This window comes from Nocardia sp. NPDC057353, from assembly GCF_042667085.1.
In the GTDB taxonomy this organism is placed as follows: Bacteria; Actinomycetota; Actinomycetes; order Mycobacteriales; family Mycobacteriaceae; genus Nocardia.
In genome coordinates this window covers 1-114,821 of record NZ_JBHVAK010000013.1, presented here as the reverse complement: position 1 = coordinate 114,821, position 114,821 = coordinate 1, and the positions used below count along the sequence as shown (strand labels likewise).

Sequence of the window (114,821 nt, the reverse complement as noted above, 5' to 3'; positions counted from 1 at the left end):
GATGGTCCCGTTGCCGATCTCGGGCTGGGCGGTGCCGGTCACCGTGGAACTACACCCGATGAGGGTCAGCGCGGCGACCGCGCCGAGGGTTGCCGTGAGCGCACGGCGAACGACGAGACGAGACACGAAACAGTCCTCCCGAGCCTGTAACGCTCCGAACTCGTACCCCCGTATGAATCCGAAGTGGTAGCGCGATGCTGGAAATATCAAGCAATGCTTACACCATCCCGGGGTACCGCGTCGAGTGGACGCCCACGGACCGGGGCTGCGTATGGTGGACCCGGGGGCGAAAGGGGACTCGACATGAAGCTGATCAGCGCGATCGTCTGCTCCGCCGCCGTCGTCGGCACCTCGTTCCTGCTCTCCGGCACCGCCTCCGCCGCGCAGGTGCGGTGCGTCTCGGAGGGCGGTACCGACGTCACCCTGATCGAGGAGCGGGCGGGCTGCCGCGCCGCCTCCGACGGCTCCGGGCAGGCGCACGCCGCCGGGCTGGACGGGGTCGGTTACGCGAGCGCGGCGAGCGGCGCGCGGGCGCTCGGCATCGGCGCCGCGGGCGGCGTCGGGGTGAGCGAGGGCAGCGCCGGGATCCCGATCGCGTTCGGCTACGGCAGCGACGCCGTCGCCCGGACCACGGTCACCACCGGCGACCCGGCGGTCTCGCTCGCGGTCACCGTCGCGCTGGACGGCTCGCGGGCGCAGCTGCGCACCGAGTTCGGCGAGGTGGTGTGCCTCGGGACCGCGGCGCTCGCCTGGGACGCCGCCACCGGCCGCGGGTGCCTGGCGACGCCGTTCGGCCGCTGGCTGACCCCGGACGCACCGTCCGATCAGCCCGTCGCGGAGTGATTTAGCTCACCGAAAAGTTTGGGTAGCGGGCGCTTCCAGATATCCGGATCGCTCCCGCTCCGACCGCCCGACCCCCTATGAGCGGCACCTTTCGCGGACTCGCGCGCGCCTCGGCGCGCGCGGTGGCGCGCGGCACCCGCGGTGGCGCGCCCGGCACCGCGCCGGGAGAACTGGCACTGCGTGCGGGTCGGACGGTAGGAAGGACGCCAGGGTCGGGTCGTCATCAGTGCGGGGCCGCGTCACCGGGCTTCCGCAGCACCGAAGAATCTCATCCGCCGGCAGGCGTACCGCGTCACGCGCGTGCCCCGCCGGTGGGCGTGCAGAGATGGAATGGACGAGAAACCTATGCATGTCGCTCTGAGCAGCGGGACCGCGAGCCGGGTCCGGCGGGGCATCCTGTTGTCGGCGGCGATCGCGGCGGCCTCTGCCCTGATCGTCGCGCCCGCGCAGGCGCAGCCGGTGCTCCCCGGGATCGATACCGGCTCCGCGAACAGCGGCCAGATTCTGCCCGCGCCGGAGCCGCCCGCCACCTTCGCGCCGCCGTCGATCAATATCGCCGACGGCGAGACGGTCGGCGTCGCGCAGCCGATCATCATCAACTTCAAGGACCCGATCGACGATCGCGGCGCCGCCGAGCGGGCCATCAAGGTCACCGCCTCCACCGAGACGCCGGGCCACTTCTACTGGCGCTCCGACAAGCAGGTGCGCTGGCGGCCGAACGACTACTGGCCCGCCAATATCGACGTCACCGTGAAGGCGGGCGAGACCGTCAGCTCGTTCCGGATCGGCGACTCCTTCATCGCGACGGCGGACGGCGCCAACCACACCCTGACGGTCACCCGCAACGGCGAGGTGATCCGGGAGATGCCGACCTCGCTGGGCAAGCCCAAGTACGACACGCCGAACGGCATCTACTACGTCGGCGAGCAGCGGCGCTCCATGACCATGGACTCGTCCACCTACGGCGTGCCGGTCGACGCCCCCGAGGGCTACAAGCTCGAGGTCGAGTACGCGACCCGGATCTCCTACAGCGGCATCTTCGTGCACGCGGCGCCGTGGTCGGTCGGGCAGCAGGGCCGCGCGAACGTGAGCCACGGCTGCCTGAACCTCAGCACCGAAGACGCCAAGTGGTTCTTCGAGAACGCCAAGAAGGGCGACCCGGTCGTGGTGCAGAACACCAACGCGGGCACCCTGGCCAACTCGGACGGCCTCGGCGACTGGAACCCCTGATCCGCCCGTCCCCCTGCAGGCGAACGCCCCCGGTCACCGCGACCGGGGCGTTCGTCGTTCTCACCAGATCTGCACGCGCTCGGCGGGCTCCAGGTAGAGCCGGTCGCCCGGCCGGACCTCGAACGCCTCGTGGAAGCTGTCGATATTGCGCACGACGGCGTTGCAGCGGAACTCCGGCGGGGAGTGCGGGTCCACCGCGAGCCTGCGGACCGCCTCCTCCGGCCGCGCCTTGGTGCGCCACACCTGGGCCCAGCCGTAGAAGACCCGCTGCAGCCCGGTCAGCCCGTCCAGCACCGGCGGTTCGGCGCCGTTCAGCGAGATCCGGTACGCGGCCAGCGCGATCGAGAGCCCGCCGAGGTCACCGATGTTCTCGCCGATGGTGAACTCGCCGTTGACCGTGTGCTCGTCCGCCAGGTCCTGCGGGGAGAGCACGTCGTACTGCGCGATCAGCGCCTTGGTGCGGGTGCCGAACTCGGCGCGGTCGGCATCGGTCCACCAGTCGACCAGGTTGCCGTCGCCGTCGTACTCGGCGCCCTGGTCGTCGAAGCCGTGCCCGATCTCGTGGCCGATCACCGCGCCGATGCCGCCGTAGTTGGCGGCGTCGTCGGCATGCATGTCGAAGAACGGCGGCTGCAGGATGGCGGCCGGGAAGACGATCTCGTTCATGCCGGGGTTGTAGTAGGCGTTCACGGTCTGCGGGGTCATGAACCACTCGCCGCGGTCCACCGGGCCGCCGAGCTTGCCGAGGTCGCGGTCGAACTCGGCGGCGTAGCCGCGGCGGTAGTTGCCGACCGGGTCGGCCGGGTCGATCACGACCGCGGAGTAGTCCCGCCAGCTGTCCGGGTAGCCGATCTTGGGGGTGAACTTCTCCAGCTTGGCCAGCGCCGCGGTCCTGGTCTCCGGGCTCATCCAGGGCAGCTCGGCGATATTGCGCCGGTACGCCTCCTGCAGGTTGCCGACCAGCTCCAGCATCCGGTCCTTGGCCTCCGGCGGGAAGTGCCTGGCCACGTAGAGCTTGCCGACCGCCTCACCGAGCAGCTCCTGCACCAGCGCGACCCCGCGCTTCCAGCGCTCCCTGATCTCGGTGGCGCCGGTCAGGGTGCGGCCGTAGAAGGCGAAGTTCTCCGCGACCAGTTCGTCGGTGAGGTAGGGGGCGCGGGCGTGCAGCACCTGCCAGGCTGCCCATGCCTGCCAGTCCGCGAGCGGGAGCTCGGTCCAGGCGCGGGCGAACGCGCCGAGGTAGTCGGGCTGGCGCACCACGAGCTCGGTGAAGACCTCGGCGCCGGGCCGGTCGAGCCCGGCGCTCAGCGCGTCGGTCCAGGTCGCCCAGTCGAACCCGGGGTGCTCGGCGGTGAGCGCGGCGAGGGTGGTGGGGTTGTAGCTCGCCTTGGCGTCACGGCGGCGCACCACGTCCCAGTGGCCCGCCGCGAGGGTGCGCTCCAGCTCCAGGATCCGGCCGCCGATGCCGTCCAGGTCGGGGAGGAGCGGGCGCACCCGCTCGTCGGCGGCGGCGACCGCGAAGAGCCGATCGATGTGCGCGACGTAATCCGCGCGGATGCTCGCGTACTCGTCGGCGCGGTAGTACGACTCGTCCGGCAGCCCGATCCCGGACTGGGTCAGGTACACCAGGTAGCGGGAGGAGTCCTTGTCGTCGGTGTCGACGTAGACGCCGACCGCGCCGCGCACGCCGGTGCGCTGCAGCCTGCCGAGCAGCGCCGCGAAGGCGGAGCGGTCGGTGGCCGCGGCCACCGCGGCGAGCTCGTCGGCGATGGGCTGCGCGCCCGCCGCGGCGATCGCGGCCTCGTCCATGAAGCTGGTGTAGAGGTCGCCGATCCGGCGGGCGTCGCTGCCGACCGGCGCCGCGGAATCGGCGGCCTCGGTGATGATCGTCCTGACGTCCCGCTCGGCCTGGTCGTACAGGGTGCGGAAGGCGCCGTCGACGGCCCGGTCGGCGGGGATTTCGTAGTCGGCCAGCCACTTGCCGTTGACGTGCGTGAACAGGTCGTCCTGCGCTCGCACGCCCTCGTCGAGGTAGCTGAGATCGATACCGGAAGGACGGGTGAGTTCATCGGAGGTCACGACCCCAGTATGCCGACGCACCCGCCCTCCCGGGCGGGGTCAGTTGGTCGGGCCGGGGGTGATGGTGATGCTGAACCGGTCCTGGACGTTCTGGTTGAACTGGTCCTCGCAGCGCTGGATGGCGGCCTGGTCGTTGCCCGCGCTGCTGACGCAGTCGACGAAGTCGGTGAAGCCGGCCTCCTCGAAGATGTTCCAGAAGAAGAGCCCGATCACCACGCTGATCACGATGCCTGCCAGGCCGAGCAGCGCGCCGACGACCGCCATGGCGCCGCCGCCCGCGGTGCCCGCCCTGGCCTTGATCCCGGCGATCAGCCCGAAGATGATGGCGAAGACGCCGAACAGGATGCCGCCGACCAGGGTCCAGCAGCTGAGCAGCGCGATGATGCCGAGGACCAGCGCGGTGATCGCCAGGCCCTTGCCCTTCGGGGACTCCTGCCAGTAACCGGGCTGGCCGGGCTGACCGGGCGGCGGGGGGTACTGCCCGGGCGGCGGGTACTGGCCCGGGGGCGGGTAGTGCGACATGGCTGTCCTCTCGGTCGGGTGCCGTGCGCCGGACCGGTGCGGTGCGGCATGCGCTCGCCGACAGATCGCACCGGTGGGGATGGGATGTTAATGATTCCAGGGAAAGGTGTCCGATCGGCGGTGCTCAGCCCGCGCCGAGCCGCGCGTGCATCTCCCAGATCAGCACCTCGGAGGGGCGCAGCGCGGTGATCCGCTGCCCGCCGGTGCGGGCGGTGCGCACCGCGTCGCCCTCGTCCAACGCGCCCGCGCCCTCCATCGTCACCTCGCCGCGCGCCACGAAGACGTGCAGGTACGGCGCGGTCGGCAGCTCCACCGACTGCTCCGGCGCCAGCCGCGCCACGTGCAGCGCGGCGTGCGAGCTGTTCAGCGTGATGGCGGCGTGCTCGCGGTGCCGCGGCATCCCGGAGGCCACCGTGATCAGCCCGCCGCGCGCGAGTTCGTCGTCGATCTCGCGCTGCTCGTAGCCGGGGGCCAGCCCCGGCTCGTCCGGGACCACCCACATCTGCACGAAGTGCACCGGCTCGGCGTGCGCGGCGAAGCGCGGGTCGGCGCGCCAGGAGTCGTTCTTCTCCGAGTGCATGATCCCGGTGCCCGCGCTCATCCGCTGGGCCAGCCCGGGGTAGACGACGCCGCTGTGCCCGAGCGAGTCCTGGTGCACCAGGCTGCCCTCCAGCACCCAGGTGACGATCTCCATGTCCCGGTGCGGGTGCGTCTCGAAACCCTGGCCCGGCGCCACCACGTCGTCGTTGTTCACCAGCAGCAGGCCGTGGTGCGTGTTCTCCGGGTCGTAGTGCGGGCCGAAGGAGAAGGAATGCTTGGAATCGAGCCAGGCGATTCGCGTCTTCGAGCGGTCGCCCGCCCGATGGATGTCGATGTGCGGTGGCGTGAGCGTTGACACCCGCCCTCCTCTCGGTCTTTCTTCAGGCTAGGAGCACCGGTGGTCGCGGTTCCCCGAATTCCTCGTGAAAAGTCCGGCGCCTCGGACTTTACGCGGACGACCGCCGCATGAACGGACCGTGACGAACCGGGCGCGATTCGCCCGATGCCGCCGGTATACGGCAGAGTGGACGAACCGGCGCGGGGGAACGCCGGGGAGGGGGCGGGCCGCGCGGCCGCGGCGAGCAGCCGAAAGCCGAGCGGCACAACGTGAGCGGAGGTAGCGGGTGATGCGACCCGATGTGCTCGATGCGCTGGAACGCGAACTCCGGGTTACCGCCGCGCGCGACGGGATTTCCGATTTCGTGGTCGGCGTGGCGGTGTTCCGCGAACACAAACTGCTGGTGGTTCGCCGGGTGCCCGGTGACTATCGGGGCGGTTTGTACGAGCTGCCCGGCGGCGGGGTGGAATCCGGGGAGACATTCGCGGAATCGGTAGCCAGGGAACTGCTGGAAGAATCCGGGCTGCGGCTGCGGCGGATCACCGAATACCTCGGCGCCACCGACTACGCGACCCGGCGGCGGGCGCGGGTGCGGAAATTCGGATTCCTGGTGGAAACGGAGCCGGGCGAGGTGTCGCTGGCCCCCGGTGAACACGACGACCACGCCTGGATCGACGCCGATTCGCTCTCCGGGCTGCCGATGGCGGAGGACGTGCGCGAGGCGGTGCGGGCCCTGGTGGGGCAGCCGCGCGCCTCGTGACCGGTAGCCTCGCTGCGTGACCGGTGTGCGGGAGCGGTGGGGTTCGGGTGCGGGCGCTGTCCGCGCGCACCCCGCCGCGCTGCGGCTGGCCCTGGTCCGGTTCGCCGCGCAGTTCGGTGACGGGGTGTTCCAGGCCGCGCTCTCCGGCGCCATCCTCTTCAACCCCGAGCGGGAGACCGATCCGGCCGCCATCGCCGCGGGCTTCGCGGTGCTGCTGCTGCCGTACTCGCTGATCGGGCCCTATGCCGGGGCGCTGCTCGACCGCTGGGATCGGCGCCGGGTGCTGCTCGGCGCGAGCCTGCTGCGGCTGCTGCTCATCGTCGGGGTGAGCGTGAGCCTGCTCGGCGGCGCCTCCTCGGAGCTGCTGCTGATCGGTGCGCTCGCGGTGGTCGGGATCAGCCGGTTCGTCTCCGCCGGGGTCTCCGCGGCGCTGCCGCTGGTCCTGCCCGCCCGGCTGCTGGTGCCGATGAACTCGGTGCTGGCCACGGTGGCGTCCGGGTGCGCGGCGGCGGGTGCCGCGGCGGCGGTCGCGGTGATCGGCTGGATCGGAGCCGGGGATCTGGCCTCGGCCATCGCTGTCGCGGTGGCCGGGAGCGGGCCGCTGCTCGGCGCGCTGCTGGTCGCGGGGTACCCGCCGGGCCGGCTCGGACCGGGCGCCGATCCCGGATTCGGTGTCGACGCCAGGCACAGCGCCGATCGCGGATTCGGTGCCACAGCGGGGCGCGGTGCCGATACCGGGCGCGGGGGAGGAGGCGCAGTACCGGAGCCCGGCTCGGGACGGCACACCGCCCTCGGCGCGGAGCCGGGGCGGTGGGGGGCCGTGCGGGCCGACCTCGCCGCGGTGCTGGCGGGGCTGCGCACCGGCGCGACCGCGGTGTGGCGCTCGGCCGAGGTGACCACCGCCATGGTCGGGATCGGCGCGCACCGCATCGTGTTCGGGATCAACACCCTGGTCATGGTGCTGGTCCTGCGCCGCCCCGACTCCGGGGCGGCGGGTGTCGGCTCCGGGCTGCTCGGCTTCGGGGTGGCGATCGGCGTGACGGCGGCGGGCATGCTGCTGGCCGCCGGGCTCACCCCGCTGCTGATCCCCCGGCTCGGCCGCCCGCGGACGGTGCTGGCCGGGCTGGTGCTGGCGACCGTGGTGCAGCTGACCCTGGTGACCCCGATCGCGGTCGCTGAGGCCGGGTCCGCCGCCCAGCGCGCCCAGTACCTGCTGCTGGCGGGCGCCTTCCTGCTCGGCCTGGCCGGGCAGACGATCAAACTCACCGGCGACGCCACCATGCAGCTGGATATCGATGACACGCACCGCGGCCAGGTCTTCGCCCTGCAGGACACGGTCTTCAACATCACCTTCGTGCTCGCGGTGGCGGTGACCGCCGCGGTGGTGCCCGCGGACGGCCGCTCGCTCCCGGTGGTGCTGGCGGGCGCGGGCTGCTACCTCGCCGGTATCGCCGCCGTCCTGCTCACCGGCCGCCGAGCGCGGGCCGAGATCCGGGTGCCCTGCGGGTAGGCGGAGGCCGACCCGACCCGACCCGGCGCGGTGCTGGACCTCACCGTGGCTCGGGAATCGGGACCCTGGGTTCCGCACGCGCGAGCAGCGGCACCGGGACGCACGGAGGCAGCGGCGGCTCTGGCTCCGGCACGGCCGCGAGCGAGCAGGGGAGCGCGGGCCAGGCGACATCCGGCCGCAGCGCCTGGCCCGGCTCGGGCGCGGGCTCGACCCGGAGCGTCCAGTCCAGCGGCTCGGCCGCCGCGTCCGCGGGCACCCCGGTGACCTGGTGATTCCAGGTGCCGAGGCCGGTGGGGTCGGTCCAGAAGTGGTCGAGCGCGCCGTCGTCGGTGAGATCGAGCGCGGCCAACTCGGCCACACCGTCCCGATCGGCATCCCACAGCGCGTCGTCCAGCAGCCCGTCACCGTCGAAATCCAGCCGCACCGCGTCGAGCGCGCCGCCGAGCGACAGCTCGGCCGCGCTCGACCAGGCGTGCACGACGCCGTCCCCGGTGCCGAAGACGTACTCGATCTCGTCCATACCGGCTTGGACGCGGCACGCCCGGCGCCGGTTCCAGGTACCTTGTGGGCTGCTCGGCCGTTCCGCGTCCTCGATCACCGCCCCGACGACAGGAGTGCACCGCAGATGGGTCGTGCCGGAAAGCGTGTGCCGCTGATCCCCGCGCTGGTGTTGGCCGGTGCCTTCGGCATGCCGAACGCGCAGGCCGCGCCGCACCCGTGGGCGCCGCCGCCGGTGAACAGCTGCGGCGAGACCGGGTTCGACCCGCTGCTCCGCGCCCCCGACCCGAACGCACCGCCGCCGCCGCTGATCCCGCTCCCCGAGGTCATCGAGATCCCGGTGATCTGGCCGGAGCTCACCCCGGTGCCGCTGCCCGACCCGCCGCAGAACGACACCCGCGTGGAGCAGCCCCCGCTGCCCGCCGACCCGTGCCGGAACCCGTGCCCCGATGTCAGGGACTCGGTGCGGCCGGAGCAGCCGTCCACGGGCACCGACCCCGAGCCGCACCCCGGCGCGGCACCGGAGCAGAAGCCGGAGGTGGCGCCCGACGCCGGCTCCGGCCCCAGCGGCTCCGGGTCCGGCAGCTCCGGGTCCGGGACGGGCTCGGGTTCGGGTACCGGGCCGGGCTCGGATTCAGGTTCGGGTGCCGGGCCAGGCTCGGGTTCGGGCTCAGGGTCGGGGGAGCCGGTCAAGCTGCCCCGGGTGGTGATCAAGCCGGAGATCGAGCCCATCCCGATCCCGGTGCCCGGCGGCGGCCCCGGCCCCGCACCGCAGCCCGCCCCGCCGCCGGTGGTGAACCCGGTGGAGCCGGGCCCGGTCGCCGCTCCGGTGGCCCCGCGCTCGGTCGAGGCGGTCTCGCTGGTGCAGCAGGTGACCGGCCCCGGCTCGCAGAACCGCACCGATATGCGCTGGTCGGTGGATGGCACCGACCTCGGCTTCGTCTACGAGAGCAAGCCGGGCGAGGTGGCCGTCGTCTTCGGCGACACCTTCGGCGCGGGCTGGGGCCCCGGCGGCGCGGGCGCGACCGACGAGGACTGGCGCAGCAACGTGCTCGGCTTCAGCACCGACCGCGACCTGGCCGACGGCATGACGATCGACACCATGGTGCAGGACAGCCCGTGCCACGCCGCCGAGGTGCTCGGCAGCCGCAAGATCAAGAACTGGGAGACCACCACCATCCCGACGTCCGGCTTCGCGCTCGGCGACCGGCAGTACCTGAGCTACATGTCGGTGAACCGGTGGAGCCGCATCCCCGGGCTGTGGTGGACCAACCACGGCGGGCTCGCGCACTCCGACGACGGCGGCCGCACCTGGACCAAGGACCAGCACGCCAGGTGGGAGAACCTCTTCGGGCTCGGCCGGTTCCAGGTGGCGGCGATGGTGCCGCACGGCGAGTACGTCTATATGTTCGGCACGCCCAACGGCCGGGTCGGCGTGGCCGGGCTGGCCAGGGTGGCGCGGGCGGACGTGCTGAACAAGTCCGCCTACCAGTACTGGGTGAACGGCACCTGGGCCCCGGCCGCGGAGAACTCGGCGACGCCGCTGTTCCCCGGGGTGGCCACCGAGCTCTCGGTGCGCTACGACGCCGCCTCCGGCCAGTGGCAGATGACCTACCTGGACTCCGCGCTCGGCGCCATCGTGCTGCGCACCGCGCGGGAGCCGCAGGGCGCCTGGAGCGCGGCGGTGCCGCTGCTCTCCACCGCCGACTACCCGAAGAGCTACGGCGGCTTCCTGCACCCCTGGTCCACCGAGCGCGACCTGTACTTCCTGATCTCGGCCTGGGACAGCTACAACGTCTACCTGATGCACGCCCGGCTGCACGAGCCGCGCTGAGCTCAGTCCAGCGGCTGGAACCGGAGCGCGGTGCCCGGCCGCAGCTGCGCGACGATGCCGAGGTCGGCGGCGGCGACCACCCCGATCACCGGGTAGCCGCCGGTCACCGGGTGGTCGGCGAGCATGATCACCGGCTCGCCGCCGGGCGGCACCTGAATGGCGCCGAGCGGCAGCCCCTCGGTGGGCAGCTCGGTGCGCACCGCGCGGCGCAGCGCCGGGCCGCGGCTGCGCTGCAGCCGGACCCCGACCCGGTCGACGTCGCTGGTCACCCGCCACTCCCCGGCGAAGAGCGCGGCCGGGTCGGCGAACCAGGCGTCGCGCGGGCCCGGCCGCACCCGGACCGGCACCGGCGCGGCGGGCAGCGGCGGCACCGGGGCCTGGTCCACGATCGGCCACTCCCGCGGCGGTACCCCGATCGGCAGCTCGTCGCCCGCCTCGACCGGCCGCGGACCGAGCCCGGCCAGGGTGTCCCGGCTGCGCGAGCCGAGCACCGCGGGCACCTCGATGCCGCCGCGCACCGCGACGTACCCGCGCAACCCCACCGCGGTGTACCCGAGCGCGAGCACCGACCCTGGCGCCAGCTCCAGCACGCTCGCGTGCCCCACCGGCACCCCGTTCACCGTCGCGGGCAGCGGCGCCCCGGTGACCGCGGCGGTGATCCGGCGGCGGGCGCGCAGCACCACCCCGCCGACCAGCACCTCCAGCGCCGCCGCTGTCTCCGGGTTGCCGACCAGCCGGTTGGCCAGCGCGAGCGCCGCCGGGTCGGCCGCGCCGGAGTGCCCGACCCCGGACCCGGTCCACCCCGGCCTCCCGAGGTCCTGCACGGTGACCGCAGGCCCCACCCGCTCCACCAGCACCGCGGGGTAGCCCGCAGCAGCCACCACGGCAGAATCGCCCGCGGCTGTCACCACCGCGGAGGCGCCCGTGGCTGTTACGGAGTCGCCCGCGGCAATCGCCCCAGGGGGGTCGCCCGCGGCCGTCACCACGGCGGTTGCGGGTCCGCCGGTTTCCACAACGCGCGTTGCGGTGCGCGTTGCGACGAAGCGGACGGCGGTGCCGGGGTGGATGAGCGCGGGCGGGTCGCGGTGCAGGTCCCACAGCGCCAGGTCGGTACTTCCGATCAGCTGCCAGCCGCCCGGCGTCGCCCGCGGGTAGATCGCGCTGTACCCGCCCGCCAGCGCCACCGACCCCGCCGGGATGGCGGTGCGCGGCCGGTCCCGGCGCGGAACGGCGAGCCTGCCGTCCGGCGCGCGCAGGTACCCGAACCCCGGCGCGAACCCGACGAAGGCGCACTGCCAGAGCACGCCGGTGTGCGCGGCGACCACCTCGGCGGTGGTCAGCTCCAGCCGCGCGGCGACCGCGTCCAGGTCGGCGCCGTCGTAGCGCACCGGCACCTCGAGCGGGTCGACCTGCGGCGCCGTTTCACGGGAAACATCCGCGCCGGGCTCGGCGGCGATCCGGGTGAGCGCGGCGGCCACCCGCTCCAGCGCGGCAGCGGAGCGCACCAGCACCAGCACGGTCTCCGCGGCGGGCACCAGCTCGAGCACCCCCGGCAGTTCCCGGGCGGCGAGGCGGTCGGCCAGCGCGATCGGGTCGGCGCCGTCGGGGAGGGTGAGCAGCAGCGCGGTCTCGCCCGCCGGGCGGAGCTCGAACGCCGCCCCCGCCGCGGGCTCCGGGTCCAGGGTCATGGCGCCTCCTCGGGTGGCCGGGCGGGGAATGTCCAGGATCGCAGCCGGGCCGCGCCGACACGCCGAATCCGGTGTGCCGGAAGCCACTGCGGTATACCCCCGTTCACGCCGCGCGGCTACGCTCGGGTCGGTCATGGCCACCTTCGATCCGAAATCCTGGTCGCCGCTGCGCGCGGTCGAACTCGGTAGGAAACTGCTGGACCAGGCCTGGGCCACCCAGTGGGTGGCGGCGACCGCGGCCTGGGTGGACCCGGTCGCCGATCTCGGCGCGGGCACCGTCACCGCGCTGCTCCCCGACGCCCTGATGACGCTGCTCAGCGAGGGCATCCTGAGCCGCTTCGGCGGCCGCGCCATCGACGTCACCGTGCTCGACCACGAGCTGCACGCCACCCTCGAGGTACTCAAGGTGCGCCGGTCCGGGGCGCACTTCCAGACCAAGACGGTGCTCGCCGGGCTGCGCTGGGACGGCCACCCGATCGAGACCGTCACCGTGATCGCGCACGGCGTCCGGCTGGTCCCCGGCGTGCCGACCCGGGTGCGCGCCGCCCGGGTGGACGTGACCGGCACCGTCTCCACCGCCGCGCTGCTGGAGTGGCTCGGCACCGGGCAGCTGGAGTGGGCGCTGGCGGCCGAGCCGGACGGCCGCATCCGTGCCACGCACCGGCGCCGCCGGATCACGGCGTGGGTGGATGCCGAGATCGCCGACGGCGCGCTCACCATCGAGGTGCACAGGGCGCGCTGGGCCGGAATCCCGGTTCCGCGCCGGATGCTCGGCAGCACCACGGTGCCGCTGGCCGAGCTGCCCTTCGACGCCCGCGTCGTCTACGGCACGCGGGAGGGCGGGTCGGTGCGCTTCCTGGCCGAGGTGCCCGCGGTGAGCGCCTCCTTCGACCTGGCGCAGATGCGCTCGGCCATCGTCACCGGCACCACGCTGATCCTGTTCTGATCAGCCGTTCTCTTCTTTCCACCAGGCGACGAGCGCGGCCTCGGCCGCGTCCCGGTCCAGTGGGCCGCGGTCGAGCCGCAGCTCCTTGAGGAAGCGCCACGCCTTGCCGACGTCGGGGCCGGGGGCGAGGTCGAGCAGCTCCATGATGGCGTTGCCGTCCAGGTCCGGCCTGACCTTCGCCAGGTCCTCCTGCGCCTGCAGCGCGGCGATCCGCCGCTCCAGCTCGTCGTAGGTGGCCTGCAGCGCGGCCGCCCTGCGCTTGTTCCTGGTGGTGCAGTCGGCGCGGACCAGCTTGTGCAGCCGGGGCAGCAGATCGTCGGCGTCGGTGACGTAGCGGCGGACCGCGGAGTCGGTCCACTGCCCCTTGCCGTACCCGTGGAAGCGCAGGTGCAGGTAGACCAGGCGCGCCACCTCGTCGGTGAACTGCTTCGGGTACTTGAGCGCCTTCATCCGCCTGCGCACCATCTTGGCGCCGACCACCTCGTGGTGGTGGAAGCTGACCCCGCCGCCGGGCTCGTTGCGCTTGGTGTCCGGCTTGCCGATGTCGTGCAGCAGCGCGGCCCAGCGCAGCACCGGGTCCGGGTCGCCCTCCTCCAGGTCGATGGCCTGGCGCAGCACGGTGAGCGAGTGCCAGTAGACGTCCTTGTGCTGGTGGTGCTCGTCGATCTCCAGCTTCATGGCGGGCACCTCGGGCAGCACCCGCTGGGCCAGCCCGGTCTCGCACATGATGTCGATGCCGTCGATCGGGTGCGCGCCGCAGATCAGCTTGTCCAGCTCGGCGCGGACCCGCTCGGCGGTGATCCGGTCGATCTCACCCGCCATGGCGGTGATCGCGGTGCGCACCCGCGGGGCGAGCTCGAAGCCGAGCTGGGAGACGAAGCGGGCGGCGCGCAGCATCCGCAGCGGGTCGTCGCCGAAGGACTCCTCGGGGGTGGCCGGGGTGTCGAGCACGCCCGCGAGCAGCGCGGTCATCCCGTCCAGCGGGTCGGCGAACTCCATCGAGCCGTCGCCCGCGATCCGCACCGCCATGGCGTTCACCGTGAAGTCGCGGCGCACCAGGTCGCCCTCGAGGGTGTCGCCGAAGGTGACCTCGGGGTTGCGCGAGACCCGGTCGTAGCTGTCGCTGCGGAAGGTGGTGATCTCCAGCTGCTGGTCGCCCTTGGCCGCGCTCACCGTGCCGAAGGCGAGGCCGCCGGTGTCCCACAGGTGGTCGGCCCAGCCGCGCAGCAGCTCCTGCACCCGATCGGGGCGGGCGTCGGTGGTGAAGTCCAGGTCGGTGCCGAGCCTGCCGAGCACGGCGTCCCGCACGCTGCCGCCGACCAGGTAGAGGCTGTGGCCGCCCGCCGCGAAGCGCTCCGCGAGCGGGGTGAGCACCGGGCTCAGCCCGCCGAGCGTGACCGCGGCGGCGGCGAGCAGCCGGGTTCGGCGGTCCTGGTCGGCGGGCGCGGCCTTGCTGTCGGACTTCGGAGAAACCACGATGCAGCAGCTTACCGAGCAGCGTCGACCGGATTTTTCCGCGCGCACCCCGCCGTCCCGCTGCGACCGGCCCGGCGCACAGTAGGATTACCGGGTGTCTCAGGCCGATCGCGCGAACAGCAGACGCCGCCAACCGCGGCGCCGCGGTTCCGCCGTCGACGGGCAACGGCCCCGGCTGCGTACCGTCCGGGAGACCTCGGCGGGCGGCCTCGTCGTCGCCGGGCTGGACGGCCCCGCCGAGCAGCGCAGCGCCGCCCTCATCGGGCGGACCGACCGGCGCGGCAGGCTGCTCTGGTCGCTGCCGAAGGGCCACATCGAAGAAGGGGAGACCGCCGAGCAGACCGCGATCCGCGAGGTCGCCGAGGAAACCGGCATCAACGGACTCGTTGTCGCCGAACTCGGGAGCATCGACTACTGGTTCGTGACCGAGGGCAGGCGGGTACACAAGACCGTGCATCATTTCCTGTTGCGTTCGGTCGGCGGCGAGCTGTCCGACGCGGACGTCGAGGTCACCCAGGTCGCCTGGGTGCCGCTGACCGAACTGAACTCCCGGCTCGCGTACGCCGACGAACGGCGGCTCGCCGAGGTGGCCAACCGGCTGATCGACCGGATGGAGACCGGTAAGCGATGACACGCGGGCTGATCCGGGTCGCCGCGGCGATCCTGACCATCCTCGGTTCGATTCTGGTGATGGCGCCGCTGACCGGTCCGGTCGCGGCCCAGCCGAGCGGGTCCGGCGATGCCGACCAGCAGATCGGGATGCCGAAGTTCCTCAAGCTCTCCCTCGATTCGGTGACGCCGACCGCGGTGACCACCGCCAGCGACCCGGTGGTCACGGTGACCGGGACCGTCACCAATATCGGCGACCGGGTGGTCGACGACATCAGCGTCCGGATCCAGCGCGCGGCCGCGATCACCGAGCCGGGCGGGGTGCGCAGCAGCCTGCGGCTGGACCAGGTGAACTACGAGATCGTCGGGCCGTTCCAGGATGTCGCGGAGCGGCTCAGCCCCGGGCAGCGCAAGCAGTTCATCCTGACCGTCGCGGTCCGCGGCGCCACCGAGACCTCGGACGGGGCGCTGGAGATCACCGAGCCCGGCGTCTACCCGCTGCTGCTCAACGTGAACGGCGAGCCCGCCTACGGCACCCAGGCCAGGCTGGACGACGCCCGCTTCCTGCTCCCGGTGCTCGGCGTCCCGCCCGCGAGCGGCAGCGAGCCCGCGGTCCCCGCCGCGCCCGCGCCGCCGGTCGCCACCACCGTGCTCTGGCCGCTCGCCGACCGCCCGCGCTGGGTGCCGACCGAGCCCGCCGAGGACAGCGGCCAGGTGCTGCTCACCGACGACGAGCTGGCCGCCTCGCTCGGCAAGGGCGGCCGGCTGGACCAGCTGCTCGGCGCGCTGGAGAACGAGATCGGGGTCGACGGGGCCAGGAACCGCACCCTGGCCTCCAGCATCTGCCTCGCCATCGACCCCGACCTGCTGCTCACCGCCACCGCCATGACCGACGGCTATCGGGTGCTGGCCAGCCCGTCCGACCCGGACGGCCAGACCAGGGACGGCAGCGGCGCCGCGCAGGCGCGGGCCTGGCTGGACCGGCTGCGCGTGCTCGCCGCCGGGAACTGCACCGTCGCGCTGCCCTTCGCGCAGGTCGACCTGACCGCGCTGGCCGCCGTCGGCGACCCGGCGCTCACCGCGCGCGCGGTGCGCGAGCCCGCCGACATCGTGGACCGGCTGCTCGGCACGCGCTCGCTGCGCGGCGTCGGCATCCCGGACTCCGGCAGCATCGACCCGGCCGCGGGCGGGCTGCTCCGGGACCAGAACATCCGCACCGCGGTGCTGGCCGACGCCGCCGTCGCCGAGCAGGGCACCGCGGGCGCCGCCGACGAGCTCACCGGCGGAGCCTGGGACCAGGTCGGCGTCGAGCCGGTGCCCGCCGAGCCCGCGCACCCCGAGGTGGTCCGGATGCCGGGCATCGTGCCCGCGACCCCGACCACCGCGATGGCCGAGACCCCGGCGGGCGAGGGGCCGGGCAGCAGCCAGGACCAGGCGCTGCACGCCGTCACCTACGACATCTGGCCCGCCACCGCGCTCGCCGCCGTCGGCTCCAACCCGCCGACCCCGTCGTTCACGCCGGCCCGGGTGCGCTACGACGTCACCAACGACTCGCGCACCGCCCGGCTGCAGGACGCGCTCGGCGCGCTCACCTGGACCGCGCTCAACCCGCGGCCGGACCGCCCGCGCGCGCAGCTGCTGGTCCCGCCGCAGCAGTGGGGCGCCAACCGGGAGGAGGCCATCGCGCTGCTCCGCCAGGTGGACACGCTGCTCACCGGCGGCATGGCCACCGCGCGCGCGCTTCCCGAGCTGCTGGCCCAGCCCGCCGACCCGCGGCCGTACGAGCCGGACCACCTGCCGCGCGCCGTCGCGGACGGCGTGCCGGAGCGCTTCGTCGCGCCGACCCGCGACCAGGGCGCCAGGATCACCGCGCTCTCCCGCGCGCTCGTCGAGGTGCCGGAGCTGGAGCTCACCCCCACCGAGTACGTGACCCCGCTGCGCGACGACCTGATCCGCGCGCTCACCCTCTCCGACCGGCGCGGCGGCGACAGCGCGCAGCCCGACGTCTACGCCCAGCGCAGGCTGGACCGCACCGCGGGCACCATGGACCAGATCTACCGCTCGGTCACGGTGCTCCCGCCCGGCGGCGTCTACACCCTCGCCTCCGAGCAGAGCCCGCTGCTGCTGGTGGCGCGGAACGAACTGCCGGTGGCGATCCGGGTCAAGTTCCGGATCGAGGCGCCGCCGGACGCCGCCATCGACGACACCGGCGAGCAGATCCTGCCGCCGAACGGCACCCGCTCCTTCCAGATCCCCACCGAGGTGAACGACAGCCGCAACCTCGTCATCCCGATCTCGCTCACCACACCCGACGGTGTCGCACTGGGTAACGCGACCTCGGTGTCGGTGCGGTCGAACGCCTACGGCCAGGCGCTGGCGATCATCACCGCGTGCGCGGCGACGCTGCTCCTGCTGCTGGCGGGGCGCCGCCTCTGGCACCGGTTCCGGGGCAGGCCCGACCCGGCCGACGAGACCTTCGATCCCGAGGTCGAGCGCCAGGTGAGCCGCTACCGGAGGTTCCTCGCCCGGGCTGTCCGCCGCCGGGAGCCGCTGTGAGGGACAATCGCAGTGCGCCAGGACAGCAGGAGGCAGGATGAGCGACGAACATCCGAACGCTCATCGGCCCCACCCCGAGGACGACCGGGACGGCGCGCCCCCGCGGCGCGCCCCGACCGCGCCGTGGGAGCGCGGGCTGTATCGGCCGCAGGGGGATCCGGAGGGGGGAGCGGAGATGTCCGACGGTGCCACCGAGCGGTTCTCCGACGAGCCGCCGCGGGTTCCGCAGGTCAGCAGGGCGGAGCCGGGGTTGCGCGGCCCCGACGGGGCGCGCCGCGTTCCGCCCGCGGGTGGTCGCGGCGGTACGCCGCCGCCGCGCACGGTCGGTCCGGCGCCGTCCGGCGGGATGCCGAGGCAGCCTCCGCCCTCCGGCGGAATGCCGCAGCAGCCACGGCCGTCCGGGGCACGGCAGGTGCCACCGGGGGAGCGGCCCGCGGGCAGGTCGCGGCAGTTGCCCCCCGAGGGCGCGCCGCCGTCCGGTGGGATGCCGCGACAGGGGCCCGGGCAGCAGGCCGCACGGCCGGGTCCCGGGCGAAGGCCCGCCGGAGATCCCGCGCGTCCGGCGCAAGCCGCTGAACACGGACGTCCGGCGTCACTTGGTGAACACGCGCGTCCGGCGCAAGCCGGTGAACACGGACGTCCGGTGCCGCATGGTGAACACGCACGTCCGGCGCCCGCCGGTGAACACGCCCGCCCGGCGCCGCCATCCGGCGCGCTCCCGCGACAGCGCCCGCCCGCCCCCGGCGACCGACCCGCCCCCGGCGACCGACCCGCCCCCGGCGACCGGCACATCCCGGGCGACCGGCACGTCCCGCCGCCGAACTACGGCGACCGCCCCGTCCCGCCGCCGCGCGGGGAACGCCCCCCGCGCCCCGCACCTCCGCTCGACGAGCGCGGCATGCCGCAGGGCCGTCCGCCCGCCCCGCGCGGCGAGCCACTCTCGCCCGCGTCGGGCGACCGCCAGGCCCCGCCCGGCAGATCGACGAACGCACCCCGCGCCGAGGCGCCACCGCATGCGGGCGCGTACGCCGCGCCGAGGCCCGCTGCGCGCGGGGAGGCGCCAGCGCGCGAACCCGCGGCGCCGCGCGCGGAGAACGCCGTCGTCCCACCGCAGCAGCGCGGCGCCGAGGCACCGCCGCAGACTCCGCGCGGCCCGCGCGACGGCCGCCCGCTCTCGCACGGCGAGCCGATCCCCGGCGAACCCCGCCGCCCCGCACCCCCGCGCCGCCAGGGCGCGCAACCGGCCTCCGGCGGCATGCCGCGCCAGCCCGCGCACCCGGGCCAGCAGCGCTACCCGGCCGAGCCGAGCCAGGACCGCAGGCACGCACACGAGGCGCCGTCGGCCCGCCCGGCCCCGCAGCGCATCCCGGCGGCGGAGCCCAGGCACGCCCGCGCGGCCGAGCCCGCGACCTCGCACTACGCCAGGTCCGCGACCGCGCTCGCCCCGGAACCGGAGCAGCCGGAGTCGAAGGAGAGCGCGAACGCCCGCCTGCTCCGCGACTCCGGCTCGATCGCCATCGCCACCCTGATCAGCCGGATCACCGGCTTCGGCAAGCAGCTGCTGCTGCTCGCGGTGCTCGGCCCCGCGGTGGCCAGCTCCTTCGTCTCGGCGAACCTGATCCCGAACATGATCGCCGAGCTGGTGCTCGGCGCCGTGCTCACCGCGATCGTCGTCCCCACCCTGATCCGCGCGGAGCAGGAGGACGACGACCACGGCGCCGCCTTCGTCCGCCGCCTGGTGACCGCGGCCTTCACCGTGCTCGCCACCGCCGCGCTGCTCGCCACCGCCGCGGCCCCCATCCTGGCGACGCACGTCTTCGTCTCCTCCGACGGCAAGGTGAACACCCAGCTCACCACCGCGCTCACCTTCCTGCTCGTCCCCGCGATCCTCTTCTACGGCATGTCCGCCCTGCTCACCGCCATCCTGAACACCAGGCAGGCCTTCCGCCCCGGCGCCTGGGCCCCGGTGCTGAACAACGTGGTCGTGCTGCTGATGCTCGGGATGTACGCGCTCACCCCCGGCGAGATCAGCCTGGACCCGGTGCGGATGGGCGACGCGAAACTGCTGGTCCTCGGGCTCGGCGTGACGACGGGCGTCTTCGTGCAGGCCGCCAGCCTGCTGCCCGCCATCCGCAGGCACGGCATCGACCTGCGCCCGCTGTGGGGAATCGACGCCAGGCTCAAGCAGTTCGGCCGGATGGGCATCGCGATCATCCTGTACGTGCTGATCAGCCAGGTCGGGCTGATCGTCGCGAACAACATCTCCTCGCACGCCGACGAGGCGGGCCCGGCTATCTACTCGAACGCCTGGCTGCTGCTGCAGCTGCCGTACGGCGTCCTCGGCGTCACTCTGCTCACCGCGATCATGCCGCGGCTGAGCCGCAATGCCGCCGCCGACGACACCCCCGCGGTCGTCGACGACCTCTCGGTCGCCACCCGGCTCACCATGATCGCGCTGGTGCCGGTGGTGGCCTTCCTGACCCTGGCGGGCCCGCAGGTCGGCGAGGCGCTGTTCGGCTACGCCCGCTTCGCCGAGGACGCCGAGCGGCTCGGCCAGGCGGTCAGTTGGTCGGCGTTCGCGCTGATCCCGTACTCGCTGGTCCTGATCCACCTGCGCGTCTTCTATGCCCGCGAGCAGGCGTGGACGCCGACCTGGATCGTCCTCGGCATCACCGCGGTGAAGATCGTCCTCTCCGCGCTGGCGCCGGTGCTGGCGAGCGACAGCTCGCAGGTGGTGGTCGTGCTCGGCGCGGCCAATGGCGTCGGCTACGCCGCGGGCGCGCTCATCGGCGGCTACCTGCTGCACCGCAGCCTCGGCGACCTGCGGATGGCGAACGTCGGGCGGACCGTCTCCCGGGTGGTGCTCGCCTCGGTCGCGGGCGGCGCGGTCATGTTGATCGTGGACCGGGTGCTCGGGCTCGGCAGGCTCTCCGAGTCGTTCGGCGGCCCCGGCTCGCTGATCCGGGTCGCGATCCTCGCCGTCGTCATGTTCGGCGTCGCCTTCGGGCTGATGCGGCTCGCTGGCATCCCGGAGATCGTCGCCATCACCGTCGCCGTCTCGCGCCGCCTCGGCCGGACCCCGCCCGCACCCGATCTCGACCTCGACGCGCCGGTCGCGGAGGAGGCGACCCGGGTGCTGCAGCGCCGCGATCCCTACGATTACCCGCGGTTCGACCCCTACGGGGACTCCACCCAGACCATGGTGCTCCCGGTCATCCGGCCGGACGCCGTTGGCCGTACCGGTTCGGGGCACTTCCCGTACCCTGTTCGGCAGAGAAGCACAAGTGGCGACGACGAGACTTCGACGTATGCGGCCGAAGGAGGACCGAGGGTGAGCGACGACGCGGTGGGCGGCGTCCCGGCCGATTCCCCAGGGAACCGGCCCGCCGGGCTCTCCACCGAGCATCGACCCGCGGACCAGCCGCCACAGCCGGACCAGGGCGGACGGGTGCCGCCGCAGGCCGGGCCGGTACCAGGCGCGCCCCAGCCGGGGCCGGATGCCGAGGCCACGGTCCGGATCGGCCCCGGCGAGCTGCCGCCCGATCCTGCCCCCGCCCCGCAGCCCGATACCGGCTCGGCGCACGCCCACCCGCCGCGCGACCCCATGTACGACACCGGCATGCTGCCGATTCCGCCGGTCGGCGGCGAGCAGGGGCCGGGCCGCCGGATCCCGCGCGGCCCGAAGCTGATCCCCGGCGCCTCGGTCGCGGGCGGCCGGTACCGGCTGCTCGCCGACTGCGGCGGCTCGCGCGGGCTCAAGTTCTGGCAGGCGCTCGACATCAAGCTGGACCGCGAGGTGGCGCTGACCTTCGTCGACGCCGACCAGAAGGCGGGCGAGAACGCCGGGCAGGACGGCCCGCAGGCGATCCTCTCCCGCACGCTGCGGCTCGGCCGGATCAACTCGCCCGGCCTGGCCAGGGTGCTCGACGTGGTGCGCGGCTCGTCCGGCGGCATCGTGGTCGCCGAGTGGACGCCAGGCCGCTCGCTGCGCGAGATGGCGGAGACCGTTCCCTCGCCGATCGGCGCCGCGCGCGCCATCCGGGTGCTCGCCTCGGCCGCCGAGCTGGCGCACCGCGGCGGTGGCGCGCTCTCCATCGACCACCCGGACCGGGTGCGGATCAGCGCCTCCGGCGACGCCGTGCTCGCCTTCCCCGGGACGCTCAGCGACGCCGACGCCCAGGGCGACGTGCGCGGCCTCGGCGCCATGCTCTACGCCCTGATCCTGGCCCGCTGGCCGATCCGCTCCGGCGGGCTGAGCGGCCAGGCCGCCACCGTCGGCGGGCTCCGGCTCGCCGACTTCGGCCAGGACGGCACGCCGGTGGAGCCTCGCCAGGTGCGGCCGGAGGTGCCCTTCGAGATCTCCGCGGTCGCGGTGCGCTCGCTGGAGTCGAACAAGGGGGTGCGCACCGCCGCGACCGTCCAGCACGTGCTGGAGCAGGCCTCGGTGGTCGACCAGAAGACCGACTTCATCCCGGTGCTCCGGCTCGGCCAGCGGCAGCAGCCGCCGGTCGAGGAGTCGCTCGCCGACCCGGAGCTGCTCGCCGCGGAGCGGGAGCGCTCGCAGCGGATGCTCTGGATCATGGTCGGGCTCGGCGTCCTCGCCGCGCTCGTCGTCGGCATCGTGATCTGGTGGATGGTCAGCATGTTCGCGGGCGGCGAGCCGTCCGAGCCGCTCGACCAGTCCAACAACATCGGCCTGACCAGCGAGACCACCGCGCCGCCCGCGGCGCCGATCGGCCCGGCCGAGCCCGCCGCGAACGAGGTCGGCGCGGCGCCGGTGCCCGCCACCGCGGTCGGCGTCTTCTCCCCGGAGGGCACGCCGGACGGCACCGGCAGCGCGGGCGCCGTGATCGACCGCGACCCGGCCAGCACCTGGCGCACCGACCAGTACTTCCAGCAGTTCCCGGCGCTGAAGAAGGGCGTCGGGCTGCTGGCCACGCTGCCGACCCCGGCCCGGCTCAGCTCGGTCGCCATCGAGTCGCCGAGCGCGGGGACGACGGTGGAGATCCGCACCTCGCCCACCGAGTCCCCGACGCTGGACCAGACCCAGCTGATCGGCTCGGCGCGGCTGGAGAACGGCGTCACCGACATCCCGGTGCGCGCCGATCAGTCGGCGCGCTACGTCCTGGTCTGGATCACCGGGCTCGGCAACGACGGCGGCCGCTTCCAGACCGCCATCGGCGAACTCCGCTTCAACGCCGCGCCCTGAAATCACTGCTCAGCAAGGGTTTTAGGGGCTGATCCCCGGCCGCTCGGCCGTGTTGCTACCCCGTCGTAGCTGACGATATGATCGCTCCGCGCTCTCGGCAGGGGAGCTGGTGCGCCGCGACCGCGTCCGCACCGCAGCGAGCGCTGTCCAAGGGGTTGGCATTGTCGTCCGAAGTGAACCGCGGGGGGATGTCGCGGCCGTTCGAACTCGGCGCCGCGAGCGATTTCGAGTTGCTGCGCGCGCACGTGACCGGGCAGCAGCACGCCTTCGCCGAGCTGCTCCGCAGGCACCGCGACCACCTCTGGCAGACGGCGATGCGGATCGCCTACACCAGGGAGGACGCGGCCGACTCGCTGCAGGACGCGCTGCTGAACGCGCACCGCACCGCCGCCTCGTTCCGCGGTGATTCCGAGGTGCGCAGCTGGATGCACACGATCGTGGTGAACGCCTGCCTGGACCGGATCCGGCGGAACAAGACGCGGCGGGCGATCTCGCTGTCGCCGGAGACCATGCCCGATCCGGCGGATCCCCGGGATGGAATCGCCGAATTGGAAGTTTCGTTGATGCTCGGGCGGGCACTGTTCACCTTGCCGCCCGATCAGCGCGCGGCCGTGGTCGCGGTGGACCTGGAGGGGCTCAGCGTGGCCGAGACGGCGGCGCTGCTCGGGGTCGCGGAGGGCACGGTGAAGAGCCGGTGCGCCCGCGCCCGGCTCCGGCTGCGGGAACAGCTCGAGGATCTCCGTGACCCGGGGAACCGGACGTAGCGGCGGTGCGTCATTAATAGTGACGGACCACAGCGCGATGAACACGACGACCGCCCCCGTCGCGAAGGGGACCTGTGATGTCAGGTGAGTTCCATGTCGGATGAGAACAGCGGAGGTGCGATGGCGACCCGATCGGTCCCGCAGCCTCCGTTCTCGGCGGACGTGCTGGCCGATCTGCACGCGGGCAATTTCGAGCCCGAGGTCCGCGATCAGCTCTGGCCCGCCGTCAACGGCGATCCCGAGGCGCTGCGCGTGCTCCGCTCGCTGGACGAGGTGCGCACCAGGATTCACGCGCTCGGCTCCGAGGAGCGGGTCGTGCACGCCATGCCCGCCGACATCGCCGCCCGCCTGGAGCGGTTCGTCACCGATCTCGACGGGGTCGAGCCCACCGAACAGCTCGAGCACCGGCCCGGGGCGGAGTTCGATGCCGCAGGCTCCCCGCACCCGGTACCGCCGCTCGCCGGAACGTCGCCGCTCGCCGCCTCCTCTGACGTCGAGGCAACAACGCCGCTCGACGGCACCGCCGACGTCGAGGCAACAACGCGGCTCGCCGCCTCCGCCCACGGCGCGGCAACAACGCCGGCCGGCTCCGGTACCGGCAATGTCGAGGCGCTGGCCCGGATCGGCGGACCGGTGGCGTCAGAAGCGGCCACCGTCGTCCCGCTGGCGCCCCGCCGCAGGCGCCCGACCTTCCTGCTGACCGCCGCCGCGGCGGCGCTCCTGGTCCTCGCCGTGGCGGCGGGGATCACCGCCGTCCTGCGGGCGGGCACCGAGACCGGCACCCCGACCGCGCAACCCGCGCCGAACGCGCTCGACGTCGGCGACCAGCTCACCTCCGCCGCAGCGCTCGGCGCCATGGGCCGCAGCGACGTCACCGGCCCGCTCGGCAGCGCCGCCGCCCTGCAGCGCTGCGTCGCCGCCAACGGCCTGGAGCGCCCCGTGCTCGGCTCCACCGACGTGGTCTTCCGCGGTGGCCCCGCGGTGCTGGTCCTGCTGGCCGGGCCGCGCTCCCCGGGGGTCACCGCGCTCGTGGTCGGCACCGGCTGCACCACCGGCGACCCGCAGCAGCTCACCCGCACCGACATCGGGTGATCGCCCGCACAGCCGCCCTTTTCGCCCGCGCGCGGCCCGCGCCACACCGGGAATTCCACCCGATACCCTGGTGTTGACCGAGACGTCAGACGTCCCACTGCTTCGGAAGGGCCCCATGAGCACGCCTGTTCGCGACCTGATCATCGTCGGCTCCGGCCCCGCCGGGTACACCGCCGCCGTGTACGCCGCGCGCGCCGAGCTCGAGCCGCTGCTGTTCGAGGGCACCCAGTTCGGCGGTGCGCTGATGACCACCACCGAGGTGGAGAACTTCCCCGGCTTCCGCGAGGGCATCATGGGCCCCGACCTCATGGACGAGATGCGCGAGCAGGCCAAGCGCTTCGGCACCGAGATCCGCACCGAGGACGTCGACGCGATCGACCTCTCCGGCCCGATCAAGACCGTGACCGTCGGCGGCGAGACGCACCGCGCCAACGCGATCATCCTCGCCATGGGCTCGGCCGCCCGCTACCTCGGCGTCCCCGGCGAGGAGAAGCTGCTCGGCCGCGGCGTCAGCGCCTGCGCCACCTGTGACGGCTTCTTCTTCAAGGGCCAGGAGATCGTCGTGGTCGGCGGCGGCGACTCGGCGATGGAGGAGGCGATCTTCCTCACCAAGTTCGCCACCACCGTCACCGTCGTGCACCGGCGCGAGGAGTTCCGCGCCTCGCGCATCATGCTGGAGCGCGCCAAGGCCAACGAGAAGATCAAGTTCGTGCTGAACACCGAGGTGATCGCGGTCAACGGCGATTCCGCGGTGACCAGCCTGACCCTGCGCGACACGAAGACCGGGGAGACCTCCGAGCACGCCGCCACCGGGCTGTTCGTCGCCATCGGGCACGATCCCCGCAGCGAGCTGGTGCGCGGCCAGGTCGAGCTCGACGCCGACGGCTACGTCCAGGTGCAGCACCCCACCACCGCCACGAACATCCCCGGCGTCTTCGCCGTCGGCGACCTCGTGGACCACATCTACCGCCAGGCGATCACCGCGGCGGGCACCGGGTGCCGCGCCGCGATCGACGCCGAGCGGTGGCTGGGCGAGCAGGGCGACATCTCGTCGAACACGCTCGACCACGCCGGTTCCCCGGTGACCCCGGTGTCCTGACGGACCCCGTTCCAGCGCAAGGAGATAACCCGTGTCCGACAAGAAGACGGTGACCGTCACCGACGCCTCGTTCGCCGACGACGTCCTGCTCAGCGAGAAGCCCGTACTCGTCGACTTCTGGGCCGACTGGTGCGGCCCGTGCAAGATGGTCGCCCCCGTCCTGGAGGAGATCGCGGGCACGCACGCCGACAAGCTCACCATCGCCAAGCTGGACGTGGACGCCAACCCCGGCACCGCGCGCGACTACGAGGTGCTCTCGCTCCCGACCATGATGCTGTTCTCCGGTGGCAAGCCGGTCAAGAGCATCGTCGGGGCCAAGGGCAAGGCCGCGCTGCTGCGCGAACTCGAGGGCGTCATCTGACACCGGGAACCCCCGGTTCACCGTAGTATGCCTGGGACCCGCGATTGCGGCGTTACGGCTGAGGTCTGCGACAATCGACCGACGCTCCGGTCGTGCGAGGGTTCACACCGTCGCATGAGTGGGTACCCGGGATCAACGGAAGGAAAGGGCCCTCACGCATGCACCGACTTCGTCACGGCGACGGCGGTCCGGCGGTCGCGGAAGTCCGGAGCACCCTGGCGAGTCTGGGATTCCTGAACTCTCATGCGGGCGCGGACCAGAACGACCCGCCGGAGTACTGGAAGGACGTCGAGGCCACCTTCGACCACCCGCTCGACTCCGCGGTGCGCGCCTTCCAGCAGCACCGCGGGCTGCTGGTGGACGGCATCGTCGGCCCCGCGACGTACCGGGCGCTCAAGGAGGCCTCGTACCGGCTCGGCGCCCGCACCCTGATCTACCAGCTCTCCGCCCCGCTGTACGGCGACGACGTCGCCACGCTGCAGCGCCGGCTGCAGGATCTCGGCTTCTACGTGCACCGGGTGGACGGCTACTTCGGCCCGCACACGCACGAGGGGCTCACCGCCTTCCAGCGCGAGATCGGGCTTGCCGCCGACGGCATCTGCGGCCCCGACACTTTGCGCTCGCTCGAACTGCTCGGCGCCCGCGTGACCGGCGGCAATCCGCACCGGATCGCCGAGGAGGAGGTCGTGCACCGGGCCGGGCCGCAGCTCACCGGCAAGCGCATCGTGATCGATCCCGGCCTCGGCGGCCCGGACCGCGGGCACCCGGTGCCGACCGAGTTCGGCGACGTCTACGAGTCCGAGGTGCTCTGGGACCTGGCCAGCAGGCTGGAGGGCCGGATGGCCGCCACCGGCATGGAGACCTTCCTCTCCCGGCCCTGGAACGCCAACCCCAGCGATGCCGAGCGCGCCGAGACCTCCAATGCCTTCGACGCCGACCTCATGATCTCGCTGCGCTGCGCCACCAACCCGAGCCCGTCGGCGAACGGCGTCGCCGGCTTCTACTTCGGCAACTCCCACGGCTCGGTCTCGATGATCGGGCAGGTACTGGCCGGCTACATCCAGCGCGAGGTGGTGGCCAGGACCTCGCTGCAGGACTGCCGCACGCACCCGCGCACCTGGGACCTGCTCCGGCTCACCAAGATGCCGACGGTCCAGGTCGACATCGGTTACCTGACCAATGAATACGACGCCTCGGTACTCACCACGCCCCGGATGCGCGACGTGATCGCCGAGGCCATCCTGGTCTCGGTGAAGCGGCTCTACCTGCTCGGCCAGGACGACCAGCCGACCGGCACCTACACCTTCGCCGAGCTGCTCGCCGAGGAGCTGGCCGCCGCCGACCGGATGTAGTTCCCGCTCTGCACGACAGTGGCCCCGCCCGATTCCGGGCGGGGCCACTGTCGTTCGCGGGGATCAGCAGGGCGCGCCTACCCGAGCGGGCGGGGTCATCGACGCAGCCGCGAGCAACTGGTCCAGCGCGCGCTCGACATCCTCCTTCCAGCCGTGGTCGGAGTCGATCTCCAGCCGCAGCCGCGGGAAGCGGTGGTGCGGCGCCACCACCTCGAAGCCCGCGTCCTCCAGGAAGTCGGCCTCGATCATGCAGGTCTCCGGCGAGCACGGGCCGATCGAGGCGCTGGCGGTCGGCGCGGCGCCGAACGCGGGGCTGTCGATCCGCTCCAGCAGCCGCATCGACCCCGCGGTGCGGTCGCCGAGCAGGGTGGCCGGGGGAGCGGAGCGGATCCCGAACGCCTCCAGCGCCCGCACGCCGCGGCGCACCAGATCGGCCACCACGGCCTGGATCAGCTGGTGGGTGACATCGCGGTCGGCGTACATCGCTTCGGCCCGCAGCGTGGTCAGCAGGATGGCGTCCGGGCTCACCGGCGAGGTCGGGAAGAGCCCGGCGCGCGGCACCGCGTTCGGCGGGGAGTAGATGGCACACCCCGCGCTCTGCCCGTCGACCTCGGCGACCTGGCCGCAGGAGCCCCACTCCAGCATGACCATGGAGAGCCAGGCCTCCTTCTCGAAGACCGGATCGCTGAATTCCCTGGAGTCGGCGGCGACCGCCGGATCGATCTCCCAGAAGACGCACCGCCGTGCGTGGGTGGGCAACTTGTCGAGGTCCCCGAGGGTGAGTGCTGTGACGCTGGTCGACACCGCTCTGCTCAGCCTCCAGCTGTCCGATTCGTCTACGCTCACTGGTCTCGCTCGCAAGAATAGGCGATCCGTCGAAATCCGAAACCCTTCGGGGGCGAAGCCGATTTCGCAGTCGGATTTCCGGCACTGTCACAGTGACGTTTCAAGCCTGGCCTCTCGGTCATCGGCTGACAGCGCCGAAAATCCATGGTTGGGGTCACCCGCCGAGCTGCTGCTGCTCCATCATCCCGACGATGCGTTCCAGGTCCTCGACCGAGCCGAACTCGACCACGATCTTGCCCTTTCGCTTACCCATGCTAACGACCACCCTGGTGTCGAACGACTCCGAAAGCCGCTCGGCCACGGTCTGCAACCCCGGCATGTGAATCGGCTTGCGCCGGATCGGAGCGGGCTTCAGGACGGACTCGTCGCGATTGGCGAGGGTGACGGCCTCCTCGGTGGCGCGCACCGAGAGCCCTTCGGCGACGATCCGGGCGGCCAGCACCTCCTGCGCATCCGCGCCTGCGGCCAGGCCGAGCAGCGCGCGGGCGTGGCCCGCCGAGAGCACGCCGGCCGCCACTCGGCGCTGCACCGGAATCGGCAGCTTCAGCAGCCGGATCATATTGGTGATCACCGGGCGGGAGCGGCCGAGCTTGCCCGCCAGCTCCTCGTGCGTGACGCCGAACTCCTCCAGCAGTTGCTGGTAGGCGGCCGCCTCTTCGAGCGGGTTGAGCTGCACCCGGTGGATGTTCTCCAGCAGCGCGTCGCGCAGCATGGAGTCGTCGGCGGTCTCCCGGACGATGGCCGGGATCGCGGTGAGCCCGGCCTCCTGGCTCGCCCGCCACCGCCGCTCACCCATGACGAGCTGGTAGCGGTCGGCGCCCGGCTGCACCCGGCGGACCACGATCGGCTGCATGAGCCCGAACTCGCGGATCGAGTGCACCAGCTCCGCGAGCGCGTCCTCTTCGAAGTAGGTGCGCGGCTGCTTGGGGTTCGGCTCGATCTGGTCCGGCGGGATCTCGCGGTAGACCGCGCCGCCGATGTCGACCAGCTCCGGGAGCTCGGGGAGCTCGGCGGCGCCGGTCGGCACCGCGCGGGGGAGGGGAGTGGGTACCGGGGGCTGCTCACCGAGCACGCTCCCGGTGCCGGGCGCGACGGCCGGCCCCGTCGGGATCAGCGCGGCCAGCCCGCGCCCCAATCCGCCCTTCTTCGCCTGCGTCATCGGCCTACCGATCCCTTCCTTGTTCGCCACCGACCCGTACTTCCCATCGTCGCAGGCGGTCAGGCACTGGCGGCATCATTGCGCGGCGCCACGCCGCGGGCGGCGATCTCCCGGCCCGCGTCGAGGTAGCTCATCGCACCCCGGGAACCGGGGTCGTAATCGAGCACCGTCATGCCGTAGCCGGGCGCCTCGGAGACCTTGACGCTGCGCGGGATCACCGAGCGCAGCACCACGTCACCGAAGTGCGCGCGCACCTCCTCGGCCACCTGGTCGGCCAGCTTGGTGCGGCCGTCGTACATGGTGAGGATGACGGTGGAGACGTGCAGCTCGGGGTTGAGGTGCGCCTGCACCAGCCCGATATTGCGAATGAGCTGCCCGACCCCCTCCAGCGCGTAGTACTCGCACTGGATCGGGATCAGCACCTCCTTCGCCGCCACCATGGCATTGACGGTGAGCAGGCCGAGCGACGGCGGGCAGTCGATCATGACGTAGTCGATGTTGTAGCCGGCGAGGTTGGCCTCCTGGATGGCGGCCTTGAGCCTGCCCTCCCTGGCGACCATGGAGACGAGCTCGATCTCGGCACCGGCCAGGTCGATGGTCGCCGGGATGCAGAGCAACCGCTCACTGTGCGGGCTGGTCTTGATCGCCTCCTGCACCGTGGTCTCGCCGATCAACAGCTCGTAGCTGGACGGCACGCCCGAGTGGTGCTCGATGCCGAGCGCGGTGCTGGCATTGCCCTGCGGATCGAGATCGATCACCAGCACGGTCATGCCCTGGTGCGCCAGCGCGGCCGCCAGGTTCACCGCCGTGGTGGTCTTGCCGACCCCGCCCTTCTGGTTGGCGATCGTCATGACGCGCTGTTCGCGCGGCTTCGGCACCGTCACTCCTCCTGGATGAAGCACTTGACTGGCCCGATGCGCCTCGACGGCAATCGGGGTTTCACTCGGGGAGATGTGGCCGAACGGCGTGTTCCCGAACGACTCCGCATCGAAGCTGCTGGAGTCCAGCATCCCCGGAACTCTCGACGTGGTTTCCCGTGAAACATTGGCCGGCCCGCTCGACATAACTGCTCCTAACCCGAGAACTCACAACCCCGTACACCGGTACGCACGCGCACGGAGTCGGGTCGTTCACAGCCGTGTCGGGGGATCGAGATGCGTTGCTCGGGTTCGCGAGACCCGATGGTCCGAGCGGAGCTCCCTGCTGCCGCCGTCGACACCCACATCCCTTCGTGGCAACTGCGCTCACGCCGACGGTGAACACTTTGCCAGCAGTGCGGGCGGAACGAAAGCTGAATCGCGGCGGGGCGCGAACGACACGCGGAATGTGCGTTGTTTCCCGTGAAACATCGGGCATTTTCGCGACTCCGGTCTGTTCCCGGTGCGGTTCGGGGGAGCGGGGCCGGTTCATGTTTCCCGTGAAACAGTGGGTCGACCCCTACCGCGACTTCCGCCCCTTCACCGCGCGCCGCAGGGCGGCCCGCTCGGCGCGGGGGAGCAGCTCGGCCGCGACCACGAGCGTCGGCACCTCCAGCACCTCGGCTCCACACTCGAGCACCGCGACCCCACCCGCACCGACGCGGGCCAACTCTGCGGCATCGCGCTCGACCTCCTCGCGCGCACTGCTCCCCTTGAGCGCGAGCATCCGCCCGTGTTCGCGGAGCAGCGGCATGGACCACTGCGCGAGCTTGGCGAGCGGAGCGACGGCGCGGGAGGTGACGACATCGGCGCCGCCGACCTCCTTCAGCACCCCGTCCTGTTCCGCGCGACCGCGGACCACGGTCACCGGCAGCTCGGCCTCCTCCAGGAACTCGCTCAGGAACACGGTGCGCCGGAGGAGCGGCTCGACCAGCGAGATGCGGAGGTCGGGGCGGGCGATGGCGAGCGGGATCCCGGGAAGCCCGGCGCCGCTGCCGACATCGACGACGGTCGCACCGGGCTCGATCAACTCGCCGAGCACGGCGCAGTTGAGGATGTGCCGATCCCACAGCCGGGGCACCTCGCGCGGCCCGATGAGGCCGCGCTCGACACCGGCCGAGGCGAGCGCGGCGTGGTACCGCACCGCGAGCGGCAGCCGGTCGCCGAAGATCAGCGCGGCGGCGGGCGGCGGGTCGACGGAGCTCGGCTCGACGACGCCCGGGTCAGGTTCCACGTGAAACATCCTTCCGACGACACGAGACCCCCGGACACGGCGAGGGCCCCCGGTCCGAAGACCAGAGGCCCTATCCAATCATCCGCCGCGGCGGGCCGGGTCACGCAGGGACGACCACCACGTGCCGGTTCGGCTCGACGCCCTCGCTCTCGCTCGCGACGCCGTCCACCGACGCGACCGCGTCGTGCACGATCTTGCGCTCGAACGGCGTCATCGGCACCAGCGGCTCGGGGGCGCCGCTGGCGAGCACCCGCTGCGCCGCCGCCTCGCCGAGCGCGCTCAGCTCGGTGCGGCGCTTGGCCCGCCAGCCCGCGACGTCGAGCATGAGCCTGCTGCGCTCGCCGGTCGCCTGCTGCACCGCGAGCCGGGTCAGCTCCTGCAGCGCGTCCAGGACCTCACCGTTGCGCCCGACCAGCTTGGCGAGATCCTTCCCGCCGTCGATGCTCACCACGGCGCGGTCGCCCTCGACATCGAGGTCGATGTCACCGTCGAAGTCGAGCACGTCGAGCAGCTGCTCGAGGTAGTCGCCCGCGATCTCCCCCTCTTCGATGAGCGCCTCTTCCGCGTCGCTCTCGACCTCGTCGGTCTCCGGATCGGCGTGCACAGTCGTCGTCGCCACGGTGGCGTCCCCTCCGTCGATCTCAGCAGTCATGTGTTCTTCCTTCACCTGTTCTCCGCGGGGAGCGTTCGCCTCGTTCCCCGCGACAGCGGACAGCGATCAGCGCCTACGTTTCTGGTTCGCCCGGCCGCGGTTGGCCGGGCGCTTCTGCCCGCCGGGCCGCTTCTGGCCGGAGTTCTTCCCGGCCGCCTTGGCAGGCGGCTTGGCGGCGGGCTCGGAGCCGTTGGTGCTCGCGGCCTCCTCCGACCCGGCGCCGGACTGCTGCGGCTTCTTCCTGGTGTCCACCGGCTTGGCGCCCGGCTTCGGGGCGTTCTGCGAACGCTGCTCCAGCTTCGCCTGCTTCTTCGCTTCCTCTTCCTTCTCCATGCGGCCGAAGACGAGGTGCTGCTGCGCGTAGGTCCAGATGTTGTTGGAGACCCAGTAGAGCAGGATGGCGATCGGCAGGAACGGGCCACCGACGAGCACGCCGAGCGGGAACACCCAGAGCGCGAGCTTGTTCATGATCGCGGCCTGCGGGTTGGCCGCGGCCTCCGGCGTCTGCCTGGCGACCGAGGCGCGCGCGTTGAAGTGGGTCGCGATGCTGGCGATCACCATGAGCGGGATGGCGACCAGCGCGATGCTCAGCTTGCTCGGCACCCCACCCCAGTCGGCGAAGGCCTGCAGCTCGGAGGCGGGCGCGGTGATGAACGCGGAGATCGGCGCGCCGAAGATGCGCGCGCTCAGGAAGGACTGGACGTCGGTCGCGCTGAAGACGTAGTTGGGGGTGTGCGCGTTGTCGTAGGCGCTCATGCCGAGCTGGCCGAAGCCGTGGCCGGTGCGGTTGAACGAGCGGAGCACGTGGAACAGACCGAGGAAGACCGGCACCTGGGCGAGGATCGGCAGGCAGCCCATGAGCGGGTTGAAGCCGTTCTCCTTCTGCAGCTTCTGCATCTCCAGCGCCATCTTCTGGCGGTCGTTCTTGTACTTCTTCTGCAGCTCCTTGATCTGCGGCTGCAGCTCCTGCATCTGCTTGGTGGTGCGCACCTGGCGCACGAACGGCTTGTAGAGCACCAACCGCAGCGTGAAGACGAGGAAGACGACCGCCAGCGACCAGCTGAGACCGTTGTCCGCGCCGAACACGAACCCGAATACTCGATGCCAGAACCAGAGGATCCAGGACACCGGATAGTAGATGAAATCGAGCACGGTTCTGTGTACTCCCGTCGTTACGTCTCGCCGATCACCGCGTGCGGCGATCCTTTACCAAGCCTTCGGCCCCGCCGCGTCCGCGGTGCGGCGCGCGTCCCGCTTCCGCTCCGGAACCGGGTCCCACCCACCAGGGTGCCAGGGCGCGCATTTGACCAAACGCACGACCGTCAGCAAGAGCCCGATCACCAGCCCCCTGGTGCGCAGCGCGGTGACCGCGTACTCGCTACAGGTGGGGGTGAACCGGCAGATCGGCATGCGGGTGGGGGACACGTACGTCCGGTACAGCTCGATCAGGAAGATCAGCGCTCGTGCGGGGAGCCGGACCAACCCGGCCGCGCGCTTCACGACGGACCACCGGCCCGCTCGGTCAGCCCGAGCCTGCGCAGCGCCGCGCGGAGCTGCCGGAGCAGGTCGTCCGTGCCCGCGGCGGCGGAGCCGGGGAGCGCCCGGATCACGATGTCGATATCCGCGGGCAGCTCGGGCCGCACCTGGGCGCACAGATGACGCAGGCGGCGGGCGACGCGGTGACGGATCACCGCGTTGCCCACCGCCTTGCTGACGATCAGGCCGAAGCGGGGCCCGCCGATGCGGACCTCCGGCTCGGCCGGTGGAACCTGCGTTAGCTCGCTCCCGGGGGCTGCGGACGTGCCGGAGCCCTGGTCGTACTCGTGCGTGAACGCGTGCACGACCAGATCTCGTCTCCCGATTCGCTGGCCGCGGCGCACCGTCCGGGAGAAATCGGCACGATGATGCAACCGATACGGCTCAGGCAACACCCGAGCGTCCGAGAGCGATCAGATCAGGCAGTCAGTTCGGCGCGGCCCTTGCGGCGACGCGCCGAGACGATGGCGCGACCCGCACGGGTGCGCATCCGGAGGCGGAAGCCGTGCACCCGCGCCCGACGACGGTTGTTCGGCTGGAACGTCCGCTTGCCCTTGGCCACGGTTCAACACTCCTCGAGTCGATGGGCGCCGCGCGGCACCCGAAGCTTGTCGGTGATACATCTGTCCGGCCTCGCGGCGCGGATCAGTCCCGGCGCACAGTCGGTCAATCACGACCGATTACGGTCAGCACAGGACCACCCATCACACCGGGGGATGACTGTCTGAGGGTACTGAGCCCGTTCGAGCAGGTCAAACTGGCCCCCGGCACGGTGCGCACCCCCTCCCTTCCGCACCGCAGCCCCACCGGCTATCGTGAGTTCGTCCACATCTCCCCGGCACCCGGGCCCCGCCCGCCGGACCGCAGTTGCTCATCGGTAGCTACAGAAGTGCAGGTCCAGGCCACATAGCGGCGCTCACCGGGGCTTTTCCCTTCATCCCCAGGGTTCTCCACATCTGTGGATAAATTGTGTGTAATCACCGGCCGGGTGGCATATTCGTAGAGCCGACGGTGCCACGCCGCGGTCCGGACGGGGGATTCGGGCAGCTTCGAGCCGGCTTCGGATGTATGCGGGATCACGGGTGCGCGCCCGATCATCGCGTCCTTCGGCCGTCCGCTCCACTCGACCGATTCCGGGGAGGCAATTGCATGGACGACGAGCAGAATGTGCTGGCCACCGTCTGGCCGGAGGTGGTCGCCGAGCTCACCGCCGGTTCGCCGGACGGCACGATCGCGGCGGTCTCCCGCGCCCAGCAGGCCTGGCTCAAGCTCGTCAAGCCGCTGACCGTCGCGCAGGGGTTCGCGCTGCTGTCGGTGCCGTCCTCGCTGGCGCAGGAGGCGATCGAGCGCGACCTGCGCGAACCGATCCTGCGCTCGCTCGGCCGCAGGCTCGGCCCGCAGGTCGAGGGGCTCGGGGTGCGGATCGCGGCGCCCGCGCCCGGCACGCCGGAGCGCTCGGGCACCGGGGCGAGGCACGCCAGGATGACCTCGCGGCCGGAGGCCGAGCCCGCGCGCACCGGGTACGGCCGCTACGAATCCGCCGAACCCGCCGAGCCCGCGCCGCGCGAGGAGTACCGCGGCGAGCCCGGCTACCAGGGCGGCGCCCGCTTCGCCGAGCCCGGATACCCGGAGGAGAACGAGTACCAGGGCGACACCGCCTACCGCACCAGGCCCGGTTACGGCTACTCCGCCGAGCCGGACGGCGCGCCCGCCCGCTACCCCGGCTACGGCGACCGCGGTGGCTTCGGCAGGCAGCCGGAGGAGGACGGCGCCGAGCGCAGGCCGTTCCCCGGCGCCGACGACGCCGGGTACGAGAACGCCCCGCGCTACGCCGAGCCGCGGTACGCCGAGCCGCCCCGGTTCGGCGATGGCGACGAGCTGCGCGGGTACGACGGCGAGCGGCAGCGCCCGTACCCGGAGCGCGCCCGCGACGGCGACCAGCGCGGCTTCGACGGCGCCGATCCGGGCGACCGCGGCTTCGCGCAGCCCGGCGCGGAGCGCAGGGACGGCGCGCGCACGGGTCAGGAGTCGCTCTTCGACACCGAGCTACCCGCCCGCGGCTGGAGCCGGGACGACGAGCCGGACGACCAGGCCGCGCCGCAACCGGAGCAGCCCGCCGCGCCGGACGACGAGCCGGTGGTCCCGGTGCGCAATGCCTGGCCGACCTATTTCGCCAAGAGCCAGGAGAGCTCGGCGCCGCCCTCGTCGGCCAGCCTCAATGCCAAGTACACCTTCGAGACCTTCGTCATCGGCGCCTCGAACCGGTTCGCGCACGCGGCCGCGGTGGCGATCGCCGAGGCGCCCGCCAGGGCCTACAACCCGCTCTTCGTCTGGGGCGCCTCCGGCCTCGGCAAGACGCACCTGCTGCACGCGGCCGGGCACTACGCGCAGCGGCTCTTCCCCGGCATGCGGGTCAAGTACGTCTCCACCGAGGAATTCACCAACGACTTCATCAACAGCCTGCGGGACGACCGCAAGGTCGCCTTCAAGCGGCGCTACCGAGAGACCGACATCCTGCTCGTCGACGACATCCAGTTCATCGAGGGCAAGGAGGGCATCCAGGAGGAGTTCTTCCACACCTTCAACACGCTGCACAACGCGAACAAGCAGATCGTGGTCTCCTCGGACCGGCCGCCCAAGCAGCTCGCCACGCTGGAGGAGCGGCTGCGCACCCGGTTCGAGTGGGGGCTGATCACCGATGTGCAGCCGCCGGAGCTGGAGACCCGGATCGCGATCCTGCGCAAGAAGGCGCGGATGGACCGCCTCGACGTCCCGCACGACGTGCTGGAGCTGATCGCGAGCCGGGTCGAGCGCAATATCCGGGAGCTGGAGGGCGCGCTGATCCGGGTCACCGCCTTCGCCTCGCTGAACGGCCAGCCGCTGGAGATCTCGCTGGCCGAGGTGGTGCTGCGCGACCTCATGCCGGACACCGCGGCGCTGGAGATCAACGCGGCGACGATCATGGCCGTCACCGCGGAGTACTTCAACACCACCATGGAGGAGCTCACCGGGCCGGGGAAGGCGCGGCCGCTCGCGCAGGCCAGGCAGATCGCCATGTACCTGTGCCGCGAGCTCACCGACCTCTCGCTGCCGAAGATCGGCCAGGCCTTCGGCCGCGACCACACCACGGTCATGTACGCCGAGAAGAAGGTGCGCAAGGAGATGACCGAGCGGCGCCGGGTGTACGACCAGGTGCAAGAACTCACAGCCCGGATCAAGCAGCGTTCGCGCTGATCCTTCGCTAACACCTGTGCACTGCCCCTGACCAGGGGCAGTGCATTTTTTGTGCCTGTGGATTCCTCGAGGAATCCACAGGGAATCCTCGAGGAATCAACAGGGTTGTCCACCGATTGCTCCACAGGCTCGGCGCTGACCCTCGGGAGCGTTGTGCACAGGTGGGGAATCCCCAGTTTCCACAGGCGATTTCACTCCCAGGCACTGAGCTGCGCGGATACCGGTCAGAGGGGTGTGGATTCCTCGAGGAGTTCCTGTGGACTCCTCGAGGAATCCCAAGGTAGTCCACGGATTCCTGCACAGGTGTGCACAACTGGGGTCCGATGGTGGAACAACCGGTGGATGACTCGAGGATGGATGGTGGATAACTTTCGTCCGTCCACAGCCACCCCCGGTTCATCCTCGAGCCACTCACCGGTCATCCCCAGGGCACCACGCCGCCCGACCTGCGAAATCGCCTCGAGTCCACAGATTCCACAGGACCTACTACTGCTTCAGTTCTTCTCCTAGAGAAATCTCTTTTGAAACAGGCTGTGTGGAAAACGGTGCGACGGGCTCGCGGCCGGTGGGCGACGCGGAGCAGGGAGGCGGAGCCGGGGTTCGGGCGATGGGCGCTCGACCGCGCGAGTACGGTTTGATGTCTGTCGCGTGTGCGAAACTGCGTGGGCACGGAGCACGGAACTGGACGCCAACGGGAAGGGACAGGTCGGGCGATGGAGCTTGCCGGCATGAAGTTTCGGGTCGCCCGCGAGGACTTCGCCGACTCCGTGGCCTGGGTGGCGCGCAGCCTGCCGTCCCGGCCGCCGGTGCCGGTGCTCGGCGGCGTGCTGCTGGTCGCCGACGAGGACGGGCTGACCGTCTCCGGCTTCGACTACGAGGTCTCCGCGCAGATGCGGGTCGCGGCCGAGGTCGCGGGGCCGGGCCGGGTGCTGGTCTCCGGGCGGCTGCTCGCCGACATCACCAAGTCGCTGTCGAACAAGCCGGTCGACGTCTCGCTGGACGGCACCCGGGTGCTCATCGCCTGCGGCAGCGCCAAGTTCTCGCTGCCGACCATGCCGGTGGAGGACTATCCACAGCTGCCGGAGGTGCCGCAGCAGACCGGCTCGGTCGGGGTCGACGTGTTCGGCGCCGCGGTCGGGCAGGTCGCCGTCGCGGCGGGGCGGGACGACACGCTGCCGATGCTCACCGGCATCCGGGTGGAGATCGAGGGCGAGAAGGTGGTGCTGGCCGCCACCGACCGGTTCCGGCTCGCGGTGCGGCACCTGGAGTGGCAGCCCGCCCGCCCGGACGTGCAGACCGCGGTGCTGATCCCCGCGCGCACGCTCTCCGAGGCCGCCAAGACGCTCGGCTCCGCCGATGCCCCGGTCCAGCTCTCGCTCGGCACCGGCGCGGGCGCGGACGGGCTGCTCGGCATCGTGAACGGGGGGCGGCGGACCACCACCAGGCTGCTCGACGCCGAATTCCCCAAGTTCCGCCAGTTGCTCCCCAAGGAGCACACCTCGATCGCCACGCTCGGGGTCGCGCCGCTCACCGAGGCGATCAAGCGCGTAGCGCTGGTCGCCGAGCGCGGCGCCCAGGTCCGGCTGGAGTTCTCCGCGGACGGGCTGCAGCTCTCGGCGGGCGGCGACGACGCGGGGCGCGCCGAGGAGTGGCTGGAGGTCGAGTTCCGCGGCGAGCCGCTGACCATCGCGTTCAACCCCGGCTACCTGGTGGACGGCCTCTCCGCGCTGCACGCGGAGCGGGTGACCTTCGGCTTCACCACGCCGAGCCGCCCCGCCGTGCTGCTGCCCGCCACCGAGGAGGAGCCGCAGCCCGCGGAGTCGGGGGCGTTCGCGGCCATCGAGAGCCCGTACACCTACCTGCTGATGCCGGTCCGGCTGCCCGGGTGAGCGGCGCGCGGCCCGGTCCCGCCGCGCGGGGGTAGCGCATGTTCGTGCGCGCGCTCGCGCTGCGGGACTTCCGCTCCTGGGAACACCTCGATGTCGAGTTGTCCCCAGGCCGCACGGTGCTCCTGGGGGCGAACGGCAACGGCAAGACCAACGTGCTGGAGGCGCTCGGCTACCTCGCCACGCTCGCCTCGCACCGGGTCTCCGCCGACGCCCCGCTGATCCGCACCGGCACCGAGCGCGCCCGGATCGGCGCCACGGTCGTGAACGCGGGCCGGGAGCTGCGGGTCGATCTGGAGCTGAACCAGGGCGCCGCGAACCGCGCGCAGATCAACCGCTCGCCCGCGCGCAGGCCGCGGGAGATCCTCGGCATCCTGCACACCGTGCTCTTCGCCCCGGAGGATCTCGCGCTGGTGCGCGGCGACCCGGGGGAGCGCCGCCGCTTCCTGGACGAGCTGGCCACCGCGCGGCTGCCCCGGCTCGCCGCCGTGCGCTCGGACTACGACCGGGTGCTCCGGCAGCGCGCCGCGCTGCTCAAGACGGCGGGACGGCAGGCACGGTCGCGCTCCGACCTGAGCACGCTGGACGTGTGGGACGGGCACCTCGCGGCGCACGCCGCGGTGCTGCTCGAGCACCGGCTGCGGCTGGTGCACGACCTGGCGCCGCACCTGACCGAGGCGTACCGGTCGCTGGCCCCGGAGTCGAGGGCCGCCGCGATCGGCTACCGCAGCGGCTACCTGCCCCCCGAGCTGCTCGACCCGGCCCGCCCGCCCGCCGACACCGACGCGGCCGAGCTGGAGGCGGTGCTGCTGCGCGAGCTCGCGGCGGCGCGGCCGCGGGAGCTGGAGCGCGGGGTGTGCCTGGTCGGCCCGCACCGCGACGACCTGGAGCTGCTGCTCGGCGGCGGCCAGGCCAAGGGCTTCGCCAGCCACGGGGAGTCCTGGTCGTTCGCGCTGGCGCTGCGGCTGGCCGCCTTCGAGCTGCTGCGCGGCGCGGGCGCCGAACCGGTGCTGCTGCTCGACGACGTCTTCGCCGAACTGGACCGGCGCAGGCGCTCCGCGCTGGCGGCGGTCGCGGCCGCCGCCGAGCAGGTGCTGATCACCGCGGCGGTGCCGGAGGACGTGCCGGCGGAGCTGGATGCGAGGCCATTGCGGGTGCACACCACCGGGGACCGGGACAGCCGGATCTCCCGGCTCGCCGCGGACGCAGGCGCTGCCGTAGAGTGACACGGCGCGCGCGGCCCTCGGACACCATCCCCAGTTCTCCCCGGACTTCCGGACCATCACCAGGTACCTGTGGAGAAAGTCGGGACAACCGGCGCGCCGGTGACCGGTAAACCGCTGCTCGAGGCCTTCCGCAAGTCTTTCGAGCAGTGCAAAAACCTACCGCGAACAGGCGTTCGACGGGCAGAGGCGCCGGTGGGGTGCGCTCGGGCGAGCAGCGGAGCCGGTATCCGCAGCACCTGTGGATAACGTGCGAAACCTGGGGATAACTCTCCGGCGCAGCGGTGAAGGGAGCGCCCCGATGACCGATCACGACGATGCGGGCGGCCCGCCCACACCGCCGTCACCAGCGCCGACGACCGGTCAGGGCGAGCAGCCGGAGCTGCGCGGAATCGACCTCGCCCGGCGTGCGCTGGAGGAGGCGCGGGCCGCCGCCCGCGCCGCCGGAAAGTCGGTCGGGCAGGGCCGCGCCTCGCCGCGCCGGAGCGCGCGGCGCGCGGGCCGCAGGCGCAGCGGCTGGTCCGGCGCCGGGCCGGACCAGCGCGACCCCCAGCTCTTCTCCAGCCTGGCGGGCTCGCTGGTTCGCAGCAGGGGCTGGTCGGCCAAGGTCGCCGAGGGGGTGATCTTCGGCCGCTGGGCCGGGGTGGTCGGCGAGGACGTCGCGGCGCACGCCGCCCCGGTCTCGCTGCGCGAGGGGGTGCTGCACATCCAGGCGGAGTCCACCGCGTGGGCGACCCAGCTGCGCATGCTGCAGAGCCAGATCCTGGCCAAGATCACCGCGGCGGTCGGCCCCGGCGTGGTGACCTCGCTGCGCATCGCCGGGCCCGCGGCGCCGAGTTGGCGCAAGGGCGACCGGCACGTCAAGGGCCGCGGCCCGCGCGACACCTACGGCTGAGTCTGGCAGTTATCTGATACTCAGTGTTACATTCAATCCCGACGAGGCGGCACCGGTTTCACGTGGAACCGTCCGCGCCTGCGAAAGGATTGTCGATGGCCTTCCCCGCCGAACCCACCGTGACCGTGCGCCGCGGCGACGTCGACCTGGCCGTCTTCGAGACCGGCGCCCCGGACGGCCCGCCCGTGCTGCTGGTGCACGGCTGGCCGGACACGCACGCGCTCTGGGGGTCGGTCGCCGACGAGCTGGCGGCGGAGCACCGCGTCATCGCCTTCGACAACCGCGGCGCGGGCGCGAGCACCGTCCCCGCGGCGGTCCCGGACTACCGGATCGAAGAGCTCGCCGCCGACGTGCGCGCGGTGCTCGCCGCCGTCGCACCGGGCGAGCGGGCGCACCTGGTCGGCCACGACTGGGGCGGCGTGCTCGGCTGGGAGGTCGCCGCCGCGCCGGACGCGGCCGCCGCCATCGCCTCCTTCACCTGCGTCTCCGGCCCCAACCTCGACTACCTCGGCGCCTACCTGCGCGGCCCGCGCAGCGCGAGCCGGGTGGCGGGCGCGCTGCAGCAGTCGGTGGCCTCGGCGTACACCGTCGCCTTCCAGATTCCCGGGCTGCCCGACCCGGTGCTCCGGCTGCTGGCCCCGCGCTGGCCCGCCTTCCTGACGTTTTTCGACGGGATCGACCCCGCCCTCGTCACCCCGGCGCCGACCCTCGCGCGCGACATGGTGAACGGATTGCGGCTGTACCGGGCCAATATCCGGCACAGGCTGCGCGCGCCGCGTCCGCGCCCGGTCGAGGTCCCGGTGCAGCTGGTGGTCGCTACCGGCGACCGCGCGGTGCGCCCGGTGGTGCACGCCGAGGCGCCGAACTGGGTGCGCGACCTCCACACCGTGCGGCTGGACGGCGGGCACTGGACCCCGCTCTCGCACCCGGCCGAGCTGGCCGCCGCGGCCGCGGGCTTCATCGCCGGGGCGGGCGCCGCGCGGGCGAGCTGAGGTCCCGCTCCGCACTGCCCCCTGATCGCCCGGAGATGCCTTTCGGAGCGCTCGGAGGCGGACCGGTCCCGCCGGAATCCGATTTCAGGGCTCCTGGAAGCTCTCAGGGGTGTCGCAGGTACCGCGTATGTCGCCCCTGCCAGTAGGATGGTGAGGTAACCAGCGGCGAGGCGCTCGGCTCGATCGGCACCGCCACCCGTGGATCGGCGTGATCTCCCCAACCGCACCGGTCGGGGGGCACGTGTGCGCGCGCCGGGCGAGAGGCCGGGATCAGCAAGTAAGGAGAGCTACCGACCAGTGGCTGCCAAGGACTCCAACGCATCGAGCTCGACAACGGGCAAGCAGGACTACGGTGCCTCCTCCATCACGGTGCTCGAAGGGCTGGAGGCGGTCCGCAAGCGCCCTGGCATGTACATCGGCTCGACCGGTGAGCGCGGCCTGCACCACCTCATCTGGGAGGTGGTGGACAACTCGGTCGACGAGGCGATGGCCGGGTACGCGAGCAAGGTCGAGGTGACCCTGCTCGCCGACGGCGGCGTCGAGGTGGTCGACGACGGCCGCGGCATCCCGGTGGAGATGCACGCCCAGGGGGTGCCGACCGTCGAGGTCGTCATGACACAGCTGCACGCGGGCGGCAAGTTCGACTCGGACTCGTACGCGGTCTCCGGCGGCCTGCACGGCGTCGGCATCTCGGTGGTGAACGCGCTCTCCACCACCGTCGAGGTGGAGATCGATCGCGACGGCTACCACTGGAACCAGACCTACAAGGACGCCTCGCCCGGCAAGCTGATCCAGGGCGACGCCACCTCCGCCACCGGCACGACGGTGCGGTTCTGGGCCGACCCGGAGATCTTCGAGACCACGGTCTACAACTTCGAGACGGTATCCCGCAGGCTGCAGGAGATGGCGTTCCTGAACAAGGGGCTGACCATCAAGCTCACCGACCAGCGGGTGACCGCCGACGAGGTGACCGCGGACGAGGCGGGCGACACCGCCGCGGCGCCGAAGCACGCCGACGAGGCGGCCGCCGAGCAGGCCGAGCAGAAGGTCAAGACCAGGACCTACCACTACCCCGGTGGCCTGGAGGACTTCGTCCGGCACATCAACCGCACCAAGCAGGCGATCCACAACTCCGTCGTCGGCTTCACCGGCAAGGGCACCGGGCACGAGCTCGAGGTCGCCATGCAGTGGAACTCCGGCTACTCGGAGTCGGTGCACACCTTCGCCAACACCATCAACACGCACGAGGGCGGCACCCACGAGGAGGGCTTCCGCGCGGCGCTGACCACGGTGGTGAACCGGTACGCCAAGGACAAGAAGCTGCTCAAGGAGAAGGACGGCAACCTCACCGGCGACGACATCCGCGAGGGGCTCGCCGCCATCGTGAGCGTCAAGGTCGGGGAGCCGCAGTTCGAGGGGCAGACCAAGACCAAGCTGGGCAATACCGAGGTCAAGTCGTTCGTGCAGAAGACCTGCAACGAGCACCTGCAGCACTGGTTCGAGGCGAACCCGGCGGACGCCAAGACCATCGTGCAGAAGGCGGTCTCCTCGGCGCAGGCCCGGGTCGCCGCGCGCAAGGCGCGCGAGCTGGTGCGCCGCAAGTCCGCCACCGACCTGGGCGGGCTGCCGGGCAAGCTGGCCGACTGCCGCTCCAAGGACCCGCACAAGTCCGAGATCTACATCGTGGAGGGCGACTCGGCAGGCGGCTCGGCCAAGTCCGGCCGCGACTCCATGTACCAGGCGATCCTGCCCATCCGCGGCAAGATCATCAATGTCGAGAAGGCGCGCATCGACCGGGTCCTCAAGAACAACGAGGTGCAGTCGATCATCACCGCGTTCGGCACCGGCATCCACGACGAGTTCGACATCGCCAAGCTGCGGTACCACAAGATCGTGCTGATGGCCGATGCCGACGTGGACGGCCAGCACATCTCGACGCTGCTGCTCACCCTGCTCTTCCGCTTCATGCGGCCGCTGGTCGAGCACGGCCACGTCTACCTGGCGCAGCCGCCGCTGTACAAGCTCAAGTGGCAGCGCGGCGAGGCCGAGTTCGCCTACTCCGACCGGGAGCGCGACGGCCTGCTCGAGGCCGGGCTGGCGGCGGGCAAGAAGATCAACAAGGACGACGGCATCCAGCGCTACAAGGGTCTCGGCGAGATGAACCCGAAGGAGCTGTGGGAGACCACCATGGATCCCAGCGTCCGGGTGCTGCGCCAGGTCACCCTGGACGACGCGGCCGCCGCCGACGAGCTGTTCAGCGTGCTGATGGGCGAGGACGTCGAGGCCCGCCGCAGCTTCATCACCCGCAACGCCAAGGACGTCCGCTTCCTCGACGTGTAACCGGTGACGCGCCGCCGCCCAGCGGCGGCGCTCCCGCGTTCCCGCACGTCAGCCCACCAAGGAGACTTCCCGCATGACCGACACCACGCTGCCACCGAACGGCGCGGGCGACCGGATCGAACCGGTCGACATCCAGCAGGAGATGCAGAACAGCTACATCGATTACGCCATGAGCGTGATCGTCGGCCGCGCGCTGCCCGCGGTGCGCGACGGCCTGAAGCCGGTGCACCGCCGGATCCTCTACGCGATGTACGACAACGGCCACCGCCCGGACCGCGGCTACGTGAAGTCCGCCCGCCCGGTCTCCGAGACCATGGGCAACTACCACCCGCACGGCGACTCGGCGATCTACGACACCCTGGTCCGGATGGCCCAGCCGTGGTCCATGCGGTACCCGCTCGTCGACGGCCAGGGCAACTTCGGCTCGCGCGGCAACGACGGCGCCGCCGCCATGCGCTACACCGAGTGCAGGCTGACGCCGCTGGCCATGGAGATGCTGCGCGAGATCGACCACGAGACGGTCGATTTCATCCCGAACTACGACGGCAAGACGCAGGAGCCGACGGTCCTGCCGAGCCGCGTGCCGAACATGCTGATGAACGGCAGCAACGGCATCGCGGTCGGCATGGCGACGAACATCCCGCCGCACAACCTCACCGAGCTCGCCGCCGCCATCTACTGGGCGCTGGACAACCACGACGCCGACGAGGAGACCACCCTCGCGGCCTGCATGGAGCGGATCAAGGGCCCGGACTTCCCGACCGCCGGGCTGATCGTCGGCACCCAGGGCATCCACGACGCCTACACCACGGGCCGCGGCTCGATCCGGATGCGCGGGGTGGTGGAGATCGAGGAGGACAACCGCGGCCGCACCACGATCGTCATCACCGAGCTGCCCTACCAGGTCAACACCGACAACTTCATCAACGCGATCGCCGAGCAGGTCAAGGACGGCAAGATCGCGGGCATCTCGGACATCCACGACGAGTCGTCGGACCGGGTCGGGCTGCGCATCGTGATCACCGTCAAGCGCGACGCCGTCGCCAAGGTGGTGCTGAACAACCTCTACAAGCACACCCAGCTGCAGACCAGCTTCGGCGCCAACATGCTCTCGATCGTCGGGGGCGTGCCGCGCACGCTGCGCCTGGACCAGATGATCCGGTTCTACGTGAACCACCAGATCGAGGTCATCATCCGGCGCACGAAGTACCTGCTGCGCAAGGCCGAGGAGCGGGCCCACATCCTGCGCGGCCTGGTCAAGGCGCTGGACGCGCTGGACGAGGTGATCGCGCTCATCCGCCGCTCGGCCAATACCGACACCGCGCGCACCGGGCTGATGCAGCTGCTCGACATCGACGAGATCCAGTCCACCGCCATCCTGGACATGCAGCTGCGCAGGCTCTCGGCGCTGGAGCGGCAGAAGATCGTCGACGACCTGGCCAAGATCGAGCTGGAGATCGCCGACTACAAGGACATCCTGGCCAAGCCGGAGCGGCAGCGCGCGATCGTCCGCGACGAGCTCGCCGAGATCGTCGACCGGTACGGCGACGACCGGCGCACCCAGATCGTCTCGGCCGACGGCGACGTCGCCGACGAGGACCTGATCGCCCGCGAGGACGTGGTCGTCACCATCACCGAGACCGGCTACGCCAAGCGCACCAGGACCGACCTCTACCGCAGCCAGAAGCGCGGCGGCAAGGGCGTGCAGGGCGCAGGGCTCAAGCAGGACGACATCGTCAAGCACTTCTTCGTGACCTCGACGCACGACTGGCTGCTCTTCTTCACCAACAAGGGCCGGGTGTACCGGGCCAAGGCGTACGAGCTGCCGGAGGCCAACCGCACCGCGCGCGGCCAGCACGTGGCCAACCTGCTCGCCTTCCAGCCGGACGAGAAGATCGCCCAGATCATCCAGATCAAGACCTACGCCGACGCGCCGTACCTGGTGCTCGCCACCAAGAACGGCCTGGTCAAGAAGTCGCGGCTGACCGACTTCGACTCCAACCGGAGCGGCGGCATCGTCGCGGTGAACCTGCGCGACACCGACGAGCTGGTCGGCGCGGTGCTCTGCTCCGCCGAGGAGGACCTGCTGCTGGTCTCGGCCCAGGGGCAGTCGATCCGCTTCGCCGCCACCGACGAGGCGCTGCGCCCGATGGGCCGCGCCACCTCCGGCGTGCAGGGCATGCGCTTCAACGCCTCGGACGAGCTGCTCTCGCTGAACGTGGTGCGCTCCGGCACCTACCTCCTGGTGGCGACCTCGGGCGGCTACGCCAAGCGCACCGCCATCGAGGAGTACACCGCGCAGGGCCGCGGCGGTAAGGGGGTACTGACCATCCAGTTCGATGCCAAGCGTGGCACGCTTGTCGGGGCACTCATCGTCGACGACGACGACGAGCTCTACGCGATCACCTCCGTCGGGGGCGTCATCCGGACCGCGGCGAGGCAGGTCCGCAGGGCGGGCAGGCAGACCAAGGGCGTGCGATTGATGAACCTCGGCGATGGGGATACCTTGCTTGCAATCGCACGCAATGCCGACGAGCCCGATCAGGTCGAAGACCCCGGTTCCTCCCAGCAGTAGTCCTCCAGCGGCGGCACAGAACGGACCCAAGGAATCCCATTGACCACTCCGAATCAGCCGAACGACGAGCGCCAGCAGACGAACGGCGTGACCGAGCGGATCGCACCGTCACCCATCCCGCCGCGCCCGATTCCGCGTCCGGGAGGCGAGAACGGAACGGATGCGCCGGGCAATGGTCAGGGCCAGGCGCCTGCCGCGCAGGCGCAGGGGCAGGGTCCGCAGAACAACCAGGGCGCGCCGAAGCAGGGCACCGGCCAGCTGCCGCAGCGGCAGCCGGGTAGTTCGAATCCGGCTGCGGCGCAAGGGCAGTCGGGGAGGCCGGGGCAGGGGTCCGGCGGCCCCGGCCAGGGGGCGTCGTACGGCCCGCAGGGCGCGCAGCAGGGTCAGGGCGCGCAAGGCCAGCAGCAGGGGCAGGGTGCGCAGGGTCAGGGTGGCCAGCAGGGCCAGCAGGTCGGTGGGGAGCGGGCGCCCGAGGCCCCGAAGACCGGTGACCAGGAGACCGTGCGGCTCGGCGGCAAGACGCCGGGGCAGGAGAACGGCGGCGCGGGCGGGCAGCAGGGCTTCAAGGACGGCGGCTGGGGGCAGCTGCCGCAGCGCGAGGCGCAGTCCAACCTGCCGCAGCGGGAGCCGCAGTCCAACCTGTACCGCCCCGGCCAGTCGCCGGTCACCGGCCGCCCTGCCGGTTCGGCCGGGCTCGGCGGCGGCGTGACCAACGCCAGGACCACCGCCGACCTCGCCGCCAAGGCCGCCCGCAAGGAAGCGGCGATGACCAAGTCGGTCGGCATCGACGGCCCCACCCGCAGCATCTCGCGGCCGGAGCTGGTCAAGGACATGCCGGATCTCTCCGATATCCGGCACCCGCTGCCGCAGCAGCAGCCGCAGCCGGACCCGTCGCTGCCGCACTACACCCCCGGCCAGCAGCAGCCGCAGCCGATCTCGCCCTCCGCCCCGGTCGCCGTGGCGGCGGCGGTGCAGGCGGGCGAGCCGCTGCGCGCGACGGTGCAGATCCGCCGGATCGACCCCTGGTCGACCCTGAAGATCACGCTGGTCATCAGCGTCGCCATGTTCTTCGTGTGGATGCTCGCCGTCGGCCTGCTCTACATCGTGCTGGAGGGCATGGGGGTCTGGGAGCGGCTGGACACCACGCTCGGCGACATGGTCTCCCAGGAGGGCGGCTCGGCCAGCCTGATCGACGCGGGCACGGTCTTCGGCTACGCGGGCGTCATCGGGCTGGTGAACGTGGTGCTCTTCACCGCGCTCGGCACCGTCGGGGTGTTCATCTACAACCAGTGCTGCGACCTCGTCGGCGGCATCCAGGTGACGCTCGCCGACCCGGACTAGACCACTCCGGCTGGTAGCGCCTCGTACGGCGCTACCAGCCGTTTTGGTCCCGGGAGGTGGTGTTGTGTACTCTCGACACGTTCGATCCGGTCGAACGACACGGGCCTATAGCTCAGGCGGTTAGAGCGCTTCGCTGATAACGAAGAGGTCGGAGGTTCAAGTCCTCCTAGGCCCACTCCTTTGTCTTCACACACTCCGTAAGGTTCCCGCGAGTTCGGTGGGGTTCACCGTTTGATCTTCTCGATGGGGTATCCGGCCAGCGAGAACACCGCGACCGAGTAGCAGGCCAAACCAATCAGAATGGGCAGCGGAATCTCGCCCTCCGGGTCGGCGGCAACCCACAGCGCATAGCAGGCCGGCGGCAGGCACAGCAGAGCCGCCGTCGTCTCGCACCACGCAACGAGGTCATTGGCCCGCTTACGGCGCGCCGGGTCGGTGCGAGTGGTGTCGGGGATCTCCGCGCCCCAGCCCTCGGTCGAGCTGGTCGCGGTACCGCGGAAGCCCTTCGCTGCTGCGAGGGCGCAGGCGATGGCTACCAGGATGAAGATCAGTGCGACGAGGAATGCGCGCATTCGCTGCCCCTGTTCTGTTGCCGAGCTACTCCTTTCGACGGCGCCGGGGTGCCGTCGGTTCCACTGCCCGCGGAGAAACTGGCGAAAGTCGCTTCGGCGTCCGGCTGTCGACGGGCGCACTGTCGGCGAAACAGCGGATACCGCTGAGTGCGGGAAATTCCTACGCTGACTCGGGCGTGGTTGGGAGCGGCTCATGGCGGCGCTCGACAGCGGCGAGATCGCCTGGGATCGAGCACAGCTACGGTTGGATGCGGCGACTCTGCGCGCACTGCCGCGCGGGTCGGCGTCGAGCATCGAGGCGGTGGCCGGATCCGCGCGCCTGCGCTCTCCGCACCGGGCGACCGCATCGGCTTCGAGATCGCCAACGCGGTGCACCACTTCGGGCTCCTCGGCCGGCCCAGGCTCAGCGCCGCACTGGGCGGGTGGCTGACCGGTTAGGCCGGGGCCCACTCAGTCGGTACCCTGGTCCGGTACGACGGTGGTAGGGAGACTCCCCGATCCACTCCCCGGTAACGCGCACAGTAGGGTGGAACCATGAAGCTTCTTCTCACCGTCGGAGTCGTGGCAGCGGTACTCCTCGCGGTTACCAAGCTCCGCAAGCGGGACGAAGCCGATCTCTGGAACGAGGTCACTTCCCGCTGACGCGGATCCTCGGCTCGGGGCCTTAGCTCAATTGGCAGAGCACTGCCTTTGCAAGGCAGGGGTTAGGGGTTCGATTCCCCTAGGCTCCACAATTCTTCGCCCTCTACCTGTGACAACGGGTAGGGGGCGATGTGCGCTCGAGGCGAGCCCTCTCGAATCACTGCGCGCAGCTGGACAAACAGAGTGATCCCCACGCCCGACGCCGGGTGAACACCGCCCGGCGTCGGGCGTCACCACCCACGACGTCGAGATAATCGCTCGCGAAACAGGCGACCGCGTGGCCGACGAAATCGTCGGATCGCGCCCGCTCGAAGGGCTGGGCTGACTACAGGAAGTCCAGCTTTCTACTCCATAGCTGTCGGCGCCTGCCCGTAGGGTGGGCGCATTGTCGGTGGATACGTGTAGGGGTGCGCGTGGCGAACAGGGGTAGGCGGGCGCGGAGCAGGGGGGTGAACGGCGCCGTCTCGGCGGTCGTGGCGCTGGTGCTGCTCGCGATCGTGGCGGCGCCGGTCTGGCGGTGGATCTCCGAGAACGCGGCGCTGGTCGCGGTGGCGGCGCTGCTGCTGGTCGGCGCGGTGATCGCGGTGAGCATGTGGTGGAGCGGGCTGGCGGCGCGCAGGCGGCTGCGGCGGGAGCGGCGGATCCGGGCGGCGCTGACCTTCGCCGAGATGAGCGCGGGGCAGTTCGAGCACGCGCTGGCCGATCTGTGCAGGCGGGACGGGTGCACCAGGGTCGCGGTGGTCGGTGGGGCCGGTGATCTCGGGGCCGATGTCGTCGCCCGCGCTCCGGACGGTAGGCGGATCGTGCTGCAGGCCAAGCGGTACCGGGTGGACAACTGGGTGTCGGGGCCGGATCTGCAGAAGTTCGGCGGCACCTGCTTCGCGGTGCACGGCGCCGACGTGGCCGCGGTGGTCACCACCGCGGGCGGGTTCCGCAAGCAGGCGCGGGAGTACGCGGCGCACATGGGGATCGTGCTGGTGGACAACCACGAACTCACCGCGTGGCAGACCGGGGAGGGGCCGCCGCCGTGGGAGTGAGCGACCGGTTACCGTTGGGCGTGCTGCTCGATCACCTGCTCACCGGCGCGCCCGGCGGCGACCCGCTCGATTCGGTCGCCGCGGCCTGGTCCGCGCACCGGCTGGTCACCGCGCGCTGCGCCGACACGATCGATGCCGCGGTGCTCGGCGGCTGGGCGGCCGACCGGCTCGGCTACGCCTTCGTCGCCGGCTACCAGGAGGCGCTACGGGCGCTGCTGCCCGGGCTGCCGTCGGCGGCGCTGGTGTCGCTGGCCGCCACGGAGGCGGGCGGGGCGCACCCCGCCGTCATCGAGACGGCGCTGCGGCCGCGGGGCGACGGCTGGACGGTCAGCGGGACCAAGACCTTCGCCACGCTCGGCACCGAGGCCGACGTGCTGGTGGTGGTCGCGAGCGCGGGGCCGGGCGCGGACGGCAGGAACACCGTGCGCACCGCGATGGTCGACCCGCGCGGTCCCGGGGTTCGCGCCGAGCCGCTGCCCCCGACCCCCTTCGCGCCGGAGATCCCGCACGCCGTCCTGACGCTCACCGACGCACCGGCGGTTCCGCTGCTCGGCGACGGCTACGCCGACCACCTCAAGCCGTTCCGCACCTTCGAGGACGCGCACGTGCTCGCCGCGACGCTCGGGCAGCTGGTCCGGGTGGCCAGGCAGGCAGGCTGGCCGCCCGCGATGGTGCAGCGGCTGCTCGGCGCGGTGGCCGAGGTGCGCGGGCTCGGGCTCGGCAGGCCGTCCGGTGCGCCCGCGGTGCCCGCCGGGCCGCCGGACCCGGTGCTCGCGGTGGCGAAGTCGCCCGCGGTGCACATCGCGCTGGCGGGCACGCTGGATCTGGTCGACCAGCTGCTCGCCCAGATCGGATCGCTGTGGAACTCGGCCGATCCGGTGGTCAGGGAGCGCTGGGAGCGCGATCGGCGGCTGCTGAACACCGCCGAGCGGGTGCGCGCGCTGCGCACCAGCGCCGCCTGGCAGGCCATCGCCCGGGGGTGACCGGCGGGTAGCCCGGCGCTCGCTCCGGCACCGGGAATGCCCCGGCGGCGGGACGGCGAAACTTCCTGGAAAAAGGGGAGCGGGCCTCGGCGAAGGGGGGGAGTTAGCCGAGGCCCGCGTGTGGTCGGCCCGGGGGGGAGGGGCCGACGACAACGATCCTACGCGAAGATTCGCGTTCGCGGGTGCGTGGCAAGCACCACTTTCGGAGAATTTTCCCGGGTGCGGCGGGCGGCACCCCGGTGCGGCCGCGGCGGCCCGCGGGCCGGTCCGGATGGCGGGTGCCCGAAGTTTGCCAAAAGGGCTGGCCCGCATTGGTATACCCGTCAACAACCGGACAATTCGCGGCGGTGCCTGCCGGTGGGGCGGCGCCCCCGGACCGGAGCGGATCGGCGCGGGTGAACGTCGCCGTCCCGCGTGTCGCGGTCACCCCGGGGAGCGGTCGAGTAGTCCACTACGCGTGTTCGGAGCGCGGGCGGCGACCCAGGATGGGATCCGGTCGCACCCCGCGGTAACCCCGAGCGTCGCGGGGTGCGGCCCTCCCGGTCGAATCGAATCGGCGTTCGCGCAGGCAGCGCGGAAATTTTCGCCGAAAACCCGGAGAATTCGATGGAATCTGTCGGACCCCGGAGTAATACTGGCGCCCGAATCGGTCCGCCACGAACTCAGGAGAATCATGCCCGACGCAATCGTCGCCGAGGGGCTGGTCAAGCGGTACGGCAAGGTGGTGGCGCTGGACGGACTCGACCTGACGGTGCCGGAGGGCACGGTGACCGCGCTGCTCGGCCCGAACGGCGCGGGCAAGACCACCACGGTCCGCGTGCTCACCACGCTGCTCATCCCGGACGCCGGGAAGGCCACCGTCGCCGGGATCGATGTCCTCGGCAATCCACGCAAGCTGCGCTCCCGGATCGGGACATCGGGCCAGTACGCGGCCGTCGACGAATACCTCACCGGCTTCGAGAATCTGGAGATGGTGGGCAGGCTCTACCACCTCGGGACCAAGCGCGCCAAGGAGCGCGCCACGGAGCTGCTCGACCGGTTCCGGCTCAGCGACGCGGGCGACCGCCCGGTGCGCACCTACTCCGGCGGCATGCGCCGCAGGCTCGACCTGGCGGGCGCGCTGGTGGCGAACCCGCCGGTGCTCTTCCTCGACGAGCCGACGACGGGGCTGGACCCGAGGGCCAGGTTCGACCTCTGGGACGTCATCGAGGAACTGGTCGCGGGTGGCACCACGCTGCTGCTCACCACCCAGTACCTGGAGGAGGCGGACCGGCTGGCCGACTCCATCGCGGTGATCGACCACGGCACCGTGATCGCGCAGGGCACCGCCGACGAACTCAAGTCCATGGTCGGCGGCGACCGGATCGAGCTCACCGTCGACGACCAGGCGAAGGTGGCTGCGGCGCAACAGCTCCTGCAGGGCCTCGCGGACGGCGACATCCAGGTCGAGCAGGGGCTGCGCAGGCTCACCGTGCCGGTGAGCGACGGCTCGTCGGCGCTGGTCGCCACGATCGGCAGGCTCGCCGAGAACGACATCCGGCTGCGCGACATCGCGCTGCGCAGGCCCTCGCTCGACGACGTCTTCCTCACCCTCACCGGCCACGAGGCCGAGGAGCGGCAGCCCGCCGACGGCGAGGATGCCCGCTTCACCCCGGACGCGGCGCCCGCGCGGTCCGCCAAGGAGCTCGAATCGACGGAAGGACGGACCCGATGACCGCCACGAGTACGCCGGTGCAGCTGCCCGGCGACCCCGGGCTGGTGGAACGGCTGCGCATCGTGGTGATCGACAGCGTCACCGTGACCAAGCGCAATGTCATCAAGATCAAGCGCGTGCCGGACGTGCTGGTCTTCGCGACGCTGTCGCCGATCATGTTCGTGCTGCTCTTCGCCTACGTCTTCGGCACAGCGATCCAGGTGCCCGGGCTGGAGGGCGGGTACCGCGAGTTCCTGATCGCGGGCATCTTCGTGCAGACCGTCGTCTTCGGCTCCACCTTCACCGGCGCCGGGCTGGCCGAGGACATGCAGAAGGGCATCATCGACCGGTTCCGGTCGCTGCCGATGGCGCCGGTCGCGGTGCTCGTCGGGCGGACCGTGAGCGATGTGGTGATCAATGTGGTCAGCCTGGTGGTCATGTCGCTGACCGGGCTCGTGGTCGGCTGGCGGATTCGCGGGTCGCTGCTGGACGCGGTGCTCGCCTACGCGCTGCTGCTGCTCTTCGCCTACGCGCTGTCCTGGATGATGGCGACGGTGGGGCTGCTGGTGCGCACCCCCGAGGTGTTCAACAACGCCAGCTTCATGGTGATCTTCCCGCTCACCTTCCTGGCCAACACCTTCGTGCCGATCGATGACCTGCCTGGCGTGCTCAAGGTGTTCGCGGAGTGGAACCCGGTCTCGGCGCTGGCGCAGGCCAGCCGCGAGCTGTTCGGCAACACCAGCCCGGTGGCGCCGCCGTCGGACGCCTGGTCGATGCAGAACCCGGTGGCGACCACGCTGATCTGGGTCGTCGTCATCCTGGCGGTCTTCATCCCGGTGTCGCTGCGGCAGTACCAGCGCGCGGTGAGCCGGTAGGGCGCGGTCAGGCGGTGGTGCCGCCCGGCTCCGGCTCGCCGATGCCCGCGCTGCGCGTGTAGCCGATGCGCGGCGGCGCCGGGGCGGGGGCGGGCGGCTGCGGGCGGCGGCTGCGGGCCACCGCGGCGGCGGCGCCCGCGGCGGTGACGGCGGCCGCGGCGATCAGGCGGTTGCGCAGGCGGGAGCGGGAAGCCGAGCTCATGGCACCACTGTGGCACACCGGCCGCGATCGCGCCGAATCCCCTGCCGACCTGCGCGATCTCCGAGAGATGGCAGGATGGCCGGTGGTACCGCCGCGCGGCGGGAACGGAGCGAGGGAGACGATGCAACCACAACCGCCCGCCCCCGTCTGCGTCCGGCACCGGGATCGGGTCACCGGCCTCGCCTGCACCCGGTGTGGCCGCCCGGCCTGCGCGGACTGCCTGCGCCCCGCCGCGGTGGGGCAGCACTGCGTCGACTGCCTGCAGCAGGATCGGCGCTCCGCGCCGCAGGTGCGCACGGTGGCGGGCGCGCCAGCGGGCGCCGCGCCGCGCCCGCTGGTCACCTACGCGCTCATCGCGATCAACCTGGCGATCTTCGGCATCACCGCGGCGCAGGCGAACAGCGTGGTGGACAACCAGCGCTCCCGGCTCTTCCTGGAGTGGGTGCTCTACCCGCCCGCGGTCGCGGACGGCGAGTGGTGGCGAGTGCTCGGCTCCGGCTTCCTGCACTACGGCCCGCTGCACCTGCTGGTCAACATGTTCGCGCTGTACGTCGTCGGCCGGGACTGCGAGCTCGTGCTCGGCCGGGCGCGGTACCTGCTGGTGTACCTGGTCGCGCTGCTCGGCGGCTCGGCGGGGGTGATGCTCTTCTCCCAGGACAGCCTGACGGCGGGCGCGTCCGGGGCGGTCTACGGCCTCTTCGGCGCGGTCACCGTCGTGCTGGTCCGGTTGCGGCAGAGCCCGAACCAGATGCTCATCGTGATCGGCATCAACGTGATCATCAGCCTCTCGCTGCCCGGCATCTCGCTCTGGGGGCACCTGGGCGGGCTGACCGCGGGCACGCTCGCCACGCTCGGGGTGCTCTTCCTGCCGCAGTGGGTGGGGGTGAAGTCGCCGGAGGCGGCGCGCACCGTCGGCTGGGTGAGCCTGGCCGCGGTCGGGCTCGGGGCGCTCGCGGTGATCGGCGCGGCCGGGATGAGCCTGGTCTGATCTAGCTCCGGTGCACCAGGTTGTGCCGGAGCATGGCGTCGAACAGCTCCTCCGGGTGCGCGCCGAGATCCCAGCGGCCGAAGATGAGCAGCCGGTCGTCGTCCCGGTCCGGCCGCTCGACGTCGAGCTCCAGCATCGGCGTTTTCCGGCCCAGCCTGCGGTAGTGCGTCATCCGCGCGCGCAGGATCTGCGGCCGGGTATAGGCCACCGGCCCGGTGAGCCCGCGCACGACCAGTTGCGGCTCGGCGCCGGGCACGATCGTCACCCGCGGGCGCTGCCGCAGCCCGAGCGCGGCGAGCCCGAGCAGCCCGAGCGCGGCCACCCCGACCAGGAGCATGCTCGGCGGGTCGGCGGCGAAGAACGCGGCGACGCCGAGCGCGACCCCGCCCGCGGCCGCGGCGGCCAGGGCGGGGGCGGGGGTGGTCCAGGTGGTGCGCTCGTCGGTATCACCGGCGTTCACGGCCTTCTCCCCAGGTTGTCCTCGAGTTGTCCACAGAATCATCCACAGGTGTGCATGAAACACACCGGTGTGATTCCGCGGTGAAGCAGGTCAGCGCCACCGCATGGTCATGATCAGCCCCACCACCATGAGCCCGAAGCCGATGAGGAAGTTCCAGGCGTTGAGATCGGCCATCCACTGGATCTGCTCGGCCGCCAGGTAGTAGACGAGCAGCCAGACCAGCCCCGCCAGCATGAAGCCCAGCATGATGGCGACGTACCAGACCGGCGACGGTCCGAGCGCCTTCACCTTCACGGGGGTGCGGCTGGCCGGGTTGATGGTGTAGTCGGTCTTCTTGCGGACCTTCGACTTCGGCATGGTGTCCTCGCGTTCGGCGTCCGGGCGGGGTACCGGCCGCCCGGGTGGTCTCGGGTTCCAGGCTAGCCCACCAGGTCACGGCCCCGAATACCGGTTTGCGCTGCCCAGTACGCTCGGGGGATGCGCGTTCTGGTCGTCGACAACTACGACAGCTTCGTCTTCAACCTGGTCCAGTACCTGGGCCAGCTCGGAGTCGAGGCCGCGGTGTGGCGCAACGACGACCCGGAATTGGCCGATCCGGCCGGAATCGCCGCCGAGTACGACGGGGTGCTGATCAGCCCGGGCCCCGGCACGCCGGACCGCGCGGGCGTCAGCATGGAGCTGGTGCGGGCCTGCGCCGCCGCCGCGACGCCGCTGCTCGGCGTCTGCCTCGGCCACCAGGCGATCGGCGCGGTCTTCGGCGGCACCGTCACCCGCGCCCCCGAGCTGCTGCACGGCAAGACCAGCGAGGTGTACCACCTCGGGGCCGGGGTGCTGGCCGGGCTGCCCGACCCCTTCACCGCCACCCGCTACCACTCGCTGACCGTGCTGGAGGAGACGCTGCCGCCGGAGATCGAGGTGCTCGGCCGCACCGAGAGCGGGATCGTGATGGCGATGCGGCACCGCACGCTGCCGATCCACGGGGTGCAGTTCCACCCGGAGTCGGTGCTCACCCGCGGCGGGCACCGGATGCTCGCGAACTGGCTCGAGGTGTGCGGGCAGCGCCCCGCCGAGGGGCTGGTCGCGACGCTGGAAGCGGAGGTCGCCGCGCTGGTGCCGCAGTGAGCGGCGCGGGTGCGCCTACCCGGCCCCATGTGCTGCTGTCCGTCGCCGTCAGCATCGACGGGTATATCGACGATGCGAGCCCGCAGCGGCTGCTGCTCTCGAACGCCGCGGATTTCGACCGGGTGGACCAGGTGCGGGCCGAGTCCGACGCCATCCTGATCGGCGCCGAGACGCTGCGCCGGGACAACCCGCGGCTGCTGGTGAACAGCGCGGAGCGGCGGGCCGCGCGGGTGGCGGCGGGCAGGCCGGAGTACCCGCTCAAGATCACCGTGACCGCGCTCGGGAACCTCGACGCCGGGCTGCGGTTCTGGCACCACGGCGGCGCCAAGCTCGTCTACACCACCGACGCGGGGCGGACCAGGCTCGGCGACCGGCTGGCCGGGCTGGCCGAGGTGCGCAGCCTCGGCCCCGACCTCGACCTGGCCGCCCTCCTCGACGACCTCGGCGCGCGCGGAATCGGGCGGCTCATGGTGGAGGGCGGCACCCGCATGCACACCGCCTTCCTGGCCGCCGGGCTCGCCGACGAGCTGCACGTGGCGGTGGCGCCGATCCTGGTGGGCGATGCGGCGGCGCCGCGCTTCGTCGGCCAGGCCGCCTTCCCCGGCGGCCCCGCGCACCGGATGCGGCTGGCCGGGGTGCAGCCCCTCGGTGACGTTGCCGTGCTGCGCTACCTGCCGCGCGGAGAAGAGGAGAGCTGATGCCCGACGACCACGAATTCCTGCGCCGCGCGATCGACCTCGCCCGGCTCAGCCCGCCCAGCGCGACCGCCTTCTCGGTGGGCGCGATCCTGGTGACGGACGGCGTCGAGCTGGCCACCGGCTACTCCCGCGAGGGGAACCCGAAGAACCACGCCGAGGAGGCGGTGCTGGCGAAGCTGCCCGCCGACGACCCGCGGCTGCGCCGGGCCACGCTCTACAGCACGCTGGAGCCCTGCTCCCAGCGCGCCACGGCGAGCAGGCGTCCGTGCACGCAGCGCGTGCTGGACGCCGGAATCCCGCGCGTGGTGATCGCCTGGCGCGAACCGGCCACCTTCGTGGCCGACTGCGTCGGCGTCGAGCTGCTCCGGCAGCACGGCGTCGAGGTGCTGGAGCTACCCGAGCTGGCCGAGGCGGCGCGCGCGGTGAACCGCCACCTCGACCTCTCCTGAGCGATCAGGGCGGGCCGAGCACCCCGACGGTGAGCGAGACGGTGCCGTTCTTGGCGACCGACGAGCCCGCGCTCGGCGCCTGCCCGACCACCTTGCCGACGGCGAGGGTGTCGAAGGTGCCCTGGGTGGTCTGGTCGATCTGCCCGGCCCCGCCTGCCCAGCCCTCGGCGCGCAGCCGGTCCACCGCCTGCGCCACCGTCAGCCCGACCAGCGACGGCATCCTGACCTGCTCGCCGCTGGAGACCTGCACGGTGACGGTCGAGCCCTTCTCCGCGCTGGTGCCGCCGGACGGCGTGGTCGCGACCACCTCGCCCTTCGGCCTGCTGGACTGGACCTCCTGCACCACGATCTCGAACCCGGCGCTGTCCACCAGGTTCGGCTGCGCGTCGTTGATGTCCTGACCCACCACGTTCGGCACCCGCACCTGCTCCGGGCCGGAGCCGATGGTGACCAGGATGGCGCCGTCGACATCGATCCTGGAGCCCGCGGACGGCTCCTGCGCGATCACCTTGTCGCGCTCGGCGTCGCCGGAGGGCTCCCTGCGCACGTCCGGGGCGAGCCGCAACCCCTTCGAGTTCAGCTCCTGCTCGGCCTGCTGCTGGGTGAGGCCGTCCAGCCGGGGCACCTGCACCTGCTGCGGGCCGGTGGAGACCTGCACGGTGATGGTGCTTCCTTCGTCCGCCCGCGACCCGCCGAGCGGCTGGGTGGCGATCACATTGCCCGCCGCGACCCTGGCGTCCGGCTTCTCCTGGATGGCGACGCTGAACCCCAGCTGCTGCAGCGAGGTCTGCGCCTGCGCGGCGGGCTTGCCGGAGAGGTCGGGCACGGCCCGCTGGTCCGGTTTGCTCCCCGGCCCGAGGAAGACCCAGAACAGCCCGAACGCCACCAGCACCGCGGCCGCGACGCCGAGCGCCAGGTACGCGGTGCGGCGGCGCTCGTGCTGCTCCGGCGGCTCCTCGTCGTCCCGGTCCTCGTGCCGCTCGACCGTGCGGTAGCTGCGCGGGGCGGGCTCCTCGGAGTCGATGATGGTGGTGCGGTCCTCGTCGGTGAGCACCATGGGCGCGCTCGGCTTCTGCCCGCCGAGCACCCGGATCAGGTCGGCGCGCATCTCGGCGGCGCTCTGGTACCGGTTCGCCGGGTTCTTGCTCATCGCCTTGAGCACGACGGAGTCCAGCTCGCGCGGGACGCCGGAGTGCACCGTCGACGGCAGCCGGGGATCCTCCCTGACGTGCTGGTACGCGACGGCGATCGGCGAGTCGCCGGTGAACGGCGGCTCGGCGGTGAGGATCTCGAAGAGGACGCAGCCGACCGAGTAGACGTCCGAGCGGGCGTCCACGGTCTCGCCGCGGGCCTGCTCGGGGGAGAGGTACTGGGCGGTGCCGATCACCGCGGCGGTCTGCGTCATCGGGTTGGCGCTGTCCGCGATGGCGCGCGCGATGCCGAAGTCCATGACCTTCACCGCGCCGGAGCGGTTGATCATGATGTTGGCGGGCTTCATGTCGCGGTGCACGATGCCCGCGTTGTGGCTGAAGTCCAGGGCCGCGCAGACGTCGGCGATGACCTCCATCGCGCGCCGCGGCGGCAGCGGGCCCTTGCCGCGCACGATGTCGCGCAGGGTGTCGCCGTCCACGTACTCCATCACGATGTACGGCAGCGGGCCGCCGTCGATCTCGGCCTCGCCGGTGTCGTAGACCGCGACGATGGCCGGGTGGTTGAGCGCGGCCGCGTTCTGCGCCTCGCGCTTGAAGCGCAGGTAGAAGGTGGGGTCGCGGGCCAGGTCGGCGCGCAGCACCTTGATCGCCACGTCCCGGCTGAGCCGCACGTCGCGGGCCTTGTGCACCTCGGACATGCCGCCGAACCCGATGATCTCGCCCAGCTCGTACCGGGAGCCGAGATTCTTCGGGGTCGTCATGGTTGTCCTTGCCACGGGGTGAAGGGCACGCGGGAGGTGGAGTCCGCCCCCTGGGCTCCTGGGGCGTCGGGGAACGGCAGGTCGAGCGTCGGGAACCGGGAGCGGGTCGTGGTGCTGCCCGAGGCCGAGGTGGTCGGCGGCTTGGTGGTGCTCGGCGCGCTGCTCGGCGGCGCCGACGTCGTGGTCGGCGCCTGGGTGGTGGTCGGGGCCTCCGTCGTGGTCGGCGGCGGCTCGTAGGTCGGCTCCGGCGGCGGCGGGGGCGCCTGCCTGGTGGTGGTGATCGGCGCGGGCGGCGGCGGCACCACAGGGGCCTGGGTGGTGGTCGAGGTCGGCGTGGTGTTCTCCGGGTTGGTGTCGCCGCCGAAGAGCAGGTAGATCACGGCGCCGCCGAGCAGCACCGCGCCGATGCCGAGCGCGATCAGCCAGTTCCTGGTGGACTTGTTCTCGTCCCTGCGGTCCGGGGCGCCGCCCGCGGGCGGGATCCGCTGCGCGTGCGCGGTGGCCGGGGCGTGGCCGTGCGTCGGCGGGCCCGCGTGCGCGACCGAGTTCGCGGCGGGCGCCGAGTAGCGCACGGTGGCGCCCTCGTAGGTCTGCTGACCGGACGGGATCATGGCGGTCGGCCCCGGCGGCAGCACCCTGGTCGCGCCGGTCATGGAGCCGGTGGCCGCGCCGCGCGGCGGCGGCGGGCGGCGCCCGGCCTTGACCGCGGCGACGGCGTCGGCGAACTCGCCGCCGCTGCCGTAGCGCTGGTTCGGGTCCTTGGTCATCACGATCTCGATCAGCTCGCGCACATTGGCGGGCAGATCGGCGGGCATCGGCGGCGGCGCCTCGCGGACGTGCTTCATCGCGACGGTGATGGCGCCGTCACCGGTGAACGGCCGGGTCCCAGCCAGCGCCTCGTACCCGACGACGCCGAGCGAGTAGACGTCGGAGGAGGCGGTGGCGTCCTCGCCGACCGCCTGCTCGGGCGCGATGTACTGGGCGGTGCCCATGACCATGCCGGTCTTCGTCACCGGCGAGGCGTCCACCGCCTTGGCGATGCCGAAGTCGGTGATCTTCACCTGCCCGGTCGGCGTGACCAGGATGTTCCCCGGCTTCACGTCCCGGTGCACCACGCCCGCGACGTGCGCCGCCTCCAGCGCGCGGCCGGTCTGCTCCAGCAGGTCGAGACCCTGCACGACGGAGAGCCTGCCGAGCCGGTTCAGCACCGCGTTCAGCGGCTCGCCCTGCACCAGCTCCATGACCAGGTAGGCCATCTCGCCGCCGGAGGGGTCGAGCGTCTCGCCGTAGTCGTAGATTCCCGCGATGCCGGAGTGGTTCAGCTGGGCGGTGGTCTTCGCCTCGGTGCGGAAGCGCTGCCGGAAGGTCGGGTCGGTGGAGAACTCCGACTTGAGCACCTTGACGGCGACCCGGCGGTCCAGCCGGGTGTCGAGGGCTTCCCACACCTGCCCCATGCCACCGGTGGCGATGAGCCGGTGCAGGCGGTAGCGGTCGGCGATCATGGCGCCGTTGTTCAGCACTGGGGCCCCCGTACATTCACTCGCACGTCCATATGTTCAGCCCCCTCGCAGCCCGGCGTCCAGCACCGCGCGCGCCACCGGGGCGGCCACCGAGCCGCCGGTCGCGGCGAGCGCGCGGTCCCCGCCGTTCTCGACGATCACCGCGATGGCGATCTTCGGGTTCTGCGCGGGGGCGAAGGCGATGTACCACGCGTGCGGCGGGGTGTTCCGCGGGTCGCTGCCGTGCTCGGCGGTGCCGGTCTTGGAGGCGATCTGGTAGCCGCTGCGGCCGCTGCCGACGGTGTTGTTCTCCGAGGCGATCATCAGGTTGGTCAGCTGAGACGCTACCTGGGCGCTGACCGCCTGTCCCACCGAGACCGGCTCGGTGCGGGAGAGCTCGCTGAGGTCGGAGCCCTGGGTCTGGTCGACCAGGTACGGCTCCATCCGGACGCCGCCGTTGGCGACGGTGGCGGCGACGACGGCATTGTCCAGCGGGGTCAGCGCGACGTCGCGCTGGCCGATGCTGGACTGGCCGAGCGCGGCCGCGTCCGGGATGCTGCCGACGGTGCTCTCCGCCACCGGGATCGGGATGCCGCGGTGCGGGCCGATGCCGAAGGCCGCGGCCTCGTCCTTGAGCCCGGCGGCGCCGACCCGCTGGCTCAGCTCCACGAAAGCGGTGTTGCAGGAGAGCCGGAAGGCGTCGTACAGCGAGGCGGTGCCGCCCCCGCCGCAGGTGTTGCCGTTGTAGTTCTCCAGCGTGGTGCTCGTGCCCGGCAGCGTGATGGTGGGCGCCGCGGTGAGCTGGTCCTCCGGCCTGGCGACGCCTGCCGAGAGCGCCGCGGCGGTGGTGATCACCTTGAAGGTGGAGCCGGGCGGGTAGGTCTGCGACACGGCCCGGTTCAGCATGGGCTGCTCCGGGTCGGCGCTGAGCTCGTCGTAGGCCTCGGAGACCGCGGCGCCGTCGTGCCCGGAGAGCCGGTTCGGGTCGTAGCTCGGGGTGGAGACCATGGTCAGGATCTTGCCGGAGGACGGCTCGATCGCGACCACCGAGCCGGTGTACCCCTTGCTGGTCAGCTGGTCGTAGGCGACCTGCTGCATGGCCGGGTTCAGCGTGGTGACGACATTCGCGCCGCGCGGGTCGCGGCCCGCGATCATGTCGATCAGCCTGCGCCCGAAGAGCTGGCTGTCCGAGCCGTTGAGCAGCGAGTCCTCCGCGCGCTCCAGCCCGGTGCTGCCGTAGTTCATCGAGTAGAAGCCGGTGACCGGGGCGTAGGCGGCGGGCTCGGTGGGGTAGGTGCGCAGGTACTTGTACCGGTCGTCGGTCGCCACCGAGCTGGCCAGCACGGTGCCGCCCGCGGCGATCTGGCCGCGCTGGCGGGAGTACTCGTCCAGCAGGACGCGCGAGTTTCTCGGGTCGGTGCGGTAGTCGTCGGCCTTGATGACCTGCACGTAGGTCGCGTTCATCAGCAGCGCCACGATCATGACCATCACCGCGACGGCGACGCGGCGCAGGGGGGTGTTCATCGCTGGGGCCTCGCTTCCCGTCGGCGCCCGATCATCTCGGTCTGCGCCTCCGCGAGCGGCGCGGCGGGCTCCCTGCGCGGCACCGGCGCCGGGGCCCGCGCGGCGTCCGAGATCCGGATCAGCAGCGCCAGCAGCGCGTAGTTGGCCAGCAGCGACGAGCCGCCGTACGAGACGAACGGCGTGGTCAACCCGGTCAGCGGGATGAGCTTGGTGACGCCGCCGACCACCACGAAGACCTGCACCGCGATGGTGAAGGCGAGCCCGGCGGCGAGCAGCTTGCCGAAGCTGTCCCTCACCGCGAGCGCGGTGCGCAGCCCGCGCACCACCAGCACCAGGAACAGGATCAGCACGGCGGTCAGCCCGATCAGCCCGAGCTCCTCGCCGATGGTGGTGACGATGAAGTCGGTCTTGGCGAACGGCACCTGCGATGGCCTGCCGCTGCCGAGCCCGGTGCCCGCCAGCCCGCCGGTGGCGAGCCCGAAGAGCGACTGCGAGATCTGGTAGCCGGTGTTGTTGTAGTCCTCGAACGGGTGCAGCCAGGTCTCCACCCGCACCCGGACGTGGCCGAAGAGCTGGTAGGCGAAGACGAAGCCGACGCCGAGCAGCGAGAAGCCGATGAGCAGCCACCCCACCCGCTCGGTGGCGATGTAGAGCATCACCAGCACGGTGCTGAAGATGAGCAGCGAGGTGCCGAGGTCCTTCTCGAAGACCAGCACGCCGATGCAGACGATCCAGACCACCAGGATCGGCCCGAGGTCGCGGGCGCGCGGGAACTCCATGCCGAGGAAGCGCTTGCCCGCCACGGTGAAGAGGTCGCGCCTGGCGACCAGCACCGAGGCGAAGAAGATGATCAGCAGGATCTTGGCGAACTCGCCGGGCTGCACGCTGAAGCCGGGCAGCCGGATCCAGATCTTGGCGCCGTTGGCCTCGGAGAACCGGCTCGGCAGCAGCGCGGGGATGGCCAGCGCCACCAGCCCGACCAGGCCGAGGGTGTAGGCGTACCTGGCCAGCGTGCGGTAATCGCGCAGCACAACGAGCACGCCGATGAAGACGACCATGCCGAGCGCGGTCCACAGCACCTGCGAGTTGGCGTCCGGCGACGGCGCCGCAGAGCCGTTGTACGCCGCGCTCTGCGCGGCGGCCAGGTCGAGCCGGTGGATGAGCACCAGCCCGAGCCCGTTCAGCAGCGCGACGATCGGCAGCAGCAGCGGGTCGGCGAACGGGGCGAAGCGCCGCACCGCGAGGTGCGCGATCCCGAACAGCGCCAGGTAGGCCGCGCCGTACTTGGCGATGTCCCAGGTGATCGACTGCTCCTGGCTGGCCTCGACCAGGAAGAGCGAGGCGGTGGTGATGACCGCCGCGAAGGCGAGCAGCAGCAGCTCCGCGTTCCGCCTGGTGGCGGGCGGAGGCGCGGGCGCGAAGCCGCCGGGCGGGCTGGGGTACCCCCCGGCCTGCGACGGTGCCGGAGCGGACATCAGTCCGTCACCCGGCAGTTCTCCCCCGCGATCTGGGGGGTGGACGGCTGCGCGGGCTCCGGCTTCGCCGTCGTCGGCTGCCCCTCCCGGTTCTCCTGGCCCGGCTGCGGCTCACCCGGCTGCGGGGCGGGCGCGGGCTCCGGCGCAGGCGCGGGCGCGCCCGGCTCCGGCGAGGCGGCGGGCTGCGGCGCGGGGGCGCTCGGCTGCGGGGTCGGCGTCGCCTTGACGCAGGCGGGCAGCAGCTCGCGCTGCGCCAGCACCTCCATCTGGTCCCGCGCCTTCTCCAGCGAACCCGGCGGCAGCCCGCGCTCGACCTGGTCGCGGCCGGTCTGCTCCAGGTCCTCGACCTGGAGCGGCAGGCAGCCCGCAGGCTGTTCGGAGCCGGGGACGGTGAGCGTCAGCTCCCCGGTCTTGCTCACGCAGCCGACCAGGTCGACATCGTGGATGGACCAGCCGAGCACGGTGCCGGGCAGCCCGCGCAGGATCACCACCGAGCCGTTGTCGGCCCCGACGTAGTAGTTGCTGCGGATCATCTTGTACCCGACGACCAGCCCGATCCCGACCGCGATCACCAGCGCGACGGCCAGCGCGATCCAGCGCAGCTTCTTGGACTTGGCGGGCGGCTCCGGCTCCGGGTTCGCGGCCCGGCGCGGGGTGCTCTGCCGCGGCGGCCGGATGGCGGCCGCCCGGCCCGCCGCGGTGTTCGGCGGCGGGGTGTCGTCGTCGACGCCGGAGGCGGCGCCGCCGACGATCGGGTGGCTCTGGCCGTAGTCCAGGTCGATGACGTCGGCGACGACCACGGTGACGTTGTCCGGGCCGCCGCTGCGCAGCGCGAGCTCGATGAGCCGGTCGGCGCACTCGTCGGTGCTGCCCTCGCGCATGGTGTTCGCGATGGTCTCGTCGCTGACCACGTCGGAGAGGCCGTCCGAGCAGAGCAGGTACCGGTCGCCCGCCTTGGCCTCGCGCATGACGAGCGTGGGGTCGATCTCGTTGCCGGTGAGCGCGCGCATGATCAGCGAGCGCTGCGGGTGCGTGTGCGCCTGCTCCGGGGTGATCCTGCCCTCGTCCACCAGCGACTGCACGAAGGTGTCGTCCCTGGTGATCTGGGCCAGCTCGCCGCCGCGGAGCATGTACGCCCGCGAGTCGCCGATGTGCACCATGCCGAGCTTCTTGCCTGCGAAGAGGATCGCGGTCAGCGTGGTGCCCATGCCGTCGAGCTCGGGCTCCTCCTCGACCTGGTCGGCGATCGCGGCATTGCCCTCGCGGGTGGCGTGGTCCAGCTTGCCGAGCAGGTCGTCGCCGGGTTCGTCGTCGTCGAGGTGGGCCAGCGCGGCGATCATCAGCTGCGAGGCGACCTCGCCCGCCGCGTGGCCGCCCATGCCGTCCGCCAGGGCGAGCAGGCGGGCGCCCGCGTAGACGGAGTCCTCGTTGTTGGCCCGGACGAGACCGCGGTCGCTGCGCGCTGCATAGCGGAGAACAAGTGTCACGATCGGAGCTCGATCACTGTTTTGCCGACTCGCACCGGGGTGCCGAGCGGAACACGAACGGGGGTGGTGACTTTCGCACGGTCGAGATACGTGCCGTTGGTGGAGCCGAGATCCTCGACGTACCAGTCGTCACCGCGCGGTGAGATCCGGGCATGCCGGGTGGAGGCGTAGTCGTCGGTGAGTACCAGCGTCGAGTCGTCCGCACGCCCGATCAGCACCGGCTGGGTGCTGAGCGTGATGCGGGTGCCCGCCAGTGAACCATGAGTCACCACAAGGAATTTGGCGCCCTTCTGGCCTCGGCTGAAGGAAGGCAGCACCGTCGACCCGCGTGTGGCCCTGGGCTGTATCCGGATGCCGGATGCCGCGTAGATGTCGCTGCGCAAGGTCCGCAGGATAGCCCACACGAACAGCCACAGCAGGAGCAGGAAACCCGCGCGGGTCACTTGCAGAATCAGTCCCTGCACGGCGTTCCACCTCCTGTTCACCGTGTGCGCGGACGACGGTGGCGGCTCGAGAGCCCCCACCGGCTTGCTGACCTCACCCGGCTCGGAGTCGTCCGACGAGCCGCGCGTGGATTGGCAGCATCATAGGGCCCGAGGCCGGGTTCGAACACGGTACGACGGCGCCTACGGCTGCCGTCGTACCGGTGATCTGGTTGGCGAGCTTACGGGATCAGACGATTCGGATCAGGATCTCGGAGTGTCCGGCCCGGATCACATCGCCGTCCGCGAGTTGCCAGTCCTGCACCGGAGAGCCGTTGACCAGCGTCCCGTTGGTGGAGCCGAGATCGGAGAGCATCGCGGTCTGGCCGTCCCAGCGAACCTCGATGTGCCTGCGCGAGACGCCGGTGTCCGGGAGGCGGAAGTGCGCGTCCTGGCCGCGGCCGATGATGTTGCTTCCCTCACGCAGCTGGTAGGTGCGGCCGCTGCCGTCGTCCAGCTGCAGGGTGGCCTGGAAGCCGGAGCCCGCCGCGGGGGCGGCGTAGCCCGGCTGGGCCGCGGGCGCCGCGGCGCCGCCCGCCGCGTAGCCGCCGCGGTCGCCGTAGCCGGCCTGCTGGCCCGCGTAGCCGCCGCGCTCCTCGGCGCCGTAGCCGCCGCCCTGGCCGTAGCCGGGCTGCTCGCCGTAGCCGGGGTCGCGGTAGTCCTGCTCCTGGCCGTAGCCGGGCGCCGCGCCCGGCGCCTGGCCGTAGCCCGCGGGGGCCGCGCCGCCGCCCGCGTAGCCGCCGCGGTCGCCGTAGCCCGCGCCTGCCTGGCCGTAGCCCTGCTCGCCGTACCCGGCCTGGCCGCCCGCGCCGTACCCGGGCTGGCCGTACCCCGGCTGCTCCGCGCCGTACCCCGGCTCGCCGTACCCGGGCTGGGCGCCGCCGTACCCCGGCTGCTCGGCGCCGTAGCCGCCGCCCTGCTGGCCGTAGCCGCGCTCCGCCCCGTACCCGGGAGGCTGTCCGCCGTACCCGCCGCCCTGCTGCGGCTGCTCGTAGCCGGGTTCGGAGTAGGCCTGCGGCGCGCCGCCTGCGCCGTACCCGCCCTGCTGGCCGTAGCCACCCGGCTGCTCGCCGTAGGCCCGGCCCGCGCCGTACCCGCCCTGCTCGCCGTAGCCCTGCTGGCCGTAGCCGTTCTGGTAGTCGCCACCGGCCTGGTAGTCGCTGTAGCCCTCCGGCGCGGCGCCGCGGCCGTAGTCGTCGCCGTAGGCGCCGTTCTGCGGCCTGCCCGCGGGCGGCGGCGCGTACCCGCGGTTGCGTGGATCGGACTCCGCGGGCTCACGGCTCGGGTCATAGCCAGAGTTCTGCGTCATGGGGCCAGCTCCTGGTTGCGGGGTTGCGGGTCGTTGTTGCGCAGCTCCGGGCGGCGGAGCGGACGCCCCCGATCGGCCAGGAGCCGGAGCTCCGCGGCCGACGTCGGGATCCACCCGGCCGCTCGCCCTGAACTGTCCGGTGTGCAGCGTAGGGGATGCCTCGAATGCCACGTGTACTTCGCCGTACGTCTGCCACCCCTGATCGCGGATGTAGTCGTGCAGGTGCTTGGCGAACGCCTTGCTGGTGAGCTCGGGATCTGCGACGAGTTGCTCGTGATCGGAGGCGGCGACGGTGATCACATAGCTGTTCGGCGCGAGCAGGTGCCCGCCGCCGACGTCATGGACCCCGTCGGAGGCCTCGCGCTGCAGCGCCGCCTCCACCTCCTGGGGGACGACGCTGCCACCGAAGACGCGGGCGGCCGCATCACCGACGGCGCCCTGTAGACGACGTTCGAATCGGTCGACGATGCCCATCTCAGCCTCCCTCCGGTGTGTGCACTCCTGCCGATCCGTAACAACGACACAACTGGGTGGCGTGTCGCCGTACGAGCACGTTCACTGCATGATATCCACGATCCTCCACCCCTGTAACTCCCGGAAAGCCCAGGAGGTTCCCAGGACGGTCAAGGACTGGTCACAGCCTGTCAACAGGTGATTTCGGTTTCGCGGACGGTGCGTGATACGGTCTTCGAGTCGCTCGGGCGAGTGGCGGAATGGCAGACGCGCTGGCTTCAGGTGCCAGTGTCCGTAAGGACGTGGGGGTTCAAGTCCCCCTTCGCCCACAGAGTGAAAGGCCCGGTCCATCGGACCGGGCCTTTTGCGTTTCCGCGCAGCTCACCCCACCGCGCGCCTGCCCGCGAGCACGTGGAACGGGATCGAGGTGCCCTCCGGGGTGCTGCGCTGCACCAGGAAGCCGCTCAGCTCCAGCGCGGCCGCCACCTCGTCGACGCCGCGCAGCCGGAAGCCGTGCGCGGTGAAGGGCAGCTTCGCCATCGCTTCCGGGTCGCCGATGCCGACCACCGCGACGCCGCCGGGGCGGACCGTCCTGGCGAGTTCGGCGAAGGCGGCGGGCAGCTCGTCGACGAAGTAGACCGTGTTGACGGTGATCGCCGCGTCCAGCACGCCGTCCCGCAGCGGCAGCGCGGTGAGCGAGCCCTCGGCCACCTGCAGGGTGCCGGAGCGCACCTGCGGCGCGAACCGCTTGCGCGCCCGCGCGATCATGTCCGGCGAGATCTCGATGCCGTGCACGATGCCGCTGGAGCCGACCTTGTCCAGCAGCATGGCCAGCCCCGCCCCGCCGCCGAAGCCGATATCGGCGACGGTCGCGCCGGGGGTGAGCCCCGCCGCGGCGACGGTGGCCGCCACCGCGGGGCGGTTGCCCCGGTTCAGCATCCCGGCCACCACCGCGCCGATGACGCCGTGCGGGTTGCCGAGCTGTCCGGCCAAGGTGCCGAGGGCGCGAGTGCGCAGACCTGCCATACCGCCATGCTAGCGAGCCCGGCGGCGTGGTGAATCCCGCTCTGCGCGGCGCGAACTCGCCCGGGTTCAGCCCGCGGCGGGGCCGGTGGCGAGGCCGCGCGCGACCACCCCGACGACGGCGTCGATCGCGGCGTCCCGCTCCAGCCAGGAGAAGACCCCGTCCAGCAGCAGCGCGGCGACGCCGTGCACCGCGGCCCAGGCGGCGACCTCGGCGTCGGGGCGGTCCTCCGGCGCGGTGTACCCGGTCTCGACCAGTTCGTCCAGGAGCGTGGACAGCAGCGCGAAGGCGGGTTCGTCGCCCGCGAGGGCGCCGGTGTTCGCCGGGGCGCAGAAGGCGGTGCGGAAGAGCCCGGGCTCGCGCAGCGCGAAGGTGATGTAGCCGCGGCCCGCGGCGCGCAGCCGTTGGATCGGCGGCGCGCCGGGGTCGACGTCGGCGGACATGGCGGTGAAGAGCGTGCGCTGCGCCTGCTGCTGGGCCGCCCGCAGCAGCGCCTCGTGGTTGGCGAAGTGCCGGTACGCCGCGGTCGGCGTCACCCCGGCCTCGCGCGCCGCGGCCCGCACCGTCACCGCGCCCGGCCCGCCGCGCACCGCCAGCGCGCCCGCCGCCTGGACCAGCGCATTGCGCAGGTCTCCGTGGTGGTAGACGCCCGCGGGCTTCTTCTTCGTCACCCGATCGATGTTGACGCCCGTACACATCATGTGGCAAGTTAACGCCCATAAAGTTTATGGCTGTACACATTGGAGAGCGGGGACCGGGAATGTTCGAGAGACTCGGCGGATTCGTCGTCCGCCACGCGCGGCTGGTACTGGTCGCGGGCGTGCTCGCGCTGCTCGGCGGTGGGCTGCTCGGCGCCACCGCATTCGGCAAGATGCAGTCCGGCGGCCAGACCGACCCCGCCGCGGAGTCGAGCCTGGCCGCGAGCAGGCTCGCCGCGGAGTTCGGCGCCGACAGCGACTACGTCTTCCTGGTCACCGCGGACGGCGGAATCGACGCGCCGGAGGCGGCGGCCGCGGGCCGGGCACTGGCGGCGCGGCTCGCCGCCGACGACCGGCTGGTGAACGTGGTCTCCTACTGGGACACCGGCTCGCCCGCCCTGCGCGCGGGCGACGGCAGCGCGGCGCTGGTGCTGGCCGGGAACGCCGCCACCGACCCGGCCGAGCAGGACCGCGCGGCCGCCGACATCGTGGCCGCCTACCAGGCCGACGGGCCGCCGGTGCGGGTGCTGGTCGGCGGCGGCTCGGCCGTCTTCCACGCGGTGTCGGCGCAGATCGGCTCGGACCTGGCGCTGGCCGAGGCGATCGCGGTGCCGCTCATCCTGATCCTGCTGGTCCTCGCCTACGGGAACGTGGTGGCCGCGCTGCTGACCCTGGTGGTCGGCGGGATCGCCATCCTCGGCACCTTCGCCGAGCTCTCGATCCTCGGCTCGGTCACCGACGTCTCGATCTACGCCGTCAACCTCACCACCGGCCTCGGGCTCGGCCTCGCCGTCGACTACGGCCTGCTCATGGTGGCCCGCTTCCGGGAGCAGCGGGCGGCGGGCGCGGAGCCGGACGCGGCGGTGGTCGGCGCCGTCGCCACCGCGGGCCGCACCATCACCTTCAGCGCCGCGACGGTGGTGGCCGCGCTGGCGGCGCTGGTGATCTTCCCGCAGTACTTCCTGCGCTCCTTCGCCTACGGCGGCATCGGCGTGGTGGCGATCGCCGCGGTGGCGGGCGTCGTGGTGCTGCCCGCGCTGCTCGCGGTGCTCGGCCCCCGGGTGGATGCCTGGAAGGTGCCCGGCGTGCGCGGCATCCGCGGCGAGGCGGCGCCGTTCTGGGAGCGGCTGGCGGGCTTCGCGCTGCGCCGCCCGCTGCTGGCCGGGGTGCCGGTGCTCGCGCTGCTGCTGCTCGCCGCGGCGCCGCTGCTCGACGTGCGGTTCGGCACTCCGGACGACCGGGTGCTCCCGGCGAGCACCGAGGTGCGGCAGGTCGGCGACGCCATGCGCGCGGACTTCGGCGGCGGCGACCTCAACTCGCTGACCGTGGTGACCACCGGCGCGGTCTCGCCGGAGGCGCTGGCCGGGTATGCCGGGGCGCTCTCCGCGGTGCCGGGCGTCACCGCGGTGGACTCCGCCGCAGGCACCTTCGCGGATGGCGCGCTGCGCGCCACCTCGCCCGCCGACGCCCGCTTCGCCCGGCCCGACGCGCAGCGGCTGACCGTCTTCACCGCGCTCGACCGGGAAACGGCGCAGGCCCGCGAGCTGGTCGACGCGGTGCGCGCGGTGCCGGGCCCGGCCGGGAGCACCGCGCTGGTCGGCGGCCAGGTGGCGGAGCTGCGGGACAGCCTCGCCTCGATCGGCGCGCGGCTGCCGTACGCCGTCGGCTGGATCGTGCTCTCCACCTTCGTGCTGCTCTTCCTCTTCACCGGCAGCGTGGTGCAGCCGCTGCGCGCGTTGCTCTCCAATGCGCTGAGCCTGGCCGCGACGCTGGGGCTGATGGTCTGGGTGTTCCAGCAGGGACACCTCGCCGGGCTGTTCGGCTTCACGCCGGCGCCGCTGGACGTCTCGATGCTGCTGCTGCTCTTCTGCATCACCTTCGGGCTCTCCATGGACTACGAGGTCTTCGTGATCAGCCGGGTCAAGGAGCTGCGCGACGCGGGCCTGGACGACGCGGAGGCCGTCGTGCAGGGGCTGGCGCGGACCGGGCGGCTGGTGACGACGGCCGCGGCGCTGATCTCGATCAGCTTCCTCGCCTTCACCGTGAGCGACGTGCGCTTCATCCAGTTCTTCGGGCTCGGCGCCGGGCTCGCCATCCTGATCGACGCCACCCTGGTGCGCGGGGTGCTGGTGCCGGTCTCCATGCGGCTGCTCGGCCGGGCCGCCTGGTACGCGCCGCGGCCGCTGCGGCGGGTGCACCGCCGCTTCGGCCTCGCGGAGGCCTGAACGTCGGGTTCTCGCCCGCATAACAGACTTCCGGTCTGTTATGCGGGCGGCTCCCGTCGTGAGGATGTCCAGGGAGAGCCGAGTTTCTTAGGGTGTCCACCCCGGTGGCCCTCAATCGGTGACAGGGCAAACCGTTTCCACCGTTTCCGCAGGTCGCGGTCCGAGTGAGGCGAAGATCACACTGGGGATTCCGGTTGCGGTGGCGGTGCCCGAGGGGGCCCGCCACACGGGTCTGCGGGGGTGTTTCACAGCCGGTGAAAATCGTGGTCGTACAAATGCAAGTACATCTGCATGCGACACCGCGGACGCGGCATAGAGAGAATTGCAGCTGGAACCAACCTGAGGTTTTTTTCTGCCGGATCAACCGGTGGCTACCTCCGTGAACTTCCGGAAAATCCCAGGTGAAGGTGGGTGTCATGGAAACATTCCGATTCCTGCCATCCGGTCCCGCAAACGGTTGCGCACTGCCCCCGGAAGTCGGGGCGGGAGCGCGCCGCGGCTCGGCCGGGCGAGTGGAAAAGTGCGGTTTCGGACCCGCTCCGGCTTAGCCGCCATTGCGAAGAAACGGTCCCTCCGGCGGGGTTGCCGTGCGGCTGCCGCACCCCCGCTGACCTCGCAAGGGAGGGTTGCGTCGAGATAACGACTGTGTAGAGTTGTCGGTAACGCTGGCCGCAGTTGAGCGGCGACTCGCTGCGGCCAGCGGAACTCAATGGGGGAGTGGGGAATTCACCCCGACAGCAGCCTCGGTGCAGACCGGTTCGCGGCCCCGTGCTAGCCCTCCCGGAACCCCTTGCCTCACACCCCGTTCGGCGGCTCGGCTGCTCGGAGTTGGCTGGATTGCGGGATTCGGTTCGCCCGGTGGTGTCGCGAGGGATGCCGGGTGCTATTTCTGGAACGAGTTCTTCACTGCCCGAGCGCCTTCCGGTCGGCCGCCTCCGCCGCCCGGCGGCCCGGCCCGAAGACGTAGGCCAGGAAGGCGATCTCGGCGGCCAGCCCCACCCCGATCCGGAGCGGGGCCGGCCAGCCGCTCGGCGTCACGAACCCCTCCAGCAGGCCGGAGACCAGCAGCACGAGCACCAGCCCTAGCGCGATGGTCGCGGTGGCTCTGCCCTGCCTGGCCGCGGCCTCGATCCGGCTCAGCCTGCCCGGGTCGATGATCGTCCAGCCCAGCTTGAGCCCGGCGCCGCCCGCCACGAAGACCGCGGTCAGCTCGAGCATGCCGTGCGGCAGGATGAAGCCGAAGAAGGCGTCCAGCCTGCCCGCGTCGGCCATCAGCCCGGCGCTCACCCCGACGTTCACCGCGTTCATCACCAGCACGTAGACCGCGGGCAGGATGAGCGCGCCGGTGAAGAGCGCGATCGCGGCGACTAGGGCGTTGTTGGTCCACACCTGGGCGGCGAAGGCATCGTTCGGGTGCTCCGAGTAGTAGGACTCGAAGGCGCCGCCCGCCTCGGTGAGCTGCGTGGTGTCGGCGGGCAGGCCGAAGGCCCGGCGCGCGGCGTCCGATTCGGCCACCCAGCCCGCGACCCCGGCGCCGATGGCGAGGAAGAGCAGCGTCACCGCGGTCCACCACGGCCACGCGCGGTAGACCGCGGCCGGGAAGCGGTGCGTGAAGAAGCGGCCGACCTGCGCCCAGTTGTCCGAGCGGGTGCGCAGCACCCGCACCCTGGCTCTGGTCAGCACCGCGCTCAGCCCGGCCACCAGCTCGGGGTCCGGGCTGTGCTGCTGCAGCCGGGCCAGCTGCTGCGAGGTGAGGCGGTAGCGGGCAAGCAGCTCGTCGACCTCCTGGCCGGTCAGGCGGCGCTTGGTGGCCAGTTCGTCGAGCCGGGCCCAGGACCGGCGATGGGTGTAGCCGTACGCGTCGACGTCCATTCGGTTGCCTCCCACTCCCGCCGGTAGCAAGAATGCTAGGCGACATGGCTGCCTTCACCACGGGCGAAGCGGTCGCGCTCGAACTGCCGATCGCCCGCATCCCCACCCGCGCCACCGCGTTCCTCGTCGACGTGGTGCTCCAGGTCGTGCTCGCGCTGCTCGCGGCGGGCGGGCTCGCGCTGCTCGGCACCCGGTACGACATCGACTCCGCCTGGTTCGACGCACTGGTCGTCGTGTTGATCGTCGCGGTGCTCATGGGGTACCCGGTGCTCTGGGAGACGCTGACCACCGGGCGCACGCCGGGCAAGTTCGTGCTCGGGCTGCGCGTGGTGCGGGCCGACGGGGGCCCGGTCGACCTGCGGCACACGCTGACCCGCGGGTTGGCGGGCGCGATCGTCGACTTCTGGCTGCTCGGGGTGTTCGGGGCGGTGGCGGTGCTCACCTCGCTCTGCTCGCCGAACGCGCGGCGGGTCGGGGACGTGCTCGCGGGCACCGTCGTCGTGCACGCGCAGCGCGCGCTGCCGCTGCCCGCGCTGGCGGTGCCGCCGCCGTGGCTGGCCGGGTGGATCGCGCGCACCGACCCGACCGCGCTCCCCGACGACCTCGCGCTCGCGGTGCGCCGCTACCTGACCCGGGTCTCCGACCTCACCCCCGCCGCCGCGCACGAGCTCGGCGTCGCGCTGGTCCGCGCGGTCTGCGCGGCGCTCCACGTCCCCGCGCCCGGCGCGTTCCCGCCGGTGCAGATCCTCGGCGCCGTCGTCGCCGAGCGCCAGCGTCGGGCGCTGCCCGGATTGCGCGGCCCGGTCCTGGTCCCGGGCGCGGGCAACGGTTTCGGGCCGGCGCGACCCGAGCCGCTCGTGCCTGCCCTGGGCGCGCCTTCGCCGTGGGCAACCCCACCGGGCGGTGCTATCGGCCTGCAGCCGGGCAGAGCTCCCGGCGGCCCGGCGAGCGGGAACGGCTTCCTGCCGCCGCCGGTGGGCTGAGCCCTACAGCGTCCCGGACTGCTTGAGCTCCAGGTACTCGTCGGCGAGCGCCTCGGGAAGGCGCTCAGGGCCCGCCGCGACCACGGCGTACCCACCGCGCCGCAGCGCCTCGGTGACCACGGCGCGCTCGGCGAGCACCTGCTCCGCGGCGGCCGCGGTATACGGGTCGCGCCCGCGCGCGGCGACCGCGGCGGCGATCTCCGGATCGGTCACCGAGACCAGCAGCACCCGGTGCCTGCGGGCGAGCACCGGGAGCACCGGCAGCAGGTTCTCCCGGACGGCGGCGCCGTCCAGCGCGGTGAAGAGCACCATCAGGCTGCGCCGCCGACTGCGCCGGACGGCGGCGCGCACCAGCGCGGCGCAGTCGGTGTCGACCAGCGCGGCGGTGATCCCCGCGGTGGCGTGCAGCAGCCGCTGCTGCAGCTTGTTCCCGGTCACCCCGCGCACCTCGGCGCGCACCTCGCGGTCGAAGGCGAGCAGGTCGACGGTGTCGCCCGCCGCCGCGGCCAACCCGCCGAGCAGCAGCGCCGCCTCGATGGCGGCATCCAGCCTGGTCCCGTCGCCGACCCGCCCCGCAGCCTGCCGCCCGGTGTCCATGAGCAGCACCACGTGCCGGTTGCGCTCCGGCCGCCAGGTGCGGACCAGCACGTCGGTGGCGCGGGCGGTGGCCCGCCAGTCGATGGCGCGCACGTCGTCCCCGGCCACGTACTCGCGGAACGAGTCGAACTCGGTGCCCTGGCCGCGCCGGTTCGCCACGGTGCGGCCCTCCAGGTGCTGCAGCCGCTTGACCGCCGAGCGCAGCAGCTTCTCCGCGCGGAAGGCGGGCAGCGCCCGCACCCTTGCGGGCGCCGCGTACCGGAACTGCCTGCCCGCCAACCCGATCGGCCCGCGCAGCCGCACCGTCACCGGCCCGGCCTCGCGGTCGCCGCGGTAACTGGGGGTGAGCGTGGTGCGCAGCCGGGTGGTGGTGCCCGCCGGGAGGTCGAGCCGGTGTTCGCGGTCGGCGGCGCGCGCGCTGTCCGGCCAGTCGTCCCAGAGCGTGCCGCGGGCCGGGCGGCCGCCGGTATTGGTGACCGCCAGTTCGACGCTCGCCTCCCGACCCAGCCGGACCGTGGTGATCGGCGCCCGGTGCAGCGTCAGCTCGTCCCGCCGGGGCAGCGCGAGTACGTCGACCAGCACCGCGAAGGCCAGCGCGGCGGTGCCGGTGACGACGCCGAGCCACGAGGGCAGCACCAGCGCGACGAGCAGCCCGAGCACCGCCGCCGCGGCCGCCGCCCTGCCGGTGACGACCATTGCCTAGACCGGGACCGGGACGGCGTGCAGCAGCGCCGCCATCACCGCCTCGGTGCTCGCCCCGTCCAGCTCCGCCTCCGGCTTGAGCTGCAGCCGGTGCCGCAGCACCGCGACCGCGACCACCTTGACGTCGTCCGGGGTGACGAAGCCGCGGCCGTTCAGCCAGGCGAAGGCGCGCGCCGCCGCCATCAGCGCGGTGGCCCCGCGGGTGGAGGCGCCGTGCTGCACGGCGGGCGCGGTGCGGGTGGCCCGGCACAGGTCGACGATGTAGGCGAGCACCTCGGGGGCGAGCGTCACCTGCGCGATGGCGGCGCGGCCCGCGGCGACGTGCGCGACACCGGCCACCGGGCGCAGCCCGGCGGCGCTCAGGTCGCGCGGGTCGAAGCCGCTCGCGTGCCGGTGCAGGATCCGGAACTCGTCGTCCCGGCCGGGCAGGTGGATGTCGACCTTGAACAGGAAGCGGTCCAGCTGCGCCTCCGGCAGCGGGTAGGTGCCCTCCTGCTCGATCGGGTTCTGCGTGGCGACCACGACGAACGGGTCGGGCAGCGGCCGCGGCGTGCCGTCCACCGAGACCTGCCGCTCCTCCATCGACTCCAGCAGCGAGGACTGGGTCTTCGGCGGGGTGCGGTTGATCTCGTCGGCGAGCAGCAGGTTGGTGAAGACCGGGCCCTGCCGGAAGGTGAACTCGGCCGAGTGCGGGTCGTAGATCTGCGACCCGGTGACATCGCCCGGCATCAGGTCCGGGGTGAACTGCACCCGGGTGTGCGTCAGGTCGAGCGCGGTGGCCAGCGCCCGGACCAGCAGCGTCTTCGCGACGCCCGGCACGCCCTCCAGCAGCACGTGCCCGCGGCAGAGCAGGGCGAGCACCAGGTACATGACGGCGTCGTCATTGCCGACCACCGCCTTCCCGATCTCGCCGCGCAGCGCGGTGAACGCGGCGTGCGCGTCCGCCGCGGTGGGTGCGTGCGTGGTGTTCGTGCTGGTCATCCGACCTCCGCTTCGATCAGATCAAGGTGGGTGGCGACGTGGTCGAGGGTGGCCGCGTCCGGCACCGGGCCGTACAGCGCGCCGTGCAGCAGCGCGGGCTCCGCGCGCAGCCGGGTGGCGAGCACCGCGACCACCCGCTCCGGCCCGTCCTGCGGGTGCAGGCCGAGCCGCGGCCGGACCCGGCGCAGGGTGGCGCGGCGCAGGGTGGCCGCGATGTGCTCGTGGTCGTCGGAGCGGCGGTACAGCGCGGCCTGGCCGGCCAACAGCTCGTTCGCCCGCACCTCGACCGGCCGCGGCTCGCGGACCAGCGCGCCGCGCCGCCGCGCCCGCCACCAGACCAGCACCGCCGCGGCGATGAGCAGCTGCAGCCCGCCGAAGGCGAGCGGGGCCGGGAGCCTGCTGAAGATCGAGTCCGAGCCGGGGCCGAAGCCGGGGAAGTCGATGTCCTCCGGGTAGTCGGTGGGCGGCGGGGGCAGCTCGGGCGGTGGCTCCGGCGGCGGCGGGGCGGTCGGGGCGCTGCAGCCCTGGAGCAGGGCGTAGAGCAGGAAGCCGACGGCGATGGCGGCGGCGAGCGTGCCCCAGAATCGGGGGTTGCGCAACAGCTGGGGGAGCTCGGGGCGGGCGCGGCGGGTCTTGCGGCCGCGGCCCTCGATCTCCGGGCGCTCCTCGGGTTCGGGGGCCGGTGGCGGTGCCCCCGCGGAGTAGCGGTCGGCGTACTCCAGCCGGCGGTACTCGTCCTCGGTGGCGTGCCTGCCGCCGTAGACGACCTCGTCGAACGAGCCCGCCGCCGGGTGCAGCGGGGTGGCCGACTCCAGGGGGAGCGTGGTCGAGGCGTCGTTCGCCGTCTCCTGGGCGGTGCGCGAGCGGCGGACCTCGAGCGTGCCGTTCTGCTCCAGCCCGCGCAGCACCGCGCGGAACCGCTCGCGCAGCGCGGTGTCGTAATCGCGGCGGGCCGCCGCTTGCTCGGCCGCGGCCCGATGCTCGGCCGCAGCCCCGAGCCGCGGCGCGGCGGGTATGTCGGCGGGACCGTTGCGCTTGCTCAGGTCGGGGCTCATCGGGCGCCGCCCGCGACCACGATGTCCAACCCCTCGCGGCGGCAGCGGCGGTCGACGTAGCAGACCACCCGGCCCGCGGCGTCGATCAGCTCGCCGATCGCGGCGATCAGCAGCACCCCGCCGGTGATCAGCAGAATCACCGCCCAGCGCCGGGTGCCGGTGAAATCGGAGAGGTAGAGCGGGATGGCGAGCAGCGGCACGGCGAGCACGGCGAGCAGCAGCATCCGGAAGATCCAGAGCCAGGCCAGCGACCAGCTCGCCCGGTCGGCCAGCAGCCGGGAGCGGGCGACGGCCGCCCGGTACGGCCGCCGCTCGTCGAGCAGGACCGGGATCACCAGGTAGTACCGCGCGCGCAGGTAGGCGAGCCACAGCACGGTCGCCCCACCGGTGAGCGGCGCGGTGACCCCGCCGACCAGCAGACCGACCGGGGTGAACCAGAGCTGGTAGCGCAGCAGCCCGCCGAGCGCAGGGCGCAGCGCGGCCAGCGCGGCACCGGGGCCCAGCTTCGCGCCGCGCAGCGTCGCCAGCCCGAGCGCGACGGTGCAGCCCCGGATCAGGAAGCGCAGCAGCAGGATCGCGAGCGCGGTGCCGAGCACGGCGCCCCACGCGACGCTCGCGTCCGAGCCGTCCAGCTCGGCGAAGAGCGCCGTCACCCCGAAGGCCAGCGTCAGCGCCGCCGTGAACCCGGCGGCGACGAGCACCGCGAGCGCGACGACGTTCGCCTGGATCAGCGCGAACGGCTCGTCCAGCTGTTCGCGGAAGCTGAGCGGGCGCACCGGGACCGTCGTGCCAGGGGAGCCTGGTACCGGATCACCTCCCACCCCGACGGCACCGGCCGGGGCAGCGGCAGGTGACACGCGGCGAGTCTAACCGCAGGGACGGGCCAGCCGCGTCGGCTCAGGACGCCCGCGCAGCGTCACCGATTCGCCGAGTTCCCAGCGCGCGGCCTCGGCAGGGGCGGCGGCGCGCACCGTGCTCTCCGAGCTGAGGACCAGCAGCGGCTCGCGCTTGGCGAGTTCGCAGAGCCGGGCCGCCTGGTTCACCGCGTCGCCGATCACGGTGAACTCGTAGCGCTGCCGCGCCCCCACATTGCCCGCGACCACCCGCCCGGCCGCCACCCCGATGGCCGCGGTGAAATCGGTGGCGCCGACCAGCCTTTCGCGGATCGCGCGGGCGCAGGCCAGCGCCGACCCCGCCGCGTCGGCGAGCGGCGCCGGGGTGCCGAAGACGGCGAGCGCGGCATCGCCCTCGAACTTGTTGAGCAGCCCGCCGTGCTGCTCCACCTCGGCGACGACCACGTCGAAGAAGCGGTTCAGGATGGCCACGATCTCCGGCGCGGGCCTGCTCGCGGCCATGGCGGTGGAGCCGACGATATCGATGAAGAGCGTGGCGGCGTCGGTCTCCATGCCGCCGAGCACGGGGTCGCGCTCCAGCGCCGCCGCGGCCACGTCGCGCCCGACGTGCCTGCCGAACAGGTCCCTGATCTGCTCGCGCTCACGCAGCCCGGCGACCATGCGGTTGAAGCCGCTCTGCAGCTCGCCGAGCTCGGTGCCGTCGTAGACGACGACCGCGGCGTCCAGGCTGCCGTCCTCGACCAGCCGCAGCGCGCGGCGCACGCCGTTGATCGGCGCGACGGTGGCGGAGAGCGTCTGCGCCAGCAGTACCAGGCCGAAGACCAGGGTGGCGCCGCCGAACGAGAGCACGCAGACCGCGAGCCGCGCCGCGCTGACATCGTCCCTGGCCAGGGCCAGGATCGCGACCACCATGGTGCCCGCGACCGGGACGCCGGAGCCGAGCATCCAGACCAGCAGGGTGCGGCCGAAGACGCCGATCCCGCGCCGCCGCCGGGTCGGCGCCGCGTCCAGCACCCGCGCGGTCACCGGGCGCAACGCGAACTCGATGAGCAGGTAGCTGTTGGCGCAGACCACGATCGCGCTGAACGCGATGCCGAGCGCGACCTTGGGGATGAACCGCGGCTCGGCCAGCCCGGCAAGCACGGTGAGCAGCACGACCCCGCCGAGCCAGAGCGCCGCCTGGTAGAGCACCAGCGTGCGCGGCACCCGCCCGGCGGCGATCTGCTCGGCCTCGGTCGGGACGTGGTCCTGGTCGATGGCCCAGCGCAGCGCGCGCAGCCCGCCGGTGGTGCCCCACCAGACCCCGATCAGGATGGCGGCGAGGGCGTAGGCGGGCGCGGCGATGAGCGCGGCGAGCAGCTCCCCGGTGAATACCGACGGCCCGGGCAGCACGAAGCCGATCAGCGCGACCGAGACGACGATGCCGACCACGTTGGCCAGCACGATCGAGACGGTGAGCAGCCCCTGGATCCGGAGCCTGCGCAGCCCGGCGGGCTCCTCGACGGTGCCGAGCAGCGGCGAGCCCCACGGCGCGCCGACCACCGTCGGCTCGGCGGGGGGCTGCCGCACCGCGGCCTCAGTCTCGGGCATATCGGTCACCGATGGTCATGCACGCAGCCTAGAGAGCGGGGTGCGCGCCGTGCGCGGCGTTGTCGCGCGGGCGGCGGGAGGGGTCGGTCCGGTTCACCGGGCCGGGGGAAGGGCGGGGCGCTTCGCCTCGGCGCAGGCATCCGGCGTGTGCTCGGCCACCGCGACGGTGCCCGGTTCGTAGGGGGAGACCACGGTGGCGACCACCGGGTGCTCCGGCGCGGCGTCGAGGACGGCGCCGATCTGGACGGTGCGGGTGCGCCGCACGGTCAAGGTGATCTCCTCGCGCTCCTCCAGCGCCCGCACCACGACCCGCAGCGGCTGGGCGGCGGTGCCGATGGCATCGGCGACGACACCGGGCACGAACGGCCGGAACAAGCGGACGGCGGTCCCGGAGAACGGCACCGCGCCGAGGACAGGCAGCCGAACGGCGTCCGGGTCGACCGGCGCGGGTACCTCGCTGACCAGCACCGGCTCGACCGTCGCGGCCGCGGGCAGCGCCGGTGCACCCGGCTCCGCCTGCCGCTGCGGCGGCTCGGTGATCCCGATCTCCAACCCGCCGATGGCCGCGATCACCCGAGTCCGCTGCCGCTCCCGGTCGATCGCGGTGTCCGCGTCCGCGACCAGCTTGACGGCGGTGAGCTCCTGCTCGGCCCGCACCTCCGCGGTCTCGGTGCGGGTGTGCGCCCGCCGCACCGCGATGGCGGCGTCGGCCTCCCGCTCGGCCCGGTCGCGCACCAGGTCGGCGGCGATCCTGCGGTCGAACGTGGTGTCGCCGCGCCAGCGCCGCAGCAGCAGCGGGAGCAGCGCCAGCGCCACGAAGAGCAGCAGGCAGAGCAGCCGGGGGAGCAGCGCGGCGTGCTCGTTCATGGCCGACCAGCGGGCGCCGAGCCCGCGATCGGTCCCCGCGGCCGCGGCGGCGCCGCCCAGCTCCCGCTCGGCGTCGCGCACCCGCTGGTCCAGCGCGGGCGCCCGCTGCTCGGCCGCGGCGAGCCGGGCGCGGGCGTCGGCGAGCAGCTCGTTGGCGGTCCTGGCCTCGGGGCCGTCGCCGGGCACGCCGGTGATCCTGGTTTCCGGGCAGCCGGGGCCGGGGTTGAACTCGCAGCGCGCGGTGACGAGCGCGGTGTCGATCCCCGCGCGAGCGTCGGCGACGGCGGCGTCCAGCGCGGTGCGCTCGGCGCGGGCCGACTCCAGCTCGGCGCGGGCCGCGGTCACCGCGGGCCCCGACGCCGCCGCGGCGTGCGCCCGGTCGTCGAGGGTGCGGTCGACGGCGCCCGCGAAGAGCACGGTCGCGGCGAGTTCGGCGACGACGACGCCTGCGAGCACGGCGAGCAGCGCACGCCCGGCGGTGCCGAGCGGGTCCGGCATCCGGCCCGGCTTGGCGGTGGCGCAGGCGCGCCCGATCAGCCCGGCGAAGACGACGGCCGCCGCGGCTGCCGCGAGCACTCCGGGGAGCGGCAGGGCCCGCACCGCGGCCGCCGCGGTCACACCCCCCGCGACCAGGGCGAAGCCGAGCACGGCGGCACCGGTCGTGACGTAGCCGGAGCGCTCGTGCGGGAGCGCGGGCGCGTCCGCCTGGGCTCCGCCGAGCCAGGTGAACAGTCCGGTCACGGTCATGTGACTCCACATCCTCGGTATCGGGGTCGGACCGGGGCGTTCACAGAGTGACAGCATCCGGGCGGCGCTTCGAGGGAGTGCGCGGCGATGTGGCCAGGTTCACACGGAACCCGTTGCCTCGCAGCGGGACAGGGTGCCGGACCCCCGGTTCTGTGGTGAACCCCACTCGACGGATTAGCCAAGAGTGTGCTGGGCCCCGCGCCCGAACAAAGATGCCGGACGGTCGTCTCGCGTCATCTGCTTGTCACATCCCTGTCATATCCGTCTCAGCCAGCGGTTACCCGAGGTAGCCGGGGTGCGGCTGGTTTGTTCTCCCCTCCGCGGGGGAAATCTCTATCGACGCAGGTGGGCACCGCTTCTCTCGTTTCGCGCCCGGGTTTCGACGTCGAAACCCGGGCGCACTGCACCCCTGGCACCCAGTGCCAGGGGATCGATCGACCCGCGAGCCCTGCTTTACACTGGACGACGCGCACAAAGTGGAGGACCGCATGAAGAAGCCCAGCTAGACCTCATTTCCATCGAATGTGAGTTGGTTGGGCTTCGGACCTGACTTATCGTTTGCTCTTACGCCGGACACACCGTCCGGCCTGTCGCCCCGCGCGCCGCAGCCCCGAGTCGGTGCTCAGGTAGCGGGCGGCCACCCGCACGGAGGTAGCGAGCGCCCCAGCGCATCGCCGCCGCCGAGCAGCCCACACACAACACCCTGCGGGTGGACAACTGGAGACGTGACTGCACGCCGAGACCATCAGCGCGGCTGGATTCGGACCGTACGGACGCAGTCTTGACCAGGCGTTCGAACGAGAAGGCCGCTACTGCGATGGCCCCGCTCCTCGATCGCCTACTTCCTGAAGGCAGAGGCATGACGCAACTTCCCGGCCACCGGTCACCCGGACCCATCGGTCTCTACGATCCGGCGAACGAGCACGACGCCTGCGGTGTCGCGTTCGTCGTCGACATGCACGGCCGCCGCAGCCGCGACATCGTCGACAAGGCTATTACGGCTCTGTTGAACCTGGAGCACCGCGGTGCCGCGGGCGCCGAGCCGAACTCCGGCGACGGCGCAGGCATCCTGATCCAGCTTCCCGACCGTTTCTTCCGGGCCGTCGCCGGCGTCGAGTTGCCCCCCGAAGGCGCCTACGCCTCCGGCATCGCCTTCCTGCCCCAGGCCCGCCGCGAGGCCGCGCGCGCCGCCTACGGCGTGGAGAAGATCGTCAAGGAGGAGGGGCTCGAGGTTCTCGCCTGGCGCGACGTGCCGATCGACGAGACCTCGCTCGGCGCGCTCTCCCGGGACGCCATGCCGACCTTCCGGCAGATCTTCATCGCCTCGCCGAAGGGCGGCGCCGAGCAGCTCACCGGCATGGACCTGGAGCGCCGCGCCTACGTCGTGCGCAAGCGGGTCGAGCACGAGCTCGGCAAGCAGGGCGCAGGCGAGGGCGCCACCGGCCGGGAGACGGTCTACTTCCCGAGCCTGTCCGGGCAGACCTTCGTCTACAAGGGCATGTTCACCACCCCGCAGCTGCGCGCCTTCTACCTGGACCTGCAGGACGACCGGGTGGAGAGCGCGCTCGGCATCGTGCACTCCCGCTTCTCCACCAACACCTTCCCCTCCTGGCCGCTGGCGCACCCGTTCCGCCGGGTGGCGCACAACGGTGAGATCAACACCGTCACCGGCAACGAGAACTGGATGCGCGCGCGCGAGGCGCTGCTGCGCAGCGAGGTCTTCGGCATCGACTCCGCGGGCAAGAACCGGCTGGAGAAGATCTTCCCGGTCTGTACGCCCGGCGCCAGCGACACCGCCCGCTTCGACGAGGTGCTCGAGCTGCTGCACCTCGGCGGCCGCGGGCTGCCGCACGCCGTGCTGATGATGATTCCCGAGGCCTGGGAACGCAACGAGAACATGGACCCGGCGAACCGGGCGTTCTACCAGTACCACTCCATGCTGATGGAGCCGTGGGACGGCCCGGCCTCGGTCTGCTTCACCGACGGCGCGGTCGTCGGCGCGGTGCTCGACCGCAACGGCCTGCGCCCGAGCCGGATCTGGGTCACCGAGGACGGCCTGGTCGTGATGGCCTCCGAGGTCGGCGTGCTCGACATCGACCCGGCCAAGGTGGTCAAGAAGGTCAGGCTGCAGCCGGGCCGGATGTTCCTGGTCGACACCGCCCAGGGCCGGATCGTCGGCGACGACGAGATCAAGGCCGAGCTGGCCGCCGAGCACCCGTACCAGGAGTGGCTCGACGCGGGCGTCAAGAAGCTCTCCGACCTGCCCGACCGCCCGCACGTGCACATGTCGCACGACCGCGTGCTGATCCGGCAGCAGATCTTCGGCTACACCACCGAGGAGCTGAACCTGCTGCTCTCGCCGATGGCGAAGACCGGCGGCGAGGCTCTCGGCTCGATGGGCACCGACACCCCGATCGCGGTGCTCTCCGCGCGGCCGCGGCTGCTCTTCGACTACTTCTCGCAGATCTTCGCGCAGGTCACCAACCCGCCGCTGGACGCGATCCGGGAAGAGGTCGTGACCAGCCTGAAGCGCAACCTCGGCCCCGAGGGCGACCTGCTGCACCCCAGCCCGGAGTCGTGCAGGCAGATCGCCATCGAGGGCCCGATCCTGGACAACGACGAGCTCGCCAAGCTGGTGCACATCAACGACGACGGCTCGCAGCCGGGGCTGCGCTCGGTGGTCGTGCGCGGGCTGTACCCGGTCGCCAAGGGCGGCAAGGGGCTGCGCGAGGCGATGGCGGCGATCAACACCCAGGTCTCGGCGGCGATCGAGGGTGGGGCGCGGATCATCGTGCTCTCCGACCGCGAGTCCAACGAGAAGCTGGCGCCGATCCCGTCGCTGCTGCTCACCGCCTCGGTCCACCACCACCTGGTGCGCGAGCGCACCCGCACCATGGTCGGGCTGATCGTGGAGGCCGGTGACGCCCGCGAGGTGCACCACATGGCCACCCTGGTCGGCTTCGGCGCGGGCGCGGTCAACCCCTACATGGCCTTCGAGTCGCTGGAGGACATGCTGGAGCGCGGCGCGCTCACCATGCCCGGCAGCACCGGCGACCTGCAGGTCGACTACCGCAAGGCCGTCGCCAACTACATCAAGGGCGCGGGCAAGGGCGTGCTCAAGGTGATGTCCAAGATGGGCATCTCCACCCTCGCCTCGTACAACGGCGCCCAGCTCTTCCAGGTCATCGGGCTGGCGCAGGACCTGGTGGACGAGTTCTTCACCGGGCTGCGCTCGCACCTGGACGGCATCGGGCTGGACGAGATCGCCGCCGACGTCGCGGCGCGGCACGGCGTCGCCTTCCTGGAGAACCGCAACGAGCGCGCGCACCGCGAGCTCGAGGTCGGCGGCGAGTACCAGTGGCGCCGCGAGGGCGAGTACCACCTGTTCAACCCGGACACCGTCTTCAAGCTGCAGCACGCCACCCGCAGCGGGCAGTACTCGGTCTTCAAGGAGTACACCAAGCTGGTGGACGACCAGTCCGAGCGGCTGGCCTCGCTGCGCGGGCTGTTCCAGTTCCGCAACGGCGCGCGCTCGCCGATCCCGATCGAGGAGGTCGAGCCCGCCACCGCGATCGTCAAGCGCTTCTCCACCGGCGCGATGAGCTACGGCTCCATCTCCGCCGAGGCGCACGAGACGCTGGCCATCGCCATGAACCGGCTCGGCGGCCGCTCCAACTCCGGCGAGGGCGGCGAGCACCCGGCCCGCTTCGAGGTCGAGGAGAACGGCGACTGGCGGCGCAGCGCGATCAAGCAGGTGGCCTCCGGCCGCTTCGGCGTGACCGCGCACTACCTGACCAACTGCAGCGACATCCAGATCAAGATGGCCCAGGGCGCCAAGCCGGGCGAGGGCGGCCAGCTGCCCGCGCACAAGGTGTACCCGTGGGTCGCCGAGGTGCGGCACTCCACGCCGGGCGTCGGACTGATCTCGCCGCCGCCGCACCACGACATCTACTCCATCGAGGATCTGGCGCAGCTGATCCACGACCTGAAGAACGCGAACCCGCAGGCTCGGATTCACGTGAAACTTGTCGCGGAGCCGGGCGTCGGCACCGTCGCCGCCGGCGTCTCGAAGGCGCACGCCGACGTGGTGCTGATCTCCGGGCACGACGGCGGCACCGGTGCCTCGCCGCTCACCTCGCTCAAGCACGCGGGCGGCCCGTGGGAGCTCGGCCTGGCCGAGACGCAGCAGACGCTGCTGCTCAACGGGTTGCGCGACCGGATCGTCGTCCAGGTCGACGGCCAGATGAAGACCGGCCGCGACGTCATGATCGCCGCGCTGCTCGGCGCCGAGGAGTACGGCTTCGCCACCGCGCCGCTGGTGGTCTCCGGCTGCATCATGATGCGCGTCTGCCACCTGGACACCTGCCCGGTCGGCGTCGCCACGCAGAACCCGGTGTTGCGCGAGCGCTTCACCGGCAAGCCGGAGTTCGTGGAGAACTTCTTCCTCTACATCGCCGAGGAGGTGCGCGAACTGCTGGCCTCGCTCGGCTTCCGCACCCTGGACGAGGCGATCGGCCGGGTCGACCTGCTCGACACCAGCAAGGCCAAGCAGCACTGGAAGGCGAGCAAGCTCGACCTCTCGCCGATCCTGGACGACGTCGAGACGGCGTTCATGTACCAGGACCGCCGCTGCACCAAGACCCAGGACCACGGCCTGGACAAGGCGCTGGACCAGCAGCTCATCACGCAGAGCCGGGACGCGCTTGAACGCGGCAAGGCGGTGAAGTTCGAGACCAAGATCTCCAACGTGAACCGCACCGTCGGCACCATGCTCGGCCACGAGGTGACCAAGCTCTACGGCGGCGCCGGGCTCCCCGACGACACCATCGACATCACCTTCACCGGCTCCGCGGGCAACAGCTTCGGCGCCTTCGTGCCCGCCGGCATCACGCTGCGGGTGCAGGGCGATGCCAACGACTACGTCGGCAAGGGGCTCTCCGGCGGGCACCTGGTGGTCCGGCCGTCGCCGAACGCACCGGCCGACTTCGTGGCCGCCGAGAACATCATCGCGGGCAACGTGATCCTGTTCGGCGCGACCAACGGCAAGGCGTTCATCAACGGCGTGGTCGGCGAGCGCTTCGCCGTGCGCAACTCGGGCGCGATCGCCGTGGTCGAGGGCGTCGGTGACCACGCCTGCGAGTACATGACCGGCGGCCGGGTGGTGATCCTCGGCGAGACCGGGCGCAACTTCGGTGCCGGGATGTCCGGCGGCGTCGCCTTCGTCTACGACCCGGAGGGCACCTTCGCCGCGAAGGTGAACCCGGAGCAGAGCGAGGCGCTGGAGCAGCTCTCCGGTGACGACTTCACCTGGCTGCGCGATGCCATCACCGAACACCGCGAGCAGACCGGTTCCGCGGTGGCCGATCGCATCCTCGGCGATTGGTCGCAGCAGGTGAACCACTTCGTGAAGGTCATGCCGCGCGAATACAAGAAGGTCCTGTTGGCGATCTCCGAGGCCGAGAAGGCCGGCCGGGACGTCGACGCTGCGATTATGGAGGCCGCTCGTGGCTGACCCCCAGGGTTTTCTGAAGCACACCCACCGGGAGCTGCCCAAGCGGCGCCCGGTCCCGCTCCGGCTCATGGACTGGAAGGAGGTGTACGAGGAGAAGTTCTCCCACGACACCCTCCGCACCCAGGCCAGCCGCTGTATGGACTGCGGTATCCCGTTCTGTCACAACGGCTGTCCGCTGGGCAACCTGATCCCGGACTGGAACGACCTGGTCTACCGGGACAACTGGCGCGACGCCATCGACCGGCTGCACGCCACCAACAACTTCCCGGAGTTCACCGGGCGGCTGTGCCCGGCGCCGTGCGAGGCCTCCTGCGTGCTCGGGATCAACCAGGACCCGGTCACGATCAAGCAGGTCGAGGTCGAGATCATCGAGAACGCCTTCGACGAGGGCTGGGTCGCCCCGGTCTACCCGACCCGGCTCACCGGCAAGAAGATCGCCGTCGTCGGCTCCGGCCCGGCGGGCATGGCCGCCGCGCAGCAGCTGACCCGCGCGGGCCACACCGTCACGGTCTTCGAGCGCGCCGACCGGATCGGCGGGCTGCTCCGCTACGGCATCCCGGAATTCAAGATGGAGAAGCGCTTCATCGACCGCAGAATGGCGCAGATGGAGGCCGAGGGCACCATCTTCCGGGCGGGCGTGAACGTCGGCGTCGACATCACCGCCGACGAGCTGCGCGAGCAGTACGACGCGGTGGTGCTGGCAGGCGGCGCCACCACCGCCCGCGACCTGCCGATCCCCGGCCGCGAGCTGAACGGCATCCACCAGGCCATGGAGTTCCTGCCCTGGGCCAACCGGGTGCAGCTCGGCGACGACGTCACCGACGAGCGCGGCCTCCCGCCGATCAACGCCAGGGACAAGAAGGTCGTCATCATCGGCGGCGGCGACACCGGCGCCGACTGCCTCGGCACCTCGCACCGCCAAGGCGCCACCTCGGTGCACCAGTTCGAGATCATGCCGCGCCCCCCGGAGGAGCGCGCAGGCTCCACCCCGTGGCCGACCTACCCGCTCATGTACCGGGTCTCCTCGGCGCACGAGGAGGGCGGCGAGCGCGTCTTCTCGGTCAACACCGAGCGCTTCGTCGGCAGCGACGGCAACGTCACCGGGCTGCAGGCGCACGAGGTGACGATGGTCAACGGCCGCTTCGAGAAGGTCGACGGCACCGAGTTCACCCTGGAGGCCGACCTGGTGCTGCTCGCCATGGGCTTCGTCGGCCCGGACAAGGGCGGGCTCCTCACCGACCTCGGCGTCGGCTACGACCAGCGCGGCAACGTCCAGCGCGACAAGAGCTGGGCCACCAATGTCCCCGGCGTCTTCGTCGCCGGTGACATGGGCCGCGGCCAGTCGCTCATCGTCTGGGCCATCGCCGAGGGCCGCGCGGCCGCCGCCGCCGTCGACCGCTACCTGGAGGGCGAGACCGCGCTGCCCGCGCCCATCACCCCCACCATGGTCGCCCAGCGCTGACCTGAGGATTTCCCCGGCAGGGGGAAGGCGGGCGCCTGTGGACAACGGAGTCCACAGGCGCCTTTCGCGTTTCTGGAGTCGAACGGGTCGATGCTAATGTGGGGACGTGCATCCTGAGGGGGGTTCCGTCGCCGACGGGGAGATCTGGCGTTGGAACAGGAAGCGTGCCACCGGAATCGTGTTGACCGACGCTGGGGATCAGGTCTGGTTCGCGGTCAACTCGCTGCGTGGGCGGAACTTCGACGATATCGAGATCGGTGATCGGGTGAACGTCGAATACACCGTAGCTCAGCAGGATTCGCACAGTTTGCGAGCTATCAATGTGAGGTGGCTCGAGTAGAGCCGTGAATATCGGGGGGAACAATGAAATATCTCGTGGCTATCGCCGCCTGTCTGCTGGCCGCCGTCGGCTCGTCAACCGGTCCCGCTTCCGCTGCGCCGAACCCGGTGTCGATGGAGTTCACCGCCGGCCAGCCCTACCGGGAGTACGCCAATAGCGTGTCGCGACTACCTTCTGCACTCCAGCGTCAAGGTGCAGCGTGGCAAGAAATACAAGCTGCGTAGCCGCTGTGACTTCAAGGCGCTGACCAATACGGGGATGCAGCCCGGCAACGTCGAAACCGCGGTCGACTTCGTCGTTCGCTGAACGCGCTGTTCCGGTGTGACGTGCTGAAAGAGGCGGCCCCGCAATCGCCGAACCAGCGGTTTTCGGGGCTATCGAGGTAATCGGACAAGTCGGGGGGTTCGAATGGCGTGGTCTCGGCGGGGCCTCTATTGTGGTCGGCGGTGTGCCGGTGATCTTGGGATGGGGTCCGGTGGCGACGGCCGCGGGGTGACAGTGTTCACCCGCCGTGCACAAGCGTGAAACGCGTCGAGGTCAGCATCGAGGCGGCAACTTGTCGGGCGCTGTCCCTGCGGGGGCAACTGTTCAGGACTGGAGCGGAATGCAGTTGAAGAAGGTCGTCGCGGCTCTCGGCGCGTCCGCGGCACTCGTGTCCGGCATGGTGCTCGGCGGGACCGGTGCCGCCGCGGCGGCGCCCGGCTGCCCGAGCCTGTACGTGGTCGCGATCCCTGGCACCTGGGAGACGGGGCGGGACAAGGAGCCGGGGCCGGGGATGCTGGCCGGGGTCACGAACAACCTGCCGCGCTCGGCGAAGGTCGACTACGTCACCTACTCCGCCACCGCGTTCCCGTGGGAGGGCGAGGTGTACGGCAACTCCAAGAAGGAGGCCGTGAACGCCGCCCGCGGGCTGATCGGCGACATGGCGCGGGCCTGCGGGGCCACCCAGATCGCGCTGGTCGGCTACAGCCAGGGCGCGGACGCCGCCGGTGACCTCGCGGCCGATATCGGCACCGGGCTCGGCGTCGTGCCGCCGGAGCGGATCGCGGGCGTCGGGCTGATCTCCGACCCGCGGCGCTCCCCGACCGATATCCAGGTCGGCCCGGTCGCGGGCGGCGCGGGCGCCGGTGGCCCCCGGGTCGGCGGCTTCGGCTGGGTCAGCGACCGCACCCGCACCATCTGCGCGGTGGACGACCTGTACTGCGCCACCGCGACCGACGACTTCATCACCCGCTTCGCGGGCTTCCTCGCCATGAGCTCCGAGGCCAACGTCGCCAACCTGGGCCGCTACCAGCAGGAAGCGGGCTCGATCATCAATGACCTGATGGCGCACGGCGGCGTGCCGACGCTGCAGGGCCAGCTCACCGAGTCCGCCAACGAGCAGCGGGTGAAGGACCTGGAGCGGTTCTACAGCTCGCAGGCGCACACCCTCTACGGCAGCTACCGAGTCGAGAACGGCAAGAGCGCCGTCCGCTGGATGCACGACTGGATCGCGGGCATGGCCTGACGGTCCCCTGAGTACGACGAAGGCCACCGCCCCAGCCGGGCGGTGGCCTTCGTCGTGCTCAGCTCAGCGCGCCGAGCCGCTGGGCGCTGTGCGGGGTCAGGACTCCAGGTTGCGCGGGAGCAGGTCCCAGACGTGGGCGTTCTCGTTCACCGTGGCGACGGTGCGGCTGCCGCTGCGCGAGTACAGGATTCGGGTGATCGAGCAGTAGTCGATCGGGAAGGTGAGCGGGCGGGGCAGGCCGAGGACGTCCTGCAGTGTCACGTTCACCACGCCGCCGTGGGCGAAGGCGAGCACGGTGTCCGCCGGGTCGGCGGCCTTCACCAGGTCGGTGACGACCGCCGCGACCCTGGCGGCGAAGGCGGGGCCGTCGATCTGCTCCGGCAGGTGGCCCGCCTTGATCCGCTCGTAGGCGGCGCGGAACTCGGTCTTGGCGTCCTCGATGGGGATGTAGGCGGGCAGGTCGCGGTCGTACTCGGCGAGGTCGTCGCAGACCTCGACCGCCAGGCCGAGCGCGGCCGCGGCGGGCGCCGCCGTCTCCAGGGCGCGCCGCTGCGGGCTGCTCACGATCCGGGTGATCCGGCGGTGGTGCCGCAGCGCCTCCGGCACCCGCGCCGCCTGGTCGACCCCGAGCGGGGCCAGCTCCGGGTCGGCGGGGGCGTGGGAGCCCTCGATGCGGACCGGCTGGGCATGGCGGACGAAGATGAGCTGCACCCGTCCACCGTATCCGGCGCTACTGCTGCTTCTTGCGCTTGGTGAGCAGGTAGATGCCGACCACGATCGCCACCACGATCAGCAGGCAGCAGATGCCGCCGAAGATCAGGCCGCTGCCGCCGCGGGACTTCTTCTTCTTGGCGGCCTCGTAGTCGATGACCGTGGTCAGGACGTCCGGGCTGGCCCAGACGTGCGGGTCGAACAGCGGGGCCTGGGTGAGCAGGTCGAGATACATAGTGTTTCCCCTCGTCGGCGGGTTCGGCTTCCTCCCGGAGCCGGAATTCTCAGGCTAGCCGCCGGGTTCGGGCGCGCGGGGCGGTTCCGTGCCGGTGGTCTGCATCAAGATCGCGGGTACTTCGCGCGGCGTTTACACGCCGCGCGAAACTCTCCGCTCAGTGCGGGGGCCACTGGCCGCCCGGGCGCCCACGATCGTGCGCGCCCGGCGCACCGTAGCCCGGCTGGGAGCCGTAGCCCGGCTGGAAGCCGGGGGCTGGGCCGTAGCTCGGCTGGCCGTAGCCGGGCTGAGCGCCGTACCCCGGTTGGCTGCCGTAGACAGGTTGGACGCCGGGTCCGGTGCCGTAGCCCGGCTGTGCGCCGCCGGGCTGCGCACCCGGTCCGGAGCCGTAACCGGACGCTGCGCCGTAACCGGGTTGCCCCGGCCCGGGCTGCGGGCCGGGCCCGTACCCCGGCGGCGGGCCGAACCCGGGACCCGGCGGGTTCGCGTTCCCGGACCCCGACTTCCGGCTCTTGATCACCAATCCGATGACGATCGCCGCGACGAGCCCGAGGCAGACCAGCCCGACGACGAACGCCCCGATCGAACCACCCCCGCTCCCGCGGCTCCCCCCGCGCCGCCGCGCTTGGAGCGCGTCGGCGAGCAGCGCCGGGTCGGGTTGGGCGGACAACACAGGATCGAGCAGCCCCGATGTGACGAGCAGGCCGACAGGCACGACGAATTTCCCTCCGAGAAGTAGGCGGCGTCCTCCCTGGCGCCGAACGTCGAACCCTAACAGGGTGATTCGCAGGGGACACCCCTCAATAAGGGGGGCAGGACGCGGCTACCGCGGCTTGACCAGCGGGAAGGGCAGCGTCTCCCGGATACTCCGCCCGGTGATCAGCATGACGATCCGGTCGACGCCCATCCCGAGCCCGCCGGTCGGCGGCATGGCGTGCTCCAGCGCCTGCAGGAAGTCCTCGTCCAACTCCATCGCCTCCGGATCCCCGTTGGCCGCGAGCAGCGACTGCTCGGTGAGCCGCTGCCGCTGGTCCACCGGGTCGGTGAGCTCGCTGTAGGCGGTCCCGAGCTCGACGCCCCACGCCACCAGGTCCCAGCGCTCGGCCACCCCGGCGATGCTGCGGTGCGACCGGGTCAGCGGGGAGACCGAGGTGGGGAAGTCGCAGTAGAAGGTGGGCCGCTCGGTGCGCGCCTCGACCAGGTGCTCGTACATCTCCAGCACGATCTGCCCGGCGTCCCAGTTGTGCTGGAACGGGATGTCGGCGGCGTCGCAGAGCTCGCGCAGCCTGGTCACCCCGGTCTCCGGCGTGACATCGGTGTCCAGCGCCTCGGAGACCGCGCCGTGCACCGTCTTCACGGTCCACTCGCCGGAGATGTCGACCTCTTCGTACCCGCCGCCGTCCACCGGCCGCAGCGCCACCTCGGCGCCGTTCGCGGCGACGGCGGCCTCCTGGATGAGCCGCCTGCACAGGTGCATCATGCGCTGGTAGTCGCTGTGCGCCTCGTACGCCTCCAGGATGGTGAACTCCGGGTTGTGGCTGAAGTCGACGCCCTCGTTGCGGAAGGTCCGGCCCAGCTCGAAGACCTTCTCCATGCCGCCCACGCAGAGCCGCTTGAGGTACAGCTCGGGCGCGATGCGCAGGTAGAGGTCGAGGTCGTAGGCGTTGATGTGGGTGCGGAACGGGGTGGCGTTGGCGCCGCCGTGCACCTGCTGCAGGATCGGCGTCTCCACCTCGAGGAAGCCCGCGCCGTGCAGCGAGTCGCGGAGCGAGTGCAGCACCGCGCTGCGCTTGGCCATGACCTCGCGGGTGTCGGCGTTGATCGCCATGTCCACGTAGCGCTGCCGCACCTTGGACTCGGGGTCGGCGAGCCCCTTCCACTTGTCCGGCAGCGGGTGCAGGCACTTGCCCAGCATCCGCCAGTCGGCGGCGAGCAGCGAGAGCTCCTCGCGCCTGCTGAGCCCGAGCTGGCCGCTCACCTCGATCAGGTCGCCGAGGTCGAAGTACTCGGTGAACTCGGCGCTGCGCTCGGCCCCGACCCGGTCGCGGTCGATGAGCAGCTGGATGTCGCCGGACCAGTCGCGCAGCAGCGCGAAGATGACGCCGCCGTAGTCGCGAATGCGCAGCAACCGCCCGCAGACCCGGACCGTCGTGCCGCGCGGGGTGCGCCGCGCCGCCGCGATGGTGTGCGTCGGCGGGTAGGCCACCGGGTACGCCTCGACGCCGTGCTCGGTGAGCTTGCGTAGCTTCGCCATCCGCACCCGGACCTGCTCCGGGCGCCGCGCGCGGACCTCGGGGTCCTCGTCGTCCGGCCAGTCCGGCGCGCTGCCGTCGGCGTGCAGCCCGGTGATCCCCGCGGGTACGGCGCTGTGCAGCCCGGTGTGCACGGTGGTGTCGGTCTCCGGGCCGAAGCGCGGCAGGAAGCCCTCGGCGAGCGCGCTCGCCATCGCCACCCGCGGCAGCTGCCTGCGCTCCTCGAACAGGAAGAACCGCGGCACCCAGTCGGGCTGGTACTTCACGTTCGAGCGGTACAGCGCCTCCAGCTGCCACCAGCGGGAGAAGAAGAGCAGCACGCCGCGCCACAGCCGCAGCACCGGCCCCGCGCCGATCCGGCCGCCCTCCTCGAAGACCGAGCGGAACACCGCGAAGTTCAGCGAGACCCTGGTGACGCCGTACTGCTCGGAGTTCAGCGCGAGCTGCGAGATCATCAGCTCCATCACGCCGTTCGGCGCGCCGGGGTCGCGGCGCATGAGCTCCAGTGAGACGCCGGTGCGGCCCCACGGCACCAGCGACAGCATGCCGAGCACCCGCTCCTGCGGGTTGACCGCCTCGACCAGCAGGCAGTCGGCGTCCTGCGGGTCGCCGAGCCTGCCGAGCGCCATGGAGAAGCCGCGCTCCTCGGCGGTGTCCCGCCAGGCGTCGGCGCGCGCGGTGATGCTCTGGAAGTCCTGCTCCGGGATGTCGCCGTGCCGCCGGATGCGCACCGTGACGCCCTGCTTGCGCAGCCGGTTGGCGGCCTGGCGCACCTGCTTGAGCTCCGGCCCGGCCAGCGAGAAGGAGCGGGTGTCCAGGATCGCCTCGTCGCCGAGGCGCAGCGCGGCCAGCCCGGCCCTGCGGTACGCGGTGGCGCCGGGTTCGCTGGCGCCCATCACCGCGGGCGCCCAGCCGAAGCGGTCGGCCAGCCGCAGCCACTCGTCGATCGCCTGCGGCCAGGACTCCCGCCTGCCGATGGGGTCACCGCTGGCCAGGCAGGTGCCGAGCTCGACGCGGTAGGTGATGGCGGCCTTGCCGTTCGGCGCGAAGACGACGGCCTTGTCCCGCCGGGTGGCGAAGTAGCCGAGCGAGTCCTCCACGTCGGAGTGCGCGAGCAGGCCGCGGATGGCCGACTCGTCCACCCCGGTCATGGCGTTGGCGGCGCGCTGCGAGCGCAGCAGCACCAGCACCGCAGCGAGCAGCGCGAGCGCGCCGAAGAGCCCGAGCAGGAAGTTCACGAACGGGTGCGGGTGCCCGTCGAAGTGCTCGTTGTCGGCGAGCACCGCCGCCGTCACCCGGTACAGCGACCAGGCGGGGCGCTGCCAGCCACTCGGCAGCGAACCGGGGAAGAGCTCGAGCAGCCCCCAGCCGACCAGGAACCCCAGCGCCAGCCCACCGAGCAGGACGCCGAGCGCCTTCCACCCCGCACCGCGCCTGACCTTGGTGTAGAACTCGCCGTACGCGGCGATCAGCACCCCGATCACCGCGAGGTGCACCACCATGGCGACCAGCGCGTTCACGTCGCCCTGCGTGGTGAAGGTGACGATGTTGATCACCGTGTACAGCGTCAGGTAGCCGACCAGCAACCACCAGGCTATGCGTTTGCGGCTGGCCAGCGCGCCCGCGAGCAGCGCGACCAGCAGCGCCCACATGAGGTTGGTGTCCGGGGCGTCGAAGTAGTAGTCGTCGATGTACCGGCGCGGGGCCGCGGTGATCCAGCGCAGGGTGGCCGAGAGGCTCCACAGGAAGACCAGCACCGAGAAGACGCCGAGCACGGTGGCGGCGATGTGCGGAACCTCGCGCAACCGGCCGCGGGCGCGGTGCGGGACGGGCGGCGTCGGCCGATCCGGTGGTAGCTCGGTCTCGACCGGCGGAGCGGCCTGCGTGGAAGTCACCGAACCAGTGTGCGTGCCGATCGGGCGGAATGCCGCGCCTTTCGCCCGCCGCGTGTCTGACCGTTCGCCGGATGGTAACTGAATCGGAACGCTGCGCACCGCGGCCCGGCCCGGTGCCGGACCGGGTACGACGGGGGAGTATGCATAGGAGCATGGCGGATACAGTCGACGTCCCGATTCAGGACGAGGCCATCAAACTCGGCCAGTTCCTCAAGCTCGCCGACCTCATCGAGTCCGGCGCGGAGGCCAAGACGGTGATCGCGGCGGGGCTGGTCCGGGTCAACGACGAGGTGGAGACCCGCCGCGGCAGGCAGCTCCAGGTCGGGGACACGGTGGCGCTCGCGGGGCGCCAGGCCAGGGTGACCGGCCGCTAGTCCTCGGCGCGCACCACGATGCCGTCGTGGTCGCTGTACAGCATCTCGCCGGGCACGAAGGTGACGCCGCCGAACTCGACCGGCACGTCCTGCTCGCCGGACCCGGTCTGGGTGCTCTTGCGCGGGTTGGTGCCGAGCGCCTTGACGCCGATGTCGAGGGTGCGCAGGATCGCGGAGTCGCGCACCGCGCCGTTCACGATCACCCCGGCCCAGCCGTTCTCGACGCCACGCCCGGCGATGATGTCGCCGACCAGGGCGGTGTGCACGCTCGCGCCGCCGTCGACCACCAGCACCTTGCCCGCGCCCGGCTCGCTCAGGGTCTGCTTGACCAGCAGGTTGTCCTGGAAGCAGCGGATGGTGGTGATCCGGCCGGAGAACGCGGCCCGGCCGCCGAACTGCGTGAACTGGGTGTCGCAGCTGCGGATCTCGGGGCCGATCTCGTCGGCCAGGTCGGCGGTCGCCACGGAATCGACGTTCGAAGTATCGGTCACGTCGGAGATTGTGCCCGGTCACCCCGTGTGACCGGCACCTCACGGCTCGCGAGTCAGGTGGAACGCCGCGATCTGCGCGACCAGGTTGTCGGCGGTGTGCTTCACCGCGAGCTTGACGAAGGGCTCGATGGTGCGGCCGAGCGCCTTGCCCGCGAGCCCGCCGGGCACCCGGTAGTCGACGATGGCGTCGATCGTGCAGAGCGCGGGGGCCTTGGGGTGGAAGACGAAGGTGGAGGTGATCTCGAAGCCCTTGATCGAGGTCACCTCGATGAGGGCGTTCTCGGTCCACCCGGTGATCTCGATCCGGGAGGTCAGCGTGGCCGGGCCGAGCTTGATCTTCCCGTCGAACACCGCGCCGAGCCCCTCGTCCCGCGCGCCGACCGGGGTGAACGACTGCAGGCCGTGCAGGAACTTCGGCAGATTCCGGTAGTCGTTCACGTACGCGAAGGCGGATTCGGCCGATGCCACGCAGTCCTCGACGATCGTTACCACGGTCACGCCGGCCACTGTAATCGCCCGATGCCGGTCACGCCGTGACGCCGAGCGTCGCGGCGAGGCCGAAGGCGAGCGCCATGACCAGCGTCTCGGTCAGCGCTCGGCGCAGCGAGTCCGCGGCGGGCACCCGGTGGTCGGCGGCGCGCGGCACCCAGCTGCGCCGCCACCACCAGCCGAGCCCGGCCAGCGCCAGCAGCACCGCCGTCTTGGCCAGCATGATCCGGCCGTACCCGGTGTCGACCAGGCCGCCGATCCCGCCGAGCCGGATCAGCCCGTTCAGCACCCCGGTCAGCGCGACCACCGCGATCAGCGGCCCGGCCAGCGCGGAGTAGCGGGGCAGTGCCGCCGCCCACTCGCCGCGGCCGCGCAGCACCAACGCCAACGCGACGAGCAGCCCGAACCAGAGCCCGGCGGCCAGCGCGTGCGCGGCGGCCAGCACCGAGCCGAAGGCCTGCTGCGACATGTGCCCGGTGATCGGGCGCAGCGCCAGCGCCACCGCGGCGAAGACCAGCACCAGGTCCGGCGAGCCGCCCCCGGAGCGGAAGGCGACCGCGCCGTAGCAGGCGATCAGCGCGGTGGCCGCCAGCACCGCCACCCCGACCTGGCCGCCGCTGGTGTCGCTGACGAAGTCGCCGAAGGCGTCGAGGCCGAGCGCGCCGACCGGCACGTCGACCACCTCGGCCGCCTCGAACACCAGCAGCGCGAACTCGGCCGCGCACCAGCCGCCCGCCACGGCGGCGAGCAGCCGCCACGGCGGGCGCAGCCGCTCGTTGATCCGCGGCAGCGCCGCCAGCCCGAGCACGGTGGCGCCGAGCCCGTCGGCGAGCATCCGGATCGGGGCCTCGGCCGGGGTGCCGCGGCTCAGCAGCCACGCCACCCCGACCCCGAGCAGCCCGGCCACCGGCAGCAGCCACAGGCCGCGGCGCCGCGGGGTGGCGGGCGGTGTCACGCGCGCTTTCCTCGGCCCCTGCCGCCTGCCAGCGCGACCGCGAGGCCACCCGCGAAGATCACCACGCCCGCCGCGACGAAGATCCAGACCGGGATGCCGCCGGACCCCTCGTCGGCCGCGGAGACCTCGGCGCCCGGCGTGCCGCCGCCCGCCTTGGTCAGGGTGAAGGTGCGCTTGCCGTTCACGGCGTGGCCGTCCGCGGAGGTGACCCGGAAGGCGACGGTGTAGGTCCCCGTCGGGCCGAGCTCGCCGACCGGGACGCTCACCGTCGCGCCCTCGACCACCGGGTCGCCCTGCTGCCAGAAGTGGTTGTCCGGGCCGACGACGGTGAGCGCGGGGAAGCTCGGCTGCAGCGGCTCGTTGAAGGTCACGCTGACCCGCTCCGGGCCGACCTCGACCGACGAACCGTCGGCGGGGACGCTGTCCACCGCGACGGAGTGCGCCGCGGCGGTGCCCGCGCCGATGGTGACAAGCAGCCCGGTCAGCGCGGCGAGCGCGAGCGCGCGCAGCGGCCTCACGACCGGCGCCCGCGGATGACGGAGCCGAGGCCGAGCGCCACCGCGAAGAGGCCGAGCGCGAGGCCGATGCCGCCGAGCCAGCGGGCGGTCTCGTCGGTGCCCTCGTCGGCGGCGGCCGCCTCGGTGTCGGTGCCGTGGCCGCCGTGCGAGTGGCCGTCGGCGGATGCCTCGGCGAGGTGCAGGCTGGGGGCGGGGCGCTCCGGCTCGGAGCCGTCCGCCGCGGCGGGCTGGTCCCAGCGGACCACGCTGCCGTCGCTGTAGCTCTGTGCCGCCGGGAAGCTCACCTCGTGCTCCTTCGGCAGCGGGCCGATGGAGACGACGAAGCGCTGGAACTGGCCGGGGGCGACGCCGGGGTTGCCCGGGTCGGCGGTCCAGGTGACGGCGGTGACCTCGCCCGCCTGGTTCTTGTCCAGCTTGGCGGTCCAGCCGGGCAGTGGCTCGGTGCGCACGCTGCGCACGTTCGGGATGGTGACGGTGAGCGCGGTGGTGCTCGCGGTCTCGGACTCGGTCGGCACCCGGAAGGTGGCGACGGAGTAGCCGCCCTGGGCGGCGCTCGGGGCGTCGACGGTGACGTGCGCGGCGGCGCTGCCGCAGGCGGCCAGGACCAGGCCGGCGGCCGTTGCGGCCGTGATGGAGGCACGGGTGAGTGCGGAGTGCATGGGGGTTCGCTTTCGGTCGGTGCGAGGGTCGGTGGTTCGGTGCTCAGCACCCGACCGGCGGAGCCCGCGGACCGATCGCACCGAGCGGTCCGGCCGCGCGGAGCAGGGGAGTGCCGGGGAAACCGGCTACGGAGGCGAGCGCGGGCCGCGCGCGCGGCGGGCCGAGCATGACCCGCAGCGTGGTGGCGGCGAGCGCCGCGAACCGCTCCGCCGCCGGAAGCGCCAGCGCGACCAGCAGCGTCGCCACCGCGTGCGCGACGACCATCGCGGCCGAACTGGAGACGGCGCCGAGGTGGCCGCTCGCAGCGCTGCCCGCGCCCGACGCACCCAGGTGGGACGCCAGCAGCAGGTGCGCCGTGTACTGACCGCCCGCGAGCACCGCGAGCAACCCGGCCGCGTCGGCGAACCGCCCGCGCCGCCGGACGAGCACCGCGACGGCCCCGGTCAGCACCGAAACCGCCTGCAGCAGCGCCAAATCCGCCCCGCCGGGGAAACCGCCGCCCGCGGCGCCGTGCGCGGCTACGGCGAGCGCGCCCACCAGCGCCCCGACCACCGGCCCACGGAGGCAGGCGGGATCGGGGGCGGCGGGCACGGCGTCAGCGCACGCCGAGGCGCGCGAGCACGTCGGCCTCGAGCCCTTCGAGCTCGCTGGCGACGGCGGTGTGCACCGCGCGGCGGCGCGCGGCGGGCATCTGGTCGGCGGTGCGGACGGCGGCGCTCAGGCTCTCCAGCCGCTCCTTCGTGGTGCCGACGAAGGCACGGGTGTCGTCCGCCTTCCCCTCGCCGCTCACCTTCGCCAGCGCCGCTTCGGTATTCGCGATCCGCGCCTGCAGCCTGCCGCCGTGGCCCGCGTAGTCACCGAGCTGGTCGATGCCGATGCCGAGCTGCTGCGCGCGCCGCACGTCGAGCTGCCCGCGCAGGTAGGTGGCGCCCCGGTAGGCCAGCGGGGCCAGCACCGGCACCAGGATCCGCGCGACGCCGAGGTACTTCTTCACCTGGCCGGGGCTGAACGGATCGCGCTCGGCCTTGGCGGCCAGCTTGACGGCGGCCTTCTCCTCGGCCTGGTAGGCGGCGATCTGCGCCTTGGCGACCTTGCGCTGGGTGCGCGCCTCGGCCCGCCGTGACTTCCGGTCGTTCTTGGCCACCAGCTTGGCTTCCAGCCCCGCCTTGTGCTTGAGGGCCTTGGCCTCGGCCCGCCGGCTCGGGCGCCGCTTGCGCTTGGTGAACAACCCCATCGAAGGCCCTCCGTCATGCCATGGTCACGAGCACGCAATTCGTGCCCAACCCTACTGGGTCGGGAGTGGTCCGCCACCGCCGGATTCGCGGAAGTGTCGGGGGTAGGGCCCATACTGCTCTACGTGATCACGGGTAGCGACGGGGGCGGTGACCCCGAGGGCGGAGCACGGCCGGAGGGCCGTGCGCCCGCGTTCATCGATGCCCGTTCCCTCATCGGGTGCAGGCACCGGTTGCATCTGGACGCCGCGTTCGGCCAGCAGATCGCCGGGGTCAGGGAGGACGCGGGGGTCAGGGAGCGGCGCGAGGCCGCGGCGCTGCACCGGCAGCAGGTGCGCACCGCGCTGGTCGGCGCCGCCCCGGAGCAGTGGGTCGTGATCGACCCCGCAGGCCGCGCCGCCGACCGGGCCGAGGCCACGCTGCGCGCCTGCGCGAGCGGCACCCCGCGGATCTGGGGCGCGCTGCTGCCACAGGAGCCGGACACCGGCCGCCGCGGCGGCGTGGAGATCCTGCTCCGCGATGCCGAGCGCGGCGGCTACATCCCGGTGCTGGTGGTGAACCACAAGGTCACCGACCCGCGCAGGCCGGAGCCCGCCGACTTCCACCCGGTGACCACTGACCCGTACGTCTGGAACCCGGCCCCCGACCCGCACCGCAAGCTGCGCCAGCAGCCGCGCGACCAGCAGCGCCTCGCGCACCTCTACCGGATGCTGCAGCGCCACGGCCTCGCCTCGCCCGCGCTGGTCGGCGGGGTGATCGGCTACGAGGGCAACCGCATCCTCGTGCACGACCTCGGCCCGCTGCTCGCCGACTACGACCGGCGCTACGCGGACCGGATCGCCGTGGTCCGCGGCGAGCTGCCGACGCTGCCGTCGAAGGTGCCGGAGTGCAGGCAGTGCCCGTGGTGGAGCCGCGGCCCCGGCGCGGGGCCAGGCTGCGAGGGCGTGCTGGCCGAGCGCAGGGACGTCAGCCTGGTCGCGCCCGGCTCGCGCGCCGAGGTGCTGCGCGGGCACGGCGTGCAGACCATCGACGACCTGGCCGCCTGGTCCGGCCCCGACCCGGAGGACTGGCAGCACGGCCCGTTCGTCGAGGCGGTCGTCACCGCGCGGGCCTGGATCGCGGGCGCGCCGCTGGTGCGCCGGGTGCAGCCGGTGCGGGTGCAGCGCGCGGACGTCGAGGTCGACGTCGACCTGGAGAGCTTCCAGGAGTTCGGCGCCTACCTGTGGGGCACCCTGCTGGACGGCGTCTACCGCCCCTTCGTCACCTGGGACCCGCTGCCGACGGACGACGAGGCGCGCTCCTTCGGCGAGTTCTGGACCTGGCTCATGCGGATCCGCGCGCAGGCGCACGCCGCGGGCCGCACCTTCGCCGCGTACTGCTACTCGCGCACCGCCGAGGACAAGTGGCTCTACGAGTCGGCGCGGCGCTTCGCGGGCAAGCCGGGGGTGCCGAGCCGGGAGCAGGTGCGCGCCTTCGTGGACGGGCCGGAGTGGGTGGACATGTTCCAGGCCGTCTCCGAGCAGTTCATCTGCCCGAACGGCAAGGGGCTGAAGAAGATCGCCCCGGTCGCCGGGTTCGCCTGGCGCGACCCGGAGGCGGGTGGCGAGGCTTCCATGAGCTGGTACCGCAGGGCCGTCGGGTACGAGGCCGAGCCGGACCTGTCCCAGCGCACGCGGCTGCTGGAGTACAACGAGGACGACGTCCGCGCCACCATGGCACTGCGCGAGTGGATGACCGAGCGGGCGGACCTGGAGGTTCCGGCACTCGACGATTTCGCCCGTCGTACTATCGCGACGTGACAGAGCACGTCGAACAACTCGAGTTCCGGGCGGAAACCCATCAGCTGCTCGAGCTGATGATCCACTCGGTCTACTCCAACAAGGACACCTTCCTTCGCGAGCTGATCTCGAACTCCTCCGACGCGCTGGACAAGCTACGGCTGGAGTCCTACCGCGACAAGGATCTCGAGGTCGACACCTCGGATCTGCACATCGAGCTGGCGACCGACCCCGAGGCGCGCACGCTCACCGTGCGGGACAACGGCATCGGGATGTCGCGCGCCGAGGTCGTGGATCTGATCGGGACGCTCGCCAAGTCCGGCACCGCGGAGCTGCGCAAACAGCTCGCCGAGGCGCAGAGCACCGATGCCGGTGAGCTCATCGGGCAGTTCGGCATCGGCTTCTACTCGACCTTCATGGTCGCGGACAAGGTCGTGCTGACCACGCGGAAGGCGGGGGAGACCGAGGGGACGCGGTGGGAGGCCACCGCGGGCAGCTCCACCTACACCATCGAAACCGTCGCCGACGCCCCGCAGGGCACCTCGGTCGGGCTGCACCTCAAGCCCGCCGACGTCGACGACCACCTCTACGACTACACCCTGGAGTGGAAGCTCAGGGAGATCGTCAAGAAGTACTCCGACTTCATCGCCTGGCCGATCCGCATGCAGGTCGAGCGCACCGTGACCGAGGGGGAGGGCGAGGAGAAGACCGAGAAGACGGTCGTCGAGGAGCAGACCCTCAACTCGCAGAAGGCGCTCTGGACCCGGCCGCGCTCGGAGGTCTCCGATGCGGAGTACACCGAGTTCTACAAGCACGTCAGCCACGCCTGGGACGACCCGCTGGAGATCATCCCGCTCAAGGCCGAGGGCACCTTCGAGTACCAGGCGCTGCTGTTCATCCCGTCGACCGCGCCGTTCGACCTGTTCACCCGGGAGCACAAGCGCGGGGTGCAGCTCTACGTCAAGCGGGTGTTCATCATGGACAACTGCGAAGAGCTGATGCCGGAGTACCTGCGCTTCGTCAAGGGCGTGGTGGACGCGCAGGACCTGTCGCTGAACGTCTCGCGGGAGATCCTGCAGCAGGACCGGCAGATCCAGATGATCCGCAAGCGGCTGGTGCGCAAGGTGCTCGCCACCGTCAAGGAGCTGCAGGGCGCCGAGGACCAGGGCAAGTACCAGACCTTCTGGCGCGAGTTCGGCCGCGTCCTCAAGGAGGGGCTGCTGAACGACCAGGACAACCGGGAGACGCTGCTCGGAGTGTCGTCGTTCGCCTCGACGCACTCCGAGTCCGAGCTGACCACGCTGGCCCAGTACGTGGAGCGCATGCCGGAGGGGCAGGACGCGATCTACTACATGACCGGCGAGAGCAGGCAGCAGGTCGAGAGCTCGCCGCACCTGGAGGCGTTCCGCGCCAAGGAGCGCGAGGTGCTGATCCTGACCGACCCGGTGGACGAGATGTGGGTCGGCTCGGTGCCGGAGTTCGACGGCAAGCCGTTCACCTCGATCGCCAAGGGCGAGGTCGACCTGGAGACCGAGGAGGAGAAGAAGGCCTCCGAGGCGCTGCGCGAACAGCAGGACAAGGAGTTCGCCGAGCTGCTCGGCTGGCTCGGCACCACGCTCTCCGCGCAGGTCAAGGAGGTCCGGCTGTCGTCGCGGCTGACCTCGTCGCCCGCCTGCCTTGTCGGTGACGTCTTCGACTTCACCCCCATGCTGGAGCGGATGTACCGGGCCTCCGGGCAGGAGCTGCCGGAGTCCAAGCGGATCCTGGAGCTCAACCCGACCCACCCGCTGGTCACCGGGTTGCGCGACGCCTACGACACCCGCCGCGAGGATGCCGATGCGGGCAAGGTGCCGGAGCTGGCCGAGACCGCGGAGCTGCTCTACGGCACCGCGGTGCTGGCCGAGGGCGGCGAGCTGAAGGACCCGGCGCGCTTCGCGCACCTGCTCACCGATCGGCTCACCCGGACGGTGTGACGCCCACCGCCGGGGGCCGGTCGCGACCGGCCCTCGGCACCGGCGTCCGTTTTCCGCACGATTCCGCCGACAGCGGGTTTGCCAGCGGGATGCGGACGTAGTCTGGTGCGGTCGAAAGGATCGTCGGAACATGTCGGGGAGTCCGCTGGAGAGCGCGGAGGTGTGGGACGCGGTCGCGGACGGCTACGGGGAGTTCGCCGCGGCCGTCATGCGGCCGTTCTCCGCGCTCGCGCTGGAGTTCGCCGCGCTGACCAGCGAATCCGCGGTGGTGGATGTGGCCGCGGGCACCGGTGCGCTCAGCCTGCCCGCCGCCGAGCGGGCGGGCCGGGTCTGCGCGGTGGACATCTCGCCCGCCATGCTCCGGTTGCTGGAGGCCGCGGCGGCGAGCGCGGGGCTGGACAATATCGTCACCGACGTCGCGGATGCCAGGATGCTGCCCTACGCGACCAGGAGCTTCGACGCGGCCTTCTCCATGTTCGGGCTGATGCTCTTCCCGGACCGCTACCGCGCGCTCGGCGAGCTGTACCGGGTGCTCAGGCCCGGCGGCACCGTCGTGGTCTCGAACTGGGCGCCGATCTGCGACTCCCCGCTGCTCACCGTGTTGTACGAGGCATTCAGGGAGGCGGTGCCCGAACTCGGCGAGCCGCAGCAGGACTTCCTCGGCCTGGAGAACCCCGAGGTGTTCCAGAGCGAACTGCGGACGGCGGGGTTCCACGGGGTGGTGATCCAGCGGCACTCCATCGTCACCCGGTTCGCCGACGGCGTCGAACTCTGGGAGACCATGGTGCGCAGCAGCGCCTCGCTGCGGCTCATGCGGTCGCTGTGGGGCGATGAGCTGTGGACCGAGCGGTCGCTTCGGGTCAGGGCGTACCTGGACCGGCGGTACCGGCCGAACCAGCCGCTGCCCGCCAGCGCGCTGCTCGGCATCGGGCACAAGCCACAGCCCGGCTGAACCGCGCGAACCCCCGGTGGCCGCGCCGCCGGGGGTTCGTGGCACACGATTCCTAGCGCGGCGCCATGCGCAGCGCGCCGTCCATCCGGATGGTCTCGCCGTTCAGGTAGTCGTGCTCGACGATGTACTGCGAGAGCTGCGCGTACTCCTCCGGGCGGCCGAGCCGGGACGGGAAGGGAACGCCCGCCTCCAGCCCCTTGCGGTACTCCTCGGTGACGCCCGCCAGCATCGGGGTGTCGATGATGCCGGGGGCGATGGTGTTCACCCGGATGCCGAACTGCGCCAGGTCGCGCGCGGCCGGGACGGTCATGCCGTGCACGCCGCCCTTGGAGGCGGAGTAGGCGATCTGGCCGATCTGGCCCTCGAAGGCCGCGACCGAGGCGGTGTTGATGACGACGCCGCGCTGGCCGTACTCGTCCACCGGGTCGGTCTTCGAGATGGCGTCGGCGGCCAGCCGCATGACGTTGAACGAGCCGAGCAGGTTCACCGTGATGACGGTGCGGAACAGCTCCAGGTCGTGCGGGCCGTTCTTGGACAGGATGCGCCCGGCCCAGCCGACCCCGGCGCAGTTCACCACGATACGCAGCGGGACGCCGGACTCGACGACCTTCGCCACCGCGGCGGCGACCTCGTCACCGCTGGTGACATCGGCGGGCAGCAGCGTGACGCCATCGGGTACGTTGTCGCCCGCGCGCTCGATCGACTGCGGGATGTCCAGCCCGAACACGGTCGCACCCAGGTCGGCGAAGCGCTTGGCGGTGGCGGCACCCAGGCCGGATGCCCCTCCGGTGACGATGGCGGCGGAACCCGAAATCTCCACGATGGTCCTCTCGTTCGTGACAGCCCATTGGCTCTGGTGCATTCGCACCATAACCGGTCGGATTTTCCGGTTCGCCCGCGTCCCTGTCGGACGAATTGCGAACACTGGTGTTCGTCAGGTGGTACCGTCGGGCCATGAGGCTGTCCGCCCGCGCTTCGCTCGCCGGGCGCAAGATTCTGATCACCGGTGCGGCGCGCGGCATCGGCGCGGCGCTGGCCAGGCAGTTGCACGCCCGCGGCGCCGCGGTGGCGCTGCTCGGCCTGGAGCCGGACCTGCTCGCCGATGTCGCCGCGGACTGCGGCGACGCCCCGTGGCGGTACTGCGACGTCGGCGACCAGGCCCAGGTGGAGCGGGTGGTCCGCACCCTCGTCGGGGAACTCGGCGGGCTCGACGTCGTCGTCGCCAACGCGGGCATCGCCCGGCAGTTCCCGCTGCTCGGCGGGGTGCCCGCGGTGCTGGAGGAGACGCTGGCGGTGAACGTGCTCGGCGTCTACTACACGCTGCGCGCCGCGGGCCCGCACGTGGCGCACCCCGGCGGCTACGTGCTGCTGGTCTCCTCGCTCGCGGCCGCGGTGAACCTGCCGCTGGCGGGGGCGTACAGCATCTCCAAGGCCGGGGTCGAGGTGCTCGGCACCACGCTGCGGCACGAGATCAGACACACCGGCGCCAGGGTGGGGATCGCCTATTTCGCCGAGTTGGACACCGACATGACCGCGCGCGGCTTCGGCACCGCGGCCGCGCGCGCCATCCTCGGCCGGGCGACGGTCTCCGGCGTCGCCCCGCTCGGCCCGGCCATCGACGCGCTGGAGCGCGCCATACTGCGGCGCAGGCGGCAGGTGGTCTCGCCCTGGTGGGTGGCCGCGGTGCTGCCCTTCCGCGGCGTCGCGCAGCGCGTCATCGACCTGGCGCTGCGGCACGGCGTCGAGCAGGCGGTGGAGATCGCGCGCACCGAGCAGGCGGGCTTCACCACCGAGCAGCCGCCGCGCGCGCGGAAGATCGAGCGATCCGCCTGACACCGGGTTGTGCACAATGGACGGGCCCGGTGGCCCGTCCGGAGATCCGGGCCGGCGCCACCCCCGAGCGACGGAGCCGACCCACATGACCGAACCGGTGCCAAGCGTCCGCCACCTGCCGCGCGGACGGCACGGCCTGCCCCGCGAGCAGGTGGTGGCGTCGCAGCGCGAACGCATCCTGAGCGCGATGGCCGAGGCGATGGTGGACTACGGCTACATCGGCACCTCGGTGGCGGCCATCCTGAAGCGCGCCGGGGTCTCGCGGGAGACCTTCTACGAGCAGTTCCGCTCCAAGGAGCACTGCTTCGAGGCCACCTACGAGCGCGCGGTGACCCTGCTGCTCGACAAGATCGAGCGGGCCGCGGCGCAGGTGGACGACCCGGAGACGGTCGACGAGTGGACCATCAGGAGCAACCGGATGGACCGGATCTTCGACGCCTACCTGGACCACCTGGTCGAGGACCCGGCCAGCGCGCGGGTCTTCCTGGTCGAGGTGTTCGCGGTCGGCTCGCCCGCGGTGGCCCGCAGGGCCGAGCTGCAGCGGCTCTTCGTCGAGCTGATCGCGGAGGTGCTGGACGCGCGGACCGACGATCAGATGTTCGCCTGCGCCGCGCTCGCCGCGGGCATCGGCGGCATGGTGACCGGGCGGATCGCCGCGGGCGACATGGCCGGGGTGCGCGCGCTGCGCGCACCGCTGCTGAACCTGGTGCACCGCGGCGGGGCGCTCTACGGCAACGCCTTCGCCGAGCCCGCCCCGCGCTGAATCAGCGCTCGGCGCGAACCGGGGGCTCGGTGGGCTGCTCGGCGCGCTTGCGGCGCAGTGTCACCAGCACGGCGCCCGCCAGCGCGGGCGCGAGCAGGGCGAGCACCGCGGCCACCGGCGTGCCGAGCGCGGTGCCGAGCCCGGTCAGTGCCCCGAAGTAGAGGAAGAGCAGCCCGGAGCCGATGCCGATGGCGTGCTCAGGCAGGTGCTTGCCGAGCAGGATGCCGAGCGCGATGGCGAGCGCGTCGGCGGCGACCATGCCGATGGTCGAGCCGATCCAGACGCCGAGCCAGTCGTAGTCGGTGGCCAGCGCGGCGGTGGCGAACATGGTGCGGTCGCCCAGCTCGGCGAGCAGGAAGGCCGAGCTGACCACGAAGAACGGCGCCGCCCGCGTCCTGAGCTTCGGCGCCTCGTCCGGCTCGTCCTCGACATCGCCGGTGTGCTCGCGCAGCGTCCAGACGCCGACCGCGAGGAAGATGACCGCCGCGAGCAGCGCTAGCGCGGTGGTCGGCAGCGCCGAGCCGAGGAAGTAGCCGACGCCGACCGAGATCAGGTGCACGCCCGCCGCGGCGACGGCGATACCGCTGAGCACCACCCACCAGCGGTATTTCAGCGCGAATGTCAGCGCCATCAGCTGCGACTTGTCGCCGAGCTCGGCGAGAAAGACGATGCCGATGGCCAGCATTGCGGTGGTAAGCACGAAACCGAATTTACCGGCGGGAATTCGGGTAGGGCAATACCGTTCTCATCAAAAGGCAACCGCCACAATAAGTTTGGGAATCCCGGTTCCGAAAGTTAGGGAACCCTCAAGCGGCGAGCAGCATGGCCAGAACCGCGGTGTCGGGGTCGCTGATCGGGTCCAGCCCGACCCGGCTGACCAGCGAGGTCACCGTTCCGTCCGACTCCGCCTCGGCCCACGCCGCACGGTGCTGCAGCCCCAGGTGCGGCACCCCGGGCAGCAGCACGCAGCCGGAGGCGGCGCCCGCGCACTCCGGGAGTGTGGGCTTCGTCTCCGACGGCGGGTGCAGCATGATCAGCGCGGGCGGCACCGGATCGGCGAACCGGCCGGGCGGCAGCGCCTCCGCGCCGAGGACGGGCCCCTCGGCCAGCACCATGCCGATGGTGCCCGGCGCGGGGTCGTCGGGCAGGTCCTCGCGCACCCCGAAGACCGTGGTGGTGGCGAGCAGCCCGGGCATGGAGGCGACCCGGACCGCCAGGATCAGGAATTGGGCCCATTCCTTGGTGCTGTCCGGCCAGCGGCCGGAGATCACGAAGCCCCGTAGTACCCCGCTGGAGTGGAACGGTGTGATGCCGATGGGTTCGTTCGCGCGCATTGCTGCCTCCCGTGCGGTGGGAGTTTCGAGAATGACGCAGAGATCATCTGGCACACAAGTACCAACGACTGCCGGCCGCAACGTTTCACCTGCCCGAAACACACAACGGCCCGCGGGCATTCGCCCGCGGGCCGTCGAAGCCTGGTCGGCTCAGCCGAAGATCAGCCCCTTGGCCTGGCCGGTCGCCTTGGCGAAGCGGTCCTGGACGTCGGCCCAGTTGACCACGTTCCAGAACGCGGTCACGTAGTCCGCCTTCACGTTCTTGTACTGCAGGTAGAAGGCGTGCTCCCACATGTCCACCTGGAGCAGCGGGATGATGCCGAGCGGCACGTTGGCCTGCTGGTCGTAGAGCTGGAAGGTGAGCAGCTTCTGGCCGAGGGTGTCGTAGCCGAGCACGGCCCAGCCGGAGCCCTGCAGGCCGTTGGCCGCGGCGGTGAACTGCGCGCGGAACTTGTCGAACGAGCCGAACTGGTCGTCGATCGCCGAGGCCAGCTCGCCGACCGGCTTGTCGCCGCCGTTCGGGGAGAGGTTCTTCCACCAGATGGAGTGGTTGACGTGCCCGCCGAGGTGGAAGGCGAGGTTCTTCTCGTGCAGGAAGATGGCGCCGTGGTCACCGGCCTCGCGGGCGCCCTCCAGCTTCTCCAGCGCGGTGTTCACGCCCGCCACGTAGGCGGCGTGGTGCTTGGAATGGTGAATCTCGTTGATCTGCCCGGAGATGTGGGGCTCCAGGGCGCTGTAGTCGTAATCCAGATCCGGCAGCGTGTACTCAGCCACGTTGTCCCTTCCTGTGTCGGGCCGGGGCGCGCTCCGGCTCGGAGGCGCCCCCGACCATCATTCGTACACCCGCTCGGTATCAACCGGCGTCTCGGCACGGTATTCCGCGCACGCTGATCACAAGGGCGGCGCGATGCCGGGCCGGACCGCGCGCGGGTCGCCCGCGTCGTGCGCCGCCCACCAGCGCCTGCCGTCCGCGACGAAGTGCGCGGGGGACAGCTCGGCGCCGGTGGCGTCCTGCACGGTGAGCCGGTCGAACCAGACCCGGACGTCCAGCTCGCGCGGGTCTACGCCCTCCTCCTGGGAGAACTCGAAGACGTGCGCGCCCGGCCGCTCGGCGTCCAGCACGGCGTCGAAGCTGAGCAGTTCGCGCCAGAGCGACCAACCGCTGTCGTCCACGTCGACGAACTCCCAGCCGTGCAGCCTGCCGCCGCCGAAGCTCTTGATCGCCTGGTCCAGGGTGTCCGGGGTGAGCGGGAGGATGTCCGCGTCGACGTGGTTCCAGAGCTGGCTGCGCAGCGAGGCGGCGACCCGGCCGACCCCGCCCAGCGTCAGCCGGACCCGGCCGTCCCTGCCCTCCGCGGTGACCCCGGAGCGGGTCTCCGGCAGCCGCAGCACCTCGAGCTCCAGGCAGAGCGTGCGGGCCTCGCGGTCGAAGGCCGAGCCGAGGCAGACCGCCTCGGCGAGCGCGATGTTCAGCCCGGCGATGTCGAGCAGCGGATCGAGGACGCGGGAATCGTGCCCGGCATCACGCCGGGGCGCGCTGCCGCCCTGCTCCGCTGCCTGCCCGGTTACCCGCGCCGAAGTGGAGCCGAGTGCCGTCTGCTGTGCGCCGGTGGTCATAGCGCCAGGCTACCGAGGGTGGTGCCGTACGTCGGTGTTTCCGCAGGAAGAGTCCTGTGTGGAGGCGACGGGCTCGCCGGGCGAGGGAACCGAATCGCCCCCGGCTCCGTCCAACTAGATATCGGAACCCCTTCGGGGCTCCGAGCCGGCGGCGAGTGGCCGCTCCGGGATGTTTGGAGGGGAGTCCCGGATCGGCCACTCCCACCGCCGGCGCACCGATCACCCTGTGGATAACTCGGTGGATAGCCGGAGCGGTGGCGTTCACCAGAAGGTAGCTGTGGAGGGTGTCGCGATAGTCCTCGCCTGTGAATCGCGCACAAGGCGATAGCTGAACCCTGTGGATCAGGTTGTGGAATCTGTGGATAACTCGGTTGCGGCTATGCACAACACGGGAGATTCGAGGGCGGCGTCCGGCGCCGGAGCTTCGAAACCTACCCCATGCTCGTTCTCGATGTCGAATAGGAGGGGCGGCCGTGCGGGGATCCGGCGGGAGCGGTCAGCTGTGGATACCCGGCGCACAATCGCACGGGCGCTCGGCACGCATGGCAGGATCGAAACCGTGACGAACCCCGATGTCCCGACGGTTCCGGTCGGTGCGGTCCCCGGCGCGTTCGACTCGGTCGAGCCCGCGGCGGGCGCGCCGCCCGCGATCCTGCTCGACGTGCGCGAGGACGACGAGTGGCGCCTCGGCCACGCACCCGGCGCGCTGCACATTCCGATGGCGGACGTGCCCGCCAGGGTCGACGAGCTCGACCCGGACGCCGACATCTACGTGGTCTGCCGCCAGGGCGGCCGGTCGCTCGAGGTGGTCAGGTACCTGGCGAACATCGGGTACGAGGCGGTGAACGTGGGCGGCGGCATGGTGTCCTGGCAGCAGGCGGGGCGGCCGCTGGCCGCCGACGGCGAGCACGAGCCGCGGATCTACTGAAGGGCGGGGTTCGGTGAGTACAGCGGTGCAGCCATGCGCCCGGTGCGGCGCACGCTGGGCGGTGCACGGCACGCCCATGCACTGGTGCCCCCGGTGCCGCGGCGTCCTGCTCTCCCCGGGCCCGGTGGACGCGCCACCCGAGCGGCGCAACTACCGCTGGGTCGCGCGCAAGCCGGACCACCGCCGCGCGCCACGGAAACAGCCGGAGCCGAGGGCGGCGGCCACCCCGCGCTACACCGAGATCCCGCGCTGGGGGCTGCTCGACCGCGCCGCCGAGCCGGACGCGACCCCCGCGAGCAGGTTGGACCGCGCCGCAGGCGCCGCCCGGCGGCTGCTGCTCTGGACCGCGCTCGCCTTCACGCTGGCCGCGCTGGCCGAGCTGGGGCGCTACGGCATCCTGCTCTACAACCGCACCCGGCTGGTCGAGCCGCTGCTGCTCCGCGTCTCGGACGCGGCGGTACTTACCTTCGCGGTGCTCGCCGGTGCGCTCGCCCTGCTCGCCGCCATCGCCGCGGTGGCCAGGCTGATCGAACTGCGCGCGGCGGCCTACGCCGGGGTCGGCAGGCGGGACCCGCGCTCGCCCCGCGCCCTGCTGCTCGGCACGCTGGTCCCGGTGCTCAACCTGGTCTGGCCCGGCGTCTTCCTCACCGAGGCGCTCACCGGCCGGGACGATCCGCGCGCGTTGCGGCTGATCCGGATCTGGTGGGTGGTCTGGGTGCTCGGCGGCCTCGTCGCGGTGGGCGCGCTGTGCTGGCGCACCGCGGACTCGCTGCAGGCCAAGGCGGACGGCGTGCTCCTCACCGCGCTCACCGACCTGGTCGCCGCCGCCGTCGCGCTGCTCACCCTCGGCGTGCTGAACGTCCTCGAGGGCGGTGACCTGCGCGGCCGCGCCAGGATCGCGCAGCGCTGGACGATGGCGGCCGACCCGGCGGTGCCGGTCATCGAGCCGCTGCACCGTGCCGGGCAACCGGCTGCCGACGCGCGCCCGGCTGCGGCGGCGGGGGACAATACCGGCGACGAAGCGGGCGACCGCGAACAGGAGGAGGTCGGGGCCAAGTGACCCAGGGCAGTCGCGCGCCGTTCGTGGTCGCGCACCGCGGCGCCTCGGCGGCGCGGCCGGAACACACCATCGCCGCCTACGAACTGGCGCTCGAGCAGGGCGCCGACGGGGTCGAGTGCGACGTCCGGCTCACCCGCGACGGGCACCTGGTCTGCGTGCACGACCGCACCGTCGACCGCACCTCCGACGGCAGCGGCGCGGTCAGCGAGCTGACCCTGGCCGAGCTGTCCGACCTCGACTTCGGCGCCCCCGGCGCCCCGGCCGGGCTGCTCACCCTGGCCGAGCTGATCCAGCTGGTGCTGGACTGGCGCAGCCGCCCGACCAAGCTCTTCATCGAGACCAAGCACCCGGTGCGCTACGGCGCGCTGGTGGAGAACAAGCTGCTCGCCGAGTTGCAGCGCTTCGGCATCGCGACCCCGGCCTCCGCGGACCACTCGCGCGCCGTGGTGATGTCGTTCGCGGCGAGCGCGGTGTGGCGGATCCGGCGGGCCGCGCCGCTGCTGCCGACGGTGCTGCTCGGCGAGTCCTCGCGCTACCTCGGCGGCAGCGCGGCCACCACGGTCGGGGCCACCGCCGTCGGGCCGTCGGTGCAGACCCTGCGCGAGCACCCGGACCTGGTGGACAAGGCCGCCGCGGCGGGCCGGGCCACCTACTGCTGGACCGTCGACGACCCGGAGGACGTCAAGCTCTGTGCCGAGCTCGGGGTCAGCTGGGTGGCGACGAACCACCCAGGCCGCACCAAGGCGCTGCTCGCCGCCCCCGCTTGACGCACGGGCGCCCCGCGACCCTGTAGGTTGACCCCCCGTGGGTAAGAGCAAGCGCAACACTCCGAAGTCCGACGGCAACCGGGCCCAGCGGCTCGCCGAGCGGCGGGCTGCGCAGGAGCAGGCGGCCAATGCCGTCACCCGGCCGTTCCAGGGGCTGGCCGCGGAGTGCGACCTGGTCGCGCTCCGGGAGTTCGTGCCGTCGGCGACGGCGACGCTGAAGCTCGCGGCCGGTGTCGCCGCCGAGCGCTCGGTGGTGCTGGCGACCGTGCTCCCCGGCGCGGTGGCCGCGCTGGTGCGGGCCGGTGCCGAGGAGATCGGCTTCGTCGGCGTCCAGGTGCAGCAGCAGGGGCCGGACCCGGCCGCCGACCTCGCCGCCGCCGTGCTGTGGACCCAGTCCGCCGAGCCCGGCGAGTCGCTGAGCAGCGCGGGTGCCGTCGCAGGCGGCCCCGCCCTGACCGACGTCATCGACCCCGGCGCCGACCTGGAGCTCACCGTGCACCAGGACTTCGACTGGTGGGTGCCGGAGGGCGTCGTCCCGGACGCCCAGGTGGCCGCCACCATCGAACAGGCCAAGCAGGCCATCATGCCGTCGGCGCGGATCCCGCTCGGCCCGGACGCGACCGGCGCGGCCTGGTGGGTGGACGCGGGCGAGAAGGCGCACGTGCGCTGGGTCCGGCCGGAGCCGGAGGACGAGCTGATGGCCGCGCTGGCCCGGCTGCACGCCGCGGGCGGGCTGCACCTCGGCGACGGCTCGCGCTTCGCGGGCACCTTCCGCACGCACGGCCTGCTGGTCCCCGTCTTCGACCTGGACCGGGAGCGGCACCCGGACGAGTGGGGCGCCCCCGCCGACGAATTCGCGGCGCGGCTGGCAGGCGCGCTCGCCTCTTCCGAGCCGCTCAGCTCGGAAGAGCGCCGCTCCCGCGACGGCCTGCGCAGCCGCCAGGTCACCCTGCGCTGACAACACGGCAGCGGGCCCGGCTCCCACTGGGAG

At 72.2% G+C, this 114,821-nt stretch carries 98 protein-coding genes and 3 tRNA genes (1 of these 101 running past the window's edge); 49 read left to right on the top strand and 52 right to left on the bottom strand.

Annotation, left to right across the window (positions count from 1 at the left end):
* Positions 1–126, bottom strand: partial view of a hypothetical protein gene (locus ACFUUZ_RS09625; protein ID WP_378694311.1) — the start only. It extends 495 nt beyond the left edge of the window; the window shows 126 of its 621 coding nt (coding positions 1–126); it begins with the start codon at positions 124–126; its stop codon lies beyond the left edge, outside the window.
* A 177-nt stretch (positions 127–303) separates the two neighbouring features.
* Here ACFUUZ_RS09625 and ACFUUZ_RS09620 point away from each other — a divergent pair, with 177 nt between their 5' ends.
* Together ACFUUZ_RS09620 and ACFUUZ_RS09615 are read left to right on the top strand one after the other, a co-directional pair.
* A complete protein-coding gene (locus ACFUUZ_RS09620; RefSeq protein WP_378694310.1) occupies positions 304–843 on the top strand; it encodes a DUF6764 family protein in 540 nt (179 codons plus the stop codon).
* Positions 844–1,188: 345 nt separating this feature from the next.
* Positions 1,189–2,073, top strand: a complete 885-nt coding sequence (locus ACFUUZ_RS09615) for a L,D-transpeptidase (RefSeq protein ID WP_378694308.1) — start codon at positions 1,189–1,191, stop codon at positions 2,071–2,073.
* A 60-nt stretch (positions 2,074–2,133) separates the two neighbouring features.
* Here ACFUUZ_RS09615 and ACFUUZ_RS09610 read toward each other — a convergent pair whose 3' ends face one another.
* From ACFUUZ_RS09610 to ACFUUZ_RS09600, 3 genes are all read right to left on the bottom strand, one after another.
* Positions 2,134–4,152 carry a M13 family metallopeptidase gene (locus ACFUUZ_RS09610; RefSeq protein WP_378694306.1) on the bottom strand — a complete coding sequence of 673 codons (2,019 nt, stop codon included), beginning with the start codon at positions 4,150–4,152 and terminating at the stop codon, positions 2,134–2,136.
* A gap of 39 nt (positions 4,153–4,191) precedes the next feature.
* On the bottom strand, positions 4,192–4,674 hold the full coding sequence (locus tag ACFUUZ_RS09605; RefSeq protein ID WP_378694304.1) for a DUF4190 domain-containing protein: 483 nt from the start codon (positions 4,672–4,674) through the stop codon (positions 4,192–4,194).
* Between the two features lie 124 nt (positions 4,675–4,798).
* Positions 4,799–5,572, bottom strand: a complete 774-nt coding sequence (locus tag ACFUUZ_RS09600; RefSeq protein ID WP_378694302.1) for a pirin family protein — start codon at positions 5,570–5,572, stop codon at positions 4,799–4,801.
* Between the two features lie 268 nt (positions 5,573–5,840).
* On the opposite strand from ACFUUZ_RS09600, the gene ACFUUZ_RS09595 reads away from it, so the two are divergent.
* Positions 5,841–6,311 (top strand): NUDIX domain-containing protein, encoded by a 471-nt coding sequence (locus ACFUUZ_RS09595; RefSeq protein ID WP_378694322.1) that lies wholly within the window; start codon positions 5,841–5,843, stop codon positions 6,309–6,311.
* 25 nt (positions 6,312–6,336) lie between these two features.
* A complete protein-coding gene (locus ACFUUZ_RS09590) occupies positions 6,337–7,821 on the top strand; it encodes a hypothetical protein (RefSeq protein ID WP_378694320.1) in 1,485 nt (494 codons plus the stop codon).
* A gap of 40 nt (positions 7,822–7,861) precedes the next feature.
* On the opposite strand, the gene ACFUUZ_RS09585 is transcribed toward ACFUUZ_RS09590, so the two are convergent.
* Complete coding sequence (locus ACFUUZ_RS09585) at positions 7,862–8,341, bottom strand: hypothetical protein (RefSeq protein ID WP_378694300.1); 480 nt, start codon at positions 8,339–8,341, stop codon at positions 7,862–7,864.
* Between the two features lie 168 nt (positions 8,342–8,509).
* On the opposite strand from ACFUUZ_RS09585, the gene ACFUUZ_RS09580 reads away from it, so the two are divergent.
* Complete coding sequence (locus ACFUUZ_RS09580; RefSeq protein ID WP_378694318.1) at positions 8,510–10,153, top strand: DUF4185 domain-containing protein; 1,644 nt, start codon at positions 8,510–8,512, stop codon at positions 10,151–10,153.
* 2 nt (positions 10,154–10,155) lie between these two features.
* Here the strand turns inward: ACFUUZ_RS09580 and ACFUUZ_RS09575 are convergent, their stop codons facing one another.
* Positions 10,156–11,841, bottom strand: coding sequence for a 5-oxoprolinase/urea amidolyase family protein (locus tag ACFUUZ_RS09575; protein ID WP_378694299.1), 1,686 nt, complete (start codon positions 11,839–11,841; stop codon positions 10,156–10,158).
* Between the two features lie 133 nt (positions 11,842–11,974).
* On the opposite strand from ACFUUZ_RS09575, the gene ACFUUZ_RS09570 reads away from it, so the two are divergent.
* Positions 11,975–12,787 (top strand): hypothetical protein, encoded by an 813-nt coding sequence (locus tag ACFUUZ_RS09570; RefSeq protein ID WP_378694298.1) that lies wholly within the window; start codon positions 11,975–11,977, stop codon positions 12,785–12,787.
* Here ACFUUZ_RS09570 and ACFUUZ_RS09565 read toward each other — a convergent pair whose 3' ends face one another.
* Positions 12,788–14,263, bottom strand: a complete 1,476-nt coding sequence (locus ACFUUZ_RS09565; RefSeq protein WP_378694297.1) for a CCA tRNA nucleotidyltransferase — start codon at positions 14,261–14,263, stop codon at positions 12,788–12,790.
* Positions 14,264–14,357: 94 nt separating this feature from the next.
* Here ACFUUZ_RS09565 and ACFUUZ_RS09560 point away from each other — a divergent pair, with 94 nt between their 5' ends.
* The 8 genes from ACFUUZ_RS09560 to ACFUUZ_RS09525 all read left to right on the top strand — a co-directional run bounded on the left by ACFUUZ_RS09560 (position 14,358) and on the right by ACFUUZ_RS09525 (position 27,305).
* Complete coding sequence (locus tag ACFUUZ_RS09560; protein ID WP_378694295.1) at positions 14,358–14,894, top strand: NUDIX hydrolase; 537 nt, start codon at positions 14,358–14,360, stop codon at positions 14,892–14,894.
* Entirely contained in the window at positions 14,891–17,428 is a 2,538-nt protein-coding gene (locus tag ACFUUZ_RS09555; RefSeq protein WP_378694293.1) for a DUF6049 family protein, read from the top strand. The genes ACFUUZ_RS09560 and ACFUUZ_RS09555 overlap by 4 nt, the downstream gene beginning before the upstream one ends.
* An 898-nt stretch (positions 17,429–18,326) precedes the next feature.
* Positions 18,327–22,637: a lipid II flippase MurJ gene (locus ACFUUZ_RS09550; RefSeq protein WP_378694291.1), complete on the top strand. Its 4,311-nt coding sequence runs from the start codon at positions 18,327–18,329 to the stop codon at positions 22,635–22,637.
* A 188-nt stretch (positions 22,638–22,825) separates the two neighbouring features.
* Positions 22,826–23,401: an RNA polymerase sigma factor SigM gene (gene sigM / locus ACFUUZ_RS09545; protein WP_378694289.1), complete on the top strand. Its 576-nt coding sequence runs from the start codon at positions 22,826–22,828 to the stop codon at positions 23,399–23,401.
* Positions 23,402–23,521: 120 nt separating this feature from the next.
* Positions 23,522–24,493: a hypothetical protein gene (locus ACFUUZ_RS09540; protein WP_378694287.1), complete on the top strand. Its 972-nt coding sequence runs from the start codon at positions 23,522–23,524 to the stop codon at positions 24,491–24,493.
* 115 nt (positions 24,494–24,608) lie between these two features.
* On the top strand, positions 24,609–25,592 hold the full coding sequence (trxB, locus tag ACFUUZ_RS09535; RefSeq protein ID WP_378694285.1) for a thioredoxin-disulfide reductase: 984 nt from the start codon (positions 24,609–24,611) through the stop codon (positions 25,590–25,592).
* Positions 25,593–25,623: 31 nt separating this feature from the next.
* Positions 25,624–25,953 (top strand): thioredoxin, encoded by a 330-nt coding sequence (gene trxA, locus ACFUUZ_RS09530; RefSeq protein WP_378694283.1) that lies wholly within the window; start codon positions 25,624–25,626, stop codon positions 25,951–25,953.
* A 158-nt stretch (positions 25,954–26,111) separates the two neighbouring features.
* The gene (locus ACFUUZ_RS09525; protein WP_378694281.1) at positions 26,112–27,305 is read left to right on the top strand and encodes an N-acetylmuramoyl-L-alanine amidase; all 1,194 of its coding nucleotides are present in this window, start codon (positions 26,112–26,114) and stop codon (positions 27,303–27,305) included.
* Between the two features lie 63 nt (positions 27,306–27,368).
* Here ACFUUZ_RS09525 and ACFUUZ_RS09520 read toward each other — a convergent pair whose 3' ends face one another.
* The 9 genes from ACFUUZ_RS09520 to rpmH all read right to left on the bottom strand — a co-directional run bounded on the left by ACFUUZ_RS09520 (position 27,369) and on the right by rpmH (position 34,211).
* Positions 27,369–28,109 (bottom strand): GNAT family N-acetyltransferase, encoded by a 741-nt coding sequence (locus tag ACFUUZ_RS09520; RefSeq protein WP_378694280.1) that lies wholly within the window; start codon positions 28,107–28,109, stop codon positions 27,369–27,371.
* Between the two features lie 196 nt (positions 28,110–28,305).
* Complete coding sequence (locus ACFUUZ_RS09515; RefSeq protein WP_378694278.1) at positions 28,306–29,310, bottom strand: ParB/RepB/Spo0J family partition protein; 1,005 nt, start codon at positions 29,308–29,310, stop codon at positions 28,306–28,308.
* A 59-nt stretch (positions 29,311–29,369) separates the two neighbouring features.
* A complete protein-coding gene (locus ACFUUZ_RS09510) occupies positions 29,370–30,374 on the bottom strand; it encodes a ParA family protein (RefSeq protein ID WP_378694276.1) in 1,005 nt (334 codons plus the stop codon).
* Positions 30,375–30,747: 373 nt separating this feature from the next.
* On the bottom strand, positions 30,748–31,470 hold the full coding sequence (gene rsmG / locus ACFUUZ_RS09505; protein ID WP_378694274.1) for a 16S rRNA (guanine(527)-N(7))-methyltransferase RsmG: 723 nt from the start codon (positions 31,468–31,470) through the stop codon (positions 30,748–30,750).
* Between the two features lie 91 nt (positions 31,471–31,561).
* The gene (locus tag ACFUUZ_RS09500; protein WP_378694272.1) at positions 31,562–32,113 is read right to left on the bottom strand and encodes a protein jag; all 552 of its coding nucleotides are present in this window, start codon (positions 32,111–32,113) and stop codon (positions 31,562–31,564) included.
* 66 nt (positions 32,114–32,179) lie between these two features.
* Positions 32,180–33,265, bottom strand: a complete 1,086-nt coding sequence (gene yidC, locus ACFUUZ_RS09495) for a membrane protein insertase YidC (protein ID WP_378694270.1) — start codon at positions 33,263–33,265, stop codon at positions 32,180–32,182.
* Positions 33,266–33,319: 54 nt separating this feature from the next.
* A complete protein-coding gene (gene yidD / locus ACFUUZ_RS09490; protein ID WP_378694268.1) occupies positions 33,320–33,613 on the bottom strand; it encodes a membrane protein insertion efficiency factor YidD in 294 nt (97 codons plus the stop codon).
* Positions 33,610–34,044, bottom strand: coding sequence for a ribonuclease P protein component (gene rnpA, locus ACFUUZ_RS09485; protein WP_378694266.1), 435 nt, complete (start codon positions 34,042–34,044; stop codon positions 33,610–33,612). The genes yidD and rnpA overlap by 4 nt, the downstream gene beginning before the upstream one ends.
* Positions 34,045–34,067: 23 nt before the next feature.
* Positions 34,068–34,211, bottom strand: coding sequence for a 50S ribosomal protein L34 (gene rpmH / locus ACFUUZ_RS09480; protein ID WP_005516618.1), 144 nt, complete (start codon positions 34,209–34,211; stop codon positions 34,068–34,070).
* Positions 34,212–34,798: 587 nt separating this feature from the next.
* On the opposite strand from rpmH, the gene dnaA reads away from it, so the two are divergent.
* The 9 genes from dnaA (at position 34,799) to ACFUUZ_RS09435 (ending at position 48,310) form a co-directional block, all read left to right on the top strand.
* Positions 34,799–36,883, top strand: a complete 2,085-nt coding sequence (gene dnaA / locus ACFUUZ_RS09475) for a chromosomal replication initiator protein DnaA (RefSeq protein ID WP_378694263.1) — start codon at positions 34,799–34,801, stop codon at positions 36,881–36,883.
* Positions 36,884–37,596: 713 nt separating this feature from the next.
* Positions 37,597–38,772, top strand: a complete 1,176-nt coding sequence (gene dnaN / locus ACFUUZ_RS09470; protein ID WP_378694261.1) for a DNA polymerase III subunit beta — start codon at positions 37,597–37,599, stop codon at positions 38,770–38,772.
* Positions 38,773–38,810: 38 nt separating this feature from the next.
* Positions 38,811–39,995 carry a DNA replication/repair protein RecF gene (gene recF, locus ACFUUZ_RS09465; RefSeq protein WP_378694259.1) on the top strand — a complete coding sequence of 395 codons (1,185 nt, stop codon included), beginning with the start codon at positions 38,811–38,813 and terminating at the stop codon, positions 39,993–39,995.
* A 298-nt stretch (positions 39,996–40,293) separates the two neighbouring features.
* Positions 40,294–40,887, top strand: a complete 594-nt coding sequence (locus ACFUUZ_RS09460) for a DUF721 family protein (protein WP_378694257.1) — start codon at positions 40,294–40,296, stop codon at positions 40,885–40,887.
* Between the two features lie 95 nt (positions 40,888–40,982).
* The gene (locus ACFUUZ_RS09455) at positions 40,983–41,879 is read left to right on the top strand and encodes an alpha/beta fold hydrolase (protein WP_378694256.1); all 897 of its coding nucleotides are present in this window, start codon (positions 40,983–40,985) and stop codon (positions 41,877–41,879) included.
* A 297-nt stretch (positions 41,880–42,176) separates the two neighbouring features.
* Positions 42,177–44,219 (top strand): DNA topoisomerase (ATP-hydrolyzing) subunit B, encoded by a 2,043-nt coding sequence (gene gyrB / locus ACFUUZ_RS09450; RefSeq protein WP_378694254.1) that lies wholly within the window; start codon positions 42,177–42,179, stop codon positions 44,217–44,219.
* Positions 44,220–44,292: 73 nt separating this feature from the next.
* A complete protein-coding gene (gene gyrA / locus ACFUUZ_RS09445; RefSeq protein WP_378694252.1) occupies positions 44,293–46,794 on the top strand; it encodes a DNA gyrase subunit A in 2,502 nt (833 codons plus the stop codon).
* A 39-nt stretch (positions 46,795–46,833) separates the two neighbouring features.
* Positions 46,834–48,135, top strand: a complete 1,302-nt coding sequence (locus ACFUUZ_RS09440) for a DUF3566 domain-containing protein (protein WP_378694250.1) — start codon at positions 46,834–46,836, stop codon at positions 48,133–48,135.
* A 101-nt stretch (positions 48,136–48,236) separates the two neighbouring features.
* Positions 48,237–48,310, top strand: a tRNA-Ile gene (locus ACFUUZ_RS09435).
* Between the two features lie 49 nt (positions 48,311–48,359).
* On the opposite strand, the gene ACFUUZ_RS09430 is transcribed toward ACFUUZ_RS09435, so the two are convergent.
* Entirely contained in the window at positions 48,360–48,707 is a 348-nt protein-coding gene (locus ACFUUZ_RS09430) for a hypothetical protein (RefSeq protein WP_378694248.1), read from the bottom strand.
* Between the two features lie 534 nt (positions 48,708–49,241).
* Here ACFUUZ_RS09430 and ACFUUZ_RS09425 point away from each other — a divergent pair.
* From ACFUUZ_RS09425 to ACFUUZ_RS09400, 6 genes are all read left to right on the top strand, one after another.
* Positions 49,242–49,349: a DLW-39 family protein gene (locus ACFUUZ_RS09425; protein ID WP_378694246.1), complete on the top strand. Its 108-nt coding sequence runs from the start codon at positions 49,242–49,244 to the stop codon at positions 49,347–49,349.
* Between the two features lie 16 nt (positions 49,350–49,365).
* Positions 49,366–49,438 (top strand) — tRNA-Ala (locus ACFUUZ_RS09420).
* Between the two features lie 360 nt (positions 49,439–49,798).
* Entirely contained in the window at positions 49,799–50,386 is a 588-nt protein-coding gene (locus ACFUUZ_RS09415) for a restriction endonuclease (protein ID WP_378694244.1), read from the top strand.
* A 20-nt stretch (positions 50,387–50,406) separates the two neighbouring features.
* On the top strand, positions 50,407–51,369 hold the full coding sequence (locus ACFUUZ_RS09410; protein WP_378694242.1) for an acyl-CoA dehydrogenase family protein: 963 nt from the start codon (positions 50,407–50,409) through the stop codon (positions 51,367–51,369).
* A 673-nt stretch (positions 51,370–52,042) separates the two neighbouring features.
* Positions 52,043–53,083 carry an ATP-binding cassette domain-containing protein gene (locus tag ACFUUZ_RS09405; protein WP_378694240.1) on the top strand — a complete coding sequence of 347 codons (1,041 nt, stop codon included), beginning with the start codon at positions 52,043–52,045 and terminating at the stop codon, positions 53,081–53,083.
* Positions 53,080–53,937 (top strand): ABC transporter permease, encoded by an 858-nt coding sequence (locus ACFUUZ_RS09400; protein WP_378694237.1) that lies wholly within the window; start codon positions 53,080–53,082, stop codon positions 53,935–53,937. The genes ACFUUZ_RS09405 and ACFUUZ_RS09400 overlap by 4 nt, the downstream gene beginning before the upstream one ends.
* A 7-nt stretch (positions 53,938–53,944) precedes the next feature.
* Here ACFUUZ_RS09400 and ACFUUZ_RS09395 read toward each other — a convergent pair whose 3' ends face one another.
* Entirely contained in the window at positions 53,945–54,139 is a 195-nt protein-coding gene (locus tag ACFUUZ_RS09395; RefSeq protein WP_378694235.1) for a hypothetical protein, read from the bottom strand.
* Between the two features lie 121 nt (positions 54,140–54,260).
* On the opposite strand from ACFUUZ_RS09395, the gene ACFUUZ_RS09390 reads away from it, so the two are divergent.
* Positions 54,261–55,127, top strand: a complete 867-nt coding sequence (locus ACFUUZ_RS09390; RefSeq protein WP_378694233.1) for a rhomboid family intramembrane serine protease — start codon at positions 54,261–54,263, stop codon at positions 55,125–55,127.
* Position 55,128: 1 nt separating this feature from the next.
* On the opposite strand, the gene ACFUUZ_RS09385 is transcribed toward ACFUUZ_RS09390, so the two are convergent.
* Positions 55,129–55,587, bottom strand: a complete 459-nt coding sequence (locus ACFUUZ_RS09385) for a PH domain-containing protein (RefSeq protein WP_378694231.1) — start codon at positions 55,585–55,587, stop codon at positions 55,129–55,131.
* A 90-nt stretch (positions 55,588–55,677) separates the two neighbouring features.
* The gene (crgA, locus tag ACFUUZ_RS09380) at positions 55,678–55,944 is read right to left on the bottom strand and encodes a cell division protein CrgA (RefSeq protein WP_378694229.1); all 267 of its coding nucleotides are present in this window, start codon (positions 55,942–55,944) and stop codon (positions 55,678–55,680) included.
* 120 nt (positions 55,945–56,064) lie between these two features.
* Here crgA and ACFUUZ_RS09375 point away from each other — a divergent pair, with 120 nt between their 5' ends.
* From ACFUUZ_RS09375 to ACFUUZ_RS09365, 3 genes are read left to right on the top strand one after another with little or no spacing between them, the layout of a single operon-like run.
* The gene (locus ACFUUZ_RS09375; protein WP_378694227.1) at positions 56,065–56,709 is read left to right on the top strand and encodes an aminodeoxychorismate/anthranilate synthase component II; all 645 of its coding nucleotides are present in this window, start codon (positions 56,065–56,067) and stop codon (positions 56,707–56,709) included.
* 29 nt (positions 56,710–56,738) lie between these two features.
* Positions 56,739–57,407, top strand: coding sequence for a RibD family protein (locus ACFUUZ_RS09370; RefSeq protein WP_378694226.1), 669 nt, complete (start codon positions 56,739–56,741; stop codon positions 57,405–57,407).
* A complete protein-coding gene (locus tag ACFUUZ_RS09365) occupies positions 57,407–57,856 on the top strand; it encodes a deaminase (RefSeq protein ID WP_378694224.1) in 450 nt (149 codons plus the stop codon). The genes ACFUUZ_RS09370 and ACFUUZ_RS09365 overlap by 1 nt, the downstream gene beginning before the upstream one ends.
* Before the next feature lie 4 nt (positions 57,857–57,860).
* Here ACFUUZ_RS09365 and pknB read toward each other — a convergent pair whose 3' ends face one another.
* From pknB to ACFUUZ_RS09330, 7 genes are all read right to left on the bottom strand, one after another.
* A complete protein-coding gene (pknB, locus tag ACFUUZ_RS09360) occupies positions 57,861–59,768 on the bottom strand; it encodes a Stk1 family PASTA domain-containing Ser/Thr kinase (RefSeq protein ID WP_378694222.1) in 1,908 nt (635 codons plus the stop codon).
* A complete protein-coding gene (locus ACFUUZ_RS09355; protein ID WP_378694315.1) occupies positions 59,765–61,270 on the bottom strand; it encodes a protein kinase in 1,506 nt (501 codons plus the stop codon). Before ACFUUZ_RS09355 ends, pknB begins: the two co-directional genes overlap by 4 nt.
* A 54-nt stretch (positions 61,271–61,324) precedes the next feature.
* Positions 61,325–62,791, bottom strand: a complete 1,467-nt coding sequence (locus ACFUUZ_RS09350; RefSeq protein WP_378694220.1) for a peptidoglycan D,D-transpeptidase FtsI family protein — start codon at positions 62,789–62,791, stop codon at positions 61,325–61,327.
* On the bottom strand, positions 62,788–64,266 hold the full coding sequence (locus ACFUUZ_RS09345; protein ID WP_378694218.1) for an FtsW/RodA/SpoVE family cell cycle protein: 1,479 nt from the start codon (positions 64,264–64,266) through the stop codon (positions 62,788–62,790). Before ACFUUZ_RS09345 ends, ACFUUZ_RS09350 begins: the two co-directional genes overlap by 4 nt.
* Positions 64,266–65,753, bottom strand: coding sequence for a PP2C family protein-serine/threonine phosphatase (locus ACFUUZ_RS09340; RefSeq protein WP_378694216.1), 1,488 nt, complete (start codon positions 65,751–65,753; stop codon positions 64,266–64,268). Before ACFUUZ_RS09340 ends, ACFUUZ_RS09345 begins: the two co-directional genes overlap by 1 nt.
* The gene (locus ACFUUZ_RS09335) at positions 65,750–66,217 is read right to left on the bottom strand and encodes an FHA domain-containing protein (protein ID WP_067649353.1); all 468 of its coding nucleotides are present in this window, start codon (positions 66,215–66,217) and stop codon (positions 65,750–65,752) included. Before ACFUUZ_RS09335 ends, ACFUUZ_RS09340 begins: the two co-directional genes overlap by 4 nt.
* 208 nt (positions 66,218–66,425) lie before the next feature.
* Positions 66,426–68,018 carry an FhaA domain-containing protein gene (locus ACFUUZ_RS09330; RefSeq protein WP_378694214.1) on the bottom strand — a complete coding sequence of 531 codons (1,593 nt, stop codon included), beginning with the start codon at positions 68,016–68,018 and terminating at the stop codon, positions 66,426–66,428.
* 225 nt (positions 68,019–68,243) lie between these two features.
* Here ACFUUZ_RS09330 and ACFUUZ_RS09325 point away from each other — a divergent pair.
* Positions 68,244–68,326: transfer RNA gene (locus tag ACFUUZ_RS09325), tRNA-Leu, on the top strand.
* 52 nt (positions 68,327–68,378) lie between these two features.
* Here the strand turns inward: ACFUUZ_RS09325 and ACFUUZ_RS09320 are convergent.
* Together ACFUUZ_RS09320 and ACFUUZ_RS09315 are read right to left on the bottom strand one after the other, a co-directional pair.
* The gene (locus ACFUUZ_RS09320; RefSeq protein ID WP_378694212.1) at positions 68,379–69,023 is read right to left on the bottom strand and encodes a class I SAM-dependent methyltransferase; all 645 of its coding nucleotides are present in this window, start codon (positions 69,021–69,023) and stop codon (positions 68,379–68,381) included.
* A gap of 66 nt (positions 69,024–69,089) precedes the next feature.
* Positions 69,090–69,692, bottom strand: a complete 603-nt coding sequence (locus ACFUUZ_RS09315; RefSeq protein WP_378694210.1) for a TetR/AcrR family transcriptional regulator — start codon at positions 69,690–69,692, stop codon at positions 69,090–69,092.
* A gap of 89 nt (positions 69,693–69,781) precedes the next feature.
* Between ACFUUZ_RS09315 and ACFUUZ_RS09310 the strand changes: the two genes are divergently transcribed.
* Positions 69,782–71,944, top strand: coding sequence for an MMPL family transporter (locus ACFUUZ_RS09310; RefSeq protein WP_378694208.1), 2,163 nt, complete (start codon positions 69,782–69,784; stop codon positions 71,942–71,944).
* 903 nt (positions 71,945–72,847) lie between these two features.
* On the opposite strand, the gene ACFUUZ_RS09305 is transcribed toward ACFUUZ_RS09310, so the two are convergent.
* Positions 72,848–73,816, bottom strand: coding sequence for a stage II sporulation protein M (locus ACFUUZ_RS09305; RefSeq protein ID WP_378694206.1), 969 nt, complete (start codon positions 73,814–73,816; stop codon positions 72,848–72,850).
* A 44-nt stretch (positions 73,817–73,860) separates the two neighbouring features.
* Here ACFUUZ_RS09305 and ACFUUZ_RS09300 point away from each other — a divergent pair, with 44 nt between their 5' ends.
* Positions 73,861–74,799: an RDD family protein gene (locus ACFUUZ_RS09300; protein WP_378694204.1), complete on the top strand. Its 939-nt coding sequence runs from the start codon at positions 73,861–73,863 to the stop codon at positions 74,797–74,799.
* Positions 74,800–74,802: 3 nt separating this feature from the next.
* Here ACFUUZ_RS09300 and ACFUUZ_RS09295 read toward each other — a convergent pair whose 3' ends face one another.
* From ACFUUZ_RS09295 to ACFUUZ_RS09270, 6 genes are all read right to left on the bottom strand, one after another.
* Positions 74,803–76,092, bottom strand: a complete 1,290-nt coding sequence (locus ACFUUZ_RS09295; RefSeq protein WP_378694202.1) for a DUF58 domain-containing protein — start codon at positions 76,090–76,092, stop codon at positions 74,803–74,805.
* Positions 76,093–76,095: 3 nt separating this feature from the next.
* Positions 76,096–77,079, bottom strand: coding sequence for an AAA family ATPase (locus tag ACFUUZ_RS09290; protein ID WP_378694200.1), 984 nt, complete (start codon positions 77,077–77,079; stop codon positions 76,096–76,098).
* The gene (locus ACFUUZ_RS09285; RefSeq protein WP_378694199.1) at positions 77,076–78,134 is read right to left on the bottom strand and encodes a DUF4129 domain-containing protein; all 1,059 of its coding nucleotides are present in this window, start codon (positions 78,132–78,134) and stop codon (positions 77,076–77,078) included. The genes ACFUUZ_RS09290 and ACFUUZ_RS09285 overlap by 4 nt, the downstream gene beginning before the upstream one ends.
* Complete coding sequence (locus ACFUUZ_RS09280; protein WP_378694197.1) at positions 78,131–78,991, bottom strand: hypothetical protein; 861 nt, start codon at positions 78,989–78,991, stop codon at positions 78,131–78,133. Before ACFUUZ_RS09280 ends, ACFUUZ_RS09285 begins: the two co-directional genes overlap by 4 nt.
* A 9-nt stretch (positions 78,992–79,000) precedes the next feature.
* A complete protein-coding gene (locus tag ACFUUZ_RS09275) occupies positions 79,001–80,578 on the bottom strand; it encodes an adenylate/guanylate cyclase domain-containing protein (RefSeq protein ID WP_378694195.1) in 1,578 nt (525 codons plus the stop codon).
* Between the two features lie 93 nt (positions 80,579–80,671).
* Entirely contained in the window at positions 80,672–82,192 is a 1,521-nt protein-coding gene (locus tag ACFUUZ_RS09270) for a DUF4407 domain-containing protein (protein WP_378694193.1), read from the bottom strand.
* Between the two features lie 859 nt (positions 82,193–83,051).
* On the opposite strand from ACFUUZ_RS09270, the gene gltB reads away from it, so the two are divergent.
* The 3 genes from gltB to ACFUUZ_RS09255 all read left to right on the top strand — a co-directional run bounded on the left by gltB (position 83,052) and on the right by ACFUUZ_RS09255 (position 91,013).
* Positions 83,052–87,704: a glutamate synthase large subunit gene (gene gltB, locus ACFUUZ_RS09265; RefSeq protein ID WP_378694191.1), complete on the top strand. Its 4,653-nt coding sequence runs from the start codon at positions 83,052–83,054 to the stop codon at positions 87,702–87,704.
* Positions 87,697–89,166: a glutamate synthase subunit beta gene (locus tag ACFUUZ_RS09260; protein ID WP_378694189.1), complete on the top strand. Its 1,470-nt coding sequence runs from the start codon at positions 87,697–87,699 to the stop codon at positions 89,164–89,166. The genes gltB and ACFUUZ_RS09260 overlap by 8 nt, the downstream gene beginning before the upstream one ends.
* A gap of 944 nt (positions 89,167–90,110) precedes the next feature.
* A complete protein-coding gene (locus ACFUUZ_RS09255; protein WP_378694187.1) occupies positions 90,111–91,013 on the top strand; it encodes a cutinase family protein in 903 nt (300 codons plus the stop codon).
* A 96-nt stretch (positions 91,014–91,109) separates the two neighbouring features.
* Here ACFUUZ_RS09255 and ACFUUZ_RS09250 read toward each other — a convergent pair whose 3' ends face one another.
* The 4 genes from ACFUUZ_RS09250 to lysX all read right to left on the bottom strand — a co-directional run bounded on the left by ACFUUZ_RS09250 (position 91,110) and on the right by lysX (position 96,106).
* On the bottom strand, positions 91,110–91,724 hold the full coding sequence (locus ACFUUZ_RS09250) for a histidine phosphatase family protein (RefSeq protein WP_378694185.1): 615 nt from the start codon (positions 91,722–91,724) through the stop codon (positions 91,110–91,112).
* 19 nt (positions 91,725–91,743) lie between these two features.
* Positions 91,744–91,959, bottom strand: a complete 216-nt coding sequence (locus ACFUUZ_RS09245) for a hypothetical protein (protein ID WP_378694183.1) — start codon at positions 91,957–91,959, stop codon at positions 91,744–91,746.
* 157 nt (positions 91,960–92,116) lie between these two features.
* Entirely contained in the window at positions 92,117–92,674 is a 558-nt protein-coding gene (locus tag ACFUUZ_RS09240) for a hypothetical protein (protein ID WP_378694181.1), read from the bottom strand.
* A 108-nt stretch (positions 92,675–92,782) separates the two neighbouring features.
* The gene (lysX, locus tag ACFUUZ_RS09235; RefSeq protein WP_378694179.1) at positions 92,783–96,106 is read right to left on the bottom strand and encodes a bifunctional lysylphosphatidylglycerol synthetase/lysine--tRNA ligase LysX; all 3,324 of its coding nucleotides are present in this window, start codon (positions 96,104–96,106) and stop codon (positions 92,783–92,785) included.
* A gap of 152 nt (positions 96,107–96,258) precedes the next feature.
* Here lysX and ACFUUZ_RS09230 point away from each other — a divergent pair, with 152 nt between their 5' ends.
* A complete protein-coding gene (locus tag ACFUUZ_RS09230; RefSeq protein WP_378694178.1) occupies positions 96,259–96,480 on the top strand; it encodes an RNA-binding S4 domain-containing protein in 222 nt (73 codons plus the stop codon).
* Here the strand turns inward: ACFUUZ_RS09230 and rraA are convergent.
* The 7 genes from rraA to ACFUUZ_RS09195 are packed head-to-tail and all read right to left on the bottom strand — an operon-like array spanning position 96,477 to position 100,827.
* Positions 96,477–96,971, bottom strand: a complete 495-nt coding sequence (gene rraA / locus ACFUUZ_RS09225) for a ribonuclease E activity regulator RraA (RefSeq protein ID WP_378694176.1) — start codon at positions 96,969–96,971, stop codon at positions 96,477–96,479. The two genes, ACFUUZ_RS09230 and rraA, sit on opposite strands and share 4 nt — an antisense overlap.
* A gap of 39 nt (positions 96,972–97,010) precedes the next feature.
* On the bottom strand, positions 97,011–97,469 hold the full coding sequence (locus ACFUUZ_RS09220; protein ID WP_378694174.1) for an SRPBCC family protein: 459 nt from the start codon (positions 97,467–97,469) through the stop codon (positions 97,011–97,013).
* A 28-nt stretch (positions 97,470–97,497) separates the two neighbouring features.
* A complete protein-coding gene (locus ACFUUZ_RS09215; protein WP_378694172.1) occupies positions 97,498–98,415 on the bottom strand; it encodes a CopD family protein in 918 nt (305 codons plus the stop codon).
* Positions 98,412–98,924 (bottom strand): copper resistance protein CopC, encoded by a 513-nt coding sequence (locus tag ACFUUZ_RS09210; protein ID WP_378694313.1) that lies wholly within the window; start codon positions 98,922–98,924, stop codon positions 98,412–98,414. The genes ACFUUZ_RS09215 and ACFUUZ_RS09210 overlap by 4 nt, the downstream gene beginning before the upstream one ends.
* 5 nt (positions 98,925–98,929) lie before the next feature.
* Positions 98,930–99,592, bottom strand: coding sequence for a YcnI family protein (locus tag ACFUUZ_RS09205; RefSeq protein WP_378694170.1), 663 nt, complete (start codon positions 99,590–99,592; stop codon positions 98,930–98,932).
* A 43-nt stretch (positions 99,593–99,635) separates the two neighbouring features.
* Positions 99,636–100,184, bottom strand: coding sequence for a hypothetical protein (locus ACFUUZ_RS09200; protein WP_378694168.1), 549 nt, complete (start codon positions 100,182–100,184; stop codon positions 99,636–99,638).
* Between the two features lie 4 nt (positions 100,185–100,188).
* Positions 100,189–100,827, bottom strand: a complete 639-nt coding sequence (locus tag ACFUUZ_RS09195; protein ID WP_378694166.1) for a DUF6474 family protein — start codon at positions 100,825–100,827, stop codon at positions 100,189–100,191.
* 123 nt (positions 100,828–100,950) lie between these two features.
* On the opposite strand from ACFUUZ_RS09195, the gene ACFUUZ_RS09190 reads away from it, so the two are divergent.
* The 3 genes from ACFUUZ_RS09190 to ACFUUZ_RS09180 all read left to right on the top strand — a co-directional run bounded on the left by ACFUUZ_RS09190 (position 100,951) and on the right by ACFUUZ_RS09180 (position 105,528).
* Positions 100,951–102,624 carry a TM0106 family RecB-like putative nuclease gene (locus ACFUUZ_RS09190; protein WP_378694165.1) on the top strand — a complete coding sequence of 558 codons (1,674 nt, stop codon included), beginning with the start codon at positions 100,951–100,953 and terminating at the stop codon, positions 102,622–102,624.
* Positions 102,621–104,576: a molecular chaperone HtpG gene (gene htpG, locus ACFUUZ_RS09185; RefSeq protein ID WP_378694163.1), complete on the top strand. Its 1,956-nt coding sequence runs from the start codon at positions 102,621–102,623 to the stop codon at positions 104,574–104,576. Before ACFUUZ_RS09190 ends, htpG begins: the two co-directional genes overlap by 4 nt.
* 130 nt (positions 104,577–104,706) lie before the next feature.
* Positions 104,707–105,528, top strand: coding sequence for a class I SAM-dependent methyltransferase (locus tag ACFUUZ_RS09180; protein WP_378694161.1), 822 nt, complete (start codon positions 104,707–104,709; stop codon positions 105,526–105,528).
* 52 nt (positions 105,529–105,580) lie between these two features.
* On the opposite strand, the gene ACFUUZ_RS09175 is transcribed toward ACFUUZ_RS09180, so the two are convergent.
* Entirely contained in the window at positions 105,581–106,348 is a 768-nt protein-coding gene (locus ACFUUZ_RS09175) for an SDR family NAD(P)-dependent oxidoreductase (RefSeq protein WP_378694159.1), read from the bottom strand.
* A gap of 134 nt (positions 106,349–106,482) precedes the next feature.
* On the opposite strand from ACFUUZ_RS09175, the gene ACFUUZ_RS09170 reads away from it, so the two are divergent.
* Both ACFUUZ_RS09170 and ACFUUZ_RS09165 read left to right on the top strand, forming a co-directional pair.
* The gene (locus ACFUUZ_RS09170; protein WP_378694157.1) at positions 106,483–107,361 is read left to right on the top strand and encodes an SDR family NAD(P)-dependent oxidoreductase; all 879 of its coding nucleotides are present in this window, start codon (positions 106,483–106,485) and stop codon (positions 107,359–107,361) included.
* 85 nt (positions 107,362–107,446) lie between these two features.
* Positions 107,447–108,124, top strand: coding sequence for a TetR/AcrR family transcriptional regulator (locus tag ACFUUZ_RS09165; protein WP_378694155.1), 678 nt, complete (start codon positions 107,447–107,449; stop codon positions 108,122–108,124).
* A gap of 1 nt (position 108,125) precedes the next feature.
* On the opposite strand, the gene ACFUUZ_RS09160 is transcribed toward ACFUUZ_RS09165, so the two are convergent.
* From ACFUUZ_RS09160 to ACFUUZ_RS09145, 4 genes are all read right to left on the bottom strand, one after another.
* A complete protein-coding gene (locus tag ACFUUZ_RS09160) occupies positions 108,126–108,824 on the bottom strand; it encodes a TMEM165/GDT1 family protein (RefSeq protein ID WP_378694153.1) in 699 nt (232 codons plus the stop codon).
* 106 nt (positions 108,825–108,930) lie between these two features.
* Positions 108,931–109,458, bottom strand: coding sequence for a peptidase (locus ACFUUZ_RS09155; protein ID WP_357016605.1), 528 nt, complete (start codon positions 109,456–109,458; stop codon positions 108,931–108,933).
* Between the two features lie 150 nt (positions 109,459–109,608).
* On the bottom strand, positions 109,609–110,232 hold the full coding sequence (locus ACFUUZ_RS09150; RefSeq protein WP_357016602.1) for a superoxide dismutase: 624 nt from the start codon (positions 110,230–110,232) through the stop codon (positions 109,609–109,611).
* 117 nt (positions 110,233–110,349) lie between these two features.
* On the bottom strand, positions 110,350–111,075 hold the full coding sequence (locus ACFUUZ_RS09145; RefSeq protein WP_378694151.1) for a hypothetical protein: 726 nt from the start codon (positions 111,073–111,075) through the stop codon (positions 110,350–110,352).
* Positions 111,076–111,634: 559 nt separating this feature from the next.
* On the opposite strand from ACFUUZ_RS09145, the gene ACFUUZ_RS09140 reads away from it, so the two are divergent.
* The 4 genes from ACFUUZ_RS09140 to ACFUUZ_RS09125 all read left to right on the top strand — a co-directional run bounded on the left by ACFUUZ_RS09140 (position 111,635) and on the right by ACFUUZ_RS09125 (position 114,788).
* A complete protein-coding gene (locus ACFUUZ_RS09140; protein WP_378694149.1) occupies positions 111,635–112,003 on the top strand; it encodes a rhodanese-like domain-containing protein in 369 nt (122 codons plus the stop codon).
* A 124-nt stretch (positions 112,004–112,127) separates the two neighbouring features.
* A complete protein-coding gene (locus ACFUUZ_RS09135; RefSeq protein WP_378694147.1) occupies positions 112,128–113,063 on the top strand; it encodes a DUF4328 domain-containing protein in 936 nt (311 codons plus the stop codon).
* Positions 113,060–113,830, top strand: a complete 771-nt coding sequence (locus tag ACFUUZ_RS09130) for a glycerophosphodiester phosphodiesterase (RefSeq protein WP_378694145.1) — start codon at positions 113,060–113,062, stop codon at positions 113,828–113,830. The genes ACFUUZ_RS09135 and ACFUUZ_RS09130 overlap by 4 nt, the downstream gene beginning before the upstream one ends.
* 37 nt (positions 113,831–113,867) lie before the next feature.
* Entirely contained in the window at positions 113,868–114,788 is a 921-nt protein-coding gene (locus ACFUUZ_RS09125; RefSeq protein ID WP_378694143.1) for a DUF5926 family protein, read from the top strand.
* Positions 114,789–114,821: the final 33 nt, after the last annotated feature.

What these genes read in the sequence shown, in the direction of transcription:
- ACFUUZ_RS09620 (WP_378694310.1), top strand. Translation starts at nt 304, where the DNA reads ATGAAGCTGATCAGCGCGATCGTCTGCTCCGCCGCCGTCGTCGGCACC.
- ACFUUZ_RS09615 (WP_378694308.1), top strand. Translation starts at nt 1,189, where the DNA reads ATGCATGTCGCTCTGAGCAGCGGGACCGCGAGCCGGGTCCGGCGGGGC.
- ACFUUZ_RS09605 (WP_378694304.1), bottom strand. Translation starts at nt 4,674, where the DNA reads ATGTCGCACTACCCGCCCCCGGGCCAGTACCCGCCGCCCGGGCAGTAC.
- ACFUUZ_RS09595 (WP_378694322.1), top strand. Translation starts at nt 5,841, where the DNA reads ATGCGACCCGATGTGCTCGATGCGCTGGAACGCGAACTCCGGGTTACC.
- ACFUUZ_RS09585 (WP_378694300.1), bottom strand. Translation starts at nt 8,341, where the DNA reads ATGGACGAGATCGAGTACGTCTTCGGCACCGGGGACGGCGTCGTGCAC.
- ACFUUZ_RS09580 (WP_378694318.1), top strand. Translation starts at nt 8,510, where the DNA reads ATGCCGAACGCGCAGGCCGCGCCGCACCCGTGGGCGCCGCCGCCGGTG.
- ACFUUZ_RS09575 (WP_378694299.1), bottom strand. Translation starts at nt 11,841, where the DNA reads ATGACCCTGGACCCGGAGCCCGCGGCGGGGGCGGCGTTCGAGCTCCGC.
- ACFUUZ_RS09570 (WP_378694298.1), top strand. Translation starts at nt 11,975, where the DNA reads ATGGCCACCTTCGATCCGAAATCCTGGTCGCCGCTGCGCGCGGTCGAA.
- ACFUUZ_RS09555 (WP_378694293.1), top strand. Translation starts at nt 14,891, where the DNA reads ATGACACGCGGGCTGATCCGGGTCGCCGCGGCGATCCTGACCATCCTC.
- ACFUUZ_RS09550 (WP_378694291.1), top strand. Translation starts at nt 18,327, where the DNA reads ATGCCGCAGGGCCGTCCGCCCGCCCCGCGCGGCGAGCCACTCTCGCCC.
- sigM (WP_378694289.1), top strand. Translation starts at nt 22,826, where the DNA reads ATGTCGCGGCCGTTCGAACTCGGCGCCGCGAGCGATTTCGAGTTGCTG.
- ACFUUZ_RS09540 (WP_378694287.1), top strand. Translation starts at nt 23,522, where the DNA reads ATGGCGACCCGATCGGTCCCGCAGCCTCCGTTCTCGGCGGACGTGCTG.
- trxB (WP_378694285.1), top strand. Translation starts at nt 24,609, where the DNA reads ATGAGCACGCCTGTTCGCGACCTGATCATCGTCGGCTCCGGCCCCGCC.
- ACFUUZ_RS09525 (WP_378694281.1), top strand. Translation starts at nt 26,112, where the DNA reads ATGCACCGACTTCGTCACGGCGACGGCGGTCCGGCGGTCGCGGAAGTC.
- ACFUUZ_RS09515 (WP_378694278.1), bottom strand. Translation starts at nt 29,310, where the DNA reads ATGACGCAGGCGAAGAAGGGCGGATTGGGGCGCGGGCTGGCCGCGCTG.
- ACFUUZ_RS09510 (WP_378694276.1), bottom strand. Translation starts at nt 30,374, where the DNA reads ATGTCGAGCGGGCCGGCCAATGTTTCACGGGAAACCACGTCGAGAGTT.
- rsmG (WP_378694274.1), bottom strand. Translation starts at nt 31,470, where the DNA reads ATGTTTCACGTGGAACCTGACCCGGGCGTCGTCGAGCCGAGCTCCGTC.
- ACFUUZ_RS09500 (WP_378694272.1), bottom strand. Translation starts at nt 32,113, where the DNA reads ATGACTGCTGAGATCGACGGAGGGGACGCCACCGTGGCGACGACGACT.
- dnaA (WP_378694263.1), top strand. Translation starts at nt 34,799, where the DNA reads ATGGACGACGAGCAGAATGTGCTGGCCACCGTCTGGCCGGAGGTGGTC.
- dnaN (WP_378694261.1), top strand. Translation starts at nt 37,597, where the DNA reads ATGGAGCTTGCCGGCATGAAGTTTCGGGTCGCCCGCGAGGACTTCGCC.
- recF (WP_378694259.1), top strand. Translation starts at nt 38,811, where the DNA reads ATGTTCGTGCGCGCGCTCGCGCTGCGGGACTTCCGCTCCTGGGAACAC.
- ACFUUZ_RS09460 (WP_378694257.1), top strand. Translation starts at nt 40,294, where the DNA reads ATGACCGATCACGACGATGCGGGCGGCCCGCCCACACCGCCGTCACCA.
- ACFUUZ_RS09455 (WP_378694256.1), top strand. Translation starts at nt 40,983, where the DNA reads ATGGCCTTCCCCGCCGAACCCACCGTGACCGTGCGCCGCGGCGACGTC.
- gyrA (WP_378694252.1), top strand. Translation starts at nt 44,293, where the DNA reads ATGACCGACACCACGCTGCCACCGAACGGCGCGGGCGACCGGATCGAA.
- ACFUUZ_RS09430 (WP_378694248.1), bottom strand. Translation starts at nt 48,707, where the DNA reads ATGCGCGCATTCCTCGTCGCACTGATCTTCATCCTGGTAGCCATCGCC.
- ACFUUZ_RS09425 (WP_378694246.1), top strand. Translation starts at nt 49,242, where the DNA reads ATGAAGCTTCTTCTCACCGTCGGAGTCGTGGCAGCGGTACTCCTCGCG.
- ACFUUZ_RS09405 (WP_378694240.1), top strand. Translation starts at nt 52,043, where the DNA reads ATGCCCGACGCAATCGTCGCCGAGGGGCTGGTCAAGCGGTACGGCAAG.
- ACFUUZ_RS09400 (WP_378694237.1), top strand. Translation starts at nt 53,080, where the DNA reads ATGACCGCCACGAGTACGCCGGTGCAGCTGCCCGGCGACCCCGGGCTG.
- ACFUUZ_RS09395 (WP_378694235.1), bottom strand. Translation starts at nt 54,139, where the DNA reads ATGAGCTCGGCTTCCCGCTCCCGCCTGCGCAACCGCCTGATCGCCGCG.
- ACFUUZ_RS09390 (WP_378694233.1), top strand. Translation starts at nt 54,261, where the DNA reads ATGCAACCACAACCGCCCGCCCCCGTCTGCGTCCGGCACCGGGATCGG.
- crgA (WP_378694229.1), bottom strand. Translation starts at nt 55,944, where the DNA reads ATGCCGAAGTCGAAGGTCCGCAAGAAGACCGACTACACCATCAACCCG.
- ACFUUZ_RS09375 (WP_378694227.1), top strand. Translation starts at nt 56,065, where the DNA reads ATGCGCGTTCTGGTCGTCGACAACTACGACAGCTTCGTCTTCAACCTG.
- ACFUUZ_RS09365 (WP_378694224.1), top strand. Translation starts at nt 57,407, where the DNA reads ATGCCCGACGACCACGAATTCCTGCGCCGCGCGATCGACCTCGCCCGG.
- pknB (WP_378694222.1), bottom strand. Translation starts at nt 59,768, where the DNA reads ATGACGACCCCGAAGAATCTCGGCTCCCGGTACGAGCTGGGCGAGATC.
- ACFUUZ_RS09355 (WP_378694315.1), bottom strand. Translation starts at nt 61,270, where the DNA reads ATGATCGCCGACCGCTACCGCCTGCACCGGCTCATCGCCACCGGTGGC.
- ACFUUZ_RS09350 (WP_378694220.1), bottom strand. Translation starts at nt 62,791, where the DNA reads ATGAACACCCCCCTGCGCCGCGTCGCCGTCGCGGTGATGGTCATGATC.
- ACFUUZ_RS09345 (WP_378694218.1), bottom strand. Translation starts at nt 64,266, where the DNA reads ATGTCCGCTCCGGCACCGTCGCAGGCCGGGGGGTACCCCAGCCCGCCC.
- ACFUUZ_RS09330 (WP_378694214.1), bottom strand. Translation starts at nt 68,018, where the DNA reads ATGGGCATCGTCGACCGATTCGAACGTCGTCTACAGGGCGCCGTCGGT.
- ACFUUZ_RS09320 (WP_378694212.1), bottom strand. Translation starts at nt 69,023, where the DNA reads ATGGCAGGTCTGCGCACTCGCGCCCTCGGCACCTTGGCCGGACAGCTC.
- ACFUUZ_RS09310 (WP_378694208.1), top strand. Translation starts at nt 69,782, where the DNA reads ATGTTCGAGAGACTCGGCGGATTCGTCGTCCGCCACGCGCGGCTGGTA.
- ACFUUZ_RS09305 (WP_378694206.1), bottom strand. Translation starts at nt 73,816, where the DNA reads ATGGACGTCGACGCGTACGGCTACACCCATCGCCGGTCCTGGGCCCGG.
- ACFUUZ_RS09300 (WP_378694204.1), top strand. Translation starts at nt 73,861, where the DNA reads ATGGCTGCCTTCACCACGGGCGAAGCGGTCGCGCTCGAACTGCCGATC.
- ACFUUZ_RS09295 (WP_378694202.1), bottom strand. Translation starts at nt 76,092, where the DNA reads ATGGTCGTCACCGGCAGGGCGGCGGCCGCGGCGGCGGTGCTCGGGCTG.
- ACFUUZ_RS09290 (WP_378694200.1), bottom strand. Translation starts at nt 77,079, where the DNA reads ATGACCAGCACGAACACCACGCACGCACCCACCGCGGCGGACGCGCAC.
- ACFUUZ_RS09285 (WP_378694199.1), bottom strand. Translation starts at nt 78,134, where the DNA reads ATGAGCCCCGACCTGAGCAAGCGCAACGGTCCCGCCGACATACCCGCC.
- ACFUUZ_RS09275 (WP_378694195.1), bottom strand. Translation starts at nt 80,578, where the DNA reads ATGCCCGAGACTGAGGCCGCGGTGCGGCAGCCCCCCGCCGAGCCGACG.
- ACFUUZ_RS09270 (WP_378694193.1), bottom strand. Translation starts at nt 82,192, where the DNA reads ATGACCGTGACCGGACTGTTCACCTGGCTCGGCGGAGCCCAGGCGGAC.
- gltB (WP_378694191.1), top strand. Translation starts at nt 83,052, where the DNA reads ATGACGCAACTTCCCGGCCACCGGTCACCCGGACCCATCGGTCTCTAC.
- ACFUUZ_RS09255 (WP_378694187.1), top strand. Translation starts at nt 90,111, where the DNA reads ATGCAGTTGAAGAAGGTCGTCGCGGCTCTCGGCGCGTCCGCGGCACTC.
- ACFUUZ_RS09245 (WP_378694183.1), bottom strand. Translation starts at nt 91,959, where the DNA reads ATGTATCTCGACCTGCTCACCCAGGCCCCGCTGTTCGACCCGCACGTC.
- ACFUUZ_RS09230 (WP_378694178.1), top strand. Translation starts at nt 96,259, where the DNA reads ATGGCGGATACAGTCGACGTCCCGATTCAGGACGAGGCCATCAAACTC.
- ACFUUZ_RS09205 (WP_378694170.1), bottom strand. Translation starts at nt 99,592, where the DNA reads ATGCACTCCGCACTCACCCGTGCCTCCATCACGGCCGCAACGGCCGCC.
- ACFUUZ_RS09195 (WP_378694166.1), bottom strand. Translation starts at nt 100,827, where the DNA reads ATGGGGTTGTTCACCAAGCGCAAGCGGCGCCCGAGCCGGCGGGCCGAG.
- ACFUUZ_RS09180 (WP_378694161.1), top strand. Translation starts at nt 104,707, where the DNA reads ATGTCGGGGAGTCCGCTGGAGAGCGCGGAGGTGTGGGACGCGGTCGCG.
- ACFUUZ_RS09170 (WP_378694157.1), top strand. Translation starts at nt 106,483, where the DNA reads ATGAGGCTGTCCGCCCGCGCTTCGCTCGCCGGGCGCAAGATTCTGATC.
- ACFUUZ_RS09165 (WP_378694155.1), top strand. Translation starts at nt 107,447, where the DNA reads ATGACCGAACCGGTGCCAAGCGTCCGCCACCTGCCGCGCGGACGGCAC.
- ACFUUZ_RS09155 (WP_357016605.1), bottom strand. Translation starts at nt 109,458, where the DNA reads ATGCGCGCGAACGAACCCATCGGCATCACACCGTTCCACTCCAGCGGG.
- ACFUUZ_RS09145 (WP_378694151.1), bottom strand. Translation starts at nt 111,075, where the DNA reads ATGACCACCGGCGCACAGCAGACGGCACTCGGCTCCACTTCGGCGCGG.